Source organism: Echinimonas agarilytica, from assembly GCF_023703465.1.
Taxonomy (GTDB): Bacteria; Pseudomonadota; Gammaproteobacteria; order Enterobacterales; family Neiellaceae; genus Echinimonas; species Echinimonas agarilytica.
This window is the reverse complement of the sequence record NZ_JAMQGP010000001.1, coordinates 518892-634234: the sequence shown is the minus strand read 5'-3', so window position 1 is coordinate 634234 and position 115343 is coordinate 518892. Positions and strand designations below refer to the sequence as shown.

Genomic DNA, 115343 nt, shown 5'->3' with positions numbered 1-115343 from the left:
GCCAGCTGAGCCAGAACACAAAGGTATTGAAACCATTGAAGTCACCGTTGAACGCCGTGTTCAATCCATTCAGGATTATGCCGGTGTTGCTCAATCTTTAGATGAAGAAGAGCTTAAACAACTAGGTATTACGTCAGACATTCGTAACCTCGCCAACGCAGTTCCAGGCTTGAGCATTGCCAAGCAAGAAGGTAACGTTGAAATCTACATTCGTGGTGTAGGTAACTCAAACAATACCGAATTGGGTGATGCCGCAGCCGCAACTCACATCAATGGCGTTTACATTCCTCGTATGCGCGGTATTGGCTCCCAGTTCTATGACATTGAACGTGTGGAAGTTAACAAAGGTCCTCAAGGTACACTTCGAGGTCGTAACGCAACTGCCGGTTCATTGAACATTATTAGCAAGCGTCCAGATTTGGAAGAGTTTGCAGGCATGGTTGAAGTGGGATACGGCAACTATGACAGCGTGAACTACGACGCCATGGTGAACATTCCAGTGAGCGATACGTTTGCACTCCGTGCAGCAGCTTATCACCAAGATCATAGCTCGTACTTCAACCAAGCGAGTCCGATTGTTGACCTTGCCCCAGCAGGTGAAGAGGATGCGAGTTCTGTCCGTCTTTCTGCACTTTGGGAGCCAAGCAGCGACACGAGCGTTTATGTTGTTGGTGACTACACGAAAGAAACCGGTACCGGCTACCCCGGTGCAAACGCCTATGAAGCCCTTGGCAATGGTTACAACCCAGATGATTTAGATGAGCCTCGTGACGTGCTTTACCACGGTACACAAGGTGATATGGACTCACGTATCAAAGGCATCATGGCTGCAATTAACCATGACTTCGGCAACTTTGGCGTTGAATTCACCACCAGCTACCGCGAGCTCGACTTCGAACAAGTCAATGCTCAAAGTGTAGGGATGGATTACCCAGGTCGTAACAACGAAGACCAAAACTGGGATTTATACAGCAACGTATTGTGGGAACAAAATTCTGAATCTTATGTTCACGAATTACGTTTCTACTCGACCGACGACTCGCCACTCATTTGGACAGCCGGCGTGTTCTACTACGACGAAGATCAATCAACAGTATTCTTCTCGTTTGCTGACCAAGGCAACGGCTACCAAGGCACCGAATACACCATGCCTGAAGTTGAGTCTGACTCATTGGCCGGTTATGTCGATGTCACTTATGAAATCACTGACGACTTGCGCGTAATGGCGGGCTACCGTCGTACTAGTGAAGAAAAGTATCGTCGTGGTATCGGCGGGAACTACGGTTTCTGGTTTGCCGATAGCACTTGGAGCGGCGTAGACGCTGTTCGTTTCGGCACTGAAGGCTTTAAATTCAAAGGCCTCGATCGTGACTTTGGTTTCTTAAACGATGCTGACACTGGCCCATATGACGCCGAAGAGCTCATTCGCTCTGGTGTGAAAAACTGGGGTATTCGTGACACATTCGACGACTTGCTCGATGGTACATGTGTATTTGCCAACGGCTCTGCATGTCCAAACGGTGATGGCACTGTGAATCGTGGTGGCGCATCAACTCTCATTAAACAAGAAGGCCAGGCTGAATTTGACTTCAATGATTGGCGTCTTGGTGCAGCTTACGACATCTCAAACGACAACATGGTTTACTTCAACGTAGCCACGGGTCACAAATCAGGTGGTTTCAACGATACGCACTTGGTTGACGGTGAGCTCATTACACAAGAGTACGATCCTGAAAAACTCACTATGTATGAAATTGGTAGTAAGAATGACTTCGAATGGCTAGATACGCCAATGCGAGTCAACGCTTCTGCGTTCTACTACGACTATCAAGATCAAGTGTATCAATTGGTTCAGCAAGTGGGCGATTGTCCATCATGTGACGTACCACCAACCGCAGCATTGAACGTTAACGTAGCCGATTCAGTCATCAAAGGTTTAGAAATTGAAACTAAAGCTTTGCTGCCATATGACTTGTCAGCCGACTTAACGATGTTGTTCTTAGACGCTGAAATTGATGATGGGGTTGTATCTGATGCACGCCAATCTCATAACCCAGGTGATTTGCCTGAAGTAAACCTGAAAGGTAATGATGTGCCTAAAGCATCAGACTTCACGGCGAACATGAAACTGTCTCAGTACTTTGACTTCCAAAATGGTAGTTTCGATTGGATGCTTGCGGCTCAATATCGCAGTTCTTATCACCTGACTATCTTCAACAGCAAAGATTACGATTCAGATCCAAACCCAGGTTTCAACGACAAGGTCGATGGATATTGGCACGCTGACTTAGGTGTAGGTTACACCATGCGTGACGGAGCGCTTCGTTTTGAAGGTTATGTAAACAACCTGACCGATGAAACGCATTCGGACAAGGCGATTCAATCTCCTGGACTCAACTTACGCTTTTATAACTTGCCACGAACTTATGGCGTGCGTATGAGAGCCTATTTCTAACCTCGCCCCACCATTTGAGGTTTATACGGCGCCATTGGCGCCGTTTTTTATGCCTATCACAAATGTAAGACCAATAAACAATATAAATGACAATTAACTTGACCAATTAAAATTACCAATATACGTTAAACATGCAAGTATTGGTGTGCCTAGTAGGTATCCATGACGTTTAATGTCGACTTATTTATTGGCTGAGTTGATGTTGTCAGTTCCTTACCCTCTGACATTTTATAGCGACGTTGTCCACGTCGCTTTTTTTTGCTTAAAAAACATAATAATAATCTTTTCAATAATTTCTATTGGGATCAAATCAATATTCAGCAGAAAGTGTGAATGATTTCAAACACAATTTTGGTATTACCTATTAATATAACCAAAACTAAAAATAGTTCGTTCTCCATGAATAGAAACACCTTATTTTTCATCACCTCTCCTATACTCGCCCTTAGTTGTGGTGGTGGAGGAAGTTCTACCCTCCTTGAAAACCCGCCGCCCACGATTGTTGCTCCCCCGACGATCTCGCCGACTCCAGAGCAAGACTATGAAACCGTCTATGAAGCGCAGCTGGATTCCGACGGATTGGGACTAGGTATGCCTCCCTATACAATCATTCGAAATGCATTTGGCTCAAATTCAATTGAGGCACCCGATGTGTTTAGCGGAGATCATCAAACAATTGAACATATTGTTGAAGACTATGATGACGTGGTGGGTCATCACTTTTTGTTTGTCGCGCACCGCGATGAGGATGGCAACAAAGGTGAGTTCATCGACCGACAACGCAATGAAATAAAAATTTACGGCTCTTCATACGAGGCCCTTAAGGGTTTTGAAAACTCAATATTTGAGTACACATGGCGTTTTAAAGCCGCGGCAAATTTAGAGTTGTCGACCAAGTTCACCCACTTTTTTCAACTCAAAGCCGTGGGCGGAGACGATCAACAACCTATCATCACCATTTCTGGCGCAGAACGGAGCGGGTTAGATGGTATAGAAGTTCGCTATAGCCCACTTGTAAGTACCGAGATACTCGACAGAAACGCCTGGTCTGAAGTGGCAGGAGAATGGTTAGAAGTCTTCTGTAGAGCGAAATACAGTGATTTCGGAAAGCTTGAATTGGAAGTCAAGCGCATGCGTGACCAGACGACTATTTTGTCAGTCAAGCAAACCGAGATTGATTTATGGCGTGGCACAGAATCAGGGCATTTTGTTCGTCCCAAATGGGGAATTTATCGCTCAGTGGTAGAGACTCGTAACTTACGCGCAGAAGAAGAGCATGTGAGGTTTGCGAACTTTGTAGTACGCGAAGTGAAGCCCATTGCTATTGACGAATAAAAGTTATTGAATCATATAAAAAAGCCGGACATGACAAGCGTCCGGCAATCAGTAACTGTAAGGTTTTATTATTATCGCAGCGCCATTCCAACAAGGCGCTGATTTGGCTATGAATTAAAGCACAGCTTTGCAGGCATCAGTGATCTTATGCCACTCCCCTGCTTCAACCCATTCTTTTTGAGCAACCCACGTACCACCAACACCAATCACATTGGGGAGCGCGAGGTAGTCACACCGGTTGTTGGCATTAATTCCACCGGTAGGACAAAACACCACGTCACGAAACACGGACGATACCGCCTTTAAAAATGGGATCCCACCTGCCAATGATGCCGGAAACAACTTCATTTCATGAAAGCCATTTTCACGTGCCAGTGCAATATCTGCTGGCGTAGAAACCCCCGGTAATCCGGGTACTTCACATGCTTTAACGGCTTTGAGCAACGCGTCAGTAATGGCAGGAGTGACGATAAAATCTGCGCCTGCATCTAATGCTTGTTGCAACATTTGAGTATCCAATACGGTACCCGCCCCCACCAAAAGATCAGGGTGCTGCTGTTTGATTGCACGCAAAGCTTCAAGCGACGCATCTGAGCGCAGCACCACTTCAACGACTTTCAAGCCCGAGTCGGCCATGGCTTTCGCGATATCCAGACCTTGCTCAACAGTATCGGCCTGAATGATAGGGAGTAGCGTTTGCGTCCCCATGAGTTGTGAAAAAGTAGTCATAAAATCAGTCTCTAACGGTCTTTATTGGCATGTCTCAGCCATGTTTAATAAAGCAGGTTGGATGATCTGCTCATTGAATTTAGTAAACGTTTGGTTTGGCACAATAGCGCCGGGGTGTAAAATCACAAACCCTGCCACCGTCGCGCCTACGGCCACTGAATCTGCAATCGACAAACCCTGCAAGCGCGCCCCCATGTAGCCACCATTGAATGAATCGCCAGCAGAGGTGGTATCAACTACGCCCGACACGGGTGATATCTCAATTTCTTGAACTTGCTGTTCACTCATGCAATAAACACTTTTTGCGCCATTTTTAATGATTAATTCATCAATTCCATGTGCACCACAGAATTTTTTGATGCTACTCAAATCATCAAAACCATACAGTTGAGTGAAGTCTTCAATGCCCGGCAAGACTAAATCAGCCATTCTAAATGCGCGTTCAAATTGAATCTTAGCTTCTGTTTTGTCTTTCCACATGCGCGCTCGATAATTAGGATCAAATGCAATCTTGACTCCAGTATCTTTGAGCTTTCGCATTAACAACCAAAATATTTCTCGGTCATTGGGCTCAATCACTGCCAGCGATATGCCCGAAAAGAAAAACACATCGCCCATGCAAAGCTGTCCTACCACTTCTGCTGTGACAAACTGCATAGCTTGACGCGCTGCCGAGCATTCACGCCAGTAGGTAAAACTGCGTTCACCGTCATCGTCGGTGTCGATCATGTACAGGCCAGGAGCTTTATCTTTCGCACGAAAGACCAAGTCGGTACCAATCTGCTCTGATTCAAAAGAAGTCACCATGTTGTCGCTCAATTGGTCTTCACCCACAGTGGTGAAAAAATTGACTTGAACCTCACTAAACATGCGCTTCAAATAAACAGCCGTGTTGTATGCATCACCCGCATACGACTGCTTTAAAAGGCCGCCTGAAGTCTGTGACAACTCCACCATACACTCGCCTAATAAATAAATACGTCTCATCGAATCACTTCTTCTTCTGAACAGGCTCAATACGCCCTGCAAACCAAATCGCAATCAAATACAACGGCACCAGCGATGCCCCTAAAATGAAGAATGGCGTGTAATTGCCGCCTTCTGTCATCATAGGAACCAATTGGATGGTAATGATCACACTCAAGACTGCCGATGTGCCACTGAGCCCCGCTAAAGTTCCCACGGTTTTACCAGAGAAGAAGTCACTGGGTAGAGTTTGAATATTGCCGATGGCTGTTTGAAAACCAAACAAAATTAGTGCAATCAGCAACATAGCCATCATAGGCGTGCCTGCTTGAGCAGTCAGCAATAAAGCCGGCAGCATCACCACGCCTCCCAACACAATCACAGTTTTGCGCGCTTTGCTCACATCCCAACCTTTGGCGATCAAACGGCCGCTGAGCCAGCCACCAAAAATTGCACCAATGGCCGCGCCCACATATGGAACCCAAGCAAAAGCTCCGATTTCCTTCACGTTAAACCCAAATTTTTCATTCAGGTAGAGCGGCAGCCAAGCCACAAACAACCACCAAATAGGGTCGATGAAAAAGCGTGATGCAATCACTCCCCATGCTTGACGATGCCCTAACAATTCCTTAAAGGTTGGAACATACTCGTCTTGAGCACTTTGTTTTTCTACGTCAGGTTTTTGCCCCGACAAAATGTATTGGCGCTCATCCGATGAAATCCAAGGATGCGCATCGGGTGCCGACTTATAAATAATCATCCATGGCACAATCCAAATGAATCCCATAGAACCAATCACGATGAAAGTTGCTTTCCACCCTAAGAATGCATACAAGAATGCAATCAAAGGCGGCGCAATGATGGAACCTAGTGACGCACCCGAGTTAAAGATACCTTGGGCCAAAGCGCGCTCTTTAATGGGAAACCATTCAGCATTCGCTTTCGTTGCTCCCGGCCAGTTGCCCGCCTCACCTAATCCTAAAAGGAAACGGAAAATACCAAACGACATTGCCGTGGTCGCAATGGCATGCAGAGCAATAGATACCGACCAAACAACAATCGAGAGCAGAAAGCCAATACGAGTGCCTACGGCATCAAATATTTTGCCAAATAGCGACTGCCCTATGGCATATGAAATCATGAAGACCGTGATAATGTTGGCATAGTCTTGCTTGCCCAACCCTAAATCTTCTGCAATACCAGGCCACATCACAGCGAGTGCTGAGCGGTCGATATAGTTGATGACCGTAGCAATCGCAACGAGCGATACCACAATCCAACGTAAGCCTTTAACAGTCATAGTCATTATTCCCCAACAAAGTCTTCGCGCATTGGACTAAATACGTCGATCAGAATGCCACCTGTTGTGCATACCGCACCGTGATCCACGTTCGGTGGCACAAAAAAACAATCACCCGCAGTTAACGTTTTTATTTTGCCATCCACATTCACTTCGAATGTGCCCTTTTCAACGTATGACACCTGAGAGTGGCGATGCTTGTGCACATAGCCTTCAGCGCCTTTTTCAAAAAACACTTTCACTGCCATGAGCTCTTCGTTGTACCCCATAATTTGGCGCGACAAACCGCCACCAATATCTTCAACTGGAATATCGTCACCAAACAAGAAATGTTCGCTCTGAATCATCATTACTTCCTCAAAAAAGCTCAAATTATTGAATATCGAATAGTTGGAAATGACTGGAGAATTGGAACTTCTGTCCCTTATGAATGAAGGCATGCATGCCCTCGGACTCCTGACCAAGATGGAACGCCAACACATACACTGAACCATCGTTAAAACTGACTTCTATCACCTGAACCTCGTCGTGACGCTGATGTATTAAATCAACGACTTGGCTTGATCCGGTGAGGGTGTATTCTTTAGAAGGGTTGTATTCGCCATGCGGCTCTAACACACTGACAAAATCATGTGATTTGGCATTCGCCACCCTAAAAATAAATGCGTTTTCCGCTCTGAGATTAAATTGCGGGTCATTCGCGCCGAGTTGAGTAAATAGTACGTTTGTGCCCTGCGACTGAAGGGCCGTTAAGGTGTAGAAGCGGCCGTTCTTATTCAACCAAGTCACCTTAGCCAAAGGGCCTTTGGGTGTGGCGGAAGACTTCAACCATAAATGTTGATAACCCGAATCTTGTCCTAAAGGTGTGAGTGCACTGAGTTGCGTGTTAAGTTCAAAGTTGGTTTCTATCAAATGGCCTTGATAGTGCACCGGAAGATCGTATTGATGCACCGAATCTGACTCGGCGCTAAGCACGTCCACCACTAAGGATTTTTCTGGGGCCAAATTCAGCAACGCAATCGTGCGAGTGAATGCGGTATCTGGGTAGGCTGAATCAATCGTTGCGGCAGCAATTTTAACGCGCTCGTGATTACCAAAGAAAAGTAGTTCTGGGTGGTGCTTATTACCTTCTTTGGTGATTCCTTCGAAGTGACTTATTTCGTCTACCACCAGCGTATTGTGAGCAACAGTTTGCTTCGCATAGGTTTTATTTTCGGGCAAATAGCGACCGCCAAACTTGGCTTCTACATTGAGAAAACGGGCCGCGCCATAGTCACTTACGATCTCTTCGTCGGTATCATAAAACTGCCAATTTAATTTGTCGAAATGACCATGACCCAAGCCCTGAGCAGTGGCTTTAAAGACCAGTGCCTGATCGCCATGATTACGCTGGCGCATCACGACAAACGCACCTTGCATACCGTCGGCACCATCGCCAAACGCTATGGATTTAAAATCAAAGGGAGTGGCCAGTCCTTGCTCGATAGCTCGGGCCACTTTAAGGCCGTCCCCGGTGAGTAGAATTTGGTCTTGTTGCTGGGCAATGCTTAACAGGCCAGTTTCGCCTGTTAGACCGTAGGCGATGGCAACACCGTTAACCAATTCAATGGTATCAATACCTTTGCTTTTGATGGCATCGTTCAGCGGGAAGAACAGATTGTTGTAGCTCAGCTGAATGGTGGTCTCGATCGCTTTGAGTACGATTCCATCGCGATACTCAAATATTTTCCGCTCCGGCTCGTTCACCTCAATCGCCTTCGCAAAAGTCACGAATGGCATTAGCGCATAGCGCTGGTAGTACGGCCCTTCGTTGTAGTAACCGGCAGGAGAAAATAACTCATCGAGCTGACGCAAAAAGCCGCCTTTCCCCGACTTTTCTAAATCGTAAAGTGCTTTTTCAACCCAATCTCGTTCACCTAATACATAACCTGTCATACCCACAGCCGTTGTGGCCCATGTGCCGTGGTTGTGCACTAAATTAAAAGTATGAGGAGATTGCTCGGAGAGGAACAAAGCCACTGGGCGAAGCACACCGTTCTCGATGGTTTGGCGAGTTGCATCATCGAGCGCAGGAATAATCGCATCGTAAGCTTGAATGGTATAAACCAACCAAACCGCTTCGTTAAGACCTTGCCAAAACAGCTTGCCAGCGTTACTGCTTTTCTTTTGCGGGTGGATCGGCAGTGTGGGATACAGCTTGGCATACTCCAGCAACATATCGCGCACATGGTTTGCGTATTTAACATCACCGGTAAGCTGATAAAGCACCGCTGCATTAAACATTAACTTATAGTTATTTTTGTGTCGCTCATGGGTATAGCCCCCTCCTGCATGCAGCGGCACAGGGATATCGACAGGCTCAAGAAGCAGCTGATCAACGTCAGCCACTTTGGCGCGAAAGGCGTCTTGAAATAAGCCAGGTTGAGTCATCGCTTGGCGCATCGCTACCACGTCACTCGCAGTGATCACCAAGTTAGGGTGTTGTGCCGCAATGACTTTGGGGCACATCGCGGCAACGAATAAGAATACCGCAACACATAGCGCTCGTTGCATTGTATAAAGGTACTGTTTGAACTGTAAAAACATCATGTCCGTTACCTAATAATGAACCGAATTATGGTTCGTGCTTACAGCACTCGGTTATTCATCAACTTGGCGGTGTGTGGTCCGGCAACACGTAACTCAACAATTTCAGGCTTTGGAGTGCCATTAAATTCATTGCCTCGAATAAGAGATTGAGGCTCTCCAACCGTGTGCTCCAACATGACTTTTGCTGAATCTTTAAACAGGTTGTGACTGATGTTGGCCACTTGGTTGCCATGCAATCGAATCGACGCCTTCAATTTGTTCCGCTTGCCAAGCCCAGCATCTCGAACCTGATTATTTTCAAAGATAAAGTGGGGACCAAAGGTACTTTCATCGGTGCCGCCACGATACACATCGGCAAGTGCGCCTTTAACATGTTCAAAGTGATTTCCTGTCAGGCGAATATACTCAGCGTTGTAAATGCCCAGATCATCGGTTTCTTTGTTCAGTCGTAAAATGTCACCGGTGATGGCTTTAAATTGGTTGTTGTGAAAATCAATCGCGAAAGCAAATGCTCGGCTGCCTGAGTCAAAGAAATGATAGGAATGATTGACATCGAGGTTTTGCACCAAGCTATTAATCATTTCAAAGCGATACGTGGTGATCATGCCCCACTTTGAGGTTCGAATAAGTACATTGCCAGCAGAGTCCGAACTATCTTTTCCATCAAGCACTAAGCCATCAATTTTGAGGCTGCCGCCGTTGGCAATTTCAAACAAGGTCGAGCGGTCGAATAGGACTTTTGCCTGTTGACGATTTTTTGCACGAAAGCTCAGTGTTTTATTTAATTTCAGAATCTTATTGACGTTATAAACACCGTCACCCAATTCAATCACGTCACCGTCTTTTGCCTGTGCGACTGCATTTTCAAGGCTGCTTTCAGTGGCAGAAATAAAAACAACCTTGCCCGAATCAAATGCCACGTCAGGTTCAACTTTGGCGTACCAGGTAGGGCCTGTTTTTTGAATCTCTATGGGGTGTAGATTTTTCGACACACCAAACTTCAAAAGCGCTTTGTCTGCGGGGTAAAGTAAGCCATTGCTTGCACGCTTTAAATCGATGGTTTGATAGTCAATACCATGAGCAACATCTGTTTGATGGGTTGGAGTCATGACGTTGTCTGAAAATGAAATGCCACTGATGTCATCAAACACACTAAATGGATTTAAACCATTTTTCGTCACCAGTAAATTGCCCGTCATCACACTGTTCTGAGGCGTTGCAGAGCGTTCTGCGTCACTTCCGGCAGCAAACTGAATGTGTTCAACATTAATAAATGAATTGTGTTTTATTTGAGCATTAACCACTTGGTGGTAACGATTAATAGGCGAATCAGGCACGCCATTCATGACGGTAAAACCACTGCCAAAACGATAGCCAGTTAAGCCTTCAAGGTAGTTATTTTGTACCACCTGATCGCGATTAATAATGCGAATACCACCGGTGTGGTCAACACCGTTGCCAAAGAACACATTGCCTTCAACCCGGTTGCCATTGCCGTGGCGCAGGGTAAGCGTGCCACGAGATTCATTAAATACATTATTGCGAATAACGTTGTTGCCGCTTTTCACAGAGATAATTTCAACTTCACCATTGCATCGGTCAAAGTAGTTATCTTCAACCACTGTGAATGAGCTGGACAATGAATGATGGCTGGTACCAATCCGTAAAGTTTCACCGCCATTGGAGCCCAACACTGGGCGGGGGCCGAAATAGTTGTGATCAATACGATGATGGTTTTCTTGGCTTTGTGCTGAGTTAAGACGCACGGCCAGTGTCACACCCTTGTTGCGCTTACCCACAAGGTAGTTATGGTCAAATCGATTCTGTTGACCGTAAATTCCCACCCAATAGTCCGATTCGAATTTGTCGGGGTTGCTGTAATTGTCGATCACCACTTCGGTCACACGGCTGTGATAGGCAAAGTCAGTTTTACTGGTTCGAAACGAGATGACTTCGCTTGTGGGTGTGTAGCCGTTTTTAAACACAAGCCCTTTGACCACTAAGTACTCACCCGACATGCGCAAGTTCGATTGGCCCTGCAATATGACTTGTCCATTGGTTTCTGCGCGCAACGTAATAGGCGCGTCTTTTGTGCCTTTGGCTTTGAATTTTATTTCAAAGTTATTCCAGGTGCCGTTTGCTAAGACGATGCTATCGCCCGCCTCTACTTGTTTCAGGGCTGATTTGAAAGCATCGGGAGTCTTCACCACCCAATCTTTGGCCACCACCGGCTTCACCAAAACAATGAGTGACAAAACACTACAAGTCACAAGCGATACGAAGGAGGTAAGGGTACGATTTAACATAAGTCTACTTCTTTGAGTGATTCGATTCGGGCGTGAAAGTGGAGCGCCATCCTTAGCGCTCCTTCATCCTCGTAAGATGAATTGCTGCTTTAGAACTTATGCTTCAAGCTCACGAAGTACTTGGTACCCGTGCTTGAAATTAGTGTTGGCGTGTCGTTGCCGCCGCGCGTCATGAACTGAGCTTCATCCAATACGTTTAATACCTTTAATGACAGCGCGGTATTTTTAGTGAACTTATACTTTGCGTTCATATCAACGTATTCAAACGGTTCAACATAACGGTTGGCTTTGGCACCTGAGTTAGGCTGGAAATACTGCGAACGAGTTTTGTATAACACTCGAACAGAGAAATCTCTGTAGTCCCAGTAGACCGATCCTGAGAAGGTGTTTTTCGAGAAGCCAAAGATGTTGGCAGGGTCTACAAAACCTTCAGTCACCGTGCCATCGTCGTTTGTTACATCACCAAATGTGCCATCTTGGTTTTCAAAGTCGGAGTCCGCATAGTTGTATGAAAGCTTGGTACCCAAGGTGTCGAATGGTGCAGGCAATTCAGTAAAGACTTTCTGAGCAGAGATCTCGATACCTTTGAGGTCACTGGTATCATCACTTTTCTCTGTGGTAGATACCGACATCGGATATTCAACACCGTCAACCGTGAGATATTCAGTCAGGTTTACTTTTTTAAAGCTCGCTTCGAACTGTTTGTAGTAAAGCGCAACAGATAACGCAGTATCTTCATTTGGATACCACTCCAACGAAATATCACCGTTCCAAGACATCAATGGTTCCATCGTTGGGTTATCGCCTGACGCGTCATCAATCAAGTCATCCGGATCGGTGATGTTGTCATCATCAGCTACATTGACTGAACGTCCCGCACCTAAGTCTTGAAGGTTCGGCCGTGACAACGCGCGGTACGCAGCGGTACGAAGCAACAAGTCATCATCTAAATGAAATGTGATGTTCGCACTCGGTAAATATTCGGTGCTGCTGTGATCAACATAGTGAGTGCCCACTGTTCCGCCATCGACTTCTTCTAAACGGATATATTCAGTACCAGTGTCGGGATCAACGGTGGTAACAAGTTCAAATTCTGATGTGTAACCCTTGGCTTCAATACTGGTATGAACCACACGGAGTCCAACATTACCAGTGACTGGCGTATCAAATGCTTCACCGTCGAGATTCACCATGACGTAACCTGCGGTGATATCTTCACGAATATCATCATCGCCATTACTGCGAGTGTCAGGCTTGCGCCCAATGTCGGTGAAGCTGCCATCTGGATTCGCCTGCGACAACAAACCAAATCCACAACGGCCATCAAATTGGGCGTATTCGCCGCCTTCTACACCGTCGCCATTTTCTGATTTAAACCATTCGTCGTTGTTCCACTTTGGCAGGAAGCAATTTTCAATCAGTGGTGTTGTTTCATCAACGTTTGTGGTTTTGTATTCACTAACACGCTCACCTGTATTTGGATCAATCGCTGTGTTGGTATCCAAGTCAGACGTTAAGTGCTCTTCTGAATAACGAATACCGGCATCAACACTGGCAATCCAGTCGTTGTTTTCAATGGCGTAGTTCACATCAAAACGTGCAGCTTTGATGGTGTCAAAACGTTCATCCATTTGACGACGGTAACGTGCTTCTGGGTTCGTGCCATTATTGTTTACGCCCAACCAAGATTCTGGATTGGTGGGGTTAAAGGCAGTTGATGAATCAAACCCTTCTTGATCGGCATTCAAACCATTTTCGTCTAAAAAGCGCAAACGCGTTAAACGGTGTTGGCGTTGGTCCAGTGAATAATTCCAGCGGTCACCCGTTTTAATCCGCGACTGGAAGCTAGAACGGTTACGATGAGAGCGGCTATAAGATAAGTCTAAGCTGACTAACAGCGCATCGGTCATGTAGTGATCAATCTTTAAACCAAAACCGTTGTAACGCTCGATTTCATCTCGGTAGTAACCTTGTGCTTCAAACTTAGATTCGCCGGTACGATATTCAAGAGTGCGGTTGCCATCGGTCACAACATTGTCGAGGTAGCGGCGGCCGTCAGATACAGTCAGATCATGACGATCTTCGGTGTATTCATTTCTAGACCACTCAAAATCGCCGTAGATATCCCAATTGTCATTCGGTTGCCACTGCAATGTACCCACAATCGCATTACGCTCATCCGATTCTTCCATCGTTCGGTAAGTCGTGCTCGATGGCACAAAGAACTGTGAATCCGGATCGTAGTCATTCACGTTGTCACGATCAATTGCACCATCGCCATCTTCACAGTCACTTGCACTGCGAATATCAACGGGGCTGCCATCGGCATAATTAGTTGCGCATGCGTATAAGGTAGAACTGGTCAGTAAGCTTTCTTCAGGGTTTGAAGAGTCTGTACGTTGGCCACCAATGGTATAACCAAACGCACCAAAGTCTGTTTCGAATTGATCAACGTAGGAAAAAGTCGCTCGATTACCAAGCCCATTTTCGCCATCCACTCGAGCCTCAGTTTCATTGTAGATTCCAGTTAACTCAATCGAGCCCACATTTTCGCCGTAATCTAACGGGCGCAGAGATGACAACGCAATCGTACCCGACACACCACCTTCAATCAGGTTGGCTTGTTGTGATTTATACACCACAACCTTGTCGACTAGATCTGATGGGAATTTTTTAAAATTAACCGCCCGAGTGTAACCCGCACTGGTAACAGTCCGTTCGTTGAACGTGGAATACCCCAAGAATGGACCCATACCACGAATCGACATTTCAGACGCCGAACCTTTACCTCGGTGACCTGAAACACTGGTAATATTCTCAATAACATCAGAGATAGAAAGTCCCGGAAGATCACCAAAGTCTGCAGCAGCAATCGCATCAACAACGGCAGCTGTGTTGCGTTTCTCATTTAACGAGCGTGTCATTGTGGCGCGCATACCAGACACTTTAATGACTTCTACATTACTGGTATCAACGGCCTGAGCAACATCTTGTCCGGCATCAGCTTGTTGGGCATTAACATCATCTTGGGCAAATACGGGAGCAGTTAGAGCAGTCAACAAGGCAGACGCACACAAAGTACGTTTACCAATGTTTTGCTGCAGTAGCGCTCTAGTTATGTGGTTGAGTTTCACTATCGTCATCCCCGTGTGTTCACGTGTTGTTATTTTGTAATGCACATGTATTTGGTCTGTGCTTTTTCTACGATTAAAGTTAACCAAACATTGACATCCTTGGCAAACCATTTGTTATTACCAATATGGTAACTGTGATCTATATCGTGATTACCAATTTGGTCATTCCAATAGTTTTAGACTCGAACCTAATAAGTCTGATTTTGGCCACATTTTGGATGTTTTTTTGCCAGTTGTTTGGAAATAGGGATATGATGTTGGTATATGTACGTTTAAACGGTTTACCAAAAAGGATAACTATGAAAAACCGTCGCTTATTTTGGCGCATTGTGGAACAAATTGAGTCCATGATTAGCGGAGGGGATTTTCCTCCGGGAAGCCGGCTGCCACCGGAACGAGAGCTCGCAGAAATTTTTGATGTGAGCCGTCCAACTGTCCGAGAAGCCATCATCGCATTAGAAGTGCGAGAGCGCGTTGAAGTGAAAACTGGTTCAGGGGTGTATGTACTTGAACAACCAGAACAACTGCTTCAATCTAAGAAACTCAGTGCATTTGAATTAACGCAGGCGCGAGCGCTTATTGAAGGCGAAGTTGCAGCTTTAGCCGCGACCTCAATTAACAACGAAGAGCTCGAGACTCTGCGTGAAACATTGGTAAGAATGGAACGCGACGAAAACGTCCAAGAAGCTGACGAATTGTTCCACCACACCATTGCAAAAGCGACTCGCAACAGTGCAATGCAAGAGTCTGTGCAAAACCTTTGGAAGCTTCGGACTTCAAACCCAAACATTATTGCTGACTATGCCAGTGTTTGCGGCCAAAGCAGTGCACAAACGATTACCGAACATCGCGAAATTTTTAACGCGCTAGAAGCGAAAGACGCCAACGCAGCCAGAGCGGCAATGCACAAGCATTTCAATCGCTTAATCAATTCATTGTTTGATGCGATTGAAACCCGCGCACTTGAGGAAGTACGGCGTAAGAATAGCGAAAAGCGCGGTTTATACTCACTCGACAATTTGGTCAAAGATCGGTTGTAGCCAATAAAGTGATCTGCATAACAAGGCCACGCAAGTGGCTTTGTTATGCGCGCCATCACCCACTGGCCACATAGAGCTTGCCTTGACGACTCCAAGTCAGCTCTTTTGCAAGGTGCAAGTCACTTCATAGTTCTTGGCTTTGAATTAAGAACCTGAAATGTACGTTTCGAAATTGCGACCCTCTACTCACAGTAAGCCTTGGCTAAGTGTTCCAGTTTCGAACTTGAGGACATTAAAACCTCCTTTCTGTGCGCTGCACAGCTTTCCGTTAGCTCACTAGCACCCGCGCAAGAACATCACTCACAACGGCCTCAGGGCTGTTTCAATAAATTTCACACCACGCTCAACACAGTCTATCGTCTTAACTTGTTGGCATAGCACCACACCCTCAGTTTGAGTGCTGGATAACTGAACCTCAAACCCATGCCCTCTCACCGTTGAGGTGATTGGTGCAACTAGGGTTAGTTGGATCTGCTTATTAAATAGCTTCGGAGACAATACCAAAGCTGACCGATGATAAGCTCGCTCTCGACCGGCAGAGGGATTGAAATTTGTCCACACAATGTCGCCTCGTTTTGGCGTGTACTGGTTTGAACTCACTTAGTTACCTCACGGCCCACGGGTGCCTCATTAAGCCACTCAGTGTCCTCTTGTGACAATGAGACCGATTCTGCTGGGGAAGATGCTAGCAGCTCAGCCAATGTGTACTTTGGTTCGGCTGCTCGGATAGAGATCACGCCATTCTTTTCATCTACTTCAATTGGATCGCCAATCTGCAAACCGGCTTTTGCTAGGAGTCCTGCGGGAAGCAATGTTCCGCCACTGTTCCCCCAATTGCGAATGTTACTCAACATAAGTATACCCCCCTCAGTTAAACAACCTCTTTTTGAGCAATTTTTAGTCTTATGTGGTAGCGCTTGAGCGCGTTTGATTTGTTTCTTCATTGCAAATTACCTCTTCGTGGAAATTTGCAGACATAGTGATTTTGTCACTTTAAAACAAAAAAAGCCTCTCAAAGAGAGGCTTTTATCACAGGGGGATAAAGTTACTTACAAAGCTCGTACACTTTGATGATGTCTTCTTTGGTCACGGGTCGAGCGCCTGGAGTGGCAACCTGATCGCCCCCTACTGGGAACATACGCACCACATCATCAGCCATCTGCTCAAATTTGTCGTCAGGAATACCAACATCCGACAATGTTAAATAGGAATCTGTACGCTTAAACCATTCGGTGACTTTACCTGCCAACATTTTTGCCGCAACCGCATCATCTTGTTCGGTCACACCGAAGCATCGACGCGCCAACTTAGCCCATCGATGTGGAAGTGCATCTGACAGGTGTTCAAGATATGCAGGGATCACCACAACCATTCCACGCCCATGCGGTAAGTCGTAATATGCACTGAGCGGCATTTCAATTGAGTGCATCGGAATCGAGCCTAAACGACCCAGCGCTTGAAAGCCAGACCAACCAAAAATAGAGCACAACGCGAGCTGACCACGGACTTCTAAGTTTTCTAGATCGTTAATAATCTTATCAAAATTATCCATCACACAGAGGATCATGCCCTCGGTCATACGGTCAGCAAACTCAGACTCGTCATGGCTCGACAAATAGTGCTCAATCAAATGAGAGAAAATATCAATACAGCTGTCTTGTGTAAGACGTAACGGTACGGATTTCAAAATTTCAGGGTCTACAATAGCGACCTTTGGTAAACGATACGGTGAACGAGAGAAGCTCTTTTCATTCGTTTCCGCATTCGTGATCACCCCACCCGCATTCGTTTCAGAACCGGCGGCTGAAATCGTTGGAATTGAAATAATAGGAAATGCGCCTGTATATTCACGAGGCGTGCGATCGCCTAGCACAACGTAATCCCAAGATTTTCCGCCAGAAAAAGCCGTGGCAGAAATATACTTAGAACCGTCAATCACGCTACCGCCACCCAATGCAATGACCATGTCACAACCTTCAGCATTGAAGATTTCAATCGCTTTATCAATCGTTTGAGCGCGAGGGTTAGGCTCAATACCGGTAAAAATAACGACATCCATGCCCGCTTCTTTCAAAGAAGCTTCAATTGTGTCGATCACAGGATCCAAAGGAGAACCTTTGGCATACGTTGCGATCATTGCTTTTTTACCAAATTCAGAGGCAATTTTGCCCACTTCTTTAATGCGGCCAGGCCCATAACTTAGACGGGTGGGAAAATTCCAGTCAAATGGCGTCATTGTTGTATTCCTCTATTCGGAGTCTGCTGCGTTTCACGCTAATAATTTATGTTTTTCAGAATGTTGTAGGGCATTCTTAGTTATTCACATAATTGATATTGATTTGATGAGTGATGTGCGCGTAATAAGCATCAACGATTTCTATTGAAAGCACCTTGATCAAGGCTAGCAGTAAATAGCATGACCAATTTTTCAAGCCAATTATCACATCTCATATCGTTTGGGTTGCTGTCTTATCACTTGAGGCCTTTCGACGCTGACGTCGTTCGTTCTCAAACATACCCATGACACACATCATCCTCATTCGTGACCTAGCATATGTTTATTTTTTATTCGCATTTTCCTAGGCACGGTTGAAATGTAATGCCGACAGACCGAATTGTCAACCAATTAGTCATACCAATATATCCAACCTTATTACCAACGTGATGAAGCTCAAGCTTTGGAGGAATCTAAAAATAACTCTGCAATGAACATTGGTAAGGCCAAATCTTGATTCTAGCTTAAATGAGGGGAGCTATAGGACCCAGCGAAGCTGGCTCAGTAAAAATGATGTTGATACATCGACTCTTAACATTGGAAAAACCTTGAAGGTAAACCACAGGTATAAAAAAGGGCCTACAAAGCAGGCCCTTTGATTGATTCAACCGGAGATGAAACCCCAGTTGTCGAGTCAGCTTAAGTTAACTGTTCGACTGCTTTGTTAGGCGCCCCACCAACAACAAGCTAGCAAGCGCAAACAGAACACCAGAACTTGGTTCTGGAACTTGTTGCGGAGCAATGGTGTTGAAATTAGCATCTTCGGCAAAGATATCAACCACCGTTAAGGTCACGTTGCTGATGTTATCCGTGGCCGTAAATTCGGCTTGACCAAGCTTAAAGCTACTTCCAAGTTCATCGCTCCAATCTGAGACACTTTCACATGACGACCACAAAATGGAGCCTATTCGGGTATTCAGAACACGATGCTCGTATAAGGAAAGTTCAACACGTACGATGGAAAAGACATTGCTCAATTGAAACAAGGCCTGTTTTGGCCTTTGATGGACACTGAGCCCTTTGGGCTGTTCTGCGTTCAGAAAAAAGACCGCTAACTGCGGTCTTTTAAAAGGTATTTATCAACTTTTTTTAACTTGTCTTTGTTTAGAAAGGAATATCGTCATCAAAATCAACTGAAGGCTCACCACCAAATTGCTGCTGAGGCGCATTTTGTTGCTGAGGTGCTTGCTGACGAGGTTGTTGTGCTGGCGCACCGCCACCTTGGTTATATTGTTGTTGCTGACCACCATGTTGTGGCGCCTGTTGCTGGCCACCGTAATTCTGGCCACCTTGTGCTGGCTGTTGCGCCATTGGAGCCCCCATACCCGGTGCTCCTTGCCCTTGCTGACCGCCAGAGTTGCGGCTACCAAGCATTTGCATTTGGTCCGCAATGATTTCTGTGGTGTAACGATCTTGGCCTTGCTGATCTTGCCACTTACGTGTTTGGAGCTTGCCTTCGATATAGACTTGCGAGCCTTTTTTCAAATATTCGCCTGCAATCTCACCCAACTTGCGAAACAAGGTCACGCGATGCCATTCAGTTTTTTCTTGAAGTTGGCCTTGCTGATCTTTCCAACTTTCAGACGTTGCAACCGTAATGTTTGCAACTGCATTTCCATTTGGCATATAACGCACTTCAGGATCTTGCCCTAAATTACCCACCAAAATTACTTTGTTAACGCCACGTGTGGCCATACTTAATTCTCCTCAATATTAACGCTTGCGGCGTGAATCAATGCTTCAGCGCATTGAATATCAAATTTGTCTTGATTCACCTTCAAGTAAACCACTTGTTCTTCAGGTACATACACAGCTTCAGCCACACCAGGCTGTTGTGTTAATAGCTCTAACCAAGTCGATTCAGGAGTTGAAGAAGACACTGGAAGGTGAAGCGCTTTTAATTTTGCACGCGTCTGCATGCTCAATGCAAATACTGTCCAACTCAACAGAACAATAGCCATTGTAATAAAAACTGCGTCGCTTCCTTGCCATTGCAACAAAATCCCTGCGGTCACGCCTCCTAAGAATGCGCCACCAAATTGGCAGGTTGTAAACACCCCCATCGCACTGCCTTTATGGCCAGCGGGTGAAAACAAAGACACCATGCTTGGTAGTCCTGCCTCTAGGTAATTGAACCCAGCAAAGTATAAAACTGTAGCAACCCAAATCAGCCATTGCTGTGAGCCAATACTCAACATAATAACGCTAATCGTCATCAAGATGGCTGAAAAAATTAGGCCTTGCTTGTAAAGTCCTCTGCGATTGAACACTTTCATCATTGGAATCAAGGTCAAAAAGCTCAGCAGTAATATAGGTAGTAAAACTTGCCACATACCCTGTGAACTAGTTTCATCACTGACCAATAAACTCGGCAACACCGTAAATAAACAGGTCATACAAAAATGAATGACTAAAACGGCAGAGTTTAAACGCCATAATTGCCCATCTTTAACCAAGGCTTTCATCATCGGCCATTTGGCCATGGTGTCGCCGCTTGGGGCTTTGGTCACTGCATCGGGGACAAGAAACTTAACCGATGCCATGGCGAGCAATGCCAACCCTGCGGTGGCCCAAAACAGTCCTGACAAGCCGAATGGACCGGCTATCAGTGGCCCAATGATCAGTGCAACTGTGAATGATAAACCAATGAATACGCCAATAATGGCCATCACTTTGGGGCGTTGATGGTCACGACTTAAATCAGCGGCCAATGCTAAGACCGCACTAGAAATTGCACCTGCTCCTTGCAGCGCTCGCCCTATCGTCACCCAAAATATATTGTCGGCCAACGCCGCCACCAAACTGCCGATGGCAAAAATCACTAAACCTGCATAGATCACCGGTTTGCGTCCAATACGATCCGACAAGTGACCCATGGGTATTTGTAAGCAGGCTTGAGTCAGGCCATATACGCCAATCGCAAGCCCCATCCACAAGGGGGTGAACCCTTCTAAACGCGGCCCATAAATAGCGAATACAGGCATGATCATAAACAGACCGATCATGCGGGTCGAAAATACTGTTGCTAGACCTATCGCTGCTTTACGCTCTGTCGCAGAAAATCCCATGGCTTATTCGTATTTTTAGTGAGGCACAAACGGTCGATTCTAACACGCTGAAGTGTGAAGTACATCGTCGAAAAAACATCCTTGCAACACGCATAAAAAAAATACGGAATGCGCTGATCCGAAGCGCCATTTATGCGATTCTATAAGGCTTGGTGATGACTTACTGGACCCCTTATGGACTCCATCGATATTCGTGGTGCTCGCACTCATAATCTTAAAAATGTGAATTTGACAATTCCGCGCGACAAGCTTGTTGTGATCACAGGGCTTTCAGGCTCAGGGAAGTCGTCTTTAGCATTCGATACTTTGTATGCCGAAGGTCAACGACGCTATGTTGAGTCGCTGTCGGCTTATGCTCGTCAATTCTTGTCATTGATGGAAAAACCAGATGTGGATTCCATTGAAGGCTTGTCACCTGCAATCTCAATCGAACAAAAGTCCACCAGCCATAACCCGCGTTCGACCGTGGGGACGATCACTGAAATTTACGATTATTTGCGTTTGTTGTTTGCTCGAGTGGGCGAACCTCGCTGCCCCCACCATCATGAACCATTGGCGGCTCAAACCGTCAGCCAGATGGTCGATCATGTGCTGGAGCAACCCGAAGGCAGTAAGCTCATGTTGCTGGCCCCCATCGTAAAAGAGCGCAAAGGCGAACATCTAAAAACACTTCAAAACCTTGCAGCACAGGGCTTCATTCGTGCCCGAGTCGACGGCAATATTTGTGACTTGTCTGATCCACCCACTTTAGAACTGCATAAAAAACACACCATCGAAGCTGTGGTCGACCGCTTTAAGGTACGCGATGATCTTCAACTCCGCTTGGCTGAATCGTTTGAATCTGCCTTAGAATTATCCGGCGGCGTAGCAACCGTGGTCAGCATGGATGAAGACAACGATTTGGAATTGGTGTTTTCAGCCAACTTTGCCTGCCCAATATGTGGCTACTCAATGGCCGAGCTTGAGCCGCGAATTTTCAGTTTCAACAACCCGGCAGGAGCCTGTCCGACCTGCGACGGATTAGGTGTTCAGCAGTACTTTGATCACCAAAAAGTAGTGCCTAACGGCGAACTCAGTCTGGCCGGTGGTGCAATTAAAGGTTGGGACAAACGCAGCCTATATTATTTTCAAATGCTGCGCGCGGTATCTGAGTACTACGGTTTTGACTTAAATGCGCCATTCGACGATTTAACGGATGAAGCACGACAAGCCGTATTACATGGCAGCGGTAAAGAAAAAATTGAATTCCAGTACGTCAATGACCGCGGTGATATTGTGGTTCGCAATCATCCATTTGAGGGTGTTATTCCCAATATGGAGCGTCGTTACAAAGACACCGAATCGTCCTCGGTACGTGAAGATTTATCAAAGTACATTAGCAGTCAATCGTGCACCGCATGTAACGGTACTCGCTTACGTGAAGAGGCTCGTAACGTTTTCATTGGTCAAACTACGTTACCCCACGTGGCCGACCGAGCCATTGGTGAATGCCTCGAATTTTTTGAACAACTCGAACTTACAGGGCAGCGCGCCCAAATTGCAGAAAAAATCCTTAAAGAGATTCAAGATCGGCTAATGTTCTTGGTCAACGTCGGTTTGGATTACCTCACTCTATCGCGCTCAGCAGAAACACTGTCCGGTGGCGAGGCGCAGCGTATTCGTTTAGCCAGCCAAATTGGGGCTGGGCTTGTGGGTGTGATGTACGTGCTCGACGAACCTTCTATTGGCCTGCATCAGCGAGATAATGAGCGCTTACTGGCCACACTCGAACACTTACGCGGTCTGGGCAATACCGTTATCGTGGTTGAGCATGATGAGGATGCTATTCGAGCTGCAGATTTCGTCATTGATATTGGTCCCGGCGCAGGTGTTCATGGCGGTGAAGTCGTAGCACAAGGCACCGTCGACGATATTCTTAATACTGAAGCCTCGCTCACCGGAGACTACTTATCCGGTCGTAAATGCATTGCACTACCAGAACAGCGCAATGCCCCGAATGAGCATTTCATTGAAATCACCGGCGCAACAGGCAACAACCTCAAATCCGTTGATGTTAAATTCCCAATTGGCTTAATGACATGCGTCACAGGCGTTTCAGGATCAGGCAAATCTACGCTGATCAACGACACTTTGTTCCCTGTAGCACACCGTATGTTAAATGGTGCCGCTGGCGAGAATGTTGCTCCGCACAAAGATATTAACGGCCTCGAATACCTGGACAAAGTGGTTGATATTGACCAAAGCCCGATTGGCCGGACTCCTCGTTCAAACCCTGCGACTTACACCGGTATTTTCACGCCAGTCCGTGAGTTATTTGCCGGCACACAAGAAGCTCGTTCTCGTGGCTATAAGCCGGGACGTTTTAGCTTTAACGTGAAAGGAGGACGTTGTGAGGCATGCCAAGGCGATGGTGTGATCAAGGTGGAGATGCACTTCTTACCTGATGTATACGTGCCGTGTGACTTATGTAAAGGCAAACGCTATAACCGCGAAACCCTAGAGATTCGTTACAAAGGTAAAACCATTCACGAAGTATTGGACATGACCATTGAGGAAGCCCGAGAGTTCTTCGATGCAATTCCAGCAGTAAGTCGAAAGTTACAAACTCTCATGGATGTGGGCCTGTCTTACATTCGCTTAGGACAGTCGGCTACGACTTTGTCGGGTGGTGAAGCTCAACGGGTTAAGCTCGCTCGTGAGCTATCGAAACGTGACACCGGCCGTACGCTTTATATATTGGATGAGCCGACCACCGGACTGCACTTCCATGATATTCAGTTATTGCTTACGGTTCTACATCGCCTGCGTGACCATGGCAACACCATCATCATCATTGAGCACAACCTTGATGTGGTGAAAACAGCCGATTGGATTATCGACCTTGGACCTGAAGGCGGCTCAGGTGGCGGACAAATATTGATAGAAGGCACACCGGAGCAAATTGTGGAATGCGAACGTTCGCATACTGCTCGCTTCCTCAAGCCTTTATTAAATCGATAACGTTCAATTGGAAAAACCGGCATTGCCGGTTTTTTTATGCATCCATGAAAATTTCAACCGTCATATCCGGTCTATAACTTATAACTTCAGACAACCATTTACTTAAAAAGGACATGTCATGCTTTGGATAGCACTTATTACCTGTTTGATATTAATCACCTATGTTGGCTCTGTTTTACTCGTGGGCTATACCCGTGTAAAAACCGGGATTAAAGCGCCAGCAACCACAGGGGATGAGCGATTTGAAATCGCCTATCGCTGCCAGATGAATACTCTAGAACAAATGGTTGTGGCCATTCCATCAATGTGGTTATTAGCCACTTATCAAAGCGTCTCACTCGCCATTGGGTTAGGCACAGCATTTATCATAGGCCGAGTCATATACATTGTGTGCTATGTCCGCGATCCAAACAGCAGAGCCGTGGGTTTTTCCATTGGCTTTTTAGCATCCATGGCGATGTTAATTGGCGCCATTTACGGCATCATTCGTTCACTCGTTTGAAGCTAAAATCATCGCTGCAGCTTTCTCGGCGATCATGATGGTTGGAGCGTTGGTATTGCCGCTTACAATGGTTGGCATAATCGACGCATCCACCACGCGGAGTGATTGTACTCCCCGTACTTTCAGCTCATGATCAACCACGGCCATGGCATCATTGCCCATCTTACAAGTACCTACGGGATGATAAATTGTATTGGCTTTTTTACGAATAAAGTGGGCAATTTGACCGTCCGTTTGAACCGCCTCCCCGGGAAATATTTCGCCCTCTAATAAAGGGGATATTTCGGAATTTGATAGGATCTCGCGCACCCGTTTCACGCCTTCGACCATCACCCGCATGTCATCTTCGTCCGACAACATATTTAATGTGACTCGTGGCGGAGTCCGCGCATCAGCATCATTTAACGCCACATGCCCCCTGCTTTTGGGGCGCAATAAACACAAATGTACAGACACGCCGTGCCGTTTCAACAAAGATAAATTACGACCGTGGTCATCCATGGCGGCAGCGATGCCATGCAGCTGTATGTCGGGCCTTATTGGATCGCCACTGCTGTGGATGAATCCGGCCATTTCAGCCACGGGGGTGGTCAGTAAACCTCGCCGCTTTCGCCAATAACGCCACAATTCCTTAACCGAGCGCAATAAAAAAAACGGGCGTAAACTCATCGAGGTATTCGTTTTCTCTTGTCGAACGACAAGTGCGTCCACGTGATCTTGCAAATTTTTCCCCACTCCGGGCACATGCGCTTCACACAGGATTCCGTGCGATGCCAACATTGCTTTGTCACCCACCCCCGACACCATCAATAGTTGTGGCGAATGAATGGCTCCGGCACTCAGCAATACCTCTCGATCAGCAAAGGCAACGTGTTTTTCATCGTTGTGGAAAAACCTAACTCCAACAGCCTTTCCATCTTTTATCAGAATTTTGTCCATGTGCGCATGGGTTAATACGGTTAGATTTGAGCGATGCTGAACCGGCGTCAGAAATGCCCGCGCTGCACTGCAACGCTCTCCATTGATTTGAGTGACTTGGTAGTTCCCCACACCAAATTGAGCTGCACCGTTAAAATCTTGATTTAAAGGATACCCTTGAGCCTGGCTGGCTTCGATCAAGGCTTGAGTAAGCGGATGTTGAAAACGTAAATCTGCCACATTTAAATCACCCCCCGTTGCATGGTATAGGCTGGCACCGCGCTCTTGATGCTGAGATTTTAAAAAATAAGGCAGTACATCTTGGTAACCCCACCCTTTATTACCCAAGGCTTGCCAATGATTGTAATCATCCGATTGCCCACGAATATAAAGCATGGCATTGATTGCACTGCTACCGCCCAGCCCTTTGCCGCGAGGACAATAAATCGTGCGATTATTGAGGTTTGGTTCGGGTTCAGAATTGATTTGCCAATTGCTCATAGAGGATCGCATGAGTTGCACCACTCCAATAGGCACAATCACGTTTAAGCCGTCGTTGAGGCCACCGGACTCCAACAACAGCACAGTATTGTTGGCATCGGCCGATAATCGGTTTGCCAACACGCAACCCGCCGAGCCCCCGCCCACGATAATGTAATTATATTGCACGCACAGCTTCAATCACTCTAAATCTCATGGCTTAACATTAATCGATGCAAGCCATTTATACCTATGCGCCAATTCACGCTTTCGAACTTTCCCAGATAAATATTGACTTTATATTTAAATTTATAAAGTTTGTGATGTTGACGTGTTTTGTACTAAGACCTGTCAGCACCGACATGACATCACACACTCGAAAGTCATCACGAGTCCAATCATCCTAGTTTCACTGGCGGCACTCAGGTTACCCACACAAAATCCATTCTGTTCATGGGTTCGGTCATTCTCGTGTTCACCCTCAAACAGCGACGCTCATTGTGAATGACTTATAGGATGGTTTTTAATTCAACTAATTAAAAACTAGAATCAGAAAAAGTAAGCAACACTTGATTAGCAAGCACTTACAATCAACCAATAAACGCCTAGCAGTTCTCGGCAATATTTACCGCTTAGAAATTAGCATGTGCTGAAAAGTTAACTAAACTCAGTGAGATAAATCATTTTAATTTCATCAGGGGTATAAACAATGATTCGAATAGCAGCGCTTGTATGCGCAACACTTGTGGCGTTGGTGGGTTGTAGTTCATCAAAAGATGATCTGAACGATGCACAAGCAGAGTACACCGAAGAGAAAACAAAAACGCTTCAAGAATATAAAGAGTGTATTGATGATGCCGACGACAAGGAAGAAGTCGCCAAGTGCGAAGCATTACTCAGCGCAGTGAAAGCCTTAGAAAGTAAATAAAATTTGATTCTCAATGAAGGCCTCTCAATGGCCTTCATACTTCACCTCTGGCCTTATAATTTGAGCTAGACGGCATTTTACCCCACTGAGCATCAATCATCATGGTGATCTGGCCTGTTTGTCCATAACTGCACTTGGCGACTCTGAGGCATATTATGTTTCACAAATGACTGCATTGAGTGTCCAGTAATGAATTTAAATGACGATACAGAGTCTCTCTCAACTAACGAGCGCCGTCCTAAACGTAAACGTCTCTCCTCGGCGACTATTGCCGGTTTGCTGGCTTTGTCTGGTTGTAGTCAACAAGCTGAGCAACCTGCTGAGTCAGCCGCTACGCCAGTTTCAGACCAAACGAGTCCAGCGCAGCCTTACAATATTTTAATGATTGCAGTAGATGACTTAAATAACTGGCCCGGCGCGTGGCGCGGTATGGCAAATACCCCCAATATCGACCGGCTTGCATCGCAAGGCTCTGCCTTCAAAAATGCCCATGCTGTTGTCCCTGCGTGTAACCCTTCACGCGTTGCACTGATGACAGGTCGTCGTCCAGAAGCCACCGGCCAATATCGTAACCCCGGTAATTTCCGAGAGCTGATCGGCAATGCCAACCTGGAAACCATGCCGCAATTTTTTGCCAAACAAGGCTATGAGACGGTTGCGGCGGGAAAAATTTTCCACAAGCAACGCGGCAAAGGGAAAACCCCTTTAGTGCAGTCGGACGATGCGTCCTGGCACCGTCAAGCGGTGCTTGATATTGGCACCGGTGGTGAAAAAGAGTATCGCGATGAAAATGGCTACGGTAAATGGCTTGAAGGCGATTACAACTACGATGACAAACCCATTAACAGCTATTTGGGGCGTTTTGGTATTTGGGGTCCTACCGACATCAAAACCGAAGAAACAGGTGACTACTCGGTCGCCAAATATTGCTCTGATTACATGCAGGAAAAACACGACAAACCATTTTTCTTAGCCTGTGGCTTATTCCGCCCTCACTCTGCCCAAGTGGCCCCGCGTGAATATTTTGACATGTATCCACTGGAAGACATTGAAACTCCGCCACACCCAGAGGCCGATATTCAAGATTTACCCGAGATTGCTAAATATAACTTCTCATCAACTTTTGCTAAGCGTGTCATTGCAACCGACAACCAGTGGGCACAAGCAGTACAAGGTTACAAAGCCAGCACTACATTTGCAGATGATATGATTGGGGTTATTTTGGATGGCCTAAAAGGTAGTCCATACGAAGACAACACCATTGTTGTGTTGTGGGGCGACCATGGCTGGCAAGTTGGGCAAAAGTATCGCTGGGAGAAATTCTCACTTTGGCATCAAGGTACCAACACCCCCATGATCATTAAAGTACCCGGCATGAAAGCTCAAGTGATCGAAAAGCCTGTATCGTTGCTTGATATTTATCCCACGATTGTCAAAGCCGCAAACTTAGACTCAGTTCCAGAATATCTAGAAGGTCATGATTTAGAGCCTTTGATGAAAGATCCTGAAGCATCATGGAGCAATGCAGCCGTAGTGACCTATGAACCGAATAACCATTCCGTTCGACGCGAACATTGGAACCTCATCCAATACAGCGACGGGTCTATTGAACTATACGACCATCGCAATGATGAGGACGAATGGCATAACTTAGCAAGTGATCCTCAATACAAAGGCGTTATTGACGAGCTTAAACAGTGGATCCCAAAAGAATCCAAAGCCTGTGAAGAAGGACAGTGCGTCTCTTAAATCAAGAATAGCCCGACTCGTTCGGGCTTTTTATTGCCTAATTGTTGGAACACCAGTCATGAATACCATTGCCTCAAGTCCTTTGATTCGTATTTTTATAACGTGCTCCTTGCTGTTTTCTAACGCTGCGATTGCCGACACAGACAATCGTACGGGTGCCAATTTCGTCTCAACCTTTGGCTACACCAACGTCATTGAACTGAGCAACCAAAGCACTCGTGTACTGCTGTTGCCTCAAGTGGGCGGTAAAGTTCTGCAATACAGCTATCACGGCAAAGACAGCTTAGTGGTGGATGCGAAGGATAAAGGGTGGCATTTTGACGGCTCTAACCAAAGCACCACATTCAACAGTGGCGGACGTTTTGATATTGGCAGCCCAGCATTTCTGCCAGATCGAAGAAATCTATTGTTAGGACATTGGCACGGCGAAATTATCGGTGATCGACAAGCGCGACTCACTAGTGTGAAAGATCCAGAAACGGGCCTGCAAATTATCAGAACCTTCACCCTCGATTCAAAATCATCTCGATTACGCATCGACATGAGAATGACAAACTACCTCAAACGTGAGGTGACTGCCCACTTCTGGACCCGAACATTTGCCAAAGGTGGGGGCAAGTTTGTGATTCCTATGACCGAAGGAAACATCTACCCCAAAGGCTATACGGTGTTTGATGTGAAGCAAAAATCGATTTTATTGCACCCCCCAGCCGATCCGCATGTTCATCATCAAGACGGTTACTTCCAAATTACGGGACAGCCTCAACATCAAAAGTTTGGCATTGAAACCTACACCGATTGGGCGGCCTATTTTATACCCAATGATTTAGTGATGCTGCGTCAATTCCAGACATTTCCAGACCGAGCGTACACAGATCTAAAAAGCGGTACATTTTCTATTTATTACAACACATCGTTTAAAAACCACTCGGTTGCAGAAATAGAACCGATGGGACCAAGAGAACGCCTGAAACAAGGGCAGTCGGCCTACTTTACTGAAGTTTGGACGCTAGCAGAGTATCCATTTGAACAACTCTCAACGCCTATCAGCTCGGCTCAAATCATACCGATTGAAGAGCAATTAAAGCCCATCTTAGATCGCTAGATTTTGGCATTTACTTGGGCATAAGAAAGGGCTGAACATTCAGCCCTTTTTACATTTTTGAGACGAGATTATAGCTTGCCGCGAATTCCCACAGTGTAACGAGCACCCGTGTATTCATAGGAGGTTAAACGGTTTTGATAATTAGTGTACTCACGAATATCTTCTTCGAGCACATTGATTCCTTCTGCGTACAACGACAGATTTTCACTCAACTCATAGCTTGCACTTAAATCGAGCTGGCCATAATCTTCACGCGTAATCGGATTGCCCTTCGCACTTCCATCACTGATAGCCTTCAAGAATTCATCACGCCAGTTGTAGGCCAAACGAACCGAAATAGCGTCCTTTTCATAAAAACCAATGATGTTATACGAATTTGGCGACAAACCTTCAATGGCGAACTGAGTATCGGTGGTATTGTCCAGCGAATAGTCAGCCGAACTGTCCACGTAGGTGTAGTTCAATTGTGTACCAAACCCATTGTCCCACGAATGCGTGAACGCAAGTTCAATTCCCGTTGCAGTGGCTTCTTCTTGGTTATTTGGGCGTGAATCTTTAAATGTGATCCCTGCGATTTCGGTATCACGTGTGGTCGTGCTTACAAAGTTTTCAATCTCCTTATGAAACAAGGCCGCCGCCAACAAACTCACATCAGAAAAATACCATTCCAACGTCATGTCGTAGTTAGTTGACTCAAATGCTTCAAGATTCGGATTACCACCCGAAATTGCTTCACTTCCCACGCGCGGATTGATCGAGGTTGAAGGTGCAAGAGATGTCATGGTTGGACGCGTGATCGTCTCGGAATACCCCAAACGCATGATGAGGTCATCTTGCAGATCTAAGCGGAAGTTAGCCGATGGCAGAATATTGGTGTATTCGTGCGTATATTTCACTGGCATAGGATCGGATAAAATGAGCTGTTGCAAGCTATCGCCAACAACATTCTCAACTCCCAAAATTTCTTGGTTAATGCCTTTTGAGATAGTCTTAGTGCGGGTCAAACGCATGCCTACATTAAATTCCCACGGCAGCTCACCCATGTCTCCTGAGAAGTATGTATCAAGGTACGCCGACACCACTTCTTCTTTCACAGAATAACCGGCTTGGTCGTTCGGAACTTCAGCGAACCCATTGCTCGCTTCTAAGCCATCTCGAATAGTTTGAATCGTTTCTGCATCGTTTTGGCCCCCCGCAGTAATGCCGTCTTCCGATTCCAACCATGCCAATGTTGCGTCTACGTCATATTTGAACCAGTGTTTGGGGAAATCTCCCGAAGCGTCATCTGCAAAACCACTGGCATCAACTGGGCTAAGTAATTCATCATTAAAATCACTGAAATAACCACAGTACGCACAAAGGTAACTTTCGTAGGCCACTCGCGACTTTTCGCGATCGCCTGCATAGACCCCAAACTTCATCGAACTTAGCGGCCCTGCGTTATCAAACTCATAATTCGAATCAATACGAAATTCAGTCACTTCATCTTCAATGTCGCTGCCGAAACGCCCCACAAAGTGAGATTTCACCAAACTAGGATCGGTCGTAGATACCCCCGCATCGTAAGAAGGCAAGTCGCCCGATCCGAGTTCAAAGTAAGCATTCTCAACTGACTCGTACCCTTTCGACAAAAACGGTTTTCCGCCTGGATCACTCTCAGCTTTTGAATGCGATAAATCGAATGCAACATCAAATTTCTCATTCACTTGCCAGTCAACATTGAACCCCACAGCCCAAGTATCGGTAGGACGACCATTTTCATTGTAAATATTGTCGTTTTTCTGGGTTCCATCGATACCATCAACAGCATTTGCCAAGACTGAACCAGGACGTTCAAAGGCAATCATGGTGTTATTTTCATCCAATACAGGATTCACCCAGATGAAATCACCGCTGCCAAAGAATGGCTGAAATGCTGACGTAACCGACTCAACATCGTAATCGGAATATAAACCGTCGAGTGTTAATTCTACATTCTCAACCGGCACCCATTGAACCGCCACCGCCGCGTTCAAACGTTCACGGTTTTCTTCCACTTGGCGAATACGATAAGACCCTGGAATGTGCACATCTTTGAGGGTGACAAATTCTTGAGTGTCTGTCATATACGCAGTGGTTTCGGCGTAATTATTCCAACCCTCTGTGGTCACTCCCTCGCGTAATGAGCTTCGATCGGAGTAGGAAATAGACGCCAAAGCGCCCAATGTTCGATCACTATTCGAGTGACTCACAATCACCGAACCACCTGGTGAGTAATCTTCATCCAACGTATCGTACGTGCCTTCAACTGACCCCGCTACCACGAGTCCGTCATAGTCAAATGGACGCGCAGTTGTCAGGTTAACGGTTGCCCCAATGCCGCCTTCTTGCATGTTCGCTGTGGGAGATTTAAATACTTGGGCGCCATTAATAATATCTGAACTGATGACATCAAATGAAAACTCTCGACCATCATTTTCAGTGGCCATAATTCGGCCATTCACCAACACGGTATTAAACTGTGGACCAAAACCGCGAACGGTAATAAATTGCCCTTCACCTCCCGAGCGGTCGATCGATACGCCCGTAATACGTTGTAGTGATTCGGCAATATTGGTGTCGGGAAATTTACCAATATCTTCTGCCGAAATCGCATCAGATACCGCTAACGTGCTTCGCTTGGTATCCATCGAACGCAATAACGAGCCACGAATACCGGTGACTTGTATGGTTTCAACATCGTTTACTTGCGATGAGGTTTCACTTTCTTGAGCCAACACAGAATAAGTAGGGAGCGATAATGCTAACCCTAAAGCAATGGCTATTTTTGAAGTTTTTAATTGTGTGCTATTGAAATTCAATGTAGAGAAGTATTGCGTATTCATTACATATATCCCTTGTAATTTATATTTATTTTTTAGATTCAGATCCGACTACTTCCTGAGTCTGAAACCCAAACTTCCCCTCCGCCTAGGGGATTCATATTCTGAGTGAATTCCAATAAATAAAACGGCTAAATTCAGGCCGTAATGATGTAATTTTGAGCAGCAACCATATTTTCTTGACAAAAAACACACGAAATAATCAGCCTTCTCTAGTCTTTTAAATCGCTTATAAGTGCCGCCCCCAAAATTAGCCAAATAATACATACATAATGGTGAATACATCCCCAAAAACAGAAACGACCAAATAACGCATACGATTAAACCAAATAGCCCATATCTGGGTTTGAACGAGATCACCGAATTTGTTCATTTTTTATTATGAAATATAAAAACAGGGTTATTTTGGGGGCGTATTTTTCCTGATTAAATCCTGATGATAATTAGACACACACAACAAAGAGCTTTAAAAATGTATAAATTAAACCACCTTGCGGTAGGCGTTCGAAGAGCAATGCTTATGTCTGGCGTGATCTTGGCGCCAGCCATAAGCAGCTCAGCGATAGGGCAGGAATCTTCTCCTCAAGCCATGAATTCTGATGAAACTGAGGTCATTCAAGTTAAGGGGATTCGAGGCAGTTTAAATAAATCACTTGCCGACAAAAGGTTATCAGATCAAGTCATCGACACCATTAATTCCGAAGATATCGGAAAACTCCCAGATAATAATATTGCGGAAGCACTACAACGTGTCACCGGGGTTCAAATCGGCCGAGACCGAGGAGGGCAAGGTTCCTCTTTTCAAATTCGAGGCATGAGTGAAAATAGAGTAGAAATTGATGGAAGATCGTTATTAGGAAATAGTGCAGACAGCCGTTCCAATAGTTTTACTGGAATTTCATCTTCGCTTTTTGATGGTATTCAGGTGATTAAATCACCGTCTGCTTCAGATACAGAGGGATCTCTCGGCGGGACAATTCGACTCGTCACTCGAAAACCTTTAAGTACTGAAAAAGATAAATTAAGTGGCACGCTTAAATTTGGTCATGATGACTATTTAGGTGAAAAGTATGATCCCGAAGTCAACATGTTCGCAAGTAGCCGTTGGGACTTTGGCGGCGGAGAGTTAGGTGCGTTAATTAATATTTCATATGAGGATTACAATCAACGTACCGACCAATATGACAATAACGGCTGGAGAACGCTGCTGCCATCGCAATACGAGATTGGCTTAGCCGGACACACAGATGACAATGGCGACCGTATTTATGCCGATCATCCCGGTCACGATGTGTGGATTCCAGAAGCAGGACGTTATGAACGAAGCGACTTTTCACGCGAGCGTTTAGGCATTGACAGCACCATTCAATTTGCACCCAATGACGACTCCGAAATCTACTTGACCATGAACTACATTGAGTTCGACACCGAAACCAATGAGTCTAAAACCAACATTCAATTTCCGAATTGGGAAAATAGCAAATTCAGCGTAGCGTACCACCAAGAAGACGCATTAAGACTACAAAACTCACAAGACGGAACCCTAAATGACTTCGTTCTATCGGGTATCGGCACCAGCTTTGAATCTGAAAATTGGTGGGAAGTGTCCCAATGGATGGCTCGGGTCAACCCATCAGTAAAAGAAGAGAACCAAGATCAATACTCCGTCGCTTTAGGTGGAAAATATCACGGAGAAAACTGGAAGCTTTCGGCTGAGATCAGCACCGGAGAGTCCAACAAAGACACCAAAGACCTCAATGTTAATATTCGCCCCTATTGGGACAATTCTCGTTTAGAGACCATTGATTACAGCATGCGCGAAGGCAATTACCCCAACCTAGACGTGTACTTTCCCAATGACGTAACCTTTGACTCGCCTGAAGGCTGGTTCTTTACCAATAGCTGGGGACGCGATAGCGACAACACATTGACCGAAGACGCAGCAAAGGTCGACTTTGAATATGAGTTAGATTCAGTGATTCATACCATTAAAAGTGGCGTTCGATATGCCAGCCGAAATGTGGAACGTCATCGCTATCAATTGCGCGACCCGTATGATGGAAAAACCACTATTAATTGGCATTATCGCAACAACAATAACAATTTTTGGGAGTTGCATATTCCTGTCGGAGGCGAGCCGGTTCCGGGCTTTGAATATGCTCCAGATAGCGTCTCAGGGCTAATCACTTCAGATTCCGATGCTATTTTTAGTGACGGTACCCCTCAAAATTATGAGAGCAACTGGCGCAATCCCATGACCTTGGGCAACAGTAGCTATAACGAATACCTTGAACTGACCAACATATTATTCGCACTTGACGATGTAAACCAAGAAACCGGTGAAACATACGATGGCCCAGCTTCGGTTTACGATGAAAGCTACCTGTACCCGTACGACATAACAGAAGATACTTTCGCAATCTATCTTCAATTTGATTTTGAGGGCGACATTGGCGACATCGGCTACCGCGGAAACTTTGGTGCGCGTTATGTCAGAACCGAAGCTGATATTAAAGCGCTCAGCAAAATTCAAGAGCTCCCCATCTACCGCGAAGATGACACGGATGGCGAACTCAATATCTGCCAGTTCAGTGGTTACAACGGTGATGTGTATGACCCTAACCATGTGTTAGGTGCCACCGGTTTGTGCGGCGAATATGATATTCGCAACTTTGAGTCAGAGCGGGTTGAAAATACCTACAATGATTTTTTACCCAGTGCAAACATTTCGTTTGATGTGTACGACGACATGATAGTTCGCCTTGCAGCGGCAAGGGTCATGTCTCGTCCCGACCCGGCTAAACTCACCCCCTCGCTAAATCTCGCAACGGGGACAAAAAATGCCACAAAAGGTAACCCGTACCTTAATCCGTATGAAGCCGATCAGTTTGATCTGTCTTACGAATGGTACTTCGCTGAAGCCAGTATGTTATCGGCTACCTTGTTTTATAAAGATGTGAAGTCATTTTTGAAAACAGAAACCTATCAAGAAATTGTGGGTGAAGACGTTGACCGAAACTATGACAATTGTACCGTTGCGAGGATTGGTTCAACCATCGATCGCGATCTCAATGGTGATGGTATTTATGATCCCGACGAGGCTCTTTACTGTAGCGCTGAAGTTGCTGATGGTGACTTAGTCACGATTAAAGAGGAGCGCAATGGCGAGTCTGGAACAGTAAAAGGCATCGAAATTGGCTTACAGCATGATTTAAGCCACGTTCTGCCCTCACCGTTTGATGGTTTTGGCTACGTACTTAACTATACCTACACCGACGCCGAACAACCGGGTGAGAACGTGAATCCGGCCACTGGCAAAGGACTGCCGTTACCTAACCTCTCAGAAAACAGCTACAACGCTATTTTGTATTACGAGAAGTATGGGTTTGGTGGACGACTTGCGTACAACTATCGCGATGAATATTTCACTGGAGACTCCATTTACGGCTTCCCGATCTTTAGCGATGAATACGATCAACTCGACTTAAGTTTGAACTACAACGTCACTGAACAGGTCAGCGTATTCTTCAGCGCAACCAACTTAACCGACAGCACGTCTTATCAATACTTAGCGGCACCTGAAATCACAAAACAATACCGTGAATATGGACGCCGATACACAGCGGGGATTTCCGCTTCATTTTAACGCTTCAAGTCACTTCAAAGCCTACCTTCGGGTGGGCTTTTTTAATCCCAAAGCTTTCCGTTCCGCGCTGTAACAATGCAATACCAAGCACTATCGCCCGTTTTTTGGCATGAACAAACTAACAATTGCGCCATTTTGCGCCCCACGTAACTTAATGTAACAATCAGTATCGCAAAGTAAGCAATGGTTTTATAACGAAAAAACCGTACCCGGTTCGATTTCACCTCGCGTAATGTGCTCTAGACTTGCGGCATCAAAACGCAGAACCGGAGTATCGAAGTGACCACATCAACTTCTGAAAAGACTTTAGAGCTTATCGCCCCTTTGAGCGGCGTTATTGTTCCAATCGATCAAGTTCCAGATCCCGTATTCGCAGGTAAAATGGTAGGTGATGGCCTCGCTATCGACCCTATCGGGCAAGCCTTAACTGCGCCATGTGATGGCGTCATTAGCACGCTTCACCCCGCTCATCACGCCATCACTATTACCGCAGACAGCGGTGCAGAAATTCTGATGCACATTGGCCTAGATACCGTCATGCTCAAAGGCGATGGGTTCATCCCATTGGTCACGGAAGGCCAAACCGTAAAAGCCGGTGAACCATTAATTGACTTTGATGTTGATAAGATTGCTCGTAATGCACGTTCGCTGCTCACCATGTTATTGGTCACTAACCCTGAAGATTTTGGTCCACTGCAAGTTGCAAGCGGCGAAACAATTCGAGCGAAAGATGTCATCTTAACTGCTGGCGAAGGTTCTTCCTCAGCTATTGCTGAATCTGAACTTTCCGGCGAAACACTTACCTCGGACTGGATTTCTTTACCAAATCCAGTGGGATTACACGCCCGCCCAAGTGCAACGTTGGTGGCGCTGAGTAAACAATACAAGAGTAAAATCAGTCTTGCTACACGCACTGCATCGGCCAGCGCCCGCAGCGTTGTTGCCTTGCTGAGCTTGAACACCAAGAAAGGCGACGAAGTTCAACTTGAAGCCACAGGTTCGGATGCTAAATCAGCCATTGAAGCACTCTCACAAGCGATACGCGATGGATTGGGCGAAGATTGCAGCACCGAAGCGCCCAAACCCACTGCCGTTGAATTACCCGAAGAAGAGTCCTTGCTCGCCGTAAAAAGTGATGATCCAAACTTATTACTTGGCGTAGCGGCTTCTCCGGGGTCGGCCATTGGCGTGGTGGTGCAATTGTCAGAGACCACCTTTGAATTTGACGAAACAGCAACAGACGTTCAGCAACAACAAGCGAATCTGACCCAAGCGGTACTCAATTCTCTTGCCGACCTAGACGCGCTCAAAGCTGAGATGAGTCAAAAAGGCGATGCTGAAAAAGCGGAGATCTTCCAAGCCCACCGCGAGCTATTAGAAGATCCAGAACTCCAGCAGCAAGCTAAGACTCTTACCGAAAACAATAAGTCAGCGGCATACGCTTTCAATATGGCGATTGAAGGGCAGATGAGCGTATTGCGTCAGCTCGACAATCCTGTATTGGCAGGCCGTGTGACTGACCTTGAAGACGTTCGCAATCGCGTCATGCGTAAGCTCCTTGGGTTACCCAATGAAACATTGGAGCTCCCCGAGCAAGCTATCATTATCGCTCGCGATTTAACGCCTTCAATGACAGCGAGTCTCGACCCGAAAAAAGTGGTGGGCTTTGCCACAACCGAAGGCGGCTCATCGTCTCACTCTGCTATTTTGGCGCGTGGTATGGGTATCCCTGCTGTTGCTGGTATTGACCGCACAGCCCAAACGCTCGAAGAAGGCAGCAAAGTTATTTTAGACGGCGATGCTGGTCATCTTCACATCAACATTAGCGATGACGAAATCAACACTATTAAGGCCCGACAAGCGCAAGCTCAACAGCAACATGACATTGATCTTGCTGCTGCCGATCAGCCTGCCGCCACGACTGATTCACATCGGATGGAAGTGGTTGCTAACATCGCCAATCTGAATGATGCACAAAAAAGTGTCAGCTTGGGCGGCGAAGGCGTGGGTTTGCTTCGCAGCGAGTTCCTGTTCCTCGATCGTGCAACAGCGCCCGATGAAGACGAACAAGCCGAGGTTTACAGTTCAATTGTGAAGGCACTTGACGGTCGTCCCATCATTATCCGCACCCTGGATGTGGGTGGCGACAAGCCATTGGATTACATGCCAATGCCTGCCGAAGAAAACCCATTTTTGGGCGAGCGCGGCATTCGTATAGGCCTTAATCGTCCGTCGATCCTTAAAACCCAAGTTCGAGCAATTTTACGCGCAGGGAAAGGCTCTACCAGCAAAGTGCGCATCATGTTCCCCATGATCGCCACGTTAGAAGAACTGCGCGCAGCGAAAGAAGTTGTGCGGCAAGAAGCGCTTGATTTAGGCGTGTCAAATTACGAAGTCGGTATTATGGTGGAAGTGCCATCCACTGCCGTAATGGCCGAACAATTTGCACAAGAAGCCGATTTCTTCTCAGTGGGTTCAAATGACCTTACTCAATACACCTTAGCCATGGACCGTGGCCATCCCAAATTAGCCGCTCAAGTGGATGGATTACATCCGTCTGTGCTTCGCCTCATTCAATTGACGGTTGAAGGCGCGCATAAAGCCGGTAAATGGGTTGGCGTTTGCGGTGGTATTGCATCGGATCCACAAGCGGTACCTTTGCTGATTGGTTTAGGCATTGATGAATTGTCGGTCAGCGTCCCCGCGCTTCCGGCGATTAAAGGACAAATTAGAGAGTTATCACTCACTGAATGTCAAAACCTCGCTCAGCAAGCAGTTCAGGCTAGCACTGCTGCTGAAGTAAGGACCATCAGTCGGGGGCGCTAGGCCCCGACCTTAAAACACATAAATTTTCAATAACAAAATTTTAAAGGTGATTCATATGGCTTCTGCAAATGGCATTTTTGCTGCATTGCAAAAGATTGGTAAGTCACTGATGCTGCCGGTATCAGTACTTCCTGTCGCAGGTCTTTTACTAGGTATAGGCGCCGCTGATTTCGGCTGGATGCCTTCCATTTTATCCAGTGTGATGGAAGCGTCTGGTGGCGCGATTTTTGGCAATCTCGCCTTAATCTTCGCCATTGGTGTGGCGTTAGGTTTTACCGACAACGACGGTGTTTCGGCACTGGCCGCAACCGTGGGCTATGCAGTCATGCTCGCCACTATGGGCGTTGTTGCGCAAGCAATGGGCGTAGAAACCAAATCGATCATGGGAATCGACAGCATTGAAACAGGTGTATTCGGCGGTATCTTAATCGGTTCCGTTGCTGCAGCCATGTTCAACCGCTTCTTCCGCATTCAACTACCGCCTTACTTAGGGTTCTTTGCCGGTAAGCGTTTTGTGCCGATTATCACAGCATTCTGCGCGATCATTGCCGGTACTGCTTTAGTCTTCGTTTGGCCTCCAATTGGCGGCGTGATTGACGGCTTCTCACATTGGGCAGCTGAGCAAAACCCTGCCATGGCATTTGGTATTTATGGCGTGATTGAGCGTGCTCTGATTCCTTTTGGCCTTCACCATATCTGGAACGTGCCTTTCTTCTTCGAAGCCGGAACTTACACGCTTGCTGACGGTACCGTTGTGACGGGTGAAATCCAACGCTTCCTGCAAGGTGACCCAACTGCAGGCAACATGGCCGGTGGTTACATGTTCAAAATGTGGGGCCTTCCTGCTGCTGCTCTTGCTATCTGGCACTGTGCTAAGCCAGAGAATAAGGCAAAAGTTGGCGGAATCATGATTTCTGCAGCTTTGACGTCATTCCTAACAGGGATCACCGAACCTATTGAATTCGCGTTCTTGTTCGTTGCGCCTGTGCTATATGTCATTCATGCTTTGCTCGCCGGTTCTGCGTTTGTGGTCACTATCTTGCTCGAAATGAAGCACGGCATGACCTTCTCACATGGGGCTATTGACTTCACCTTGTTCTATCACTTGAGCCATAACGGTTGGATGTTCTTCATCTTAGGTCCAATCTATGCTGCGATTTACTACACGGTATTCCGCTTTGTCATCACCAAATTTGACCTGAAAACACCAGGCCGAGACGAAGAGATGGCCAACAGCGAAGCAGACTCAATGGAAGTAGACGAACGTGCTGAGGCCTTGGTTGCTGCATTTGGTGGTCAAAACAATATCGCAAGTCTTGATGCCTGTATCACTCGCCTTCGCGTGGGAGTCAACAATCCAGAAGCAGTCAACCAAGAGCAACTCAAGGCGATGGGTGCCGCAGGCGTAGTGCAAGTAGGTAGCGGCATGCAAGCTATCTTCGGCACTCAATCTGAGAACCTCAAGACCGACATGGAGATCTATTTAAAAAAGCTCCAAGGCTAGTGACGCAAACCGCAGATGTTCCAGCAGCTGCGGCTCCGACTGAAATTGTCGGTGACGTGAATCAAGATTCAATCAATGCGATCATTGGCCTTATTGGAAATCTAGAGAACATTGACGAGGTCATGGCATGTGCCACTAATCGTCTTAGATTTAAGCTTAAATCCCCCATTGAAGTGGCCCCAGAATTGGCCGCAGAAATTGAGGATGTCAGAGGGGTCATGCACCCGTCTGAGAATATTGTTCACTTTTTACTAAAAGAAGATGCTTCGCCTTGGGCGGCGGCTATCAAAAGCAATATTTCCGCTGGCTAACTAATTGTTTGAAGCCAGAAAATTAAAAGCCGTCTTTGTGACGGCTTTTACATTTATCGACTCACTAAATTAACAATATTCGACTATATTTCACTGCAAACTAATTTCAGCTGAGTATGGTTCGAATGACAAATCATAGTACGCTTCAACTTTTAGCGCCCGTCAGCGGCGTTATCATTCCTCTCGATCAAGTTCCCGACCCTGTCTTCGCTCAAAAAATGGTCGGTGAAGGCATTTCAATTGACCCCACAAGCGAGCACCTATTAGCGCCTTGCAACGGTAAAATCATCCAAATTCATCCGGCTAAACATGCCGTGACCATTGAGTCGGATGAAGGCGTTGAAGTACTCATGCATATTGGGCTTGATACCGTCATGCTTAAGGGCAGCGGTTTCATTCCTCTGGTCAAGGAAGGCGATACGGTTCAGCAAGGCGATCCGCTCATTGACTTCGACGCAGATAAAATCGCGCTTGCAGCTCGCAGCCTAATGACCGAAATCATTATTACCAATGGGGACGCTGTCAGCCGCTATCAATTTTCATCAGGTCTCGTCGAAGCAGGGAAAGATGTGTTGCTCACTCTTTCATTAGGAGGCCAAGCACCTAACGCTGCCGATGGTGATAATGATGTAGGAGCAGAAGCGCAATCGGTTTGGGTTTATGTTCCTAATCCCACCGGCATACACGCCCGCCCAGCGGCAACACTAGCCAGTCAAGCCAAAGGGTATCAAGCTCGAATAAAAATTGAACGTGATGGACAAAGTGTCGACGCCAAAAGTGTTGTAGCCATCATGGGTTTGAATGTAAAACTTGGCGAACAAGTTCGCTTCCTTGCAAAAGGCAGAGACTCAAACGCTGCGGTCAAAGCGCTTGTCCAAGCGGTAAAGGACGGGCTCGGCGAAGATGTTTCATCGATAGATGCCCCTCAGTCAACGCCCGTAGTGAAAGAAGAAATCTCACTCTTGGCCCGCGAAAGTGACGATCCTGATGTAATGATAGGCATTGCAGCATCGCCTGGTATTGCTATTGGCCAAGCGTACCAACTCAGCCATGAAGAAATAACATTTGATGATGATGCCACCGACCCAGATGGCGAACGTGAAGCGCTGACCATGGCGATTGATACAAGCCGCCAAGACCTACAAAACTTGCATGACCAACTCAAGGCTGATGGGAATAGTGAAAATGCCGAGATTTTCCTCGCGCATCAAGAGCTACTCGAAGACCCCTCTATTTTTCAACAAGCTAAAAAATCGATTAAAGAAGGTAAATCGGCAGCTCGTGGATGGTACAACGCAATTGCGGATCAAATTAAAGTGCTCGAAGCGGTCGATAGCGACGTGATCGCTGGGCGAGTTGCAGACTTAAAAGATGTCCGCCTGCGCGTGCTTAAACATATTCTAGGCATAACTGATGAAGATACTCAGTTGCCCGAAAACACCATTATTATTGCCGAAGATTTAACGCCTTCGGATACCGCAAGTTTAGACCGCTCAAAAGTGATTGGTTTTGTCACCACTTTAGGAGGAGCAACCTCCCATGCAGCAATATTAGCTCGCTCAATGGACCTGCCAGCCCTCGCAGGTGTGTCTACTGACGTATTAGAATTAGCCAATGGGCACCCGCTCATTTTAGACGGTGAAGCCGGCACACTGAATACCGCGGCCAACGAAGCACTCATTGAAACCCTGCGAAGCAAGCAAATCGAACAACAACAGCGTCAAAAAGACGCCAAAGCCTCCGCTCACGATCCGGCAGTCACATCTGATGGGCATACCATTGAGATAGTCGCCAACATTGGTAATGCCAGCGATGCACGGTCTGCGATGGAATATGGGGCAGAAGGTGTAGGGCTGTTACGCAGCGAATTTTTATATCTCGATCAAGCCGTTGAACCCACCGAAGATCAGCAAGCTCAAGTCTACACGGAGATTGCTGACGCGTTAGGTTCTGAAAAGCCTCTCATTGTAAGGACGCTCGATGTCGGTGGCGATAAGCCATTGCCATATTTGCCAATGCCAGCGGAAGAAAACCCGTTCTTGGGTGAGCGCGGTATCCGCATAGGCATTAATCGCCCAAGCATCTTACGCCGCCAAGTTCGCGCTATTTTGCGGGCACAAGGCCATGCCAAAATTAAAATCATGTTCCCGATGATTGCGACATTACCCGAACTCATTGCGGCGAAAAAAGTCGTGCTCGAAGAAGCTGCAGACTTGGGTGTAACCGGTGTTGAAATAGGCATTATGGTCGAAGTGCCTTCAACGGCCGCTTTGTCATCGCACTTTGCCCAAGAGGCGGACTTTTTCTCTATTGGTACCAATGACCTCACTCAGTACACGTTAGCGATGGATCGTGGCCACCCTAAACTAGGCTGGCAAGTTGACGCGTTAGACCCTGCGGTACTGCAACTCATTTATATGACCGTTCAAGGGGCCCAAGAACATGGGAAATGGGTTGGAGTTTGCGGTGGAGCAGCAAGTGATCCGCTCGCTGTACCAGTGCTTATAGGACTTGGTGTGACGGAGTTATCCTGCAGTGTTCCTGCGATTCCATTGGTGAAACAACAGATTCGTAAACTGTCTTTGTCTGATTGTCAGGCATTGGCTAAGCAAGTGCTCGAACAACCTGATGCAGAATCGGTTCGCGCATTATTAAGTAATCAATAACCACGCAGCAAATTATAATAAGGAAAATGATATGAGTGCTTTTCATAATGCCTTCGGGGCATTACAAAAAGTGGGTAAATCTTTGATGCTTCCCGTATCAGTGCTGCCAGTAGCAGGTTTGTTACTCGGTATTGGCGCGGCAAACTTCTCGTTTATCCCTGAAATCGTGTCGCACATCATGGAAGCTTCTGGCGGAGCTATTTTTGGCAACTTGCCACTAATTTTCGCCATTGGTGTCGCGTTAGGCTTTACCGAAAATGACGGTGTATCCGCACTTGCAGCAACGGTTGGCTATGCCGTTATGCTCGCAGCTATGGGAGTCGTTGCGCAAGATTTTGATATTGAAACCAAAGCAATTATGGGCATTCAGTCCATCGATACGGGGGTTTTCGGCGGCATTATCATAGGCTCTGTTGCTGCTTACATGTTTAATCGCTTCTTCAGGATTAGTTTACCTCCATACCTAGGTTTCTTTGCTGGTAAGCGATTTGTACCGATTATCACCGCCTTTAGCGCAATTGTGATCGCTTGTATATTGATTGTAGTTTGGCCTCCAATCGGAAACCTAATTGACTCATTCTCTGACTGGGCTGCAGTCCAAAACCCTGCATTAGCATTCGGGATTTATGGCGTTATTGAGCGTTCATTAATTCCATTTGGTTTGCATCATATTTGGAACGTTCCTTTCTTCTTCGAAACAGGTAGCTTTACTCTGCCTGACGGTGAAGTCGTTCACGGTGAAATTCAGCGCTACCTCCAAGGCGACCCTACTGCCGGTAATATGGCAGGCGGTTACTTGTTTAAGATGTGGGGTCTACCAGCCGCAGCCATTGCCATTTGGCATAGTGCAAAACCAGAAAATAAAGCTCTGGTGGGCGGTATCATGATATCAGCAGCGCTGACATCATTCTTAACAGGTATTACTGAACCGATTGAGTTCTCCTTCCTGTTTGTTGCGCCTGTTTTATATGCTATTCACGCTGTATTGGCCGGCCTTGCTTTCCCAATTGCAATTGAATTAGGCATGAAACACGGCATGACTTTTTCGCATGGCGCCATTGATTTCACCTTGTTTTACCACCTCGGAGCCAACCAATGGTTGTTCTTCATTGTGGGCCCAATCTATGCGCTTATCTATTACACCGTATTCAGAACAGTCATCAAAGCCTTTGACCTTAAAACGCCAGGCCGTGATGATGAAGCTGATATGGCGGTCACGGTCAGCAGCGGTGGCGATGACGATCAAACAGCACGCGACTTAGTTGCAGCATTTGGAGGCGCTGGAAATATCGAAAGTCTCGATGCCTGTATTACCCGCCTTAGAATTGGCGTGAAAGATACTGCTTTGGTTGACCAAGCCAAACTCAAAGCAATGGGAGCTGCAGGAGTCGTTCAGGTTGGCAACGGTATGCAAGCCATTTTCGGAACTCAATCTGAGAATCTGAAAACTGACATGGACATATATCTAAAAAAGGCGGGGGCGTCGAAGTAGCTGCTCCAGCAGAGACTTCGGCGCCGACTCCGACAGTAGCAACTCCAGCGGCTGATGTTGAAATTTCATCGGAAGTGGAAGCTGCAGTAGCCAAATGCTTAGAAACATTTGGTGGTGTAGATAACATCGAAAAAGTGACGCGTTGTGCGACCAGTCGTATTCGACTCTTGCTCAAGCAACCTGTTGATGTTGATGTCAGTACATTAGAGCTACCATTGGCCAAAGCAACAATGCGAGTGGAAGATAATCTTTACCACATTTTGGTGGGCGATTATGCAGAAGCTTATGAGGCGGCTATTAATAAACTCAGGTAGCCACTGGTGGTAACCAAAAGCCCGCTATAGAAAGCGGGCTTTTTTTGATCTTTTCAACGTACATTCTTACCCCCTTGGTAACATTCGTGTGCCAGCCACTGTTTCTCATATTTAATTAAATCAGCTTTTAACAAGGCTTTGTCTATGCGCTGTTTAGTTAATTTATAGTGGATGTCATTCATTTGACGCGCTAAGTACAAACACTTGCGATCCATCCGATCCGTTGTGGGGTAAGGTTTTGATTCAACTAAAAAGGTTGTGCTAGAGAAGCCTATCGCAGCAACAGCACTTAGGCATAACAATTGCTTCATGGTTCATCCTTGAACGCCATGATAAATGGAATCTTTAGAATAGACCGATGTCTAATTTTTCGACAATGGGTTTGTTATTCATCGGTCGGTTTTGCTATTAATTTGAATCCGGTTCGGAGTTCTGACGTAAACCGCAAAATCGATCGGGAATACATTATTATCAGGAGGATGAGTAATGCTCACAGTAGATCGTAGATTTTCGGCTCAACACGTTTCAACGAGTAATTTGAATTACGCGCAGCGCTCTACATTTGACGATTTGGCAGATGAAGGATATGGATTGCTATTTATTCGTTCAACAACAGCAGGAAAGGTTGCAGTGTGTAGCAGTGGCAACCAACTGGTTACCATCGATCAGGCCGGCAGTTTAAATTTACAACCCAGCATCGACTTAAGACGCTAAAGTTTACATCATCCCGAGTTTCTAGTGCGTCGGGCTTGGGATAGCTGAACTAACTTTGCAGAGGTTTGTGTTTCATAATACGCAGCGGATAATCCCCCTGTTCTGCGACCAGAAACCTTGTTGAGCACAATACCCAAAATTGGGGCATGAACTTTACGCAATCGGTCTAACCCCCCTTTCACATCACTCTTCGATGTTTGATCGGCCCGTACAATGTAAAGAAGCTTATCGGCAACAGCCGACACGACTTGAGCATCGCTCACCGCTTGAATTGGGCCCGTTTCAATGATGATTCGATCGTAATGTTCGCGCAGCCCTTGAATCAACACTTTAAACTTTTTAGAGGCAAGGAAGTTCAGAGGATCATGGGTTTTTTCGCCCGCACAAATAACGTCGATATTCCATTCAGGATTACGCTGCACGCATTCTCCAACGCGATGCGTTCGCGCCAAAACGTTAGACAAACCAGGAATATTATGAGGTAAGTACAGCATTTCGTTCACAGATGGCTGACGCATATCTGCATCAATCAATAGAACCTTTTCCATTTCTCCGCAGGCTTTCGCCAGTTGGAATGCAACTGACGACTTCCCTTCACCGGACACCGTTGAAGTAATTGCCACTAATTGATTAAATCCGCCGCTGAGTTGTAAGCGAGTTCTAAGCCCCCTAATCGCCTCAGCAAAGTAAGGGTCATTAGAAAGCGCTCTAACCGGATCGGTACCTTTAGTTTTGATCAAAGGCAGCTCGATTAATACATCTAGACCCAAGCTCGATTCTACCTCTTCGGCCTTAGTGAGCACGCCCCTTATCAGACTCTTAGCCAACACTAAGAACACGCCGACCATGCCACCAAAAAAGGTTCCCACCAGTAAAATAACCGACTTACTCGGTTTAAAAGGCGATGTTGGGATCACTGCGGGGTCAATTAAGCGCGCATAATTGTGTTCTAAATCATCGGTGGCTTTGGTTTCTTGCAAACGAGTCAAAAAGGTATCGTACAACTTTTGGTGAGCTTCAACATCACGCTGCATTTGAGTAAACGTAGACTGCACATTGCTTAAACGTTGATAAGCGGCTTTCACTTCTTTAAAGGTATTCTCTAAACCTTTGACTTTTAATTCTGCATCACGATAGCGGTTGTCTAATGCGGAAAACACTTGTTGGAGTTGCCGATTTAAATTGGACTCAACCGCCTGTTTTTCAGCGGCCAGAGCCAAGCGTTTCGGATGTTTAGGGCCATAGCGCTTTGCCAATTCAGACTCTTTAAGCTCTAATTCAAATTGACGCTGACGAATGTTTTTAATCGAAGGGTGGCTGCGCACTTCTTCCATTTCCAACAAGCTTCTAATACTTTTTTTGTTCAGTGTTATCGCCAACTCTGATTTGACTTTAATGTCTTCAACATTTCTGCGTGCATCAATAATTTGCGACGTAATTTGGTTGAGTTCCTTACTCACTAAACCAAGAATACCCGACATATCAATCAGATCTTCATTTTTACTAAACTCAGATAATTTGGCTTCAGCGTTTCTCAGGTTAACACGCTGCTCTTCAAGCTGTTCCAATAACCATTGAGTCGTTTGTTCTGTCACCTGGCTGCGTGAATCGCGGTGATAATCAATGTAAGCGGCAACCACCCCATTCGCGACTCCTGCGGCTAATTTAGGGTCATGTGCATCAAAACTAATTTGCAGGATTTCGCTGTCTCGGATTGGAGAAATCGTCAGGTTTCTCCTAAATATTTCTTCTAATTCTTGTCGAGTCACATCGACATGCAATTGAGGACGAATATTATCTCGCCCGAGAACAAAGGACTTCCAATATTCAACAAGATTGGGCTGTCGATAGGTATATTCCGGGTGTGTTTCCAGAGACATTTGAGCAATCACTTTGCGCGCAATGGCTCGTGATCGAAGCAACTCTACTTGGGTGTTCATGTGTGATGAACTGCGCTCATCCAATACATACAACTGCTCAATCGCAACCACATTGTTTTGCTGCCCACCAATTTGAACATTGGCCGTTGCACGGTACATGCGAGGAAGAGACATGGCATAGATCAATGCCATCAACATAAAGATTATAGCTATACCGATAATTTTATAACGCTTGCTCCACAGCAAAACAACGAAGTCTACGAGGACTTCGTTGCCTTTTGATGATGTGGTGTCGTTATGATGGTCCATACATACCTAGCTTCAAAAGAAGCTTTCAGAAATCTCGATAATGTCGCCGGCCATCACAAAGGTTTCACGTTTTGCTTTGTACCGCTTCTCATGTTCTTCCGTTGCTCTACGGATGAACCATTTGTCTTTTGATGCCCGCTCTTTTAATCCCCCGGCAAGTGCAATTGCCATGTCAATAGTCAGTCCCGGCTGATAGGGGTAGCCTCCTGGGGAATTCACTTGTCCGTGGATGAAAAACGGCCGATACTGAACCACAGACACTTGTACGTGCGGGTCGACTAAATAGTCGCCTAATAAACCTCGCTCAATTTCTTGTGCAAGTTGAAGTACCGTAAAACCCTCTGCTCTAACTTCGCCCAAAAATGGGAAACTAATATTACCCGAACGCCCAATTTCAGTTTCAATACTTAAATCAGACTCGTTGTATACGTGAACTTTAATTCTATCCCCAGGCCCGAGCAAATAAGATTTCCCAAGAGCATACGCAGCACCACTCACACCGTTGAGCATTAATGCCATCACTACACACATCATGACCGAACGGAGCCAAACAATTCGTTTTGAACACCGCTTGACCATACTCCGAGTCGTCAAATTACTTACTCCATCTAAATTGACTTAATGAATTGCCACTTATGACCAGCACGTCTTATCATTATAACGGACGCTGTCTTCTAGTATATCGTCAAATACATGACTCTCTTGAATTACCTGTCAATAATTAGGCCAAGTTTTCGTCATATTCTAAGCGAATTGTGATGTAACGCGACTCCCAATCTTTCAAGTCCTCACTGGCTTCCATGCAAAGGTCAAAATCGCAGCTACACTAAAAGTCTGATGAATCATCATTTTTAAGGGAATACTATGGGTTTTGTGCTGTTTATTTTGATTGGTGCGGTGGCCGGTTGGCTTGCTGGTCAGATCATGAAAGGGGACGGATTTGGTCTTCTCGGTAATATTGTGGTTGGCATTGTAGGATCTGTTGTTGGAGGGTTTGTATTTGGCCTTCTTGGATTTGGTTCCACCGGCATGCTCGGATCATTGATCACCGCAGTAGTGGGTGCTGTAATCCTTCTTTACATTGTCAGTCTCGTTAAGAAATGACATGAATCGAGAAGCGTTCAGGTGCGACCTATTCGTCGTACGGCAACTGAACGCTATTTTTCACGCCAACAAAACTCCATTTGAATTGCGGTTTGGGTTGCCAACTCAAGACCATGTAGCCTTCCGACCAAATGTAAGCTCATATCGATACCAGCCGAAATCCCTCCCGATGTGACGACTCGGCCTTGGTCAATCCAACGTGTGCTATCGACCACATTTAATGTTGGAAACATTGATTTCAAATCATCAATATCTTGCCAATGAGTTGCCACTTTTTCTGTGGTGACCACACCGGCTTTGGCCAGTAAAAACACCCCAGTACAAACTGACGCCACCAGTTTTGCTTTGCTGGCTTGCTGACCAATCCACTGAATCACCTCAGCTTTGTCTAATTCTGGCAGATGTACACCGCCCACGGTAATAAGAACGTCAATTTCAGGATGGTCGTCAATGCTAAAGTGAGGTATCACCTTAAAGCCCGCACGAGCACTTACAGGTGTGAGTGTTTGAGCCACCAAAAACACATTAAAAGGGCTCTCGCCATCAACTCGTGACGCGGTTGAAAACACCTCATATGGACCAGAAAAGTCTAAAACTTCAGCATTCTCGTAGATGTAAATAGCAACATTCATTGACCACAGCTCCCTCAATAATCACGATACACAACTTTAGTACAATGCTATTGTTAAACGGAAGAGCTGACGTCTCGATCAGTGGTCAAATTGTTAAGTTTTTGAGGCCGCGCGCTCCTTTAAATCAGTTGACTCTCAAGCATATTGATTGACCCATTGGCACTTCTTTATCATTCGCAGTGATGATCCATGCCTATGAGAGCAACACATAAAATAAAAGGAGCAGCGTTGGATTGGCACTCATAGTATTCGCTGCCATCACTGTTCTGTTAGAATGTAAGCGAACTCATCAAATGATCGCTCTTCCCATTCTCAACGGATAGCCAAATCAAAACTTGGTCAAGTAGAGCGAACGTCAAAATACTCCAACACAAGAGCGACAATTTTGAGCACTACAGACTTTTCATCTTTACCCCTGAAACCCGGTTTGTTGGAAAACTTATCTTCGCTGGGTTATGAACAAATGACGCCAATTCAAGCGCAAAGTTTGCCCGATGTATTGGCTGGCAAAGATGTCATTGCTCAGGGCAAAACAGGCTCGGGCAAAACTGCAGCATTCGCTCTGGGACTGCTACAGCGGCTCAACGTCAAACGTTTCCGTGTGCAGACTTTAGTGTTGTGCCCAACACGCGAATTAGCCGATCAAGTCGCCAAAGAAATTCGCAAAATTGCGCGTCAAATTCACAATATTAAAGTGCTCACTTTGTGTGGTGGACTTCCTATGGGACCACAAATTGGCTCACTTGAGCACGGCGCTCATATCATTGTGGGTACGCCGGGACGCGTTGAAGATCACTTACTCAAGGGCCGCTTAATACTCGATGAACTCAACACCTTTGTATTGGATGAGGCCGACCGAATGCTAGAAATGGGTTTTCAATCGGCCATTGATGCAATCATCGATTACGCCCCCAAAGATCGCCAAACTTTACTATTTAGCGCGACTTTTCCAACACAAATTAAATCCATTGCCGACCGAATCATGGTGAACCCAACGATGGTAAAGGTGGAATCTACGCACGACACCAACACCATCGAACAAAACTTTTACAAAGTTACAGATAACACCAGTCGCTATGAAGCCTTGCGTGTGTTGTTATTGAAGTATCAGCCGGAGTCCAGCGTGGTTTTTTGTAACACTAAACGTGAAACTCAAGAAGTAGCCGATATTCTCGCCGACGATGGCTTTAACGTTGTGGCCTTGCACGGCGATTTAGAGCAACGCGTGCGCGACCAAACGCTGGTGCGCTTTGCCAATAAAAGTGCATCGGTTTTAGTTGCAACTGACGTTGCAGCCCGTGGGTTAGATATTGAGTCGCTCGATGCCGTGATTAACTATCACGTATCTCATGATCCTGAGGTTCACGTGCACCGTATTGGCCGAACTGGACGCGCCGGTAGTAAGGGCTTGGCACTAACCTTGTTTAACGACAATGACGGTTACAAAGTTGCCATGCTCGAAGAGTACATCGGCATTTCAACAGATCCCTCTCCTCTGCCCAATGAAGATGATATAGCCGCTCGCCCAGCGCCAGCCAGCATGGCGACACTATGCATCGACGGTGGTAAAAAGCACAAAGTTCGTCCCGGTGATATTGTCGGCGCTTTAACGGGCAAGTCGGGCATCCCCGGAGATGCCATTGGAAAAATTCATGTATTTGACCGAATTGCTTACGTTGCGGTTCGTCGCGATGTAGCCAACTCGGCATTTACCAAACTCAGTGAAGGCAAGCTCAAAGGCCGAACCTTCCGAGTATGGCGAGTGCGAGGCTAACGCAAGCACAACACGATGAGTCAAGGCAGGCCACGGCAATCCTTCACCGTGGCCTTTTTATATCCCCTTCAGTTACTTATACCGTAAATAATACGTTGCACGCGCACGGATGTTGCTGTGTCATGATTCCATGTTGCCAACACCAGTGAAATGGCATGATAGCCCGTGTGATATGGCGTGATGCCATTGCCTATTTCAATCATCCATGTGAAGTGTCGCAAAGCCACCAAGAGTGGCCTATATTTAGGGCGCTTTCCTCGAACGAGAACCTGATTATGATTAGCATTTCCAGCCATTTTGACGGCGGCAATATCGAAGTCCTCGATTGCTCAGATCCAAGTAATATCCAGTTGAATATTCGCAAAGACAACAACTCCGATTTTTACCAGTGGTTCTATTTCCGCATCAACAATGCCGCGAACACACCGTGTAAAATGGTCATTCAAAACGCTGCAGGTAGCTCTTACACCGAAGGCTGGGAGAACTATGAAGCCGTTGCTTCATATGATCGTGAACATTGGTTTAGAGTCGATACACGATACGAAGATGGTCAACTCGTGATTCAACACGAACCTGAAATTAACAGCATGTACTTCGCTTACTTTGCACCATATTCGATGGACCGCCACGCCGATCTCATTGCCTATGCTGCCAGCAATTGTGAATGCGAAGTGGATGTCATTGGCCAAACCTTAGATGGCCGAGACATGGATCTGCTCACCATCGGTGACGAAGCCGAAGGCAAATTGAAATGCTGGGTCATTGGGCGTCAACACCCCGGTGAAACCATGGCCGAATGGTGGATGGAAGGGTTTTTAGGGCGCATGTTGGATGAAAGTGACCCCGTTCGTCGAGAACTGCTCGAAACAACAACATTCTACGTCATACCAAACATGAATCCGGATGGCAGTTTTCGAGGTCACCTTAGAACAAACGCAGCAGGCGCAAACCTCAACCGAGAGTGGGAAACGCCAACCGCACAAAACAGCCCGGAAGTGCTGGCCGTTCGCAATAAAATGGATGAAATTGGCGTTGATTTTTGCTTCGACGTACACGGCGACGAAGCACTGCCCTACAATTTCATTGCAGGTGCAGAAGGCATTCCAAGCTGGACTGCAGAGAAGCAGGCTCAACTGGACAACTTTCAAGCCGAACTGGTCAAAGCAAGCCCAGATTTTCAAACCGAAGTGGGCTACCCTGTATCCGCTCCTGGCGAAGCCAATATGACCGTGTGTACGCATGCGATAGCTGAACGATTTAACTGCTTAGCCATGACATTAGAAATGCCATTCAAAGACACCGAGCAAACGCCGGATACAGAACAAGGCTGGTCTCCAGAGCGATGTCAACGTTTGGGTGAAGCCTGTGTGAGCGCTATTTTTGCCAGCCGCCACACGCTGCGTTAAATAAAAAAGCCTCGCCCCGAATGAATCGGAGCGAGGCTTTCATAATTAAGTGACTATTGCTCGTTACACTTTTAGATAAGAACGCAATAACTCAAGGCTATTCTCAGCGTTGAGCGGCTTAAATATAAACCCATGTACACCCAATTGCTGACAACGATCAACCACGGTTGAGTCAGTTACCGAAGACAACATGACTACAGGCGTTTGCGTGTCAAAACTACGAATCGCTTCTAAAGCACGATCGCCATTCACTTGTTTCATAACAACATCCATGAACACAAAATCAGGCTTATCAGAGCGCATCATCTCAACCGCAGATGCGCCATCGTCTGCCTCAATGGTATTGGTGTAACCCATGTCAGCCAGTAAGCGCACAATGGCTTTTCGGATCATTGGGCTATCGTCAACCGTCATGATTAAGGCATTTTTATCCACTGGAACGCCATTAAGTGGCGGTGGAATAATATGCGCTTCGCTGGTTAAATTCACATCGGTGTACACGTTGTCTTGCTGAACTTCTCGAACCAACAAGTTGAAGTAATAACGGCCCACGCCTTCAACATGCACAGGAACCGTTACAATTTGCTTAACCCCTTTGAGATAGGGAGTCATATCTTCCAAGTCTAGCGCCACATGTGGGCTAGCAAACTCAAAGCCCAAGTTGTGTTTTTGCAGCAAATGAGTGGCGCGACCCACAATGGTGTTACCCCATTCTTCTAAAGCTGACACTAAATCTTCATTCAATGTGTCGCTGTCATTGCTTTCCCCTACTAATGACAATTGCACTGCTTGCCCCACGGCAACGGCCGTTTCGGAATAGTGATGCATCAGAATTACACCATCAAGGTTACCTTTCATGTCCGAACAAACGGCATAACCTTTAAACCGAAAATCTTCAACATTATCGATAAATGCTTCGTCGGCCCTTCCTTCCAAACCCGTCATAGCTTTTAAGCTCGACAGTGACTCCTGAATAAATGGATGAAGAATAATCTTATGTATGGTTTCGACAGACATCTTAAGTCCTTTTTTATGGTTATATGTGCCTTTTTATTTAACGATAAGGCACTTAGCGCACATTTTTATTGCAGTGATGCAATCAACCCAAAAATCCTATTCAAGTTCGCAACAAAAATCTGAGAGTTAGGGCAATTTATACATATAAATAGCAAATACAAGAAACAAAAAAGGAAGCCTAAGCTTCCTTCTTACCGACACTTTACTGTTCTCGGTTAATCAACTTGGTGAGTTCCTGTAACGGCACAGGATGATCATCAAATAGATTTTGAAGCCTTAATAAAGTAATACCGCCAAAACCAGGCTTGCGCTCCAATGCTCTGCGAATTTGGCGCCAGCCTTGTTTCTGATATAACTCGCCGGCCAAGGCGTTTTCCCCCATGAGAGTCACGCCCACTTCAGAGGCAGCATCAGCCATCCAGTTCACCAAGTCTTCCGCTCTGGAGTAACCTTCATAATCTTTGTTCACCATTTCCAAACAGGTGAAATGAAGTGCCACTTTATCGCGCAGCTTCTTGGGGATGAGATCTTCGAGTAAGCTGGCATATTCACCGCTGTCATGGGGTCCCATGTGCGCATGAGGAGCAATAAGGCCCGCCGTAATCTCAGCCACTCGTGGTGTTTCAGGATCACTCACTTCCCAATGAATGCCGGGAACTTTCACACCGAGCATGACAGTTCCCATCCCCCCTTCTGTAAACACATCATTGGCGCACTCAAGGACATTGCGTCCATGTTTCACTAAGCCTTGCTGATACCAATACAAAAATTCACGCCCCCAAGCGGAGTACAGATAATTTTTGTTGGTGAACAACTGGTCCGCATCTGGCATTTCAATGTCATCAAAACTAGATAACTGCATTCCAAATGCAAAGTTGAGGGCGTCAACCGTTGCATATTTTTGCTCGATATAGTTTTTCCAGTCTTGCTGCGCCAAGCGGCTGTAACACTGCAAGGTACCTCGGTTTGGATAATTCCCCCAATCATGAGCATTGTAACTTGGGTAACGCAATTCACCTGCTGGGCCCAAGCTAATGTTAATTTCATCGATCAAGTCAACATGAGCTGCGTAGTGCTCACAAAACGCCTGCATGAACCGACGGTAATATGGCATGACATAGGAGTCGGCCCAGTGTGAAACATACTCCATGGATGAGTCACCTGACTCACTCACGTATTGAAGATCGCGAACCGATTCCAATGGGTCATTCGCCACCAGCATTTTGCCCCACAACCAAAGAGGAATGGTTTGCATGAAATCATCGTTCACATTGCCACCCGCTTGGTGAAACGACAAAATCGGCACCCACTGCATGTCATTGGCCGCTAGAATTTCGAGCATGCGGTCATAGTAGGTCCAATCAAATGATTTAGGTTGTCGTCCCTCAATCATGCCCCACCACAAATCGGTGGATATTGCAGTCACACCTACGCGACGAAGTTGCTGCACCTGCTCTTCAAACTCGCTCCAATTTTCTTCTTCGAGCATGAGTTTCTGATTGGCAACTTTCAAATGGAGCGGCCCCATCACCCGAAAAGTTTTGCGACCACTTTGCTGCTCAATACTGCCGCCATGCTTGAGATGTGCGAGTTGGCGTAAACGGAACGGCCCTGCCGACTGCTTGTCCAGTGCACTGTCTAAATCTTTTAGGGCCCAGCCTGCCAGCCCTGGCTGCGATAAAACCCGCTGAATGAGGCTGTCCCACGTTGGGTGATCGGCCAATGCCGCCAAGTTTCGATTTTCAGCGACGATGGCTACATTTTGCTGTTGCGCTTGCTCTAACCAACGCGTCACTCGGCGCGAATGTTTGGCTTGCTCTAGTCCGGTAATAGAAATACACAAATTACGTTGAGTGGACTGACGCAAACGATCAATCAATGCATCAAAGAAATCGAATGGATGATCCGGTTGCATGTCCAATTGAATGCCAGCAAATGCCGCTTGAGCCAATTGATTCGGATCTTCTGCGCGCGCACCGAACGTAACCGGAATGCGAAGCCCGATAGAATGAGTCCAATCTGAAGAAAATTGCTGTTCAACAAGCGCAACACATGCCTGGCCATAGTCCAATAGTTGGCCTTGATACCATGCAAAAAAACCTTCAAGTGCACGGGTGATTTGCATCGGTTCGCTGGCGCTCGAATAACCGTACAGGGCAATAAACTGGGGACGAAGCGAGTCTAATATTTCTTGAGTTTTTGCCTCTGGAGCAACGTCCCAAGCTTGATACCAATGTTGTTTATCACCATGTAACGCAATCATATCGCGTTCAAGACAACCTATCGACAAGTCACTAAACACGGGCAATTGGGTGACTTTGCCATGACGTCTTATCAATGGGTAACGCAGCTCTCCTTCAGGCCCAACACCAATTTGAATATGTGGAATGTTGCGTTTGAAGTCGGAAAAGTGAGCCACAAACCCTGAAATAAATTGCTCGATATAAGGAAAGAATAAACTTCTGGCCCACATGCTAGGTGCCGCGTGGCTATCCCGGCCTGTGCTATCTACGTATTTTAAACTATCTAACGGCCACACATCGCTGGCTTCAGACTGTATCTTCCCCCAAAACCAGTCGGGCATCAGGTTAATTTGGCGAGCATTGCTCAAGCCTGATGCAGAAAAACTAAACTCGGGAATAATCCCCAATCCAGCTTCTCTCATTAATTCGAATAAACACCGGTAGCCGTCCCAAGATTCTTGCTGAAGTGCGTTTTCAGGGTGAAATGGCGCAACAACACGCCAACTAATTGGCAAGATAAGGGCGTCTACACCTTGCTTACGCGCATTTGAGAATTTTTTGCTAAGCGCTTCTTTACGAACGCGATCTTCGGTTAACCCGTGGATGTGTCGGTGTAAATCAACCGGAGCATACAACCAAACTTTCAACGGCAAAAACGAACTCGTCATAACGTACCTTTGTAAACCGCATGTAAAATACGGGGGTAAAACGTGCTTTGAAGTTTAGTTGTTTTATCACATCTAGGGTTGATATTAATCAGCTCAAAGCGCTTGGCTGATAGTAAACCGGTACCATTTAGAAAATATTTTTCAAAGCGTTATAAAAGTGGAAAGATTTGAAACGAGAGAGGGTCTAAGCCCTCTCAGCTAGCACTATGGGCGCGGTTGATAATCGCGGTTTTTCGGCGGACGTTTTGGCTTATGATCGTCAAATTCAGTTTTCGAAATAACACCATCAGCATCGGCATCAATGTGTGTAAATACACGCTCGTGTTTACCATGCGGAATAGTATGTTGGCTAAATTCTTCAAGTGTCATTTTACCATCACCATCCACATCAAGTGACGAAAACGTAGGTCTTTCGGGTTTATCAGCATGACTCCGAGGTGGCTCTGCCAATGCACCAAAAGCTGCACTCATGAGCAGGCCACACACACCTCCAGCTTTCATCCAAGTGCCCATAAACTTGCTCCGCTATTATTGTTTATTTACACACTTAAGATATCAGCCTTGGGCTTAAACAGTATGCAAACAATATGAAATTATTGGAGTGAATGAAAAAATCGATCGGAGCGGGGTAAGAAGTAATTGTCATAATCTAACGACATAACCACCGTCTTAGAACGCCCGACAATTTCATTCCTCGGTATAAAACCAATGACTCTTGAATCGGCGCTATTATCTCGATTATCGCCCAAAGCCAAATAAGCGCCTTGCGGCACTACCACTGGCGCAAAGCTCGATAGTTCGCCTGCAACCACCCCTGTTCGAATCGTATGTTCAAACCCCAGTAAATCTTCCATTTGGTCCTCCGAGGATTGTGCTTCGCGTTTAGGTAGCTCTGAATAGTGCAATGCGTGGCCATTGATAAATAAGACGTTATTGCGCATTTCAACATGATCGCCCGGCATACCAATCACTCGCTTCACCAAACGCTGTTGCGAGACTGCAGAATCAAAAACAACAACATCTCCGCGTTGGGGATCGCCCAGTTTCATCAGTGAAATATGTGTGAAAGGAACTCTAATATCGTATGCAAGTTTGTTGATGAGAATTCGATCGCCTTCAACAAGAGTGGGTTTCATTGAGCCTGTGGGTACCGAATTCCAATCCGCGATGGCACTCCGAAATACGAACATCAAACATAAAAAAACAACCAATGAACGGTTTTCTTTCCAATAACGAGACCATAGTATTTTCATCGTTAAACCTTCCGTATGAACAGCAGATTTAAACATACACAAAGGCCATTAGGCGTTCATATCAAAACTGTAAGGAACAATGAATACGAATAATGCATAGAAACAATCGATAGCAAACGATTTGCCAGTGTTGCAGTTAACAGCCATGGGTGACCGAATTCACCTCCATAGACTCCAAGGTTCCAACACCACCATTTCCGCTTCCACCAAAGCCACTGAGCTCAAATGTATAATAAGCAAAGCAGTCTTTTTCAGATAGAGCATGCCCATTTGGGAAGAAAAACAACCCCCAACCACCGCGCCCTGCAATCACATTGCTCATTTGTAAATTGTCGATGATGCAATAGCTCTTTTCTTCGCATACTGTATCGAGAAACGATGAATTTCCACCAATGTAATGGAAATCTGAAGAGGTCATGAGCTGTTCGAACCCGTTAAACCAAATTTCGCGAGGTACCCCTCCGTTGTAAACGGTAATGCTAATGCCATCAAAGGTCATTGTGGTGGGGCCCTGCACGCTATCAAGCCCCATAATCATGGCTTTAGATTGCACCAAGTTCACCACAGTCCCTAGGCTACCTGAGATCCCTTGTAATGCTGCGGCTTTCGCATCTGAAGCAAAACCAACATAACGTGGCACTGCGCGCACGGCTAAGATGCCTAATATTAGGATCACCATCACCAATTCTATGAGCGTAAAACCTCCGGTGTTTCCGCGCTGCTTAGCATACTTCATAACATCTCTAACTGGCCTTGAAATTCAATGTGAGTCAAACGCATCATGCAACATCTCAAACTTAGGATGAGTTCAATGCACCTCACCTTTTTGGCGGCAAAGTATACAATACAGAGTAATGCTGCTCAAAACTTGACGCTATGCAACGGAATTCAGAACTTGTTGCGTGAATGGCGCAACACTGATGTGCAATATTGTCACTTTAGTGATGGGAAGCATTTTCTGATATTCCGGCCGGTATGAATAGGTCGGTTCATCACCAACCTAATAGAGAGAATGGCTACATTAGATTATTCTGAACACACATCATTGCAGAGTCGATTCAATTTGTGAGGGGCGATTTTAAAGTAAGCGGCTAGGTTTATAATGAGGAGCATCAATAAAGTGATTGAAAAACCGACTCACTCCTTAGGGAAGAATGAGCCGACCATTCAACGATTTAATTCACGGCAACAATGCGATTGAGCTGTTTCGCCTGCACCTGACTGACGCCACCGTCAGACCAAAGTACGTCAATTGTAGCTGCGGTATCACATTGACCTAAACCAAAATGAATAAATCGATCAAAGCTAGATGAGTATGCAGCACCGGTTGAGCCCATTCTCCGCTGTTGCGTAACGCCACACGCTGTGACCTTTACAATCGCGCCATTGGTGATGCGGCGCTGTCGATGGCTCGACGGTAATTCAACCGTAAGGAAGTTGGCTACTGAGTCCGCATTCGCTTGGTTTGCAAATAAATGCCATTTTCCGCGCTCATTGCCAATAACAACGTCAACATGACCATCTAAATCATAGTCAAAGCTGTCGATACCTAGCCCAAATGCTCCGATATCACTTGATATAAGTTGATGACCTTGCGCTTGTTTGAAGTGGCGCGCTTGACCTTCACTTGCAAGGTTTTGCCAAATGGTCACAGGATTGTCAAAGACCATCGTGCCGAGGTGGCTGACAATTAGATCTTGATAGCCATTGTTGTCGATGTCGGCCACGGTCACACTGCTGCTTCGGTCCATGTCATCAATACCGACCTTTTCAGACACATCCACAAACACACCATTTTGATTTTCGAGCAACATATCGGTCATGCCCGGATCTATCTCGTATGAGGGAGCATTTTTCACATTGCCCAATACCACAGTAGCTTGAGAGAAAATATCGCCTGCAACTTTCCAATATTCATTGCCGATATAGCCAATGTACAAGCCTTTATTGTACTGCTTGTCAGGAAAGCCCAACGCGTTACTGCTGACAAGTGTGGTGTTGCGCCCTGAATGAGTTTCGCCTTTAAATGTATAGTCATACGCAGACTCTCCGGCATAAAAAGAACTATGCGGCCACGGCGTTTGGAGGTTTTCAATGGCGAGTGTGTCGCCCACTTTTAACTCAAAGTCGAACTTGCCTCGCATGGTAAACAGTGCCCACTTCTGGGTCTCTGGGTTGTAGAAGGTCTCACCGGCAGTAAATGGTTTGCCGCGCGATATAAATAGGTCAAAATCACCGTCATTGTCGTAGTCAAACTCAACAATGCCTGTGACATGTTTAATGCCTTGCGGCAAAACAGAAGGTGGAGCAGGTTTAAAGGTCAAATCTCCCTGCCCTTCAAATGCTTTCACACTGCCATGCCCGTAGAGCAATAAGTCCGGCACCAAATCATTATTAAAGTCCGTCACCTTAGTTTTTTGACCATCACTTCGCACCGGTGGCAGCATATCTGTAACGGTGAAGTTCCCTTTGCCATCGTTGCCGTAAATATAGCTTTCACTCGCGCCGCGACGCTCCTTACTGGGGAAAGCAAAGTTCACAAGATCCAAATCACCGTCATTGTCCAAGTCGAACAGCTTGAGCGTGCGGCCTCGCATCAAGGCCAGTGGTGTTTTCGATTCAGCTAAAGCTGAAAAAGTGCGGTCTCGATGAGCCCTAAAAATCTTTGCATTACGAGCATTACTGCCCGACCCACCCCCACGAGAGACAATCACTTCAAGCAACCCGTCTTGGTCAATATCACCTACGGCAACACCGTGAATGTCTCCCATGATCAGGTCATAGGGCTTGGCTAATTTCCCTTGGTTATTCCACATCACACGAATGCCGTAACCATGATCGTTGATGATTAAATCCGAGTAGCCATCTTGATCTAAATCGGCCACAACCGGCGCATCCCATTTACGGCGATCTTTATTTTCCTTGGCAAAATCTTGATTTGCTTCAGCAAACTTTATGTGTACAGGTTTGCTCGGCTCGATGCTATTTACAGCTTCAGATGAACAACTAACGAGTGAGAGCCCCGCGATCAAAAAAACAGCTTTTTCCATGATTCGATACATCACTATATTCATGTTAACGACAGATTATTGATTGGCAGATAAGGTAAAGTGCTTACCTAACTTAGCCATCACTTGTTTGTCTTGTTCGTTATCGAGAAGACTAATCACCCATGCATAATTACCCGTTGGAAATTGCTCACTCATGTTCTCCAGTGGAATACTGATATTGCCATTGTGAGGCACCGGATACGTGAGTTCACCGAACTCTTCCCACGAGTCGCTATCGAGCAGTCGAATCTGCAAGACTCTTGCTTGGACCACCTGAAACTTGATGTCGAGGTCAACCACGCCATTGCTTGTCACCTGCTTTGGGAAAGTCACATTGAGAACTTTGTCTTCAGCGGCAAATTTTTCTTTTTCGATTGTCGGCTTATCAAGTACTTTCAGAGGGACGCGACTTACCTGTCCAATTTTGTCTTTGAAACCTTTTCGTCGCGGCGACAAATACGCGTCCACTCGATACTCTCCGGGTTGAAGGTTCTCGACAGGTAATTTCAGCGTGTAATTGCCCGACTTTTTAACGCGCTGAGTCACTTTTTTAATGGTTTTCCAATCACCCGAACGTTGCATTACCACATGTAAATCTCGTTGTGTTTCAATCTCAACGGACAGGCGTACTACGGGTGTTTGCTCGTATCCTATTTCGGGATCAACTTTGAGACTGGTGATCACATCTGAAGGGGCAGCTATGGCTGAAGCCAGCCACAACATTGGGAATAAAAAAATGAGCTTTAGAATGGTTTGAACATTGAGGTAAGACATGCAGAGTTCCTCTACTACCAGTGTTGATGATGATTGTTCATGCCGCCAAATGGCGGATTTAAGGGTTCAAAAGAATTTAACTGAAGTGTTTTAAAAGAAAGCCACTCAACTCTGAGTGGCTTTTAAGTCTCAAGGATTGTTTAGTTTTCGATGGTAACTACAGCGTAGTCATCAAGGAGAATTGAATCGCCTTGCGGCATACCTGTCACTTCCCAAATAGTGAACACGTCAGTCACAACATTCCAAGACGGCGGAATCGACCACTCTTTCTCACCAGTTCTGTCATTGACAAACTCAACGTACTGCCACTCAGTGGTCGGTTCAAGCTCAGCAGTAAAGCTACCAGCTTCTCCATAACGTCCAGGGAAGCCAGACGCATCTGGTGGGATGCCTTCGTAGTTCCATGCAACAACCAAATGGCGCAACGTAACAGTCTCAACAGGAACTTGTTCCAGTTTTACCCACACTGAATAACGATAAGTACTGGCAACAGACGCAGCTCCTAGACCATACGTCGCGCTGTACCAGTTACGTTGTTTATTCCAAACCTGTTGCGAGGCATTCACCAATGGCGTCACACCGTCATCGGCTAATCCAGTGCCTGCGGTAATCTGTACAGAGGCCGCGGAATCTGAAACTTTTTCAGTTGAAGCCGCATAAGTACCGTTGCCCTTATAGGCAGCACCTACAAAATCAAGATCGAAATCAATGTTAAAACCAGAAGGGTGCTCTGACACACCTGGATCGCACATTTGGTTGTTGACCACTGTGACATCCACTGTTTTAGGAGCAACTTCGCTAATCGGGGTTGCACCTGTATCACCTGAAACAAGTGAGACTTGCAATGAGTTCACCGCTCCGATTTGAGCTGGCGTATGAAGCGCCAAATACTCACCAAACCCATTTGCAGCTTGTAGACCTGCTGCAAAATCCACTTCATCCGTCAACGTCCAGTCATACCCGTACATGCCGGTCAGCTCATGGTTCAGTGCGAATGGCTGAACATCTATACCAGCAGCAACACAAGCTGGAATTTCTTTGGTGCCCGTGGGCACGCCAAGATCATCGAGGTCGTCATTGGCAATGGCCAAACTAAATGCCGTGGTGACTGTCACTTCCCCCGCAGCGCTGGCTTCAGGGTTATCAACACTTGTTGCGGTCACAGCTGTCATGCCAGTACCTGTGCCCGTCACAAGTCCATCAGCGTCGACGGTTGCAATAGCGACATCTGCGGAGCTGTAAGTCAGTTCTGCATTACACGCATAACTTGGTACCGTTTCAGCAACAATTGTTGCCTGGCCACCCGCGGGCAATTCCAGCGGCGCAATATTTACGCTCGTGACTGGATCGTCAATCGCGTTCATAACGAGATTTAATGTGCGTTGTGGCAACGCTTCTCCTGCTGGGAGGCTGACACCATTGTTGATTGAGTAGGTAATTGCGTAGACAGCCTGAGATGGGAAATCTGCGTTTCCATCCGGTGCAGCATTCCCATCATCATCTGTACCACCGCGTAAGTCTGTCATATCACACTTGCGCAATGCCTCAGCGAATGCTTCGGTATCGACCACTAAATAACGCGTATCTTCTGACTGCGTAAACGGTGAAATAGTGTGCGAAGGAATCGTATTCGACGGGCCTTGAGGTGTGACAAAGTTATCTTCAGCAACAAACTCCATCTGACTTACATTAATGCGTCCAGTATGTTCTGACAGCGGCTTGCCGCCCGCTACAGCCCCTTCAAGCAAATCAATCATTTGAACGCCGCTTTGCTCATCCAACGACACGTTGATTGCATCGGTTTCGAATGTGATCTGATCTTTACTTCTAAATTCTGAGTCGTAGCCTTTGTCAGTGCCACCGCCACATGCGGTAAGTCCACCTAAAACTGCGCTCGCAACTGCTAATTTTACCAGTAAGTTATCTTTCATCTTACTTCTCCAATATTTTTTATAGGCTGGCCCAAAGGCCAGCGCTTCATAAAGTCACTAAATTAATTAAAATGTGGCGCGCAGACCTAAACGGTATTGGCGGCCAGTTTTCCAAACAGACGCAGTACGTGAAGTCGTAACGTTGCCATTCTCAAGCGGACTACCTTCATCCATAACCACTTCTTGAGAGTTAGGCTCGAACGCATTTCGGGTGAACGAACTGGTGTAGTAAGTTCGGAACGTTTCGTCCGTTATGTTTAGTGCTTGGAAAGTAATGCTGAAGTTGTCGTTAATCGGATAACTAGAGCTGAAATCTAAACGATGGTTTTGTTCTTGCCATGTTGCTCCACCGATTAAACCACGGTTAACCAGTACATCATCTGTAAAGCGACTTGCGAGGCGAAGTTGAATACCATCCTTCTCCCAGAACAAGGTTGTATTGACCGAGTTTTCAGGCGTATAAGCCTGTGGTAAAGGCTTCAAGAAAACACCTGTATCGCCAATTTCTTGCTTATCAGATTCTGATTCTTGATAGGTATAGTTCACGCTCAAGCCCAAACCAGACCACATACCCGGTAAGAAGTCATAGTCTTGTGTATAGGCTAATTCAATCCCCTTAATGTCAGCGCCTTTACCATTGGTTACAGTGGTCATGTTGGCAACGTCACACTGAATATCCCATTGGTCAAAGAAACCAGCCACTTGGCGCATCGGCATACAATCGTCGGCATCGCCTGGCGTACGGTTCTCATCAAACGGCAACAATAAATCGGCATCAACTAAGTCATATTCTGTGCGACGATCCTCGTAGTGGAACGGAACAATGACCGTTTCTTCAAAGTCTTTCATGTTCTTGTAGAACAAGGCAGCAGAGATTAAACCTGACTCACTGAAATACCATTCGTATGAAAGATCAATATTGTTTGATTTCAGAGGCTTAAGTTTCGCATTGCCCGCAGAACCACGTGCTGCATCCCATTGCTGCTCGAAGATTTGAGTGCGTGGATTCAACGAATCGAAACGTGGGCGTGTCATGGTGCGAGTCACTGCGAAACGACCAATCATTTCATCGCTGATGGCATAGTTTAAGTTCAAGCTTGGCAACCAAGTTTCGTGCTCACCTTTGTTCGTCACCCAAGCAATACGGTCTTGAACTTCACGGCCATCGCCCTGCGGGCCAGTGAAAGATGTAGTGCGATCTAAGAATGGCCAGATATGTCCACCGCTACCAAAGTGCGCCCATGCATTTGCAGAGGTTGGTACCAAGTTGCCATTTTGGTCATAAATCATCGATGGCAAAGGATTGTTTTGAGTAATATTGCCGTTCGCGTCAGTCCAAACCAAACGGTTGACGTCTGGCCCCACTTGGCCGTCAGCGCCTGGGATTAGCCAGTTACCTGTTGCACTATCAAATGGAATCGTTGCATCGTTTGAACGGTTGTAACCATGCGTGATCTGCCAAGCGTGACAGTTCTGCAAATCAGCTTCGTTTTCAGGCGTATAACGATGGTCGAAATCACCTGTTGGGTTTTGTCCCATCACAGCGTCAGGGCAAGGCGCCTGGTTCATATTCGCCAAACCACGCTCCACCAGCAGGTTGTATGGGTCCAACATCTGCGGGTAACGGACATAAGTGATTCCGCCCACACCTGAGGCTGTGGTTTTGTCTTTCACATAACGCACACCAACGTTACCAGTTAAACGACCATCGGCGAGTTCGAAGTTGGTTTTAAAGTATGCGGCTTGTGTTTCTGTCTCGATTTCACGACTACCGGTAATGGTTTCGCGAATACCCAGCTCACTGGAGTCTTTACCTGCAATCAAGCTTAAGGCTTTTTCGCCATCCAACATAGGCCAGCCACCAAAGAACTTGGTACTACGGTCGCTTTGAATGTCTTCGGCATAGTTGTCGTAAGGGAATGCATCACCAGATAAGATATCGGCAACACGAATCGTACCCAAACCACGTACTTCAAACTCAGCATCTGGATCTTCTAAATCAATGAGGTCAGAACCATTAGTTGTTGCACGGTTTTGAATCGACACTTCTTTATTACGTTTAGACCACTTTCCACCAAATTCGATTGACGTGATGTAATCAAAGTCAAAGTCATACTGGAAGTCGAGGAACAACGACTTATTGGTATCTTCCAGCTCATTTTTACGCAGCGTTAAGCCACCTAAGTGATTGTGCTGATAGTCATATGGATTGAAACGGCTATAGATGGCATTGGCTGTACCGTCATAGGCATCAAATACAGCTGGCGTGATGCCAGTTGCATATGAACAATCTGAGCCCTTCGTACAGTCATAACCGATCATTTCAAACTGGTCATGCTTCATGCTTTCTACAATTTCACGTCCAGCAGTTCCCCACGTGGCGGTATTGACCGACATAAAACGATCATCTTCGTTGTCGTCTGGCGTTTCATCTGTAGTATTCGAGTAACCAGCGCGTAAGTTAACTTTGAAGTAGTCAGAAATGTTGTAGTTGATATCTAATGACGCAACATTGGTGTCCACTTCACGTAAACCGTACGAGCGAACGAAGTTACCCGTGGTTGAACGGCTGCTGGATTTAGCCAAGGTGTTGCTCGACAAGTCCACACCATTTAGAGCGGTGTTGTCATCCCCTGCATGTATTAACGGCGTTACCGGTGACATGTTCAGGCGCAATGTGTGGTTGTCAGTTAAAATGTCTTGTTCTGTGCGGGTTAAATCAAGCTGAATATCTAAATCGTCATTCGGACGATATTGAATGCCAGTCGAAATGGACATGCGCTCACGTTCATCCGTGTTCATACCAAAATCTACGATTTCGCGCGCTAAAACAAACAAATCACCTTCGTGTAACTTTTGCGTTGCAGGGTCATAGTTTTGCAAGCTATCAAGCGGGACCAGCAGTTTATTACCGCTGTCGTCGTACATGATATTACCTTCGTCATCGCGCTGATAACCTTGAACCCGAATCGGCTGACCGGTTGCAATATCATGCGCCGTACGGCCACTGCCTGCCTCTAAGTCTGCAATAGGAATGGCACCGTCGGCCCAGTCGGTATTGATGCGATCTTGACGCGTGTTTTGTCGGTCTTTCGATGCAGTAATGATGAAACCGAGTTTTTCATCAAAAAATTTGTCTGAGAACGTTCCGTTAATGCGGTAATCATTGTCATCAGCAAACTCGTTGTGACGACCTTCAACCGTAAAAGCACGGCGAGGCTTACTTAAATCGAGCGGTTTCACCGTGCGCAACACGATATTGGCGCCAAGTGAACCTTCGTCTTGCTCTGCCGATGCAGTTTTAACCACGTCGATCGATGCAAGAATGTCGGAAGAGAATGAGCTTAAATCAACACTGTTGTCGTTGGTTGCCGCGGCATCGGAACCATCTGTGCTGAATCCGCCAGTTAAAGCAACGCCATTCATTGAAACTTGGTTAAGTGATGGGCCTGTACCACGAACAGAGATGCGAGTTCCCTCACCTCCTTCTTCTTGGACAGTCACACCTGTAATACGAGACAATGCGTCAGCAATGTTCTGGTCTGTTGATTTACCTACATCTTCGGCAAATACTGAATCAGAAATTTTGTCTGAAAAACGCTTATTGTTGATCGATTTGGCCAGACTTCCTTTCAGGCCACGAACTTCAATAACTTCGATATCGCCAGTGTCGGTTTCCTTTGGTGCCTCAACTTCTTGGGCATATATGGACGAAGACATTAGCGATGCAACTATCGCAATAGATATTGCTGATAAATTAAAGTTACAATCCATCTTGTTCTATCCTCAGTTCTAATTATTTTAAGTCGCTCAGCACGGATTCTTCTGGCGTCTTTTAATTTATAATTGGCAGTGTGTTGTTATTTCACTTTGCGTTTGGGTGCAAAGTGATAGCTTTTTCGTGTGTGTTTTAGTTGATACACCCCATTCAATTCCTCCCGCTTCAATATTCGTGTTGTGTGTTTTTAGTGCGTTTAATTGTTGTCTTAAATCGTGCTTTAGATTGGTGTGCAATCGTCCTACCCATTGCACACCTATCCCGAGAAGCCAGCGCAGGCTCATCACGGTTGTTCTGACTCAGTCGTTCACCAAAATGGAAACGCGCTTGTTCGTCAGGTACTCTTCCAAGCTGTAGCGCGAACAGTCTTTGCCAACACCACTTTGCTTCAAGCCACCGTGAGGTAACTGAACGGCATAGTGAACTTCGTTGACACAAACGCTACCGGCTTGAATTTCGTTTGCCGCCCGCATGCCACGCTGCAAATTAGTGGTGTATACGTAAGCCGCCAAACCAAATTCACAGTCATTCGCAAGCGCAATGACATCGTCTTTATCGCTGTATGGAATGACCGGTAAAACTGGGCCGAAGATCTCTTCACGAGCAACGCCCATGTCCAGAGATACGCCCGATAAAATCGTTGGTTCAAGATAAAAACCTTGCGTTAATTCTGCAGGAACAGCGCCGCCAAGTTCGGCTTTTGCGCCACCGGCAATGGCTCCATTAATCAAACCAAGAATACGCGTGCGTTCTTTTTCGTTAATCACAGGCCCCATCAATCGACCTTCTTTGCGACCTGCACCCAACACCAAGCCTTCGGCATGGGCTTTCGCTTGTGCCAAAAATTCTTGGTAAACAGACTCGTGTACAAAGCAGCGGTTTGGCGACACACACACTTGGCCGCTGTTAGCGAATTTCAGATCAATAATGTTCTGAGCTGCCTTTTTGACATCTGCATCGTCATACACAACAACTGGCGCATTGCCGCCTAACTCAACCGAAAAGTGCTTAATTGAAGTACATGCGGTTTGCATCGCTTTGATTCCAGAGTTGGTTGAGCCAATCATGGTAAACAGGGATGGAATTGCGCTGGTCAACAACGGATTCGTGACGTCGTAATCGTTACTGGTAATCACGTTGATAACGCCCGCAGGGAACCCTACTTTCAGCGCAAGCTCGGCACAACGAAGTGTGGCTAACGGAGTCACCTGAGAAGGTTTGATGATGCTGGTACAGCCGGCAGCCAATGCAGGTGCCAACTTGTATCCAAAGTTGAGTAATGGGAAGTTCCAGGCGAGGAACCCAACGACCACACCGAGCGGCTGGCGCTGAACGTAATGATGGAAACGGCCATCAGGGTCAATGATCACAGGTTGTTCAATGCGCTTGGCTTCTTCTACAAAGTAGCGAAGGCATGTGGTGAGCATACCAAAATCGTATTCAGCATTGTCGAGTGGCTTACCCGTTTCGCTGATCAGAATGTCGACAATTTCATCTTTGTGTTGTTCAAGTACAGTGGCGTACTCCAACATTAACTCGGTGCGTTTTGCCAGCGACGTTGCTGCCCACACATCAAAACTTGAATGCGCGCTATTCAATGCCAGTTCAACTTGGGATGCTTCAACTTGAGGCACGGATGCAAGTACATTTTCGTTGTCTGGATTCACAACCGAGAAGGTTGATGACGCGCTTACAAGCTCGCCGTTAATCAACATGTTGTATTGTTTCTGGTTCATTTTGTTTCCGTTGCACAAACTGTGAATTGAGCCAATGCTTTCAGATCAATCTCCACACCTAAGCCAGGTGCAGTAGGCACAATTGCCTCGCCATTAATCACGTCTACATTCACTTTATAAATTTCGTCTCGGAGCGGGTTTTCTGTCCGATCGTACTCAAGGTATAGGGGCTTAGATTCGGCTCGGCCAGGCTCTGAATATGCGGTGGCTAAGAAATGAGTCGCTGCTGCGAGATTTAGTTGTGTTCCCCACACGTGAGGAATCATGTTCAAACCGCTTGCTGAAGCAATGGTACGAATCTTCAATGCTTCGCTAGGGCCGCCACAATAGGCTAAGTCGGCCTGAACCAATTGCACACCACCTGCAGCAATTAACTTGCTAAAGCCATAGCGTGTTTGTTCACACTCACCCGTAGCAACCGGCAAATCAATCTTGTCTTGAAGCTGGCGGAACAGTGCAGGATGCTCAGGTGAAAGCGGCTCTTCAAACCATTTATAACCTTGTTCATCAAGCACTCGGCCAATACGAATGGCTTCAGGCAAGTCATACGCATGGTTGGAGTCGGCGGCCAAAATGGTGCTTGGCAACGCTTTACGCATGGCAATAATCAACTTCTCATCAAAATCAGGGTTCTTTCCCACTTTGATTTTCATTGCCTTAAAGCCTTGCTTGGAATACGTCACCGCTTCTTCAACTAATTGGGTGAGCAATTCATCTTCAGGTAGATCTTGGAAATACATTCCAGTGGCGTAGCACGGCACTCGATCTCGACATGCGCCACCCATTAACTGGCTAACACTTTGGTTGTTGAGCTTGCCTTTCAAGTCCCACATTGCCATGTCGATGCCAGACATCGCTGCCATCATCACACCTGAACGAGCAAAATCTAATGATGAGCGCCACATGTGGTGCCAAACTTGGTCAGTAGAAAGGGCATCCATCCCAATAATTCTTGGCGCGTAGAACTTTTCAACTGCGCCCTGAATCACATCGGCAGGCCCATAGCATTCGCCCCAGCCGCTTACGCCGTCGGTGGAAATAACTTCAACAAGCAATACATTGCGTTGCGAATAAGACCACTGAGAAAAACCAAACGGCTCACTGAGCTGGCATCTAATATGGTGAGTTTTAATGCAATTTATTTTCATTATTCAAATCTGCCTTGGTGCACTGAATTTCGTTCAGTGACTGCTACCACATCGCGTAAAGAAGAAGGCATGCGACATATCGTAGGACATATTTAAACGTATGATGTTTGCGTTTGCAATATGTATGTAAGAAAAACGTGAGCAATGTGTGAATTTTGCAATAGACGCATTTGAAAAACCCTTCAACTAAAAATGAAAGTCATTAATTATCAGTTAATTAAAATAAAAGAAGAGGGTAAGAAAATACGAATATGGTGTGATAGACGGCTTCAAACCCAACAGGTACAGCCGTCCATGCTGCAGTAAATTGGTGAGCGAAATCTAAAAACGTAGATCAAAAGACGTTTGCTAGGGATTCATCAAGGTTCAAACTCTCACCGTCAGAATGCGCTCACTCTGATGTAAATCGATCATTCGACTCTGCCATAATATTTTTTCAATCATTTAATTTAAGAGTCATATTTAGAAAAAACAACAATTAATTCATAGCTTATTAATAACTAAAGAATTATTGCCATAGTCTGAGTTTCAGAGGTATATTGCCAACGATTGGAAGTGTTAATTAGGTGTTAAAAAAGCCGCTAGAGCGGCTTTCTAGATGACACTTTGTTAATGCGCTACTTTGAATTCAGCCACGTGCGAATCAAGCACCTCCGCGGACTGCGCAAGTTCATGGCTAGCTTTTTGGGTAGCTTGAGTGTGTACGGTCATTTCATCCGAGTCGAGCTTGATTTCATGCACCTGACGATTGATATCGCTCGACGTCAATGTTTGCTCCTCGGCAGCCGTGGCAATCTGAGTCGACATCTGAGAAATCATATCCAATTCCTTTTGAAACACGGCGAAGGAGTCGAGCGCCTCAACCACGACTTCGACTGCCTGATTACCCTGAGATTTGAGCTTATCCATGGTAGATGTCACCTGGTTCGCTCGCTTTTGCAGCGACTCAATTTGCTGTTGAATATGGCTGGTTGACTCTTGCGTTCGACTGGCAAGCCCTCTGACTTCGTCGGCCACAACGGCAAATCCCCGCCCTTGTTCTCCGGCTCGAGCGGCTTCGATAGCAGCATTGAGCGCCAACAAGTTGGTTTGCTCAGCAATCCCTTGAATCACGTTGATCACCGCGCCAATGGAATTACTTTCCTCATTCACACTTTCAACCATAGATGTGGCCTCGCTGACGTCCGAGGTTAACTGTTCCATGATCTCTTTGCTGGTATTCGCACTTTCAGAGCTACTCACCGACATTTGATAGAGCCGTTGAACAGCATCTGAGGTGGATTGTGCACTGACTGATACTTCACTCACTGAAGCGGTCATCTCGTTCATCGCAACCGAAACCCCATCAGTGGTTCGATTTTGGTTTTCCGTGCGCTGTTGACTGATGTTCATCGACTCAAGTACTTGAGAGGTTAAGTCTTTCATTTTTACCTCCACTTCAAGCACTCCGGTCAATGCAACTTTAAAGCTGGCCAACAAACTATCAGCCGCTCGTGCAACGTCCGACAGCTCATCGTTACCGACTACGCTGACGTTATACGACAAGTCTTTGTGCTGAGCGATATGTGACAGTTCATTCACCAGTTTTTTGAGCGGACGAAGAATCGAGACAATCATAAAGTAAGACACAGTTCCTATCGCGATACACACGCCAAAGAACATCACTAGACTCAACATCACGGCCGACTTTGCTTGCGCCTCAAGCTCACTCGACTTCACAATGATTTGGTCAGCGTAATTGTTTTTAAATCGATTCAGTGAATCAATATTCGCTGTCGAGCGCGGATACCATGTTAAGGCTTCAAACGGCAGTTTTTTGCCCGCTGAACTGCGGTAGATTTTCCAATCTTCAAATACGCTACGGTTAGTGGCGGATTCGAGGTGCTGTTGGCGAAAGCTCTCAACCATCTGCCTACCCGCAAAGGCATTGAAGCGACTCACCGTGTTGTCGATTTCTTGCCGTGTTGTTTTCACCCGAGCATAGATATTGTAATCCAGCCCTTTCATGAAACTAGCGCGAGCAACCACACCACGCTCTACCGAATAACGCTCACCGAGGGTAACCAATGCCATGTAAGCATTGCTCATTAGCGATAGTTCAGGATCACTCGATGCAATACGCACAATGGCCTCAAACAACCTGAAAAATTGATCAGATGTGTTGTCATAAACAACCAAGGTCCAGGTATTGCCGTCACGCATCATATACCGATCAATCTTGTCTCGTACATTGATCATGTTGTCCAAGTTGCGATTCAATTGAGTGAGTGCGGCTTGCACCGTTGGCAACACTTGGTAATCTTGTTCTCGCGCTTGAACATATTGCTCAAATGCTCGGATCTGCTGGTCCACCGCTCGGCGCTGTTCCACTAAAGGTGCCTTAAAGTCATTTCCTGTGCTGCCAAACTCTTCGCCGATGGGGCCGCCAATATTGCTTTCTTTTGCGAGAAATCCATTCGACAAGTCTCGTTCATCTTGAATTGCATCCATCAACAATCCAGCTTGCCGCGACAAATCCATGACAGTATTTAATTGCTCAATCCGGTCCAGCTCGATATTGGCTTTACGGTATTGATTAAGGGTGAGAAACCCGATAACAAAAATAGGCAGTAGAGCAAGGACAACGATACGTGTTTTGATGTTGATCTGGTTGAGAAATTTCATGAGTAAACCAATCCTCCCAGCAGGGATTTATTCGTGCCCGTCCACTCGAGCAGCGATTAATCCCTTTTATTATTGTGTTGTATTTTCAAACCAATGAAGTGAACAATGCTGCTTTATTGGCAGCCATTGTCACTTTATTTCATTGGGGCAAAGCCAAAAGTTTTGGTCATGGATTTGTTCCATTTTGACCTTACTTTTCAAGCTGCTTTCCATAGGGTTGTATTGTCACGTCACTGTGCTTCACTGAATTGCGCACGCTATTGAGCCGCAAAAAAAGGCGTTGTAATTTCTCACAACGCCTTTAATTCATTGATTTTTTAAAGTAAATGTCTCATGAAAACGAGGCATGGATTTTTCACGCCATTGAACCCCTTCAGCATGAATATGGAACCACTCAGGCTGCGTATGTTGCCAGCTCCAAATTTCCATCTCGGCTACCATTTCTCGCAGCACGTTTGGATACTTCGCGCTTAAATCAGTGGTTTCACCAATGTCTTTTTCAATGTCATATAGCTCCCAACGCTTGCCTTCGATATTGACCGCCTTCCAATTGTCTCGTCGAGCAGACACTTCACTAAAGCCATAACGATGGCGCATCACGTAAAGCATTTTACCCTTGCGAGGAGTGGTATTTGACTTCAAGCTCGGCCAAATATCAACGCCGTCTAATTTTTTGTCTTTCGGCACTTCTGCGCCCGCTAAACCCGCAAATGTTGGATAGAAATCAAGCGTGCTAACCGGATGTTTGAAGTGTTGACCGCCTTTAATTTTTTCAGGCCAGTGAAACAGCATTGGAGTGCGAGTTCCGCCTTCAAGCGCGCTTCCTTTACGACCTCGAAGGGGATGATTGCTTGCACCTAATGGCGGGCGACCACCGTTGTCGCTCCAGAACACAATCAATGTATTGTCGAATTGATCGGTTGCTTTTAACGACTCAACAATACGTTTTACGCCACGGTCAATGGCGTACACCATACCGGCATAAATTTTACGCTTCTCATCCTGAATGTCAGGAAATTGGTCCATATCCTCTTGCTTGGCTTCCATTGGCGAATGCGGTGCGTTGTAAGCTAGATATAAAAAGAATGGTTGGTCTTTTTTGTCGGCCGCTTTCTCAATAAAGTTCACCGCTTCGCGCGATAGACCATCGGTAATGTACTCTTTCTCATCAACCTCTTTGCCGTTGTGCTCTAGAGGTTTTAAATACGGGAAAATGGCTAAGTTTAAGCCTTGCTCGCGTTGCTTCTCGTATTGCGGTTTGAACTTTTCAGGAAAGTAACTGTGCCCGCCATTTAAGAAACCATAAAATTCATCAAAACCACGCTGGTGAGGATGAAATTCAGCAGTTTCACCCAAGTGCCATTTCCCTACAACACCTGTGTAATAACCGCTGTTTTGCAAGGTTTTACTAATAAAGGTTTCGTTAGAGTCAATACCAAGACCACCGGAGATATCGCTGGTAGGCAGATTAAACTGCGAACCAAACATATGCGGGTAGCGGCCGGTCATTAAACCTGCGCGGCTTGGGCCACAGAACGGATGAACGTTGTATGCTGCATCAAATGTCATGCCTTGTTGCGCAAGCGTATCTAAGTTGGGTGTGCGGATATCCGTTGAACCATTGAAACCCACATCGCCGTAGCCCATGTCATCCACTAATATCCACAGAATATTTGGACGTTCTGCGGCAGTCACCGAAAAGGCCGACGCGCTCATCAAACACAAAGCGCCGAGCTTTTTAAACATTTTCTTATTCATAATTCCCTCAAAATTAGAGCCCAACAAGGCTCCACAATGTATTGATTACAGATACGCTTTGGCGTGATGCTCAAGCTTCTTCAGCGATGGATCTTCCACACGTTTGAGCTCTTGTTTCATCAATTTCACCATCAGTGCAATTTGCTTTTTATAGACCTTGTTATTGATTTGATTGGTGACTTCGCCAGGGTCTTGGGTTAAATCATAGAATTCATCTCGAGCGTCGCCTGGGTTCCATACAAATTTGAATTCAGGCGTACGAAGAGCCCGAATTCCAAACCAAGATCCGTTGTACCACTCGTAGGCATACAGGGCTAAATCAAGCTCGCCTTCTTTAGCTTTATCTCCTTGCTGCATCAATGGGGTAAGTGTTTGACCATCAACATCTCCGTCATTTTCTAACCCCATGACACCTGCAAGCGTGGGAGTGACGTCAATCAAAGACACCTGTCGGTTGACAACACGAGGCGCTAAATTAGGATTTTTGATCAGCAGTGGCATACGCATGAGCTCATCGTAGGCATAGGGACCTTTGTCATAGAGCGTATGTTCACCTAGCATGCTGCCTTGATCGCCTAGTAAAACAATATGCAAATCGTCATACACACCTTGGTCTTTCGCAGCTTGCAACAGCTCCCCTATCATGCGATCAACCATCGCAATGGCACCGTAATAGTATGTACGAGACTTACGCCAATCCATGTCGGTCATATGGCCAACGTCATGCCAAGGCCACCAAATACCATCTTGCGCCAGTGGTTTATTCACACGCTTAGCAAGGTGGTTCGCTGGTAGCTCGACCTCACTAGGATCGAACATGCTGGCATACGGCTCTGGTACACGGTACGCCGGGTGCGGCTGATTAAAACTAATCACTCCAAAAAATGGCCGGTCATCGTTCGCCATCTGTTGAATCATTTTTTTACCGGCAATCACTTTTTTATAGGCGGATGTCTCTTCGTAAGTTCCTTCTGTGGTGATGTAGTACTCGTGCTTTTCGCCATTTTTGTCGAGTTTGCCCTCGTAGTAACCTTTGACCTTAGGCACTTTCGAATAAGGCGTGTATACGCGAGAGAAGCGTTCGCGGGGTTCATGTCCGTGGGCTAAATCAATTTCGGCTCCGCGCATTTCTGTACCACGAGCGCCTAAATGCCACTTCCCTACATGGCCCACTAAATAACCTGCATCGGAAGCGCGTTTGATTAAGCCGCCTTCACTTGGGTCCAGTTCGGACAAGCGAGTGTGATACAACTCAACGTTGTCATCTAACCCATTTTTGTGGCCCCAACGCCCAGTATAAAAAGCTGCGCGCGACGGAGAGCATAGGCCAGTTGTTGTCATGGCATTGTCAAAACGGGTTGACTCCGATGCCAACTGGTCAATATTTGGCGTATTTACTGGGCCGCCTCGATATGAAAACGTGTCGAACCGCATGTCATCGAACATCAGCACGAGCACATTCGGCTTTTTCTGTGCGGTTTGCACACCTGCAATTGCAGATGATGCGATGAAAGGAGTTAAAAGACACAGTAATGTGGCTACGCCTTTTCGCTTAAAAGCACTCAAGGTCTTCATACTTTTACACTCTTTTATTCGAATTCTTGATGAAAGTGTCGCTGATGAATGTACGTTGCCAGCAACGGCTCAAATCTCGTGCGTTCATCGTTTAATCGCCCTGTGAACTTTTCAATTCTGATGTGGGCGGTATCTGTTGCGCCACAGGAAGGGTCTAACATTGAATCTATGTAAACATATGATGTTTTAGTTTACAACACTAAATTTTCTGAAATGGGAGCCAGAAACAAAAACGGGAAGCCATGATGGCTTCCCGTTTTTAAATTGGATAACTCGCTCATTTCACGAGTTATTTTTCAATATCAAAATTCTCTTTCAAGCGACGAATCGCATCGTATAAAAGCTTCTCTGTAAGCTTCTCTGCTTGTTCACCATTACCACTTGCAACGGCTTCGTAAACTTCACGGTGAAACTCGACCGAGTGACTATTTTTACGCGGGTCTTGATTGGTAATCCGAACACTCACCAACAATGCCGAGTAAATCACACCTTCCATCGCATTTAAGAATTCATTATGAGCAGCTCTGAGCATCGCTTTATGGAATAATGCATCAGCGACGATAAATTTCTCGATCGAGCCGGTTTCTTCTTCCATGCGTTTGCAGGCTTCGTCTATCTCTTTAACGTCCTCTTCAGTCGCTCGCTCCGCCGCCCATCGAGCAGCTTTAGGTTCAAAGGCCAGGCGGATATCCATTAATTGATTAATAAACTCCGCTCGCGGTGTGGCGGTGATGTGCCAAGCCAGTACGTCGTCATCAAGCAAAATCCATTCATTACGAGGCCTTACTTTCGTACCGATTCCGCGACGCACATCCAGCAAGCCTTTGCCAACGAGAATCTTCACTGCGTCTCGCACCACAACTCGACTCACTTGGAACCGTTCTGCAAGTGCATTTTCGTCGTCGATTAGCGAGCCTGGCTCGAATGAACCAGCAACAATACGTCTGCCGAGTTCCCTGGCCACTTGTACCGATAAACTCGGAGTCATTTTGGCCGAACGTTTGAGGTCGTAATAAACTAATTCACTCATTTTATAGACGTCTTTCTTCCGTTAAATAGCATTCAAACATATAACCTTTATTATTTTAATACTATAACAAATTCCACGATAATGACACCTAGAAACATCGCGTCTACATCAAGTAAAACACGACTAAGCCGGATATTATCGCCCGAATCTCAACACGTTAACGCTTTAAAGCTTTAAAGCTTGTCACATAATCACATGCATTCTGCCGAATTTGTTGCAACGACATCGACGGTTTATAAAGGGCAGAACCTAAACCAAAGCCATCTGCTCCTGCTTGCACAAACGGACTCATGCTTTCTATACGCGGCGCAATACCACCTACTGGATAACAACGCGTTGCCGCTGGGAGTACCGATTTAAGGGCTTTAAAACCATCCAAGCCGAGTATGGATACGGGGAACAACTTAAGCCCGGTAGCGCCTGCTGCCAACGCTTGAAAAGCTTCCGTTGGTGTGACAACACCGGGGAACGTCGCACAACCGGCGGCCACTGACATTTTCACCACTTGTTGGTTGAAGTTAGGCGTTACCACTAGGTTCGCACCTGTTTCTATCACCTGTTGTGCCTGCTCTGGATTAGTGACTGTGCCCGCACCAATGAGATATTGCGCGCCAAATGTCTCCACCAACATCTTGATGCTAGTCAGAGCATCTGGGCTGTTTAACGGAACTTCGAGCATGGTGAAACCTTCATCGATGAGCACGGTTGCAACCTCGATTACTGAGTCAGGCGTGACACCACGGATAATAGCTATTAATGGTAAGTGTCGATCCAATTCTGCCGCATCAATCATCTAACAATTCCTCAATCAAAACGCTCATTCCAGCTAAGAAGCATTCGTTACCTTCCACAACTGTGGCTTCAATGCCGAGTGCTGTTGACGCTTGTAAATATAACTTCGACAACTGATCGCCCCCCACGATATACACGCGTTGACTATCAAGTTCTCTTAATTCAAAACCGATGAGCAAACCAGACAAATAATCGGGAATTTGCTCGGCGGTGAGATTTTGAAATAAGCGATGTGTCCAAGCTAAAAACAAGCGATTGGCAAAGGCGCCTTGCTGCGCCTCATTCACCCCCTTCAAAAAGATAGCCTCATCTCCGAGAGCTTTCGGTAAATCGCGACCTAGTAAGGTGTGCTTAGAAATAACCGAATACAATTCACCGGTTAGAAAGCTGGCGAAGTGATAAAGGGTATTGCCTTTAAACTCCAAGTGCTTACTGTGAGTGCCCGGTAAAATCGCGTGATAATCGGCAGAATTCATGATTTTAGCCAAGCCGAGAGCTTGGATTTCTTCACCTCGGATCACATCATACTTGTCGCCTTCATACTGGTGACAAACACCCGGTAAAATCACCGCATTTGCGCCCCAAGAAAGCTTAAATTGATGCGCTTTCTCAGTGAGCTTTGTGCAATCCACAGGTGTCGTGGCGTAAGGTACATTGACCCAACCTTTAAGCGACCCAATCATTCCAGCCATAAACACGGGAACCGCACTATAGTCGTCAATCCAACCTTCTAGCACTCTTTTTAAAGCCGATTCAAACTGGGCATTTTCCACTTGTAAAATGCCTAATGGGTGCTCTTGCATTGCCAGCAATTGATGCTCAGCCGACATTGCAAATGCTCTGAAGTTAGTCGTGCCCCAATCAATGATCAGGTATTTACACTGAATCAACGTCATGACTCTATTGTCCTTATGCTTTGGCTAATTCCAGCTCAATGGCTTCAATTGACTTACCCTTGGTTTCTGGCAATGCAAACCACATGACAACGAGCCCCACTAAGCCCAGCGCAGCATAGATCAAGAAGATGGTTGATACGCCCATGTTGTTGAGTTGCCATGGGAAGAATTGCTGAATACTCCAAGACGAAACCGTTTGAATGAGTGCAGCGAATGGCAAAGCCACGCTGCGCACTGAGTTAGGAAATATCTCAGAGAAAATGACCCACATAATCGGTCCAATCGACAAATTAAATGCGGCTAGGAATGCAAAGATGCCAAATAACACCAGCGCAGCATTCACGTCTTTAATAGTCTCATTAATGATAAAACCGCTGACCAAGGGGAATTCTTTCTTATCAAACTGCTCTGCAAGAGCACGTTTAAGCGCGACATCACTGTCGTATGTTTGTCCGGCCATAGGCGCTATCTTACTGATATCAATCTGCTGAGCCTCCAGCTGTTGCTCAATCGCTGTAATCGCTCGGTCATCAAATACATAGTTCGCTTGGCTAAACCCTAACCAAGTTGCGCCATGAGCTAACACCACAAGGCTGAGCCCTGCGATAGTCAAAATCCGTCGCCCGAGTTTTTCAACAAAGCCAATAGCGATGAAAGTAGCCGCGAGGCCTACCGCACCTGTAGCGATGGTTTGTAAGAACGTGTTCTCAACACTCATGCCTACTTGTTCAAACACCATGGGTGCAAAAAATAGAACCGCATTCATGCCTGTTGCACCTTGCACAATTGCATAGCAAGCGGCAAGAAACAGAACAAAGCGCATGCGGCGGCTAAATAGCTCTTTCACTTGCCCCATTGTATCTAACTGGTTGGCTGCGCTTAAGCTTTGCTTCACTTCTCTAGTTAAGCTTTCGACCTGCTCGGGCGGCGCAATTTTATGAAAAATCGCCGTCGCCTCATCATCTCTATTCTTAGAGATCAACCAACGAGGAGATTCAGGAATACGAAGTAGCAATGCGACCCAAACAGCATTCGCAATGAGTTCGGCCCCCAGCATGACACGCCAAACATTGTCGTTATTAATCCAACTGATTCCATCCATTGCTTTAATGAGGAAATAGTTCACCACAAAGGCAACTAACAGCCCCAAACCAATCATGAACTGATTGATAGAAACGAACTTGCCGCGTTTTTCTGGCGGAGCGATTTCGCCAATATACATGGCTGAGACGGTGATTGATGCAAATGCCACTCCACCAATGAAGCGACCTACCACCAGCATTTCATAACTCACAGCAGTGGCGGATAGAAGGGATGACAAGGAGTAGGTAAAACCAATTCCGAGCAACACTTTAGAGCGTCCGAACTTTTCACACAGAGTGCCTGTAAACAGCAGAGCAACAATCACTCCTAGCAAGGCACAACCGACAACCGTTCCTTGCTGAAGGCTGTCTAATTCGAACAACGAACTCACAAAGCGTAACGCCCCTGAGATGTTAGCTGCATCAAGCCCAAATACAAAACCACCAAAGGCGGCAATTAAAGAGTATTGGGTGACAAGATGATCTGGATTTTTTCTCATAATTTGTTAAAAACCTGTGTACATCACATCATTTCAAACATACTATGTTTAAAAATTTGTAAACTCAATAAACTTATTCAAAAGTTTTGACATGCAACAACGGCAGGATGACATGATGGTTAGGCAATACTCATTTCGCTGGCTAAAAGGTGCGCTAGGCCCCCACACAACTATTGCAGGTTATGTGATCAGCGCATTGCTATTAAGCGTTAATGCACAAGCAGCAGACACACAAAACAACATTCAACCTGCCAAATTATTTGCCAATCTAACGGACAATTGCCCTACGCCGGATGCGTTTGCAATCGCCCCAGACGGCAGCTTAACACTGTCATGCCCTAATTTTGCCAACAATAAATTACAAGGCGAACTGCTTTCCATCGCGCCAAATGGCGAGGTTGCTCACTTAGCCACCATTCCCACGTTGAATCTCACACGCAAAGCCAACCCGATGGGCATTGCATATGACGACAATGGCGATTTGTATGTGGCTGATTCGCGTGGAATTAAGCATGGCCGCATCTTAAAAATGAGCTTCGACAAAAACAAATTGCTCAACACTGAAGTGATTGCATCGGGTATTAATCCCAATGGTCTGCGCTACCGCGATGGAGCTATTTATATCACTCAATTAAACATGCCAAATGTGAAGTCGAGCAAGAATATCAGTGCGATTTATCGCTTCAATGCCTCCGATCGCAATGTCAAAGTCGCCAATACGTTGGATGATGAGCAATTGATTTTCAGCATAGAAACGCAAAACCCAAGCATCGGGTTTGGACTCGACGGCATTGCATTTTCTCCAAACGGAACATTATTTGCCGCGAATCTAGGTGATAGCGAAGTCTATCAGCTCACTCAAGATAAGCACGGAAACGTCACCGAACACCACTTATATGCAAGCCTGCCAAACGATACGCGTATCGACGGCTTAGCTTTTGACGATGAAGGAAACCTCTACTTAGCGGGGTTTGGGCTCAACCAAATTTTTAAAATCACCGAGCAACAACAAGTGATTAAATTAGCTGACTATTCTGATAACGATGGTTCTAACGGGCAGATAGATCAGCCAGCCGACTTAATTGTTTACCAAGACAAATTAGTCATTTCAAACTTTGATTTGATGACAAATCATGGCCTACGCAACAGTGAACACAGCAAGCCATACACTCTATCGTATATAGAGTTGAAGTAGTTCCAGCTTGCCAATAATAGAAACAAGGAATCAATGTATGAAAGCTTTACACGTACAAGATAAAGCAATTACAGCAACTTCACAGAGTCCATTCGTTAAGTTGAAAGCAATCAACTTCGGCGACTGTCAGTGGACTGAAGGCTTCTGGGCAGAAAAACAAAAGCTCGCCGCAGAAGTGATGGTGCCGCACATGGGCAGCCTTTTAAAAGGTGACGTTGGCCACGCTTACAACAATTTTAAAATTGTTGCAGGCCTTCAACAAGGCGAAGCCAAAGGAATGCTCTGGCATGATGGTGACTTCTATAAGTGGATGGAAGCTGCGTGTTACATCTACGGTATTAATAAAGATGAGTCTATCATTGCTGAATTAGACGAAATTATCGACGTGTTTGCCAAAGCAATTACCGATGACGGCTACATTCATACACACAACCAAATCCTTGATAAGCCACGCTATAAAGAAGTGTGTGACCACGAACTGTATAACTCAGGTCACTTTATTACAAGTGGTATCATTCATAAGCGCTTAACCGGCAAAACGAACTGGTTCGAGCTTTCTGTTCGCCATGCGGATTACCTTTACGAAGTGTTCAAATCCAAAGATCCTGAGCTTGCTCGCTTTGGCTTCAACCCATCACAAATTATGGCTTTGGTAGAGCTTTACCGCGAAACACGCAATAAAACCTACCTCGACTTAGCCGATATTTTTGTCACCATGCGCGGCTCCGTTCCGATGGACTTGCATGACTCTGTTCCATATTGGTTCACCGGCGATCAGTGCCAAATGAAAACGCCTTTGCGCGAGGAAAAAGAGGCCGTAGGCCATGCAGTAACAGGCATGTATTTGTACTCAGGTGCGGCTGATGTTTACGCAGAAACAGGCGACAAAGAAATTGCTGACGCACTCGATCGAATTTGGGCCAGCGCAGTAGAAAAGAAAATGTATGTGACGGGTGCCTTTGGTCAGTGTCACCACGGTGCGTACGACGATCAAAATATGATCCACGAAGGGTTCATTGATGACTACATGATGCCCAACTCAACTGCATACAATGAGACTTGTGCCAACATATCGAACGCCATGTTTAACTGGCGCATGCTGGGTCTCCACGGCGAGTCAAAGTACGCAGACATCATGGAGTTGGTATTACACAATAGTGCCATGGTCGGTATTAGTGAAGATGGCATGAAGTACTTCTATGCCAACCCATTGCGCATGAATCACGGCCAACGTGAGTATTCAGATCACTGTGACTGCACAGAATCAGCAGACCGCGAAGAATACATCGAATGCTTCTGTTGCCCACCGAATATTGTTCGGACTGTGGCTAAAGTTTCGGGCTGGGCTTATAGCCTTTCTGACAACGGCCTCGCCGTAAATTTGTATGGCGGCAATAAACTCGATACTCAGTTGCTCGATGGTTCGAATATTCAGCTCACTCAATCCACTCATTACCCATGGAATGGAAGCGTAAGCATTACCATTGACGCATGTAAAGATACCGCGTTTGATTTGATGTTGCGTATTCCAGGCTGGGCGCGTCAAGCAACTGTATTGGTCAATGGCCAAGATTGCGGCGTTGAAGTCAAAGCCGGTGAGTTTGCCAACATTAACCGTGTATGGGCTGCCGGTGACACCATCACTTTAGAGATGCCAATGGAGATCAACTTTGTTGAAGGCCATCCGCGCATTGAAGAAATTCGCAACCAAGTTGCCATTAAGCGTGGCCCATTGGTGTATTGCATTGAGTCGCCAGACTTACCTGAAAACACCGGTATTTTAGATGTGTATATCTCGGGTGATACTGAATTAAAAGCACAACACAAAACCGACTTCTTAGGTGGAGTGACCACAATTGAAGGGTCTGTTCAACTGCGTTCCGATTCAGAGCAAAGCATGTATCGCAACGTATCTAAGCCAGTATGGCAACAGCATGACGCTCAGTTTGTTCCTTACTTTGCCTGGAGCAACCGAGGCACCGCGGAAATGACGGTATTCATGCCGATCATTTGGAAATAAAGTTTAAGTATTGCAAGCCCGTAAAAGAGCCCGCTTCTGCGGGCTCTTTTTTTGGGTGTTCTAAATCCAATTAGAACTTGTAACGCATTCCCACAGTAAAGCGTCTATCGGCTTGGCGAATCTGGTACACAGACCCGTTAAAGGCCGCATCTCGAGTTGGCTCTTCGGTAATGTTTACGATATCGGCTTGAACGCGAAGGTTCTTATTGAAATCGTACGACCCCGACCAATCTAATTGCTTCATTGACTCACGATATGATTCGCGCGCTGTTGGGTCGGTATAGCTATCGCCATTGGCGTCTACACAACTCGCATTCACACACATCTCACGCCCAATACGCTTCATACGCCCCTCGTTGTCATCTTCCAAAAAGCGACTTCTATAGGTGTAGGCCAAACGTGTAGTGAAGCCGTGCTTTTCGTAGAAAATAGCAGCATTGACGGTATCTTTTGAAATATCAAGCAATGGCGAACCATTGGGATCCTCACTGTCGGCATAGGTGTAGTTCAACGATGCCCCCACGCCCATATCAAACACTTGCTGATACGCCAATTCAACACCTTCCACTTTACCGCTGTCGCCATTGGTATCAAATGTGGTCGTCAAACCAATGTCTGTCAGTGGTGTAGACGCATCTGGCGCTCCCCCTCGGCCATCCAAGAAACACATATCGCCTCGGTTCACTTCATTCGAAACAGCAACATACTCAGGGTTATCCCAGCATTCGGTTGCCGTCGTTAAGAATGATTCTACGTCTTTATAAAAAATAGCAGCCGACACCATGTTTGAGTCTCCCCAATAATACTCCACTGAAATGTCGTATTGCGTTGCTCGATAAGGCTCCAAACCTGGGTTACCGCGCGTCGCTTCAGTGCTGTCAGCATTAACAATGTAACCTGGACTTAGCTCTTCAAAGTCTGCTCGGCGCATGACTTTTGCCGCGGCGAAGCGAACAATGGTGTCGTCCACCACTTCTAGGCTGGCGTTTAAGCTCGGTAAAAAGTCGGAGTAGTCGGATGTTTCTTTCACCAACACAATGTTGCCATTGACGTCTTCTGCATATGCTTCAACCTCAATATCTGTGGCCACATAGCGCCCTCCAAATACAGTTTTGAACGGCATACCGGCAATATCAGTGTCGAAGTTCAGCTGAATATAAGCGGCTAAGGTATCTTCACCTACAGTGGCATATTCATCGGTGTTAAAGACCAATTTGCCATCTGTTTCCATGTTCGTGCCTTGCAACAACGAACCAATAATCTCACCCGTACGCGTTTGGTTTTGAAGGATATTATTATCAAACATTACAAAGCGATCTAAATCGAATTGGGCGCTGTCGTCAGGAAAGGCGTCAAAGTCGTACTCTTTAATCGTTCCGGCCGGAAACTCAGGCATAGTGATGGTAATGTATTCATCGTCATCAGTATCAGGCAGGCCGTCAGGACCATAATCAATTAAGCTTTTGTGCAGGTTGTCGAGCTTGAGGTTGTATTGTTTTTTCTCGTAATCACGTTCGGTGTAACGCACACCAAAATCAACCGCTGTAAGCATGTCAAAGCCAGACACAGGCTCGTAGTAACTAAAATCTAAACGGCCCGCAGTTTCTTCGTTATCAATATGGTTGTCACGCACGTCGTAGCGGCGTAACGCCCAATTGTCTTGATTGGTAAAAGTGTTTGGGTCTTCCAATACCACCGACGGCACATGGTCATTGTTGCTGTAATAACTCACACCACCTTGCCAATAGTTGTTGTCTTCAGGCGCGAGTGCTTCGCCCTCTGGATCAATGGCATAGAAACGCATGTCATAATATGGTTCAAAGGAGTCTGAAGTAGCGTGGCTCACTTCGGCCGTAACCAGCCACTGATCTTCAAATGACCACTCCGTTCCCAAAGCAAGGGTCATTGAATCTGTTTCTCGGAACTCAGACTCTGTCCGGTTAATGAATAAAACGTCTGAGTCGTAGTAACTATTGAGCTGGCCTTTCCCATCGATGGAATAATCAGCATTGCGTTCGGCATCGGTACTAAAAGGAGAGTGAGCAATCGACAAGGGCGAAAACGCCTGATTGTTGCCTTCGCGTTTTGTAAAGGCGGCTTCTAAGTAGACATTACCGTCTTCAGATTCAGGCATCCATTGCAAGGCAATATTAGCCGCTGAGCGTTCACGTTCATCCACTTCGGGAAAGTAAGTATATTCGTGAGGAATGATGTAGTTCCGGTCTGCATCAACTTTACCGCTATCGATGTCGGCTTGATTTACATTCAGCGGCTCTACTTTAAAACCCACACGAGACTCGTGCTGCGTGAGTTTTCGATCTAAATAACTAACGCTGGCAATCATACCAATGGTGCCGCCTGAGCTTAACTCCCACTTGTCCCCATATGTGGCAAACAAGATAGGACCCCAATCTTCTGCATTTTCAGTATATTCACCTTTGACAGAAACCGATGCGAGCGTTTCTTTTAGATCGAGAGGGCGCTGCGTTTTAAGGTTAATGGTGCCTCCTAATGCACCTTCAATCATCTTCGGCGTGGGTGATTTAACCACCTCAATTCCCGATAGAAAATCTGACGGAAAATCCTGAAAATCAACACCATTTCGTCCATCACCCAAGGTCGAACGGCCATTGAGTTCCACTCGGTTTTGCGGCAAGCCACGAATTGAAACGTCTGAACCGACTCCCATATCACGATTAATAGAAACCCCGGTGATACGCTGCAAAGTTTCGGCAATGTTATTGTCGGGTAACTTACCAATGTCTTCGGCCACAATCACATCAACAATACGTGAATCACTGCGTTTAAAGCTTGCGGCAGCAGACAAGCTCTGCTGTATGCCTGTTACTTCAATCACCTCAACATCAGACTGAGGATCGGCTGGGGTATTTTCATCTTGAGCATGGGCTGCAAAGGTTATTGCCATCGTCGTTGCAGAAACAACTGACAGAGCAACTTTTGATAATTTAAAGTGCATTCCTTTAGTCCTTGTTTTGTGGCTTTTTTTAAGTACAACTAAATCCTTCTAAGCCACTTTTTGTGAATCGTATGATCGCTTTTTCAAACTGTTTTTATGGTTAAAAAACGCCCAGATACTTTCATGCACCGATTAAATGTTCAACCAAGATGTTATTCCAATGTGATCATATCGGTCATATTTAAGGTAATAACCAAGATGCTTACCAATTAGTTTGATGAAGATCAAGTTGTCTTGACCAGTAAGTTTATTGGCCGCGCTGTTAGCACCCCAAAGACAAAATTTGAAAGGGAACTTATCTTTTCTGAAGCGCTCAAAACTGCTCGCGACAACACTTTTAGTGTGTGGATTGACCTAAGGCATACGCAATAAATGGCAGGGATCATAAAATGACGGTTCAGATCATGAACGGTAAACACAATGAAACTATTAGCGGATAAAACCGGCGAGCAGTTCCTGAATATTTTGGAACAAGATGACGACGCTTTAGTGGTTCAGTTTATCTCTAGTGAAGGTCTCCCAATTGGTCAGCCCTTTAAAGACTCATTAAGTGGGCTATTGCTCGTAGGTTGGACTCATCGCACAACGTCCACAGCCATAGGCTTGCATCGGTTTAAACAAGGTTGTTTGGAAGATGCGCATGCGAGCTTTGCACTACACCAATTATTTCCGTTGGGGCGCAAAGTAAAGTTACCTTCTGGAGACGTGGCGCAGATCGCAAGCTACGCCAATACCCACGCTGACGGTTACTACATGTATTTACGCATGAATGCAGGCCAGCAGATATCACGCGTAAAAATCACGCCAGACTGGGTGCTTCTTCCGTCGAACAAACGACTAGGACTGCCTTACTACCCCGCCCCTAAATCACAGGCCGAGATCGATATTATTGATGAGTTTGACGCTTGGTCAGGTGGGTTTTAATACCTAAGGGCACACCGCCCCTATGTATAGGGGCGGCACTTGCAAAGACCATACAATTGTTTCAAATAAGTTAGATTAAAACTGTTGAACCTCTTCGGGGCCTGGCGTTGCAAAACGATAATCTTTCACCGTAAAACGAACTTCTCCGGTTTCATCCGTATCAATCTCCATGGGCACCAACATCGCCCCACTTTGAGTGCCGGTGTAAGCATCATCACCTTGATCGTTTTGAAGCATTAAATCGTCATAAGGCACATAGGTTCCATTCTTAAACGCGGTCATCCACCAGCGACCTTGTGAATCTTTAAATGGTGTGCCATGTCCCAAGAAACGCCCCACCCACTTGCGCTCAGAATACGGACCTAAAATATTGTCCGCAGTGGCGTAGTAGAGATTGTACGTGCCCTTGCGTGGCTTATCGGTGCTCCACGCTGTGCCAAATAACACGTACTTGTCTTCATGTTTGATCACAAAGGTACCTTCATGGCCAATTTTACGATCACTCGGCCAAGCCTTCTTCTTTTGACCTTGAAAAGCGCTAAGTTCACTATTGAGTTGAAGGATGTCAGTGGCCGCATACAACATATAGTTTTTGCCATCGTCGTCTTGGAATAATGTGGGATCATGACGATGCCCAAATTTCTCGGTGCCCATGAGTTCTTGATAAGGACCCATCACATTATCCGCAACCCAAAGTACTGCTCGTTGAGAGTTGGTTGTATGCGTGATGTACCACTTATTGTTCAGATAATGTAACTCGGGCGCCCAAAGCAACGCTTTACCCTGATTGTGTTTTCGCGTGGCAGCATGTTTCGCAAACGCGTCAATATTAGACAACATCCCCAACTTCACCGGCACACCGAGCAACTCCCAATCAGCCAAATTTTTGGAGCGCCAAATTTCTACGCCTTCATTTTTATAATCATATTTCGCCCCTCCCAATACCCTATCGAGGCGCGTACCTGTGTAATAGAAATAGCCGTCTGGCCCCTTCATGATATAAGGGTCACGAAGGAACATTCCGCTAAAGATCTGAACCGCTTTATCGTGATTTTTAAGATGTTCCCGGTCCACCTTGTTTAAAGAGAAAGATTTGGGTACCGCCGCCCCTTGTTTAGGCACCACCATTTCGCTTGAAAACTCCGGTCCAAAAGCCAATGCAGTACAACTGGCTCCCAAAGTGAAGCTTGCCAACAAAACGTGAGTGAAAACTCTTTTTAACATTTGAGGTGTCCCTTTTTGATTGCATGTTAATGTCAAAATTGCGCGTTCAAGCAATCGCTTTTTGAACGGCTAGACACTCAAGCGTATGATTTAAAATCAGACGCAGGTATAGGCGATTCAAGTCAAATAAAGACCTATTTGGTCAAAGTGCTGAAAATGTGAATGGGCAGAGGCGCCTCCTGCCTTTTGTCGCAGCAATACCATGGTAGTGTGCGCCACAACAAATTTTTACATAGCAAACAAATTAAAATTGAACTACTGACGCGTTCACCATTCCAATGAAAAAACAATGCGCCATGCGTGAAGCAATCATCACAACTCACATACAGGGACAATTTATGTCACAACACATTCTCATGTCAGAAAAAGAAGGGCAGAGCTATTTGGCAAGCCAAGCTGCTCCGGAGTTTAATGCAAATGATTTTCCAGAGGGCTGGTCTGGCGCAGGGGTGGAAGCATCAGGCGTGTTTATGTTCATTTTGAAAGTCGACAAAGAATCCGACACATTTGAACTGCACGCATCAGAGGACGCTTGGCTAGCATACGTGGTCAGCGGCTCTGGTACATTACTGGCAGGAACCGCAGATGAACAAAGAACTGAATCAGTGGCCTATGCAGCAGGCGACTTCATTACCTTTGAAGCCAACACTCCGCATGGTTGGATCAACAATATCGATGCCGAAAGCCGCTTGCTGTTCGTAAAGCAAGCGTAATCGAATCAGGCGTGTAAGCAATTGGCTTGATTCGATTATCAGGCCAACAGAAGTGCTCAAATGAATTTGACGGTAGGGAAGGAGAACAATTCAAACAATCATGGATGGAGGCCACAGGCACCTACTTCTAAAACCTTTGAAACAAAAAAGCCGCTGACACATCGTCAAGGACTGCATGTAAAAGAATAAGGTTTATTTATAAAATGATGCGTCTGGGGTGCCTTGAAAGCACGCGAGTACATAGGGGTAGTCGTCCGTAATGTAGTACCCGTAGTGGTCGTTCACCGTCATGCCATTACACACGTCTAGGTCGCCTAGCCCCTGCACATATTCATAGTCATCAAGGAAGCTGCCGTCATACCCACCTCCTGGTGATTCATCGTCCATAGGGCGGTTGCCTGATTTTAGGCGATAACTTGGGACGGCTTTTCGCACCACGCCCTCACCATCAGTATAGAAAGGGCCAAAGATTGGGAAACCATCAGCAGCAAAACCAATCACCGGGGATTCAACTACATCAGTTTGGTGATAAAACGCATTAGGTGTACCGTGATAATGGTAGGTGCCGTCGGGTTGCGCATGGGCATTGTGGGTATCCACCCGGAAGCCATTGACAGGGTGCATGGGATCGTAGCGCCAAGGAGTCGACATATCATTGCAACCGACTTTACCATTGCCAATGCCGAAACACCCCGCAGCCAATAAGTCGACCTTTACGCCATTGAGCAACAAAGCGTTGTCGATTTGCAACGATAATTCTGTGGGCGCAGCTGCAAAACTTGGCGCAGTGGTCACTTGAAATTGATCCGACTGTGCCGAAACCTGATTGGGGAAACCGGCATCTCCATCGTTAAAATCATGGTTAGGAATTGCATTGGTATCGAACACGCACTTATTCCCTACCACAGCAATACTGAGATCGCCTTGAAACAATTGGGCTTCGTTGACGTCAACGACGTCAGAAACATAATCATTGGCATAGTCCGCACAGCTAACGCTGCGACTGGTCAATGTGGCATTGGTAATATCAACAGGGCTTTCAGGCCCCGCATCATCTGCCCGTCCTAAAATTGAATCTAAACGATTATTGAGCAATTCAAACGCATTGGATTGTGCGGTATTCAATACAGCGCCAATTGCGATTAAATCTTCGGTTTCAATGCTCTGTTCCGACAATTGATAAAGTTCCTGCGAGCCATCGTGCCACTCGATGAGCTTAAATTCCAAATTGCGAATGGCGTACCCATCAATACTATCGTTGGTAAAGTGAACAAAGTTATAGTCGCGGCCCGATACAGCAGAGCCTTCAAGCAAGTGCGCAAAGCTTTCGCTGTCGTGCATTGCATCCAAGTCTAGCCCAGCAATTTGTGCAATCGTGGCGAACATGTCTGTTGCATTCACCAGCCGTTCTTCGCGCTCTCCTTTGCGGGTTACTCCTGCGCCCGACACAACAAATGGGGCTCGAACGCCTCCTTCATAAAGACTGTTTTTACTCTGTCCTTGGAACAGTACTGAGGTGTCTAAAATTTGAGCGGGAGTGCCATTGTCACCAATAAAAAATATCACCGTGTTATTGCGTGTCTCTTCGGGTAATGAATCTAGCAAGCGCCCTATTTCAGAGTCCATGGCTTCGATTGCCGCCAAATAATAGTCTCTGGAATTCGAAGATATATCGTTAGCGCTGCCAGACAACGTTCGGCTATGAAGGTCGTCAGGCGGTAAGTGAAATGGCGAATGCGGTGCCGAGTAAGCGACCCATGCGAACCAAGAGGAAGATGTATTTTGCGAAGCGATCCAATCTATTGCCTGGTTTGTAATCGCGCGGGTGTGATATTCAGTAGAAATAGACACTTCATCATTCAACGTAAGCTCCCAACTGTAATAGTCGTCGATATTGCTCATGTTTCCTGCAAAATAATCAATGCCAAATGAGGTTGGCCCGCCTGCATTATTGCCCAAATGCCATTTGCCAAAAAAGCCCGTTTGATAATGTTCCGTGGCGTCCTGCGATTTTAGGTAAGTTTGCACGGTTTCAGAGCTCGTGGCCAAATTGCCGGGCACCGATGAAACACCGCTATGAATGCCGTATTGACCGGTAAGCAAAGCTGCTCGAGTAGTTGAACATGCCGGCGTAACCCATGCGTTGTCAAACACAAGTCCATCATTGGCCAGCCCATTCAATATTGGTGTATTGGGCACATCTACGCTATAGCTGTATTGAGCAGACGCGTCGATACCTTGGTCGTCACTCAGAATAAATATAATGTTAGGCTGGGCTGATTGTTCTAGATCTTCAGGAGACGTTTCATCGGGCTCATTAATGGGCTCTTCGCCCCCCTCATCTTCGAGTTCAGATACATCGGGCGTCTCTGGTACTGGTGTTGGATCCATCTCAGTGGATGACGATCCGCCTGAACCACCACATGCGGTCAGCACCAAACAACTGATGATCAGTATGAGATTCAGCTTCATAAATGGCCTCTGTTATTCTTGTTTTGCAAGACCAGCATGTCTGTTTATGCGCAGTGAAGCGAGTGCCCAACATTGAAATTGAAGAAGATCCACATTGTTTCCACATTTTCGGTTTGCCTTATATAGCGGGCCACATGCACAAGTGTCAGAACTCCTTTGACCTGACTTCAACGCATTAGAGGAGCCTTATAAAGCCGAGGCTGTTTTTTGGATGGGTGATTAAGAATTAATTTAACAGTCATGGAAAATGTGATTTGCATCGAGCATACAGCCTTAATTTACCCTGGTTTTAGGGCATTTATCTCAAACTCAATGATCATAGGGCGCAACCAATCGTATGGCCGTTAGCATACAGCGCCATAAATAGATCAAAGTTTACCCGTAAAATAAATTGCTAAACGATTCTGACTAAGTACAAGGAGAGCTTGTGAGTCATTCACCTCACGCTTCATTACCGTTACAACAGATTCCAATTTTGGGGGGATTTGTGCGCGCATTTAGCATTGATTATCGAACTCTCGCACTTTTTAGAGTGCTGATTGCCATTATTATTCTGGCCGATTTGTGGATACGAAGCGGCGACTTCATTGCATTTTTTACGGACACCGGCATCACTAAGCGTTCTGATATTATTAGCTATTACGGTGACGCCACTTGGTCTTTGTATTTTCTAAACGGCTCCACTTTATTTGCCGGAGTACTTTTGGCTCTTGCCGTTTTGGCCGCACTTGCTTTGCTCGTTGGCTATAAAACAAGGCTTGCAACAGCGGTGAGCTGGGTACTATTAATGTCGGTGCAAATCCGAAACCCAATACTGCTTTCAGGTGCCGATGACTTAATGCGCGTATTGCTGTTCTGGGCCATGTTCTTGCCGCTCGGCGCACGCTTTGCGATTGATTCGGCGCTCGAAAAGAACCAACCTTATCCACAGCAAAATCACTTTAGCGTCGCCACTATCGCGATGTTAATGCAGGCCATGTACGTGTATTGGGCTGGGGCTCTGCTTAAAACAGGCAAAGCCTGGACCGAAGACTACACCGCAGTTTACTACGCCCTGAACGCCGAACATTACACAACATATCTGGGCCACTGGATTGGCAACGTGCTTGAACCCATACTGCCAATGCTCACGCAATTTGTATTTTACATCGAGCTTTACGGTCCTTTATTCCTAATCACTCCATTTTTATTGCTATGGTTTCGGCTCCCCGCTTTGGTGCTGTTGATTTGCATGCACATTGGCTTTTTATTGCTTCTCAACGTGGGACATTTTCCCTACGTCAGTATCACTTCTTTACTCTTGTTTACCCCCTCTGCAGTTTGGGCAATGGTCGATTCCAAATGGGTCGCTAAGCGCAGTTCAGGCGTTATGGTGTATTACGATGAAGGCTGCGAGTTCTGCAAAAAAACCGTTTATATTCTTCGGACCATGCTGCTTTTACCACGAATTGAAGTACTCCCAGCCCAAGGCGATAGTACAGCTGCCCCATTGCTCGACAAGCATGATAGCTGGGTGGTGAAGTCGGCGGACGATACTTACAGACTTGAGTGGGATGCCCTCACCTGGCTTGTCGGCCAAAGCCCTTTATTGTTTTGGATGAAATGGCCAATGAAAGGCCTGCAAGCCTTGAATCAATCGGGCGACCGCTGCTACCACTTCATCGGGAACCGACGCATGGTACTGGGTAAGTTCACGCAACGTGCACTGCCGTGGCGACACTCCTCTGGCAAGCACAATTGGGGGGCACAACTCGTAGTGCTTGCGCTTGCAGTCATGGTGCTTCAAATCAACTTGTCTTACGTCAGTACTGTGCCACAAATTGATTCCTCCTTGATCAAAGTTCGCAACGCTCTAGGGTTATGGCAAAAGTGGAATATGTTTGCGCCTTTCCCCATTACTCAAACTCGTTGGCCGATTGTGGAAGGATTAACCATTGGAGGCAACAAAGTTGACCTTTATCGCAACGAGCTGTCTGCGCCGCCACGCGCAAAACCCGATACCTTAACCCACAACCACCGAAGCTATCGCTGGCGTAAATATCTAGGGCGATTGTATTTAAAAAGGTATAGCCGTTTTCGCCGACCATTTGTCAATTATCAGTGCATGCGTTGGAATAAAACAATGGGTTCCGATCCACACTACTTGATTCGAAAAGTAAATCTGCTCACCGGCATTTTACCTACGCATTTGCCGCCTCAAAAAGGCAAAGAAAAGATAACCAACCAAGGTACCTACACCTGTCGTTGAATATATAGATTGGCGAAGGGGCTTGTTGAAAGCCCCTGAGTTGCCTTCAAGCCGAGCCATAACGGCCTTGTAGAATACTTTGAATGGTATCAACGCTGGCTTGATCTGCACTGAGCATTCCGTTCACCATATCAAGATACCCCGACTGCTCAGCCTGATCTGGGTTGCCACAATGAAATGGCGGAGCGGGCGCATATTGCATGATGAGCTGAGCTTTACATGCTTCATCCACTGAACTCAGCGAACTTACCAAATAGAGCGCCTCATCAATTCCCGAAGCAATTCCTCCGCCCGTCAACACGTCTTGATCATGCACATAGCGGGGGTAATCTGGCGCCAAGGTGACGCCTTGAAGATTTGCCAAAGCCCCGCGCATCGCCCAATGGGTCGTGACTTGCTTACCTTTAAATATACCCGTGTTAGCTAATAGCAAAGCTCCGGCACAAACCGACGCATAACGAGGCCAGCATTGATGAGGCTTAGCTGCCAACTCGCCACATACACGTTGTAGAAAAGACATATAAACATCATCCTGCAACAACACCGTTTGTGCCTGCTCTACACTCGTGCCCGGCACAAACACAACGCATCCTTGATGCTCAGAACATTGATAGTTAGAACTATGAATTGAATCACAAACATCTGGTCCTGCTAAAAGGTATTGCTGTTATTTTCGTGCTTCATTCGGTTAAACTAACTCAATTGTCAACAATAAACATTGTTACCATGAAAAAACTCACCTCTCTTTCTTTGCTTATCCTCAGTTCATTCATGCCGTTTGTGAGCCAAGCCGAAGACAAACGCCCAAACATCGTTGTGATTTTATCTGACGATTCCGGCTATACCGACTTGGGAAGTTTTGGCGGCGAAATTGAAACTCCCAACCTCGACCAATTAGCGCAACAAGGCATGCGCTTTAGTCGCTTTTACAGCAATGCCCGATGCAGCCCAACCCGCGCCTCGCTATTAACCGGTGTTGACGCTGCACACGTAGGTTTCGGTGGAGGAGTTGTAGGTGACTGGGTACGCGAACTGCCATTTGAAGCCCACCGTGCAAGACTTCCATATGATCAGCCTCTGATTTCAGAAATGCTTGGCAGCAATGGCTACCAAACGCTGATGGCTGGCAAATGGCACTTGGGAGGCAGTTACATTAAAGAAAATCCGAAGAAACTCGCACCTATTTGGCGTCAAGCACACTCTGGTATGGAGCTGACCGAAAAAGAAATGGAGCTCGATTACCTAGGCTTACCGCCGCAGCGAGGATTCCAGCAGAGCTTTGTGTTTCATGGTGCTCAAGGGAATCTTTTTGTGAGACCCGAAGATGGCCACGAATATTACGAAGGCAACCAAAAAGCCACGCTCAAGTACGACTACAACTACAAAATGCGCTGCTACGCGGGCGGGCCTTTTGAGCAAAAACATTACGGCAGCTGCGATGGTAAGTCGGGCAAAGCATTTTACGCCACTGATGGCATGACCGATCGCGCCATTGACATGATTGAAGAAGCATCTGAAAAAACCGAACCGTTTTTCATGTATGTGGCTTATCGAGCTCCGCACAAGCCGCTGCAAGCGCCAGAAGAACTGGTTCAGAAATACCTAAAACGTTACTCCGACCTACAAAAAATTGCTGATGAACGCCATAAAGGCCTGGTCAAAACCGGCCTATTCTCTGGCGATGTCGACACGGTCAACAATAACTACATGTGGACCAAACAAGACCCAGAAAAAATCGAGAAATTCCGACTTCAATCAGCTGTTCATGCTGCCATGATGGAAAAACTCGACGAAAACGTAGGGAAGCTAGTACAAGGTCTGAAAGACAGTGGTGAGTACGACAACACGCTGATTTTCTACTTCTCAGACAATGGCGCAGCATCTCACATTGGTGACCTAATGAATGTGCCTTATAAAGGTGTGAAGGCATTATTGTGGGAAGGTGGCGCCCGTACGCATGCCATTGCAAGCTGGCCGGGCGTGATTAAGCCAGGCACGATGTCCGATGACCTCATTTGGGTAGGCGATATTACACCCACATTGTTGGAAATCACTAACACTGAGTTTCCTGAAAAATTCCGTGGCAAAACGCCTAGAAAACCAGATGGACGAAGTGTTATCTCATCCATTAAAGGCGAGCCAATGACGCCACCTGAAGCTATTTACTTCAATGACAAAGGTCAGCAGAGCGTGATTTATCAAGGCCGCTGGAAATTACTTGTTGAAGCAGGTTGGTATCTGCAAACCCTCGCCAAACCGGGCATTGCTTACGAACTGTATGACTTGGACAATGATCCGGGCGAGACCAATAACCTCGCAGACAAAAAGCCAGAGATGGTGAAAAAATTACTCGCGATGAGCGAAAAATGGAAAGCCGAAAACAAGATTGTCGACTACGCCGAAATCATCAAGATCAAGCCAAATGACCCTTACTAACCAAAAAGCTTCAGCGGGCAAACGCTGAAGCTTTTTGCTTCAATGATGACAAAGGCATGAACGCTCATTTCATGCCTTTTTTATTTAATCTTTGGATTTTTCAAATACAAGCATCCACAGCAATAACACGCCACTAAAAAATAGCCACAACGCAGAGTGAATAGTTTGGTTGTTTTGGAAAATAGATATTTTGTCCCCGGCAGGAATGTCGTCACTCGCCCGAACGTATGCCACCAGTTCATGTTCAGAGTACAAATACAGCGCATGGTCAACAAAAGGGCCAGCGATCAACACCATCACTAATCCTGCAATACTGGCCACCACTAAACGCTCCCGAATACCGGCTTTCTTTAATCTGAGCATAGGCCAGACTAATAGCAAGAGCACGATACCAATCACCATATCCACAAAGTCGTAGTGGCCGCCTGCTGACGACACTGAAATAATTCCACCCAACCCGATTGCGATTAACGAAATCGCTTTTTCACTATTCATGCCGTTCCTTAAAGCGCTTAAAGATTGCATAGCAATCGCTCTATTCAGTTGATTATATTGTTAATTTTTGGATTGTAACGGAAAGCAATATACAAATGCATCTGGCTTATCAGAAGCCAATAAAAAACCCCGACGCCAAATGGCTATCGGGGTTTTAGAGCATTGTGCGCTTTAAACAAACGCCATAGACGTGGCTTACATCATGCCGCCCATGCCGCCCATTCCACCCATGCCGCCCATATCAGGCGCTGCCGGAGCTGCTTCTTGAGGAATTTCAGCAACCATTGCTTCGGTTGTGATCATCAAGCCGCCAATAGACGCTGCAAATTGCAATGCAGAGCGAGTCACTTTAGTTGGGTCCAGAATACCCATTTCCAACATGTCGCCATACACTTCAGACCCTGCGTTAAAGCCTTGGTTGCCAGAACCGTTCTTCACTTCATTGGCAATCACTGATGCTTCTAAGCCTGAGTTAGTCACGATTTGGCGAAGAGGTGCTTCCATTGCACGTAGGGCAATTTTGATACCGTGGTTTTGGTCTTCGTTGTCACCAGACAAGTCAGAAATTTTGCTCGCTACGCGAATCAATGCTGTTCCACCACCCGGTACAACACCTTCTTCAACCGCTGCGCGTGTGGCATGCAATGCATCTTCAACACGTGCTTTTTTCTCTTTCATTTCGATTTCAGTGGCTGCGCCAACTTTAATCACAGCAACACCGCCCGCTAATTTAGCGACGCGCTCTTGCAGTTTTTCACGGTCGTAATCAGAAGATGCGTCTTCGATTTGTTGTCGAATTTGAGTCACACGCCCTTGAATCGCGTCGGCTTCACCTTCGCCATCAATGATGGTGCTGTTGTCTTTATCGATGACAACACGCTTAGCTGTGCCCAAATCTTCCAGTGTTGCTTTTTCAAGCTCAAGGCCGATTTCTTCAGAAATCACGGTACCGCCAGTCAAAGTCGCGATGTCTTGCAACATTGCTTTACGACGGTCACCAAAGCCTGGTGCTTTCACGCCAGCAACTTTCACGATGCCGCGCATGTTGTTCACAACCAATGTTGCCAACGCTTCACCTTCGAGGTCTTCTGCGATGATCAATAATGGCTTGCCAGTTTTTGCCAATGCTTCTAACAACGGCAACAACTCACGAATGTTTGAGATTTTCTTATCAGCTAACAAGATGAACGGGCTTTCCAATTCTACGGTGCCGTTCTCTTGATTGTTAATGAAGTATGGAGACAAGTAACCACGATCGAACTGCATGCCTTCTACAACATCCAATTCGTTTTCAAGGCCTTGACCTTCTTCAACGGTAATAACGCCTTCTTTGCCTACTTTTTCCATTGCGGTTGCAATGATATCGCCCACAGCAACGTCTGAGTTTGCAGAGATAGTACCCACTTGAGCGATTGATTTATTATCCGCACAAGGCACAGAGATAGTCGCAAGCTCTTCAACAGCTTTAATCACTGCTTTGTCGATACCGCGCTTTAAATCCATTGGATTCATACCGGCAGCAACGGCTTTCATGCCTTCATTGATGATTGATTGCGCCAATACAGTTGCAGTCGTTGTACCGTCACCTGCATTGTCTGAAGTTTTTGAAGAAACTTCTTTGACCATTTGAGCGCCCATGTTTTCAAACTTGTCTTCAAGTTCGATTTCACGTGCAACTGAAACACCATCTTTAGTGATGGTTGGTGCGCCGAAGCTCTTATCTAGAACAACGTTACGACCTTTAGGACCCAGCGTTACTTTTACTGCGTCAGCAAGAATATTGACACCAGCGAGCATTTTTACGCGTGCGCTGTCACCGAATTTGACGTCTTTTGCAGCCATTTTCGTATTTCCTTCGTGTTTGATTAATCAGAAACGGGAGTTTGCTTATTCAACAACAGCAAGAACGTTGTCTTCTTTCATGATGAGGTGCTCAACACCGTCAATTTTTTCTGCTTTCTCTACATAAGAGCCAAACAGCACAACGTCACCAACGCTCACTGCAAGCGCTTGAACTGTTCCGTTTTCCAGAACACGCCCTGCACCTGTTGCAACCACTTCGCCTTTTGACGATTTCTCAGCTGCACTTCCAGTCAGAACGATGCCACCAGCGGATTTTGTTTCTACTTCAAGGCGCTTAACAAGCACGCGATCGTGTAATGGACGAATTGTCATTGGTAAATCTCCGATTCACATTTCAAAGATAATTAATAGAAACCGCTGCGCTGAACGCGCAAGTCGGGCTGTTTGAAAGATGGGGGTGCTTTTTAGCAAAACAAGCACCTGACCCAAAAAAAATTGCAGGGAATTAAAAAACTAGAGGTTAATTGAGTCGATCATGATCATCTTTGCGCTCAAATTCGGCATCAAAGGTGCTTCCGGAGGTATGGGTGTCGCCTCGACGTTGCCCCATATTACCAAATCGAATGACACGACTACTTAAAATACTTTTGGCAAATTGTCGACGCAAAGGCGGCAGCAACAAAAGCGCGCCAACCGCATCGGTCATAAAACCGGGGATGAGCAAACACACGCCAGCAAACGCTAACATTGCGCCTTCAATCACTTCGGGCGCGGAATCTTGTCCAGACGCCATGTTCATTTGCGCTCGTTGCATCACCGACAAACCTTGGCTGCGAACAAGCGACACGCCAATCACGGCGGTTAATATAGTTAACGCAACAGTTGTAAGTGCGCCAATTTGCATGCCTACCTGTACAAGTAGGGTCAATTCGATCACAGGCAACAACAATACGAGAAGAATAAAAAATGGCACAATAATGCTCCAAATTAAGTCTATCTATAGTAGACGTTACATAGTAAATAGGGTCAAACAATTGGTTTTTCAAGCCTCGTTGTAACTTCAGACCATTTATTATGCCAATGGTTGCATGCCAACCCGATGCATGTTGAACGCGCACCATAACGGATAAGTGAACCTGCACCATGACAACAAACACCATATCATTGCCAACAGATACAAACCCAAACAACGACGCTATTCGTTTAGTGTTGACCACCTGTGCCACACAACAACAGGCGGAAACGATTGCCAAAGGTGTTTTGGCGGCGAAGCTCGTTGCTTGTGTGAATGTTATCCCAAATGTACAGAGCTGGTACCAATGGCAAGGAAAAGTTTGTAATGATAACGAGCTAAAGCTGGTCATTAAGACAAGGGCTGATAACCTCAATGCGACAATGGCCTGGCTAGAGGCGCATCACCCGTACCAAACACCTGAAATTTTATCGATCTCGGCCAATGCCGGTAATCGCGCATATTTACAATGGATTCAAGACGTATGTTGAAGTTAACACGGCACATCAGCTTTATTTTCTCACTGCTTGCAGCACTCTGCTCTGGCCTATTTATCGTCAGTACAGCGGCCACCGCCAATCCATTTTCTGTGTTCGATGAGACACCCGAATTTTTGCAAGTAGACGATGCGTTTCAATTTGAAGCAGACGTAATATCTCCCGGTAAAGTAGAAATTTTTTGGACCATTGAGTCCGGCTATTACTTATACAAAGATAAAATAAAGCTCGCTTCGCCTGATGTGGACAACTTCACCATCGAATTCCCCGATGCGGTATCACACGACGATGAATTCTTTGGTGTGACAGACGTGTACTACCACAACCTAGTTCTGCCGATTACGTATCAAAGTGATATACCGACTCAGCTCACCATTACCTACATGGGCTGTGCAGAAGCAGGCTTGTGCTATCCACCAACGAGCCAAAAAATAAGCCTACCAGCAACCGCGGAAGCGGCAGCATCAACCACATCAAATTCGACACCTCAAAGTCAATCAGAGTTGGCGCAAACCCTTGCCAGCGGCGGTGCGCTCACCACGCTTGGACTGTTCTTTTTATTAGGCTTAGGCTTGGCATTTACGCCGTGTGTATTTCCCATGTATCCCATTTTGTCGGGGGTGATTAGCGGCAATCAAAAACGCTCAAAGTCACAGGCCTTTGCGTTGTCCTTTAGCTATGTTCAAGGCATGGCGTTGACCTACACTTTACTAGGGCTTTTGGTGGCGTCGTTTGGAATGCAACTGCAAGCAGCCTTTCAACATCCAGCCGTGCTCATTGGCCTTAGCGTGTTATTTGGCGTGTTAGCTTTGTCGATGTTTGGCGTGTTCAACCTTCAATTGCCTCGTAGCTGGCAGGACGCACTACAAAGCAAAAGTCAGAATATCCAAGGCGGCCGGTACGGCTCGGTATTCTTGCTGGGTGTCATTGCCGGATTAGTCGCTTCGCCTTGCACCACCGCTCCGCTGTCAGCTGCACTGCTATATGTAGGCCAGAGTGGCGATCTAGCATTTGGTGGGCTGGCACTTTACTTACTGTCGATGGGGATGGGGTTACCCCTTTTAATTATCGGCACGCTTGGCGCTCGCTTGCTCCCGAAAAACGGCGCATGGATGAACGTGGTTAAACACATCTTCGGCTTCGTTACGCTAGCCGTACCGGTATTTCTGCTTGAGCGCATTGTGCCAGAAACCACCAGTATGTTGATGTGGGCCCTGCTATTGCTAACGACCGGCGGCTATTTGTTGTTTGCTCTTCGTGAAGCGAAACACCCTGTTGTGGCCACCTTGGCCTACATGATCACCGCTGTACTGTTATTCTCGGCGGTGGATATGGGCAAGTCGGTATTGGTGTCAGCTCCGGCTCAATTCACCCCTGCTCCGAATGCTGCGCCCTCAACCTCAGCACATATCGATGAGTTTGGCTTTATAACTGTAGTGGATAAAAAAGAGCTAGAGGAAGCGCTGGCCCAAGCCAAACTTGAACGCAAAGCCGTATTGCTCGACTTTTACGCCGACTGGTGTGTGGCTTGTAAAGAATTCGACAAATACACATTTCCTGATGCCAATGTACAAACACGACTGGCTGATATGACGTTGATCCGCATTGATGTCACCGCATCCACTTCTCAAGATATTGAACTTCTGGAGTTCTATTCAATCTTAGGTTTACCAAGCTTGTTATTGTTTGACGCTCTTGGTGAAGAGCTGGTTGACTATCGAATTGCCGGATTTTTGAAACCCGAGCCCTTCGTAGCTCACATTAACAAAGCCTTTGAATAACCTGTTCCGCTTAATTTTGTGACCGCCAAGCCAGCAGTTTGGCGGTTTTAGCCTACACTTGGTGGTCATAAGATCCCGCTAAAAACACACCTATGGTGTGACAAACGAGGTACATTTCACATAATATCGGTGATTAGACCAGTAAAAAGCTGCCAAATGCCTCGATTTTCTTATAATGTGGCGAACTCTAGAGAATCGTACGATTTTCAGTGAACTTTTTGGACAAACAGTGTCCTAAGTAAGAATGGCAGCATTTATTATGCTTTTTCGCCGAGGATACCCTATAAATGTCGACAAAATATCGCATTCTTGTATTAAATGGGCCAAACCTAAACTTGTTGGGCACTCGAGAGCCTGATAAGTACGGTCATCAGACACTTGACGACATTATCGTTCAATTGACTGATCTGGCCGACCAATACAACGTTGCTGTCGAACACTTTCAAAGCAACGCTGAAGCTGATCTGATCAACAAAGTTCATGCAGCCAAAGACACCTCCGACTTTATTCTTATTAATCCTGCAGCGTTTACTCACACGAGTGTGGCGCTTCGAGATGCTCTGTTGGCTGTCTCAGTTCCATTCATCGAGATTCACCTGTCGAATGTGCATGCTCGCGAAGCGTTTCGACAACATTCCTATTTTTCTGATGTGGCACAAGGCGTAATTTGCGGTCTTGGCCCCATCGGTTATGAACTTGCGATGTTAGCTGCATTTCAGCAACTTTCATCTAATGACAAAACAACTGACTAATTTTTAAAGAGACCCCGGTATGGATATTCGAAAAGTTAAAAAACTGATTGAGCTAGTGGAAGAGTCTGGAATCTCAGAACTTGAAATCACTGAGGGTGAGGAATCAGTACGTATCAGCCGTGGCGGCCAAATGGTTGCTGCACCAATGATGCAAGCTCCAATGGCAGCTCCAGCAGTAGCACCTGCTGCAGCTCCAGCGGCAGCACCTGCGGCTGTTGAAGATGCTCCAGCTACAGGTCATCAAGTAAAATCGCCTATGGTGGGCAGTTTTTACCGCTCTCCGGCGCCAGGTGCAGCCGCCTTCGTTGAAGTAGGTAGCACTGTGAATGTAGGTGACACTATCTGCATCATCGAAGCGATGAAAATGATGAACCAAATCGAGTCTGACAAAGCCGGTGTTGTGAAAGCCATTTTAGTGGAAGATGGACAGGCTGTTGAATTCGACGAACCTCTCATCATCATCGAATAAGCGAGCCTCTCATGCTAGATAAAGTTGTCATTGCTAACCGAGGTGAAATTGCATTGCGTATCTTACGCGCCTGTAAAGAACTCGGTATTAAAACGGTTGCCGTGCATTCCACTGCCGACCGCGATCTCAAGCATGTATTACTTGCAGATGAAACCGTATGTATTGGTGAAGCGCCTGCGACTAAAAGTTACTTGAACGTCCCCCGCATTATTACTGCTGCTGAAGTCACTGGCGCGGTAGCAATTCACCCGGGTTATGGCTTTTTGTCAGAAAATGCAGACTTTGCTGAACAAGTTGAAAAAAGCGGCTTTGTATTCATTGGCCCTAAAGCCGACACCATCCGCATTATGGGTGACAAAGTTGAAGCCATTGCTTCAATGAAAAAAGCAGGCGTTCCTTGTGTACCAGGCTCTGACGGCCCACTCGGTGACGATGCAGCAAAAAACAAAGCAATTGCGAAACGCATTGGTTATCCGGTCATCATTAAAGCCTCTGGTGGCGGTGGTGGACGCGGTATGCGCGTTGTACGCGGCGAAGATGAGTTGGTGCAGTCAATTCAACTCACGCGAGCAGAAGCCGGTGCAGCTTTCAATAACGACATGGTTTACATGGAAAAATACCTTGAAAACCCACGTCATATTGAAGTTCAGGTCTTAGCCGACGGCCAAGGCGGTGCAATTCATTTAGGCGAGCGCGATTGCTCGATGCAACGTCGCCACCAAAAAGTGATTGAAGAAGCGCCAGCGCCGGGCATTACCGAAGAGATGCGTAAATTCATTGGTGATCGTTGTTGCCGTGCGTGCCTCGAAATTGATTATCGCGGCGCCGGTACATTCGAATTCTTGTATGAGAATGGCGAATTCTACTTCATTGAAATGAATACGCGGATTCAAGTTGAACACCCAGTCACAGAGATGGTGACGGGCATCGATTTGATTAAAGAGCAGTTACGCATTGCAGCGGGCCAGCCTTTGTCGTTCAAACAAGAAGACATCAAGCTCAAGGGTCACGCAATGGAGTGCCGTATTAATGCCGAAGATCCGGAATCTTTCATTCCATCCCCCGGTACAATTCAGCGCTTCCACCCACCGGGTGGGCTAGGCATTCGTTGGGATTCGCACATTTATGCAGGATATAAAGTGCCGCCCCATTACGATTCAATGATTGGCAAACTCATCACTTACGGTGAAAACCGCGACGTAGCAATTGCTCGCATGCGAAATGCTCTGGGTGAGTTGGTGGTAGAAGGAATTAAAACTAACCCGCCATTGCATAAGTTGATTCTAGCTGATGAAAACTTCCAGCACGGTGGTACCAACATCCACTATCTGGAGAAAAAGTTAGGACTGAACACTTAATTCAGCCCACAGCTGAATGGTTCCCCAAAAAGCATCAAGGGTTTTCCTTTGGTGCTTTTTTTATACAAACTAAAAATTAAATGGTCATGCTCCGCTTAATATGGCATATCAAACACACCAAAAACACACCTTAGTAACACTTCTTTAACGAACAATTTGTTTATACACTGTTAAATATGTAAACCATTGGTTTTATTTGCCTTTTACAACCAAAAATCGTTCACTTCTTTACAAATAAAGCGGCAGAAATCGATTATAATTCCAGCACCAAACTGGAGCCTAACGACCATGCTAAAGCCTATTTTTTCGATCACTGCAATCATTCTTTGCATCGCAAGCTATCTGTATTTTTCAGAGGCGAATTCCCATCAAAATATGCAACCGCCCGTTCGCACTGTTCCTGTGACAACTGCGTCTGTTGAAGGGCTCGCCTTGCCTAAAAAATTAGCCTTGGTGTCTAACTTAGAAGCATGGCATGCTGTGACCATTGCCCCTGAAGTATCAGGCCGAATTGCGCATCTAGCGGTTAAAAGCGGGCAGCGTGTTGAGCAAGATCAGCTCCTTGTGCAACTCGACAACTCCCAACAAAAAGCACTACAGAACGAAGCCATAGCAGAACTCAAAGAAGCCAACCGCCAGTTAAACGAGCGCATTCGCCTGTCTAAAAGTGGTGCAGTGAGTGCTTCCGAGCTGGCGATTAGTGAATCGGACGTGGCCATGAGCGAAGCACGTCTTGCCAGTGCCACAGCTGAACTTGAAAAACGTACACTCAGAGCGCCCTTTAGCGGAGTTGTAGGATTGATCAGCCACGCCACAGGCGCCCAAGTGAATGCCGCCGAGCAATTGATGACACTGGACCAACTCGACACCCTACGACTAGACTTAGCAGTCCCTCAGCGTTACATCGCTGATTTGGGTTCAGGACAAACGATTAGTGGCTCTGTAGACACCTACCCAAGCCATGAATTTTTAGGCACTTTAGAGGTGATTGATAGCCGAGTGGATCAAATGTCGATGAACGTGTCCGTGCGCTATGCATTCGACAACGGTAACGGCCTACTCAAGCCCGGCATGATGGTGCGAGTGAATTTAGAAATGCCCACCGAGACAAGTCCGGTGGTGCCTATTCAAGCGTTAGAATACTCGGGCTCAGATCGATATGTATATTTGATCAACAACGAACAGATTGCACACAAGCAATTGATTATTCCCGGTGATCGCCTCGGCAATCAAATTGTGGTGCAAAACGGCGTAAACATAGGCGATCGAATTGTAGTGCAAGGGCTTGTTGCCATTTCCGACGGTGCGCTCGTAGCTGAGCAAGCCCAAGTAGACACCCCTTCAGAGGTGATTCAATAATGTTGCTATCTGATGTCTCGGTTAAACGGCCGGTCATGGCCGTGGTGTTGTCTTTATTGCTGACGCTCTTTGGGCTTGTGGCCTTTACTCAGCTGTCTGTACGCGAGCTACCGGATGTCGACTCCCCTATTGTTTCTATCACCGTAAGGTATGAAGGTGCAGCAGCGGCGGTGATGGAAAATCAAATCACCAAACCGATTGAAGATCAGCTCTCCGGCATTTCCGGCATCGACGAAATTACCGCCACAAGCCGTAATGGATCGTCTCAAATCACTGTTACGTTTGACTTAGACTGGGACATTATGGAGGGCCTCTCAGACGTGCGTGACGCAGTATCACGTGCGCAATCACAATTACCCGATGATGCCGATGAGCCTATTGTGGTGAAGTCCAATGTCACCGGTGATGCGGTGATTCGACTATCACTGCGCAGCTCTGAAATGGATCGAATCGACCTAACAGACTTTGCAGAGCGCGTCCTCATTGACCGGTTGTCACTGGTCACTGGTGTGAGCACCGTTGATTTATATGGCGATCTTGAACGCGTGGTATATGTCGAACTCGATCCCTCTGCCATGGCCGGTCGAGGCATCTCGGTCGACATGGTTGAAACGGCACTCAACGATCAAAACCTTGAATTACCGGCGGGTCAGATTCGTAACCGAACGCAGGTCATGTCGGTCCGTTTAGAGCGCGTATTGCAAGAGGTCGAAGAGTTTTCTCGCGTTGTGGTGCGCTACGACGATCAAAACAGTCCCGTGTACCTGTCTGATATTGCACATATTTACGACGGTGCCAAAACCGAAACCAGTGCCTTTAAAAGCAATGGCCTGAACGCCTTAGGCTTTGCCATTAGCGCGCAATCAGACGCCAACCCTGTGAATGTCGCAAAAGGCGTGACTGAATTAGTCCAGCAAATGCAAGCCACTCTCCCCGCAGGCATGGAGTTTGAAGTGGCTTATGACAGCACTATTTTCATCGACCAATCGATCAAAGAAGTCTACCAAACGCTGTTCATTACCGCCGGGCTGGTGATTTTAATCCTGTATCTATTTTTAGGCCAAGCTCGGGCCACACTGATCCCAGCCGTCACTGTTCCAGTATCGATGATTGCGGCATTTATGGTGGCTCAGTTTTCAGGTTTCTCGCTTAATTTACTGACTCTCATGGCCTTAATCCTTGCCATTGGCCTAGTAGTAGACGATGCCATTGTGGTCGTTGAAAATATTTTTAAGCACATCGAACAAGGCACGTCACCGCTGCTGGCAGCTTACCGAGGCGCACGAGAAGTTGGCTTCGCAGTCATTGCAACCACTGCAGTGCTGGTGATGATTTTCCTGCCCATTGCCTTTGCCGATGGCATGGTGGGTAAGTTCTTTACTGAATTTGCCGTGACGTTGTCGGTTGCAGTGATATTTTCATCTATCATTGCACTCACACTGACGCCAGTAATGTCCTCTTACCTTCTCAAGTCAAATGGACAACAAAGCCGCTTCAACCTCGCTGTAAATCGAATTTTAAGCCGGTTTGAGGCTAACTATCGACGTTCCCTTCACTGGGTTGTGAAACGAGTGTGGATTGGCCCAGCTATGATCTTAGTGGCGACTGTAGCCATTGTTGTAACACTTCCACGTGTCACCATGGAAATGACGCCCACCGAAGATAGAGCCGTACTATTCATCTATGTCAAAGGAGCAGAAGGCACAGCGTTTGATCGCATGGTGAAGAATATGGAGGCAATTGAAGCGCAATTAGTGCCTATGATGAGCGAAGAAGGGCCATTGCAAGCCTTAAACTTTTCAACGCCGGCTTTTGGTAATCGGGGCGATCAAACTGGGTTCTTCGTGTTACGCCTGAAAGATTGGGCCGATCGGGACCAGCATTCCACGGAAATTTTGGCCAATCTACGCCGAGATATGTCGGGTTTCAGCGATGTGCGTCTATTTATTATGGGCCCAGGATTTGGTGGAGGAAGCAGCGACCCCATTCAATTCGTACTCAGCGGCGGTGATTATGACGAATTGGACAAGTTTGCCAATCAAATTATCGAAGCGGTCAGCGATCAACCCGAGGTATCGAACCTAGATACCAACTACAACCGCAATACCCCAGAACTCCTCGCTAAAGTAGACTTAGATGCAGCCGCAAAGGTAGCCATTAGTCCGAAGGACATTGCCCAAACGTTGGAAACCGTGCTCGGCGGCGTAAGCCGAACAACATTCGTTGATCGAGGCGAAGAATATGACGTGTACCTTCGTGGTGATTTAAATCAATTCACCGACAGCTCTGATTTATCCGCGATTTACATGACAGCCCCTAACGGGCAACGTATCAGCATTGCAACATTAGTGGAATTTGAAGAAGTAGGCAGTGCAGCTCGGCTCATTCGCTTTCAGCGGAGTAAGTCCGTCACCATTAGCGGTCAACCCGGTAAAGATCATTCATTAGGTGAAGCCTTGGCATTGCTCGAACAAAAAGCCGCCGAGATCTTGCCCGCTGGCATCACCGTCGATTACACCGGCGAATCGAAAGATTTTAAAGAAAATCAGTCTGACTCGCTTTTGGTTTTCGGCTTGGCATTGCTCGTTGCCTATTTGGTGTTGGCAGCTCAATTTGAAAGTTTTGTCAATCCGCTGATTATTATGCTCACCGTACCATTGGGTATTGCAGGCGCTTTGGCGGGCTTATTGTTGACTGGCGAGAGCATCAATATTTACTCGCAAATTGGCATGATTATGTTAATTGGCATGGTCACTAAAAATGGTATTTTGATTGTTGAATTCACCAATCAGCTCAGAGACAAAGGCCACGCTTTTGAGCAAGCTTTGATAGAAGGTTCAGTGTCACGTTTGCGCCCCATTCTAATGACTGCGTTTACCACCTTGTTTGGTGCAGTTCCATTACTACTGGCAACCGGTGCAGGCTCAGAAAGCCGCTATGCCATCGGCGTTGTGATCTTCTCAGGCATGGCTCTATCAACTCTTGTCACATTGTTCGTAATTCCAGCAATGTACCGCTTGATGGCGAAAGGTACGCACTCTCCTGGATATCGCGCACAAGAGCTTGAGAAAGAGACGCTAAACGAACGCTCAGTATCAAATTAGTGACCATAAGAAGGCGACACTCTGTCGCCTTTTTCCTCCTTCAATTCACTCGCTCTGCCTTTTCAATTCTTTAATCGATTCGAACGCTTAAAATGAACTGCACTATGCTTAGGTTCAAGGCATCAAGATATTTGATATGTGATCCCCCCTCACATGGAGTCCATAGATGGTTCGCCAAGTTTCATTAGACGTAATTCAAGCGTCGCTCATTGCCAACGAGGTGGATGGGCGGCAAGCTCGAGTATATGTTCGCCATTTACTAGAGCAATCGGCCAGCGCTCAAAACCTGCCAAATTCTGAATATCAGATCGACCCCAGAGATGGCACCGTGAGTATATACAGTAGCGCGCGGTCGAAACGCGTTCACACAGTAAAAACAAGCACCGTTGCTGCTGACGATGGCGACAACTGCCCTATTTGTAATGGCCAGCTTACTGGGGTATGCCACATAGAACCTTTGTCACAAGGGCATTGCTTTATTACCGAAAATTTATACCCTGTGGTTCACCCTAGAGGCATGTTTGTTCCTATATCTCAGAACTTCAGCACCACTGAAACGGCCGATGAAGCAGCCCGCGGCGGAAATATTTTTGGAGGTCATTTTCTCCAGTGGACCAGCTCTATTCATACTCAAGACTGGCACAACATGTCGTTAGACGACCTCACTTTGAGCGTGAAACAACTTGCATTGTTCTCGCTGCGAATTCATACCGAAAGCGAATCGATGCCGCAAGCACTCGGAACGCGCGAAAACACGCATGGCTACATGTCTATCTTCAAAAACTATGGTGAAAAAGGTGGGGCATCGCTGACTCACGGCCATCAGCAAATTGTATTTTCAAACTTAATGGGACGAAGCAGCTACAACAATTGGCGTTTTTATGGCCGACACTGCGAGTATTTTTCTGATTATATGCTTCGCGAAAATAGCCAAGATTTAAAAATCAAAGATTACGGTGATATCGTACTCATGGTGCCCTATTTTATGCACCGTCCTTATACGATGCTGGTCATCGTTAAACAGACTCAAAAGGGGTACTTGCACCAGCTCTCCGATGACGAAGTGACACAGTTCACACAAGCCATCCAACATGCTATTCGAGCCGTTCGTCACGAGCTCGCCGCAGATGGAAAACCTATCGCTTTCAATTTCTTACTTCACACGGGTCCCGGCTGTGGCCTATATGCCGAAATAATACCCAGAGCCGATACATTTGGCGGATTGGAATTACAAGGAACATATGTATGCCAAGCGCAACCTGAAGATTGCGCCCTTCGGATCAAAAAAACCATTGCAAACGACTTTTCAGAAGAGGTCTTTTAAAACGGCATATTGCATACCACGACAGCTATGTTTAGGGTTACATAAAATTACGCCAAAGCTAGTAATAACGGGTAATGGCGGCATATTCAGCGGGCGCAATAATGAATGGAGATTTCAACCTGAAAGGAGAAGTAAAATGCCTATTCAATACCATTCTGAAGACTTCTTCCCACACCTTGAAACTCACAAAATCGCTGCTGAAAAAGTCAGTGAAAAACCGACCCCAATTAACTCCGCGATTGGCGAAGCATGTATTACTTTATTTTCGTTAGCAGGCGCTTCGCTCAAGGTGTGCTAGGGCGTATTGGACAGCAATATCAACGTTAACGCTGTGCTTGCCAAACCTTTGGGCAATGTCACTCTTGGCTCCGCCACGCTCAACCTAGAAAATCCAACCGTTAAATTAGGTGCAGGAATTGCTGGCTTTAAAACCAAAGTAGGGCTTGCGCTAGACATCAATGCTGGCACATTAAAAATATCAGGAAAACTTTGTGCACCATTCGTGGGTTCTACCACCATTCATTTTTGATTCTGAGATTGGCGTAGAAGTTCGAAGTTGCCTTATCTTTGTCTCCATTTAAACTTTGATTTATCGAATGAATTTAGTCGATTTTCACATCACTTTAGGCTCCAGAAACAGTCATGTTATGCCATATACATGGTGATTTCGGCAATGTTAACGACACTTGAACGCTAGTTATTTTTATCAGTAAAACTTAATAATGTTGAACGGATCACATCTATAACATGGAACCGGTTCCACCTATTTGGTATATTGACGGTTGCTAATAACGCAAGCGGATGACGTTTCAACGAGCACATAATGGATGTTGAAGGTCCTAGCCTACCTTTAACCTTCTTGTTCTGAAATGGCACTGCAATGACTGCATTATTGGCATAACGTTTATAAGTGGTTGCACTGGTTATTTAGCCTTTTAACCCAGCAACACCGTCTTTAGACATCACTTATCAGATGTTACCTAGCCTTTTTTGTAGCCCAGACTGGTTCTGGGCTTTTTTTTGCCTGATTTGTCACAAAAGTGGATTTGCAGTCCCGTCGTATTCGCGATACAACAATTACATGGACAAAAGGCGTTCTTAAGTGACAAATGTCATACAAGTCACGATTTCTAATATAAAACGCCAGATCCTTCCAATATATGTTTGACGTGTGAGCTAATCTACTATTTTTATGAGTAGTGAATAAATTACCTCAGCCAATTATAAGAATAACGATGAAAAAAATCACCGATACAGAGCAAATCAGAGCAGCAAACCGGAAGCAAATCATTGGTGCCTTGCGCACTCATGGGCCACTTGCACGGGTAGAACTTTGCGACATCACCGGTCTTAGTCCCGCCACCGTTACAGCCATTACATCTGACCTTTTCAGCGTTGGTTTTCTCAAAGAAACCAGTGGTACTGCAGAAGGTAATCAGGGTCGAGGGCGCCCTAAAGTAAATATCGATTTAAACCCAGAAGCCGCCTTTGTTATAGGCATTCAACCTTCGGTAAATGAACTGGCATTCGTGTTAGGTGACTTAAAAGGTAATATTCGAGAAAACCACACGGTCAGCATTCAATTAGACCGGCTGGATGAAGCACAATTTATTACATTGGTCATCGACGGTATCAACGATTTTATCGCCTTCAGCGGCGTCGATCGCAATCGTGTTGCCTCCATCGGAATCGCCATGCAAGGCCCTGTTGATAGCGCAACAGGAACCATTACTTGGTCGCCTGCGTTGTCGATTCAAAATGTGCCTATTTGTGAAGCGTTAGAATCTCGCTTCAACATTCCGGTATCCATTGCCAATGACTCCGATATTGTTGCGTTGGCTCTGCGCCACCTGAACAACTATTCGCACGACAGCAACTTACTCACCATTGTATTGGGTCAAGGTGTGGGGATGGGCGCATTAATCAATGGCCAACTCTACTCTGGTTCGCGCGGTGCCGCGGCCGAATTTGGACATGTGAAGTTCAATCTAGAAGGCCCTCAATGCCGCTGTGGTGGCCGAGGCTGTATTGAAGCGTATGCAGGGGACTACGCGCTTTACAGGGATGCTGCCACGATAATGCACTTGCCTATGTCTGACAATCACAGACCAAGCGAAGAGCAAATGGAGCAAATTACAGCGGAGTTGAAGAATGGCAATGAAGCGTTGCAACGCATTTATGATCAAGCCGGGCGCGTACTCGGGCTCGGTATGGCCAACCTGATAACTCTACTCGACCCTGAGCGAGTGATCGTGACCGGACGTGGTGTTCGAGGCTACGAATTCATGGAAGCAGAAGCCAATCGCGCCATGAAAGATGCGCTATTGCCAAGCCATACACCCGATATTGTTGAAAGTTTTGAGTGGACTGGCGACCTCATTTCCACAGGTACCATCCACTTAGGCTTAGAAAAGTCCGATTAATCAACATCAGTCCTTTGATTCGCGAGCTCATATAAACGCTCGCGAATCATACTCACCTTGCAATTACGGCAATGGCTTCAATAACTCGTCAGTTTTGGCCGCCATAATAAAGTCATTCTTATGCAACCCTTTTATTTTATGTGTCCACCAAGTGACGGTCACTGAACCCCATTCGATTAAGATTGCGGGGTGATGCGCATATTCTTCGGCCAATGCTCCAACTTCATTTCCAAATTCCAGCGCTTCTAAAAAATTAGGAAAGTTGACTTGGCGAGTGAGTTTTAACACGCCATCGTCGTCTTTCACCTGCCATTCAGGCACTTCAGATTTCAGCTGAGGCAATTCACTGCCAGTTACTTTCGGGGCACCGACTCGACACGATTCACATTGTTGTTGTGCTAATCCGCTCACTGTTCATCTCTCCTGATGCTTTGGAAAACAATTCAAACCTGATCAAGCGTAGCAACATTATTCATATTTTGAACACTCAAGTTGCGACCAAAAAAAGGGGCGCCAAATAGGCGCCCCAAACATCATCGCGAAACACAAGGTTTCAACACACAACTCTTTTACTTCATAAGTACGCGGTTAACCACGTTCTCTAAGTATTCTTGCTTACCCGATACGTGCGCTGGGTTGATTTCGTTGTCGATAGAGTATTTGGCAATGCTTTCTAGCGACTGGTCGCCCGCAAGAATGCTCTTACCGAAATCTTTGTTCCAACCGGCATAGCGCTCAGCCACGTTTTTGCCTAGTACGTCTGATTCATTCAATTCTACGGCACGCTCAAGTGAATATGCGAGAAGGTCCATTGCACCGACGTGGCCATGGAAGAAATCAGCCTTGTCGATAGACTGACGACGCAACTTAGTATCAAACATCAAACCACCAGTGGTGAAACCACCTGCTTTCAAGATGTCTGCCAATACAGGTGTCCACTCTTCAACACTGTTCGGGAACTGGTCAGTATCCCAACCCAATTGGAAATCACCACGGTTCGCATCGATAGATCCGAATAGACCCAAAGAAATAGCTGTAGCAATTTCATGATGGAATGAGTGAGTTGCCAATGTGGCGTGGTTCACTTCAATGTTTACTTTGATTTCGTTTTCGAGACCATATTGCTTCAAGAAGCCGTAAACCGTTGCCGTGTCGTAGTCATATTGGTGCTTCGTTGGTTCAGCAGGCTTAGGCTCAATCAACAAAGTACCGTCAAAACCAATCTTGTGCTTGTGCTCAACAACCATTTGCATGAAACGACCAAGCTGCTCACGCTCTTGACGCAAGTCTGTGTTCAATAGAGTTTCGTAACCTTCACGCCCCCCCCAAAGAACATAGTTACAGCCGCCCAATTTCTTAGTGGCGTTCATTGCTGTGAATACCTGAGTCGCAGCATATGCAAATACTTCTGGATCAGGGTTAGAACCTGCACCCGACATATAACGTGGGTGAGAGAATGCGTTCGCTGTGCCCCAAAGAAGTTCAAGACCCGTTTCGTCTTGTTTCTTCTGGAGGTAATCCATCATCACTTCCATGTTAGCCAC

Annotated in this window: 83 protein-coding genes (2 of these 83 cut by a window edge); 36 read left to right on the top strand and 47 right to left on the bottom strand. The window is 46.3% G+C overall.

Translation table 11 applies throughout. The features are described from left to right. On the top strand, positions 1 to 2455 hold the 3' portion of the coding sequence (locus NAF29_RS02640) for a TonB-dependent receptor (RefSeq protein ID WP_251259931.1). 83 nt of this gene lie to the left of the window's left edge; the window shows 2455 of its 2538 coding nt (coding positions 84–2538); its start codon lies off the left edge, out of view; it ends in the stop codon at positions 2453 to 2455. A 399-nt stretch (positions 2456 to 2854) separates the two neighbouring features. Next, on the top strand, positions 2855 to 3790 hold the full coding sequence (locus tag NAF29_RS02635) for a hypothetical protein (RefSeq protein WP_251259930.1): 936 nt from the start codon (positions 2855 to 2857) through the stop codon (positions 3788 to 3790). A gap of 114 nt (positions 3791 to 3904) precedes the next feature. Here the strand turns inward: NAF29_RS02635 and eda are convergent, their stop codons facing one another. The 7 genes from eda to NAF29_RS02600 form a co-directional block, all read right to left on the bottom strand. Beyond that, positions 3905 to 4519, bottom strand: coding sequence for a bifunctional 4-hydroxy-2-oxoglutarate aldolase/2-dehydro-3-deoxy-phosphogluconate aldolase (eda, locus tag NAF29_RS02630; protein WP_251259929.1), 615 nt, complete (start codon positions 4517 to 4519; stop codon positions 3905 to 3907). 21 nt (positions 4520 to 4540) lie between these two features. Then, positions 4541 to 5506, bottom strand: coding sequence for a sugar kinase (locus tag NAF29_RS02625; RefSeq protein WP_251259928.1), 966 nt, complete (start codon positions 5504 to 5506; stop codon positions 4541 to 4543). A gap of 4 nt (positions 5507 to 5510) precedes the next feature. Next, positions 5511 to 6785: an MFS transporter gene (locus tag NAF29_RS02620; protein WP_251259927.1), complete on the bottom strand. Its 1275-nt coding sequence runs from the start codon at positions 6783 to 6785 to the stop codon at positions 5511 to 5513. 5 nt (positions 6786 to 6790) lie between these two features. Then, complete coding sequence (locus NAF29_RS02615; protein ID WP_251259926.1) at positions 6791 to 7135, bottom strand: cupin domain-containing protein; 345 nt, start codon at positions 7133 to 7135, stop codon at positions 6791 to 6793. A gap of 22 nt (positions 7136 to 7157) precedes the next feature. Then, positions 7158 to 9374, bottom strand: coding sequence for a heparinase II/III domain-containing protein (locus NAF29_RS02610; protein ID WP_251259925.1), 2217 nt, complete (start codon positions 9372 to 9374; stop codon positions 7158 to 7160). Positions 9375 to 9412: 38 nt separating this feature from the next. Then, on the bottom strand, positions 9413 to 11680 hold the full coding sequence (locus tag NAF29_RS02605) for a polysaccharide lyase 6 family protein (RefSeq protein ID WP_251259924.1): 2268 nt from the start codon (positions 11678 to 11680) through the stop codon (positions 9413 to 9415). Positions 11681 to 11769: 89 nt separating this feature from the next. Then, positions 11770 to 14814 carry a TonB-dependent receptor gene (locus NAF29_RS02600; protein ID WP_251259923.1) on the bottom strand — a complete coding sequence of 1015 codons (3045 nt, stop codon included), beginning with the start codon at positions 14812 to 14814 and terminating at the stop codon, positions 11770 to 11772. 299 nt (positions 14815 to 15113) lie between these two features. Between NAF29_RS02600 and NAF29_RS02595 the strand changes: the two genes are divergently transcribed. Further along, the gene (locus NAF29_RS02595; RefSeq protein ID WP_251259922.1) at positions 15114 to 15854 is read left to right on the top strand and encodes a FadR/GntR family transcriptional regulator; all 741 of its coding nucleotides are present in this window, start codon (positions 15114 to 15116) and stop codon (positions 15852 to 15854) included. A gap of 300 nt (positions 15855 to 16154) precedes the next feature. Here NAF29_RS02595 and NAF29_RS18160 read toward each other — a convergent pair whose 3' ends face one another. The 6 genes from NAF29_RS18160 to NAF29_RS02570 form a co-directional block, all read right to left on the bottom strand. Then, entirely contained in the window at positions 16155 to 16415 is a 261-nt protein-coding gene (locus tag NAF29_RS18160) for a type II toxin-antitoxin system PemK/MazF family toxin (RefSeq protein WP_349665550.1), read from the bottom strand. 35 nt (positions 16416 to 16450) lie between these two features. Then, entirely contained in the window at positions 16451 to 16708 is a 258-nt protein-coding gene (locus NAF29_RS02590; RefSeq protein ID WP_251259921.1) for an AbrB/MazE/SpoVT family DNA-binding domain-containing protein, read from the bottom strand. A gap of 191 nt (positions 16709 to 16899) precedes the next feature. Beyond that, a complete protein-coding gene (locus NAF29_RS02585; protein ID WP_251259920.1) occupies positions 16900 to 18090 on the bottom strand; it encodes an iron-containing alcohol dehydrogenase in 1191 nt (396 codons plus the stop codon). A gap of 683 nt (positions 18091 to 18773) precedes the next feature. Beyond that, entirely contained in the window at positions 18774 to 19106 is a 333-nt protein-coding gene (locus NAF29_RS02580) for a hypothetical protein (protein ID WP_251259919.1), read from the bottom strand. 127 nt (positions 19107 to 19233) lie between these two features. Next, positions 19234 to 19824 carry a single-stranded DNA-binding protein gene (ssb, locus tag NAF29_RS02575; protein WP_251259918.1) on the bottom strand — a complete coding sequence of 197 codons (591 nt, stop codon included), beginning with the start codon at positions 19822 to 19824 and terminating at the stop codon, positions 19234 to 19236. A gap of 2 nt (positions 19825 to 19826) precedes the next feature. Beyond that, complete coding sequence (locus NAF29_RS02570; RefSeq protein WP_251259917.1) at positions 19827 to 21197, bottom strand: MFS transporter; 1371 nt, start codon at positions 21195 to 21197, stop codon at positions 19827 to 19829. A gap of 174 nt (positions 21198 to 21371) precedes the next feature. On the opposite strand from NAF29_RS02570, the gene uvrA reads away from it, so the two are divergent. Both uvrA and NAF29_RS02560 read left to right on the top strand, forming a co-directional pair. Then, positions 21372 to 24197 (top strand): excinuclease ABC subunit UvrA, encoded by a 2826-nt coding sequence (gene uvrA, locus NAF29_RS02565; RefSeq protein ID WP_251259916.1) that lies wholly within the window; start codon positions 21372 to 21374, stop codon positions 24195 to 24197. A 118-nt stretch (positions 24198 to 24315) separates the two neighbouring features. Further along, on the top strand, positions 24316 to 24699 hold the full coding sequence (locus NAF29_RS02560; protein WP_251259915.1) for an MAPEG family protein: 384 nt from the start codon (positions 24316 to 24318) through the stop codon (positions 24697 to 24699). Here the strand turns inward: NAF29_RS02560 and NAF29_RS02555 are convergent. Beyond that, positions 24688 to 26286, bottom strand: coding sequence for a GMC family oxidoreductase (locus NAF29_RS02555; protein WP_251259914.1), 1599 nt, complete (start codon positions 26284 to 26286; stop codon positions 24688 to 24690). The genes NAF29_RS02560 and NAF29_RS02555 overlap by 12 nt on opposite strands. A gap of 520 nt (positions 26287 to 26806) precedes the next feature. Here NAF29_RS02555 and NAF29_RS02550 point away from each other — a divergent pair. The 3 genes from NAF29_RS02550 (at position 26807) to NAF29_RS02540 (ending at position 29879) form a co-directional block, all read left to right on the top strand. Next, the gene (locus NAF29_RS02550) at positions 26807 to 27025 is read left to right on the top strand and encodes a hypothetical protein (RefSeq protein ID WP_251259913.1); all 219 of its coding nucleotides are present in this window, start codon (positions 26807 to 26809) and stop codon (positions 27023 to 27025) included. A 189-nt stretch (positions 27026 to 27214) separates the two neighbouring features. After that, the gene (locus NAF29_RS02545) at positions 27215 to 28774 is read left to right on the top strand and encodes a sulfatase (protein ID WP_251259912.1); all 1560 of its coding nucleotides are present in this window, start codon (positions 27215 to 27217) and stop codon (positions 28772 to 28774) included. A 58-nt stretch (positions 28775 to 28832) separates the two neighbouring features. Then, complete coding sequence (locus NAF29_RS02540; protein WP_251259911.1) at positions 28833 to 29879, top strand: hypothetical protein; 1047 nt, start codon at positions 28833 to 28835, stop codon at positions 29877 to 29879. 68 nt (positions 29880 to 29947) lie between these two features. Here NAF29_RS02540 and NAF29_RS02535 read toward each other — a convergent pair whose 3' ends face one another. Beyond that, positions 29948 to 32743 carry a TonB-dependent receptor gene (locus tag NAF29_RS02535; RefSeq protein WP_251259910.1) on the bottom strand — a complete coding sequence of 932 codons (2796 nt, stop codon included), beginning with the start codon at positions 32741 to 32743 and terminating at the stop codon, positions 29948 to 29950. Positions 32744 to 33212: 469 nt separating this feature from the next. Here NAF29_RS02535 and NAF29_RS02530 point away from each other — a divergent pair, with 469 nt between their 5' ends. From NAF29_RS02530 to NAF29_RS02500, 7 genes are all read left to right on the top strand, one after another. Further along, positions 33213 to 36386, top strand: coding sequence for a TonB-dependent receptor (locus tag NAF29_RS02530; RefSeq protein ID WP_251259909.1), 3174 nt, complete (start codon positions 33213 to 33215; stop codon positions 36384 to 36386). A gap of 279 nt (positions 36387 to 36665) precedes the next feature. Next, positions 36666 to 39212, top strand: a complete 2547-nt coding sequence (gene ptsP, locus NAF29_RS02525) for a phosphoenolpyruvate--protein phosphotransferase (RefSeq protein ID WP_251259908.1) — start codon at positions 36666 to 36668, stop codon at positions 39210 to 39212. Between the two features lie 55 nt (positions 39213 to 39267). Next, positions 39268 to 40716: a PTS glucose transporter subunit IIBC gene (gene ptsG / locus NAF29_RS02520; RefSeq protein ID WP_251259907.1), complete on the top strand. Its 1449-nt coding sequence runs from the start codon at positions 39268 to 39270 to the stop codon at positions 40714 to 40716. Beyond that, entirely contained in the window at positions 40716 to 41027 is a 312-nt protein-coding gene (locus NAF29_RS02515) for a PTS sugar transporter subunit IIB (protein WP_251259906.1), read from the top strand. Before ptsG (NAF29_RS02520) ends, NAF29_RS02515 begins: the two co-directional genes overlap by 1 nt. 125 nt (positions 41028 to 41152) lie before the next feature. Further along, positions 41153 to 43693 (top strand): phosphoenolpyruvate--protein phosphotransferase, encoded by a 2541-nt coding sequence (gene ptsP, locus NAF29_RS02510; RefSeq protein WP_251259905.1) that lies wholly within the window; start codon positions 41153 to 41155, stop codon positions 43691 to 43693. A 31-nt stretch (positions 43694 to 43724) separates the two neighbouring features. Beyond that, positions 43725 to 45185, top strand: coding sequence for a PTS glucose transporter subunit IIBC (gene ptsG, locus NAF29_RS02505; protein WP_251259904.1), 1461 nt, complete (start codon positions 43725 to 43727; stop codon positions 45183 to 45185). Positions 45186 to 45259: 74 nt separating this feature from the next. After that, entirely contained in the window at positions 45260 to 45499 is a 240-nt protein-coding gene (locus NAF29_RS02500; protein WP_251259903.1) for a PTS sugar transporter subunit IIB, read from the top strand. Between the two features lie 53 nt (positions 45500 to 45552). Here the strand turns inward: NAF29_RS02500 and NAF29_RS02495 are convergent, their stop codons facing one another. Continuing rightward, entirely contained in the window at positions 45553 to 45810 is a 258-nt protein-coding gene (locus NAF29_RS02495; protein WP_251259902.1) for a hypothetical protein, read from the bottom strand. Positions 45811 to 45985: 175 nt separating this feature from the next. On the opposite strand from NAF29_RS02495, the gene NAF29_RS02490 reads away from it, so the two are divergent. Next, entirely contained in the window at positions 45986 to 46213 is a 228-nt protein-coding gene (locus NAF29_RS02490) for a hypothetical protein (protein ID WP_251259901.1), read from the top strand. Between the two features lie 8 nt (positions 46214 to 46221). On the opposite strand, the gene NAF29_RS02485 is transcribed toward NAF29_RS02490, so the two are convergent. Both NAF29_RS02485 and NAF29_RS02480 read right to left on the bottom strand, forming a co-directional pair. Beyond that, on the bottom strand, positions 46222 to 48402 hold the full coding sequence (locus NAF29_RS02485) for a GumC family protein (protein WP_251259900.1): 2181 nt from the start codon (positions 48400 to 48402) through the stop codon (positions 46222 to 46224). A gap of 12 nt (positions 48403 to 48414) precedes the next feature. Continuing rightward, on the bottom strand, positions 48415 to 48996 hold the full coding sequence (locus tag NAF29_RS02480) for a polysaccharide biosynthesis/export family protein (RefSeq protein WP_251259899.1): 582 nt from the start codon (positions 48994 to 48996) through the stop codon (positions 48415 to 48417). 270 nt (positions 48997 to 49266) lie between these two features. On the opposite strand from NAF29_RS02480, the gene NAF29_RS02475 reads away from it, so the two are divergent. Then, entirely contained in the window at positions 49267 to 49506 is a 240-nt protein-coding gene (locus NAF29_RS02475; RefSeq protein ID WP_251259898.1) for a GlsB/YeaQ/YmgE family stress response membrane protein, read from the top strand. A gap of 53 nt (positions 49507 to 49559) precedes the next feature. Here NAF29_RS02475 and NAF29_RS02470 read toward each other — a convergent pair whose 3' ends face one another. After that, positions 49560 to 50138 (bottom strand): DJ-1/PfpI family protein, encoded by a 579-nt coding sequence (locus tag NAF29_RS02470; RefSeq protein WP_251259897.1) that lies wholly within the window; start codon positions 50136 to 50138, stop codon positions 49560 to 49562. A 385-nt stretch (positions 50139 to 50523) separates the two neighbouring features. Here NAF29_RS02470 and dbpA point away from each other — a divergent pair, with 385 nt between their 5' ends. After that, entirely contained in the window at positions 50524 to 51912 is a 1389-nt protein-coding gene (gene dbpA, locus NAF29_RS02465; RefSeq protein ID WP_251259896.1) for an ATP-dependent RNA helicase DbpA, read from the top strand. Positions 51913 to 52190: 278 nt separating this feature from the next. Beyond that, positions 52191 to 53318, top strand: a complete 1128-nt coding sequence (locus tag NAF29_RS02460) for a M14 family metallopeptidase (RefSeq protein ID WP_251260256.1) — start codon at positions 52191 to 52193, stop codon at positions 53316 to 53318. A 63-nt stretch (positions 53319 to 53381) separates the two neighbouring features. Here NAF29_RS02460 and NAF29_RS02455 read toward each other — a convergent pair whose 3' ends face one another. The 18 genes from NAF29_RS02455 to NAF29_RS02370 all read right to left on the bottom strand — a co-directional run bounded on the left by NAF29_RS02455 (position 53382) and on the right by NAF29_RS02370 (position 81213). Then, the gene (locus tag NAF29_RS02455) at positions 53382 to 54335 is read right to left on the bottom strand and encodes a response regulator (protein WP_251259895.1); all 954 of its coding nucleotides are present in this window, start codon (positions 54333 to 54335) and stop codon (positions 53382 to 53384) included. 202 nt (positions 54336 to 54537) lie between these two features. Then, a complete protein-coding gene (locus NAF29_RS02450; RefSeq protein WP_251259894.1) occupies positions 54538 to 57246 on the bottom strand; it encodes a family 14 glycosylhydrolase in 2709 nt (902 codons plus the stop codon). A gap of 204 nt (positions 57247 to 57450) precedes the next feature. Then, complete coding sequence (locus tag NAF29_RS02445) at positions 57451 to 57759, bottom strand: EF-hand domain-containing protein (protein ID WP_251259893.1); 309 nt, start codon at positions 57757 to 57759, stop codon at positions 57451 to 57453. A gap of 80 nt (positions 57760 to 57839) precedes the next feature. Further along, on the bottom strand, positions 57840 to 58499 hold the full coding sequence (lepB, locus tag NAF29_RS02440; protein ID WP_251259892.1) for a signal peptidase I: 660 nt from the start codon (positions 58497 to 58499) through the stop codon (positions 57840 to 57842). Between the two features lie 136 nt (positions 58500 to 58635). Then, the gene (locus NAF29_RS18150; protein WP_285817541.1) at positions 58636 to 59235 is read right to left on the bottom strand and encodes a type II secretion system protein; all 600 of its coding nucleotides are present in this window, start codon (positions 59233 to 59235) and stop codon (positions 58636 to 58638) included. Between the two features lie 439 nt (positions 59236 to 59674). Further along, complete coding sequence (locus tag NAF29_RS02430; protein ID WP_251259891.1) at positions 59675 to 61549, bottom strand: CRTAC1 family protein; 1875 nt, start codon at positions 61547 to 61549, stop codon at positions 59675 to 59677. A 36-nt stretch (positions 61550 to 61585) separates the two neighbouring features. Then, complete coding sequence (locus NAF29_RS02425; RefSeq protein ID WP_251259890.1) at positions 61586 to 62323, bottom strand: hypothetical protein; 738 nt, start codon at positions 62321 to 62323, stop codon at positions 61586 to 61588. A gap of 140 nt (positions 62324 to 62463) precedes the next feature. Continuing rightward, positions 62464 to 64254: an Ig-like domain-containing protein gene (locus tag NAF29_RS02420; protein ID WP_251259889.1), complete on the bottom strand. Its 1791-nt coding sequence runs from the start codon at positions 64252 to 64254 to the stop codon at positions 62464 to 62466. Positions 64255 to 64320: 66 nt separating this feature from the next. After that, positions 64321 to 68028 carry a TonB-dependent receptor gene (locus NAF29_RS02415; protein WP_251259888.1) on the bottom strand — a complete coding sequence of 1236 codons (3708 nt, stop codon included), beginning with the start codon at positions 68026 to 68028 and terminating at the stop codon, positions 64321 to 64323. Between the two features lie 303 nt (positions 68029 to 68331). Continuing rightward, positions 68332 to 69768, bottom strand: a complete 1437-nt coding sequence (locus NAF29_RS02410; RefSeq protein WP_251259887.1) for an aldehyde dehydrogenase family protein — start codon at positions 69766 to 69768, stop codon at positions 68332 to 68334. After that, complete coding sequence (locus tag NAF29_RS02405) at positions 69765 to 70916, bottom strand: mandelate racemase/muconate lactonizing enzyme family protein (RefSeq protein ID WP_251259886.1); 1152 nt, start codon at positions 70914 to 70916, stop codon at positions 69765 to 69767. The genes NAF29_RS02410 and NAF29_RS02405 overlap by 4 nt, the downstream gene beginning before the upstream one ends. A 609-nt stretch (positions 70917 to 71525) precedes the next feature. Continuing rightward, positions 71526 to 73580 carry a methyl-accepting chemotaxis protein gene (locus NAF29_RS02400; RefSeq protein WP_251259885.1) on the bottom strand — a complete coding sequence of 685 codons (2055 nt, stop codon included), beginning with the start codon at positions 73578 to 73580 and terminating at the stop codon, positions 71526 to 71528. A gap of 306 nt (positions 73581 to 73886) precedes the next feature. Next, positions 73887 to 75338 carry a sulfatase family protein gene (locus tag NAF29_RS02395; RefSeq protein WP_251259884.1) on the bottom strand — a complete coding sequence of 484 codons (1452 nt, stop codon included), beginning with the start codon at positions 75336 to 75338 and terminating at the stop codon, positions 73887 to 73889. Between the two features lie 45 nt (positions 75339 to 75383). After that, positions 75384 to 76913 (bottom strand): sulfatase-like hydrolase/transferase, encoded by a 1530-nt coding sequence (locus tag NAF29_RS02390; RefSeq protein ID WP_251259883.1) that lies wholly within the window; start codon positions 76911 to 76913, stop codon positions 75384 to 75386. A gap of 289 nt (positions 76914 to 77202) precedes the next feature. Continuing rightward, complete coding sequence (locus NAF29_RS02385; RefSeq protein WP_251259882.1) at positions 77203 to 77943, bottom strand: FadR/GntR family transcriptional regulator; 741 nt, start codon at positions 77941 to 77943, stop codon at positions 77203 to 77205. Positions 77944 to 78100: 157 nt separating this feature from the next. Continuing rightward, positions 78101 to 78736 (bottom strand): 2-dehydro-3-deoxy-6-phosphogalactonate aldolase, encoded by a 636-nt coding sequence (locus tag NAF29_RS02380; protein ID WP_251259881.1) that lies wholly within the window; start codon positions 78734 to 78736, stop codon positions 78101 to 78103. Then, entirely contained in the window at positions 78729 to 79631 is a 903-nt protein-coding gene (locus NAF29_RS02375; protein WP_251259880.1) for a 2-dehydro-3-deoxygalactonokinase, read from the bottom strand. Before NAF29_RS02375 ends, NAF29_RS02380 begins: the two co-directional genes overlap by 8 nt. Before the next feature lie 13 nt (positions 79632 to 79644). Beyond that, positions 79645 to 81213 (bottom strand): MFS transporter, encoded by a 1569-nt coding sequence (locus NAF29_RS02370; protein WP_251259879.1) that lies wholly within the window; start codon positions 81211 to 81213, stop codon positions 79645 to 79647. Positions 81214 to 81304: 91 nt separating this feature from the next. Between NAF29_RS02370 and NAF29_RS02365 the strand changes: the two genes are divergently transcribed. Together NAF29_RS02365 and NAF29_RS02360 are read left to right on the top strand one after the other, a co-directional pair. After that, a complete protein-coding gene (locus NAF29_RS02365) occupies positions 81305 to 82408 on the top strand; it encodes an SMP-30/gluconolactonase/LRE family protein (protein ID WP_251259878.1) in 1104 nt (367 codons plus the stop codon). Positions 82409 to 82445: 37 nt separating this feature from the next. Further along, positions 82446 to 84428 carry a glycoside hydrolase family 127 protein gene (locus tag NAF29_RS02360; protein WP_251259877.1) on the top strand — a complete coding sequence of 661 codons (1983 nt, stop codon included), beginning with the start codon at positions 82446 to 82448 and terminating at the stop codon, positions 84426 to 84428. Between the two features lie 70 nt (positions 84429 to 84498). Here NAF29_RS02360 and NAF29_RS02355 read toward each other — a convergent pair whose 3' ends face one another. Beyond that, complete coding sequence (locus NAF29_RS02355) at positions 84499 to 87405, bottom strand: TonB-dependent receptor (protein ID WP_251259876.1); 2907 nt, start codon at positions 87403 to 87405, stop codon at positions 84499 to 84501. A gap of 420 nt (positions 87406 to 87825) precedes the next feature. On the opposite strand from NAF29_RS02355, the gene NAF29_RS02350 reads away from it, so the two are divergent. Continuing rightward, positions 87826 to 88329 carry a hypothetical protein gene (locus NAF29_RS02350; protein ID WP_251259875.1) on the top strand — a complete coding sequence of 168 codons (504 nt, stop codon included), beginning with the start codon at positions 87826 to 87828 and terminating at the stop codon, positions 88327 to 88329. A gap of 75 nt (positions 88330 to 88404) precedes the next feature. Here the strand turns inward: NAF29_RS02350 and NAF29_RS02345 are convergent, their stop codons facing one another. Then, entirely contained in the window at positions 88405 to 89553 is a 1149-nt protein-coding gene (locus NAF29_RS02345; RefSeq protein WP_251259874.1) for a family 43 glycosylhydrolase, read from the bottom strand. A gap of 338 nt (positions 89554 to 89891) precedes the next feature. On the opposite strand from NAF29_RS02345, the gene NAF29_RS02340 reads away from it, so the two are divergent. Continuing rightward, entirely contained in the window at positions 89892 to 90266 is a 375-nt protein-coding gene (locus NAF29_RS02340) for a cupin domain-containing protein (protein WP_251259873.1), read from the top strand. A 192-nt stretch (positions 90267 to 90458) separates the two neighbouring features. On the opposite strand, the gene NAF29_RS02335 is transcribed toward NAF29_RS02340, so the two are convergent. After that, on the bottom strand, positions 90459 to 92738 hold the full coding sequence (locus tag NAF29_RS02335) for a sulfatase-like hydrolase/transferase (protein WP_251259872.1): 2280 nt from the start codon (positions 92736 to 92738) through the stop codon (positions 90459 to 90461). 427 nt (positions 92739 to 93165) lie between these two features. Between NAF29_RS02335 and NAF29_RS02330 the strand changes: the two genes are divergently transcribed. Beyond that, positions 93166 to 94986, top strand: a complete 1821-nt coding sequence (locus tag NAF29_RS02330; protein WP_251259871.1) for an HTTM domain-containing protein — start codon at positions 93166 to 93168, stop codon at positions 94984 to 94986. A gap of 46 nt (positions 94987 to 95032) precedes the next feature. On the opposite strand, the gene NAF29_RS02325 is transcribed toward NAF29_RS02330, so the two are convergent. Next, on the bottom strand, positions 95033 to 95569 hold the full coding sequence (locus NAF29_RS02325; protein ID WP_251259870.1) for a DJ-1/PfpI family protein: 537 nt from the start codon (positions 95567 to 95569) through the stop codon (positions 95033 to 95035). Positions 95570 to 95712: 143 nt separating this feature from the next. Between NAF29_RS02325 and NAF29_RS02320 the strand changes: the two genes are divergently transcribed. Further along, positions 95713 to 97422 carry a sulfatase-like hydrolase/transferase gene (locus NAF29_RS02320; protein WP_251259869.1) on the top strand — a complete coding sequence of 570 codons (1710 nt, stop codon included), beginning with the start codon at positions 95713 to 95715 and terminating at the stop codon, positions 97420 to 97422. Between the two features lie 84 nt (positions 97423 to 97506). Here NAF29_RS02320 and NAF29_RS02315 read toward each other — a convergent pair whose 3' ends face one another. The 4 genes from NAF29_RS02315 to NAF29_RS02300 all read right to left on the bottom strand — a co-directional run bounded on the left by NAF29_RS02315 (position 97507) and on the right by NAF29_RS02300 (position 100693). After that, positions 97507 to 97917 (bottom strand): hypothetical protein, encoded by a 411-nt coding sequence (locus tag NAF29_RS02315; RefSeq protein WP_251259868.1) that lies wholly within the window; start codon positions 97915 to 97917, stop codon positions 97507 to 97509. A gap of 195 nt (positions 97918 to 98112) precedes the next feature. After that, the gene (gene groL / locus NAF29_RS02310; RefSeq protein WP_251259867.1) at positions 98113 to 99759 is read right to left on the bottom strand and encodes a chaperonin GroEL; all 1647 of its coding nucleotides are present in this window, start codon (positions 99757 to 99759) and stop codon (positions 98113 to 98115) included. A 45-nt stretch (positions 99760 to 99804) separates the two neighbouring features. Continuing rightward, a complete protein-coding gene (locus NAF29_RS02305) occupies positions 99805 to 100092 on the bottom strand; it encodes a co-chaperone GroES (RefSeq protein ID WP_251259866.1) in 288 nt (95 codons plus the stop codon). Positions 100093 to 100240: 148 nt separating this feature from the next. Beyond that, positions 100241 to 100693 carry an FxsA family protein gene (locus NAF29_RS02300; RefSeq protein ID WP_251259865.1) on the bottom strand — a complete coding sequence of 151 codons (453 nt, stop codon included), beginning with the start codon at positions 100691 to 100693 and terminating at the stop codon, positions 100241 to 100243. Between the two features lie 170 nt (positions 100694 to 100863). Here NAF29_RS02300 and cutA point away from each other — a divergent pair, with 170 nt between their 5' ends. The 11 genes from cutA to NAF29_RS02245 all read left to right on the top strand — a co-directional run bounded on the left by cutA (position 100864) and on the right by NAF29_RS02245 (position 113799). Continuing rightward, complete coding sequence (gene cutA, locus NAF29_RS02295) at positions 100864 to 101223, top strand: divalent-cation tolerance protein CutA (RefSeq protein ID WP_251259864.1); 360 nt, start codon at positions 100864 to 100866, stop codon at positions 101221 to 101223. Then, positions 101217 to 103010, top strand: a complete 1794-nt coding sequence (locus NAF29_RS02290) for a protein-disulfide reductase DsbD (RefSeq protein WP_251259863.1) — start codon at positions 101217 to 101219, stop codon at positions 103008 to 103010. Before cutA ends, NAF29_RS02290 begins: the two co-directional genes overlap by 7 nt. Before the next feature lie 287 nt (positions 103011 to 103297). Beyond that, complete coding sequence (gene aroQ / locus NAF29_RS02285; protein WP_251259862.1) at positions 103298 to 103762, top strand: type II 3-dehydroquinate dehydratase; 465 nt, start codon at positions 103298 to 103300, stop codon at positions 103760 to 103762. A 19-nt stretch (positions 103763 to 103781) separates the two neighbouring features. Further along, on the top strand, positions 103782 to 104231 hold the full coding sequence (gene accB, locus NAF29_RS02280; RefSeq protein ID WP_251259861.1) for an acetyl-CoA carboxylase biotin carboxyl carrier protein: 450 nt from the start codon (positions 103782 to 103784) through the stop codon (positions 104229 to 104231). Positions 104232 to 104242: 11 nt separating this feature from the next. After that, positions 104243 to 105589 carry an acetyl-CoA carboxylase biotin carboxylase subunit gene (gene accC, locus NAF29_RS02275; protein ID WP_251259860.1) on the top strand — a complete coding sequence of 449 codons (1347 nt, stop codon included), beginning with the start codon at positions 104243 to 104245 and terminating at the stop codon, positions 105587 to 105589. Between the two features lie 288 nt (positions 105590 to 105877). Then, entirely contained in the window at positions 105878 to 106948 is a 1071-nt protein-coding gene (locus tag NAF29_RS02270; RefSeq protein WP_251259859.1) for an efflux RND transporter periplasmic adaptor subunit, read from the top strand. Continuing rightward, entirely contained in the window at positions 106948 to 110052 is a 3105-nt protein-coding gene (locus NAF29_RS02265; protein WP_251259858.1) for an efflux RND transporter permease subunit, read from the top strand. Before NAF29_RS02270 ends, NAF29_RS02265 begins: the two co-directional genes overlap by 1 nt. A 166-nt stretch (positions 110053 to 110218) precedes the next feature. Next, entirely contained in the window at positions 110219 to 111376 is a 1158-nt protein-coding gene (locus tag NAF29_RS02260; RefSeq protein ID WP_251259857.1) for a hypothetical protein, read from the top strand. Between the two features lie 136 nt (positions 111377 to 111512). Continuing rightward, the gene (locus NAF29_RS02255; protein WP_251259856.1) at positions 111513 to 111674 is read left to right on the top strand and encodes a hypothetical protein; all 162 of its coding nucleotides are present in this window, start codon (positions 111513 to 111515) and stop codon (positions 111672 to 111674) included. A 6-nt stretch (positions 111675 to 111680) separates the two neighbouring features. Further along, positions 111681 to 111905, top strand: coding sequence for a hypothetical protein (locus NAF29_RS02250; RefSeq protein WP_251259855.1), 225 nt, complete (start codon positions 111681 to 111683; stop codon positions 111903 to 111905). A gap of 706 nt (positions 111906 to 112611) precedes the next feature. Next, complete coding sequence (locus tag NAF29_RS02245) at positions 112612 to 113799, top strand: ROK family protein (protein ID WP_251259854.1); 1188 nt, start codon at positions 112612 to 112614, stop codon at positions 113797 to 113799. 63 nt (positions 113800 to 113862) lie between these two features. Here the strand turns inward: NAF29_RS02245 and NAF29_RS02240 are convergent, their stop codons facing one another. Together NAF29_RS02240 and xylA are read right to left on the bottom strand one after the other, a co-directional pair. Beyond that, the gene (locus NAF29_RS02240; protein ID WP_251259853.1) at positions 113863 to 114210 is read right to left on the bottom strand and encodes a 4a-hydroxytetrahydrobiopterin dehydratase; all 348 of its coding nucleotides are present in this window, start codon (positions 114208 to 114210) and stop codon (positions 113863 to 113865) included. Between the two features lie 158 nt (positions 114211 to 114368). Further along, a protein-coding gene (gene xylA / locus NAF29_RS02235) for a xylose isomerase (protein ID WP_251259852.1) crosses the window boundary here: on the bottom strand, positions 114369 to 115343 show its 3' portion. It continues 345 nt past the right edge of the window; only the last 975 of its 1320 coding nucleotides appear in the window; its start codon lies beyond the right edge, outside the window; it ends in the stop codon at positions 114369 to 114371.

Excerpts from the sequence above, each read along its gene's own strand:
- NAF29_RS02560 (WP_251259915.1), top strand. The coding sequence starts at position 24,316 with ATGCTTTGGATAGCACTTATTACCTGTTTGATATTAATCACCTATGTT.
- NAF29_RS02270 (WP_251259859.1), top strand. The coding sequence starts at position 105,878 with ATGCTAAAGCCTATTTTTTCGATCACTGCAATCATTCTTTGCATCGCA.
- NAF29_RS02375 (WP_251259880.1), bottom strand. The coding sequence starts at position 79,631 with ATGACGTTGATTCAGTGTAAATACCTGATCATTGATTGGGGCACGACT.
- NAF29_RS02390 (WP_251259883.1), bottom strand. The coding sequence starts at position 76,913 with ATGAAGACCTTGAGTGCTTTTAAGCGAAAAGGCGTAGCCACATTACTG.
- NAF29_RS02495 (WP_251259902.1), bottom strand. The coding sequence starts at position 45,810 with ATGAAGCAATTGTTATGCCTAAGTGCTGTTGCTGCGATAGGCTTCTCT.
- accB (WP_251259861.1), top strand. The coding sequence starts at position 103,782 with ATGGATATTCGAAAAGTTAAAAAACTGATTGAGCTAGTGGAAGAGTCT.
- NAF29_RS02570 (WP_251259917.1), bottom strand. The coding sequence starts at position 21,197 with ATGGGATTTTCTGCGACAGAGCGTAAAGCAGCGATAGGTCTAGCAACA.
- NAF29_RS02625 (WP_251259928.1), bottom strand. The coding sequence starts at position 5,506 with ATGAGACGTATTTATTTATTAGGCGAGTGTATGGTGGAGTTGTCACAG.
- NAF29_RS02635 (WP_251259930.1), top strand. The coding sequence starts at position 2,855 with ATGAATAGAAACACCTTATTTTTCATCACCTCTCCTATACTCGCCCTT.
- NAF29_RS02355 (WP_251259876.1), bottom strand. The coding sequence starts at position 87,405 with ATGCACTTTAAATTATCAAAAGTTGCTCTGTCAGTTGTTTCTGCAACG.
- NAF29_RS02535 (WP_251259910.1), bottom strand. The coding sequence starts at position 32,743 with ATGAATACGCAATACTTCTCTACATTGAATTTCAATAGCACACAATTA.
- NAF29_RS02395 (WP_251259884.1), bottom strand. The coding sequence starts at position 75,338 with ATGAATAAGAAAATGTTTAAAAAGCTCGGCGCTTTGTGTTTGATGAGC.
- NAF29_RS02290 (WP_251259863.1), top strand. The coding sequence starts at position 101,217 with ATGTTGAAGTTAACACGGCACATCAGCTTTATTTTCTCACTGCTTGCA.
- uvrA (WP_251259916.1), top strand. The coding sequence starts at position 21,372 with ATGGACTCCATCGATATTCGTGGTGCTCGCACTCATAATCTTAAAAAT.
- NAF29_RS02620 (WP_251259927.1), bottom strand. The coding sequence starts at position 6,785 with ATGACTGTTAAAGGCTTACGTTGGATTGTGGTATCGCTCGTTGCGATT.
- NAF29_RS02590 (WP_251259921.1), bottom strand. The coding sequence starts at position 16,708 with ATGTTGAGTAACATTCGCAATTGGGGGAACAGTGGCGGAACATTGCTT.
- NAF29_RS02315 (WP_251259868.1), bottom strand. The coding sequence starts at position 97,917 with ATGAATAGTGAAAAAGCGATTTCGTTAATCGCAATCGGGTTGGGTGGA.
- NAF29_RS02255 (WP_251259856.1), top strand. The coding sequence starts at position 111,513 with ATGCCTATTCAATACCATTCTGAAGACTTCTTCCCACACCTTGAAACT.
- NAF29_RS02370 (WP_251259879.1), bottom strand. The coding sequence starts at position 81,213 with ATGAGAAAAAATCCAGATCATCTTGTCACCCAATACTCTTTAATTGCC.
- NAF29_RS02350 (WP_251259875.1), top strand. The coding sequence starts at position 87,826 with ATGAAACTATTAGCGGATAAAACCGGCGAGCAGTTCCTGAATATTTTG.
- NAF29_RS02260 (WP_251259857.1), top strand. The coding sequence starts at position 110,219 with ATGGTTCGCCAAGTTTCATTAGACGTAATTCAAGCGTCGCTCATTGCC.
- aroQ (WP_251259862.1), top strand. The coding sequence starts at position 103,298 with ATGTCGACAAAATATCGCATTCTTGTATTAAATGGGCCAAACCTAAAC.
- NAF29_RS02305 (WP_251259866.1), bottom strand. The coding sequence starts at position 100,092 with ATGACAATTCGTCCATTACACGATCGCGTGCTTGTTAAGCGCCTTGAA.
- accC (WP_251259860.1), top strand. The coding sequence starts at position 104,243 with ATGCTAGATAAAGTTGTCATTGCTAACCGAGGTGAAATTGCATTGCGT.
- NAF29_RS02245 (WP_251259854.1), top strand. The coding sequence starts at position 112,612 with ATGAAAAAAATCACCGATACAGAGCAAATCAGAGCAGCAAACCGGAAG.
- NAF29_RS02365 (WP_251259878.1), top strand. The coding sequence starts at position 81,305 with ATGCAACAACGGCAGGATGACATGATGGTTAGGCAATACTCATTTCGC.
- NAF29_RS02540 (WP_251259911.1), top strand. The coding sequence starts at position 28,833 with ATGAATACCATTGCCTCAAGTCCTTTGATTCGTATTTTTATAACGTGC.
- NAF29_RS02595 (WP_251259922.1), top strand. The coding sequence starts at position 15,114 with ATGAAAAACCGTCGCTTATTTTGGCGCATTGTGGAACAAATTGAGTCC.
- eda (WP_251259929.1), bottom strand. The coding sequence starts at position 4,519 with ATGACTACTTTTTCACAACTCATGGGGACGCAAACGCTACTCCCTATC.
- NAF29_RS02405 (WP_251259886.1), bottom strand. The coding sequence starts at position 70,916 with ATGAAAATAAATTGCATTAAAACTCACCATATTAGATGCCAGCTCAGT.
- NAF29_RS02415 (WP_251259888.1), bottom strand. The coding sequence starts at position 68,028 with ATGGATTGTAACTTTAATTTATCAGCAATATCTATTGCGATAGTTGCA.
- NAF29_RS02585 (WP_251259920.1), bottom strand. The coding sequence starts at position 18,090 with ATGACGCCATTTGACTGGAATTTTCCCACCCGTCTAAGTTATGGGCCT.
- NAF29_RS02320 (WP_251259869.1), top strand. The coding sequence starts at position 95,713 with ATGAAAAAACTCACCTCTCTTTCTTTGCTTATCCTCAGTTCATTCATG.
- NAF29_RS02475 (WP_251259898.1), top strand. The coding sequence starts at position 49,267 with ATGGGTTTTGTGCTGTTTATTTTGATTGGTGCGGTGGCCGGTTGGCTT.
- NAF29_RS02490 (WP_251259901.1), top strand. The coding sequence starts at position 45,986 with ATGCTCACAGTAGATCGTAGATTTTCGGCTCAACACGTTTCAACGAGT.
- NAF29_RS02425 (WP_251259890.1), bottom strand. The coding sequence starts at position 62,323 with ATGTCTTACCTCAATGTTCAAACCATTCTAAAGCTCATTTTTTTATTC.
- NAF29_RS02420 (WP_251259889.1), bottom strand. The coding sequence starts at position 64,254 with ATGAAAGATAACTTACTGGTAAAATTAGCAGTTGCGAGCGCAGTTTTA.
- NAF29_RS02615 (WP_251259926.1), bottom strand. The coding sequence starts at position 7,135 with ATGATGATTCAGAGCGAACATTTCTTGTTTGGTGACGATATTCCAGTT.
- NAF29_RS02410 (WP_251259887.1), bottom strand. The coding sequence starts at position 69,768 with ATGAACCAGAAACAATACAACATGTTGATTAACGGCGAGCTTGTAAGC.
- NAF29_RS02545 (WP_251259912.1), top strand. The coding sequence starts at position 27,215 with ATGAATTTAAATGACGATACAGAGTCTCTCTCAACTAACGAGCGCCGT.
- NAF29_RS02445 (WP_251259893.1), bottom strand. The coding sequence starts at position 57,759 with ATGGGCACTTGGATGAAAGCTGGAGGTGTGTGTGGCCTGCTCATGAGT.
- ptsG (WP_251259904.1), top strand. The coding sequence starts at position 43,725 with ATGAGTGCTTTTCATAATGCCTTCGGGGCATTACAAAAAGTGGGTAAA.
- NAF29_RS02610 (WP_251259925.1), bottom strand. The coding sequence starts at position 9,374 with ATGATGTTTTTACAGTTCAAACAGTACCTTTATACAATGCAACGAGCG.
- NAF29_RS02450 (WP_251259894.1), bottom strand. The coding sequence starts at position 57,246 with ATGACGAGTTCGTTTTTGCCGTTGAAAGTTTGGTTGTATGCTCCGGTT.
- NAF29_RS18150 (WP_285817541.1), bottom strand. The coding sequence starts at position 59,235 with ATGAAGTATGCTAAGCAGCGCGGAAACACCGGAGGTTTTACGCTCATA.
- lepB (WP_251259892.1), bottom strand. The coding sequence starts at position 58,499 with ATGAAAATACTATGGTCTCGTTATTGGAAAGAAAACCGTTCATTGGTT.
- ptsG (WP_251259907.1), top strand. The coding sequence starts at position 39,268 with ATGGCTTCTGCAAATGGCATTTTTGCTGCATTGCAAAAGATTGGTAAG.
- groL (WP_251259867.1), bottom strand. The coding sequence starts at position 99,759 with ATGGCTGCAAAAGACGTCAAATTCGGTGACAGCGCACGCGTAAAAATG.
- NAF29_RS02380 (WP_251259881.1), bottom strand. The coding sequence starts at position 78,736 with ATGATTGATGCGGCAGAATTGGATCGACACTTACCATTAATAGCTATT.
- NAF29_RS02345 (WP_251259874.1), bottom strand. The coding sequence starts at position 89,553 with ATGTTAAAAAGAGTTTTCACTCACGTTTTGTTGGCAAGCTTCACTTTG.
- NAF29_RS02335 (WP_251259872.1), bottom strand. The coding sequence starts at position 92,738 with ATGAAGCTGAATCTCATACTGATCATCAGTTGTTTGGTGCTGACCGCA.
- ssb (WP_251259918.1), bottom strand. The coding sequence starts at position 19,824 with ATGGCCACACGTGGCGTTAACAAAGTAATTTTGGTGGGTAATTTAGGG.
- NAF29_RS02265 (WP_251259858.1), top strand. The coding sequence starts at position 106,948 with ATGTTGCTATCTGATGTCTCGGTTAAACGGCCGGTCATGGCCGTGGTG.
- NAF29_RS02550 (WP_251259913.1), top strand. The coding sequence starts at position 26,807 with ATGATTCGAATAGCAGCGCTTGTATGCGCAACACTTGTGGCGTTGGTG.
- NAF29_RS02485 (WP_251259900.1), bottom strand. The coding sequence starts at position 48,402 with ATGGACCATCATAACGACACCACATCATCAAAAGGCAACGAAGTCCTC.
- NAF29_RS02385 (WP_251259882.1), bottom strand. The coding sequence starts at position 77,943 with ATGAGTGAATTAGTTTATTACGACCTCAAACGTTCGGCCAAAATGACT.
- NAF29_RS02530 (WP_251259909.1), top strand. The coding sequence starts at position 33,213 with ATGTATAAATTAAACCACCTTGCGGTAGGCGTTCGAAGAGCAATGCTT.
- NAF29_RS02430 (WP_251259891.1), bottom strand. The coding sequence starts at position 61,549 with ATGGAAAAAGCTGTTTTTTTGATCGCGGGGCTCTCACTCGTTAGTTGT.
- NAF29_RS02400 (WP_251259885.1), bottom strand. The coding sequence starts at position 73,580 with ATGAAATTTCTCAACCAGATCAACATCAAAACACGTATCGTTGTCCTT.
- NAF29_RS02340 (WP_251259873.1), top strand. The coding sequence starts at position 89,892 with ATGTCACAACACATTCTCATGTCAGAAAAAGAAGGGCAGAGCTATTTG.
- NAF29_RS02605 (WP_251259924.1), bottom strand. The coding sequence starts at position 11,680 with ATGTTAAATCGTACCCTTACCTCCTTCGTATCGCTTGTGACTTGTAGT.
- cutA (WP_251259864.1), top strand. The coding sequence starts at position 100,864 with ATGACAACAAACACCATATCATTGCCAACAGATACAAACCCAAACAAC.
- NAF29_RS02470 (WP_251259897.1), bottom strand. The coding sequence starts at position 50,138 with ATGAATGTTGCTATTTACATCTACGAGAATGCTGAAGTTTTAGACTTT.
- NAF29_RS02360 (WP_251259877.1), top strand. The coding sequence starts at position 82,446 with ATGAAAGCTTTACACGTACAAGATAAAGCAATTACAGCAACTTCACAG.
- ptsP (WP_251259905.1), top strand. The coding sequence starts at position 41,153 with ATGACAAATCATAGTACGCTTCAACTTTTAGCGCCCGTCAGCGGCGTT.
- NAF29_RS02455 (WP_251259895.1), bottom strand. The coding sequence starts at position 54,335 with ATGTCTGTCGAAACCATACATAAGATTATTCTTCATCCATTTATTCAG.